A 111,447-nucleotide genomic window follows, 5' to 3' on the forward strand; every position below is an offset into this window, starting at 1 on the left:
CGATCTGTTTTCGGGCACCATCAAGGAGAACCTGCTGATGGCATCTCCGGAGGCGACCGACGAGCAAATCATCGAAGCCGCGAAAGCCGCCGGCGTCGACGAGTTCGTGTCTCGCCACCCGCGTGGCTACGACATGAATGTCGGTGAGCGGGGCACCAATCTTTCCGGCGGGCAGAGACAGACGGTGGCGATCGCCCGGCTGCTTTTGACCAAGCCGAAGATCGTCTTTCTGGATGAACCGTCCGGCTCGATGGATCTGGCGTCGGAACGGCAACTGATAAAGCAACTCAAGACCGCTTTCGACCACAACACGACGCTGATCGTCTCGACGCATCGCTTCAGCATGCTCGAATTGGCTGATCGCCTCATTGTTATCGAACAAGGAAAGATAGTTGCCGACGGGCCAAAAGAACAAGTCATTCAGGCGCTGCAGAGAACGAATTCCTGAATGAACAAATTATATCGGGCTGAAACCGATATGATAACGGGGCGTGGGAAATGCTTGCCAGGGAAGACCGCCCGCCGCTTTTCGCGACGGCGTCCATATTCATCATAGGGGCGCTCTTCGCCGCCTTTGTCGCTTGGTCGTCCTTCGCCGAGGTCGACGAGATCGCGCGTGGCGACGGCAAGGTCATACCGGCCTCCAAGACCCAGGTCATTCAAGCCAGCGAGCCGGGCGTCGTTCAGGAAATCGCCGTGAAGGTGGGGCAGGTCGTCAGGAAAAACGACCTTATTATCCGTCTCGACAATACTTTGAACACATCCAGCCTCGGCGAACAGCAAGCCAAGGCGCGGGCCCTGCAAACACGCATCGCCAGGCTCAAATACGAACAGAGCGGCAGCATCACCGGATCGTTTCCCTGTCCGCAGGACATCCAATCCGTGGCGCCGGAAATCTGTGACAACGAACAAAATCTCCTCGTTGCCCGGCGCGAAAACTTCGACAACAAGCTGTCGGTGCTCAAGTCGCGACTCGACCAGCGCGAAAAAGAACTGGACGAGGCGAACGCCAATCTCGACCGCCTGACAAAAAACCTGGCTGTGAGCGACCAGCAGGCGAAGCTGGTCGAGGCGATGGTCAAGAAAGGTCTGATGGCAAGGACCGAGCAGCTCAAGGTCGAGCAGGAACAGACCGAACTCAACGGCCAATTGAACCTGGCCGGCGAGACGATAAAGAAGGGCAAGTCGGCGATCACCGAGGCGCAGCTCCAGGTCGAGGAACTCGGGCTGCAGTTGAAGCAGGAAGCGCTCGATGACCTGACGCAGGCCTTGGCCGATCTTTCAGTGGTGGACGAAACCATTCGCGGCGCGACCGACAAGGTCGCGCGAACGGATATCCGCTCGCCGGTGGACGGCATCGTCAACACTATGGAACTGAACACCGTCGGCGCCTTCGTCCAGCCGGGTACTGTCGTGGCCGGCATCGTGCCCACTTCCGAGACATTGCTGGTCGAAGCACGTGTTTCGCCCCGCGATGTCGCGTTTATCCGCCCAGATCAGGATGCCTTGATCAAAGTCACGGCTTACGATTTCTCGATCTTTGGCGGCATCGAGGGCAAGGTTTCAAACATAACCGCCGACAGCCTGGTCGATCAGAAGACGGGCGAGCCCTACTATCAGGTGCGTGTTTCAACCGATAGATCGACGCTGGAGCGAGACGGAAAGGCATATTCGATCATCCCCGGCATGATCTGTTCCGTGGATATCAAGACCGGTCGCAAGACGATCCTGAGCTACCTGCTGAAGCCGATCAACAAAGCCCGCCAGGAGGCAATGAGTGAGCGCTAGCGCCACCTCTCCCGTGACCCCGAGCGACCGCTTGCTTCTGCCACTCCCGACAGAAGACTTCGAACTTGAGTTCCGCGTCGTGGCGCGCGGCGGTATCCGGCGCGGCATTCGGCTGGAACGGGCTTTCTGGGTTTCGCTGAAACAGATGGCTGAGAGCCGCAAATGCACGATCGGCATGCTGGTCGACGAGATCGCCGAAGGTCACGCGGAGAAAGGAAACTTGACCTCGGCAATCCGGGTGGCCTGCATACGCGAGTTGGGGCGCGAGAACCTGAATTTGCGCAGGCTTGCATCGATCAGGACGATAAACGCCATTCTGCTTGCCTGCCCGTCGCCGGCCTTCGCCTTGGCCTCGACGAAGAAGATCGTGACCTTCAATGCGCCGTTCCAGCAATTGGTCAAACGACAATTGCCGGCGGCATTCGACGAAGACACGCGCCAGGACCTGAAGCTGGCGCTGGATCTCAACGTAGCCGATATATTCGCCCGCCTCGACACCAATGGCGATGTTGCCGTTGCGAGCGGATTTGTGATTGGAGCCGGCGAACGCCGTTACCGGGGCCAATTGAACGTGGTGCGGGCGCCGGTGCTGGACCTGGAATTGCTGATGGCTTTCGTCTTCAACGGCTAGCGCCGTTCATCGTTTCACGCAAACGCCGAACCGCCCTATCTGCTGACGCGATTCCGCCGGAAAACCAACAATAGACTTTTCCAGGAATTGTTCCGCCATTCAACCAGGACAAGAAAGCCGGCGCGCGGGCCCTTACTTGACTTCCGCCTGGAGGCCTTCGCCAGGGGCGACGGTTGCGAAACCGCCCTTGACATCGGCCATCTGGGCGTCCCCCGACTTGGACCCGTGGATCCACGCCCGGTCGGTGCTGAACGAGTACAGTGGCTGATAATTCGGAAGGGCGCTGTCCTTGAGCACCGTATCGTTGAGACTGTCGAGAATATAAGCGCCGCTTGCGGTGCTGACCGAAAGCACGGCGTGGAAGAAGCCCCGCTTGCGGTCCTGGAGAACGACGAGCGACATGCTGCGTGCCGGAATGCCGGCCCTCAGCAACGCGGTCATCTTGAGAATGGCGAAGTCCTCGCAGTCGCCGGCACGATTGGCGAGGATCTCCGAAGGCTTCGCCCAGTAATCAAGCTTGCCGTAAACGACGCTGTCCTTCTTATAGGCGATCAGGTGGTTGATGCCGCTGTCGATGAACGACAGTTTTTCGACGAACCCCTTGCCTTGGGCGCCCGAGACCATGGCCGCGAAGGCCGGGCTCTCGTGATCACAGGGGCTGCCCGCGGTGCAAGCGGTTATGGCTCGGTAGACCGGTGCCCAACGCGCCGAAACGGGAAAATTGCGCATGGACAGCGCAACCGACCCGAAAACGCCCGGAATGATCGACGCCGTCTGCATCGGGTCGATACCCCTGCCCTCTTGCGCCATCGAGGCGCTGGACCCGTCCTGAACGGAAACGGGACCATATCCGTTCAGGACAAGGCTGATCCGGTAGGGGGTGGCCGGCTGCCAGGGCTGGTATCTCTGCAGCGAAATGCCGCCGAGGCCAAGCGGCGCCTGGACCGCTCCAAGCAGTGCTGTTTCGGGCATGAAATTCCTGATGACGGGTCCGGCAAGGGCTGGCTGCGCCGAGCCGGCTATCCCCACCGCCAGCAGAAGCAGCTTGAGCTTGCACTTCCCCGGAGCATTCTTTTGTTTTTTCATGACGCCCACCTTTGACTGTGGACGCTACCAATTTTGTCTCAAATTACTGGAAAGGAAGATGGATAAGTTTCCTACGAATTCACTTTGCTGATTTTAGTAAAATTTTACATGTATTTATACTTATATTTACCAAGTTTTCCGCGCCGCCGATGGCGAAGCGCTATGCCTTCCAGACAACATATAACTGATTATATGTTCACAGTTTACCAAGCGTAAAAAAAGTCATCGAAGGCATATCCAAATATATAGAATGGATTGACGGACCGTTGCAAAGTCAAGCTGCCGCCTGTCTCTATCCGGGAAATACCGGAGGGGTTTAAGCTATGGCGAACAGTATTGAACTGGACAATCTTTCGAACTCGTGGGACGAGCATTCCGTCTCCAGCGATCATCACGACCTGACAGCGCCGACCCAGGTGGTGGCGCAAGCCGCGCCCGCCGAGCAAGCGGCGGCACCGGTCCAAACAGCGCCGGCCGCGGCCGAGCCTGTGCCGGTCGATGTCGGTGGCGGCGCGCCAGCGGCAGCACCGCCAGCGGCAAACGCCCCGCACGAATACGTCGCGGACGCAAGCAACGTCGTCAAACTTCCCGCCAATGTCTCGATCGACAACATCAAGGTCGACGGCCACAACCTCGTGCTCGAGCAGGCGGACGGCTCGGTCATCGTCATCAAGGACGGTGCCCTGCATGTGCCGACCTTCATCATCGGCGACGTCGAAGTGCCGCGCGTGGCCTTGATCGCAGCGCTGGAAGCGAGCCATGTCGATGTCGCCTTTGGCGCGGACGGCTCGATATCGGCCGGTGGCAGCACGACCTCGAGCGCCGGCGGGAATTTCGAACAGCCTGCCGGCGGGATCGGCGACGGCTTCGGCCTGTCGGCGCTCCTGCCGCCGACGGCTTTGCAGTTTGGGCAGCTCGAGCGGCATGAGCTGTTTCCCTCTTTGGTCGACAGAGGCGTCTCCGTCGTGGCCATGTCGCTGACCAACCCTGATCAGGCGGCCAGCGAAACCGGACTCGATGGCGGCGCGCAACAATCGCCGGGCAGCGAGGCACCGACCAACTCCGAAACTTCCAGCGTCGGGACGATCAGCATCGACGCACCCGATGGCATCGGCTCGATCGTCATCAACGGCACCACCGTGACCGGCGTCGGCCAGCAAATTTCAGGGCAGTTCGGCTACATCACGATCCTGTCGTTCGATCCTGGCACGGGTGCCATCCAGTATGACTACACTGTCACCCAGTCGGTGACGCATCCCGTTAACACGACCGGATACGACGCCAACGATACGGTTCCGGACAATTTCAGCATCACCGTCACGGATGTCGACGGCGATACGGCGAGCACGACCTTCACCGTTGCCATCATCGACGACGTGCCGACGGCGGTTGCCGACACCGACAGTATCGCAGCCGGCCAGTTCGGCCCCGCGACGGGCAATGTGCTGGCTGGCGGCACGGATGCGGGCGACGCCAACACGACGGACGGCGTTGCCGACATCCAGGGCGCCGACGGCGCGACGGTGGTGGGCGTTGCCAAGGGGACGACGAATGTCGCTCTGGACAATACGACCACACTCAACAGCCCGATCCAAGGTGAATATGGCAAGCTGACGCTGCACGGCGACGGCAGCTATACCTATGTGCGCGATGCGGGCACACCCGGAGGCGTCAACGACGTCTTCACCTACACGATCAAGGATGGCGATGGCGACACCTCGCACACCACGCTGACGATCTCGATCGGCAACTCGACGCCTGTAGTCGCCAACCTGACGCCGGAAGCCAATGGCGGCGACGTCATCGTCAACGAAGCGGCTTTGAATGTCGGCACGCCTGGTGGCCCCGGGTCCGATCCGGCAAGCACGGCCGAGACCGGCCCCGGCACCTTCACCATTTCCTCGCCCGACGGCATCCACGATCTGTCGATCGATGGCCACGCTTTCATCACCGACGGTGTGTTCACCGCCAGCTCGTTCACGACGACGCTAGGCAACACGCTGACGGTGACGGCCTACAATGCCGGCACCGGCGAGGTGAGCTATACCTACACGCTCAACGACAACGAGACACATACCTCTGTCCAGGGCACCAACAGCCTGTTCGAGAACTTCACTGTCACGCTGACCGACCAGGATCTCCAGAGCACCAATGGCACGCTCACCGTCAACATCGTCGATGACGTGCCGACGGCCCATGACGAGGCTTCGCAAGCGGTTGTGGAAGGTGCCCCGGTGGTGACGGGGACACTGGACTTCGTGGCCGGCGCGGACGGCGCGACAGTGACGCATGTCAACGGTACGCTGCTGACCTTCGATCCCGGCACGGGCTATTCGCAGTCGATCGACATCGGCGCCGGCACCATCCAGGTGAAGGCCGACGGGGCCTACTCGTTCACGGCCGATGCCTCGGTCGACAACAGCGGCGGTGCCGTGGCGGTCAACGCGACCTACACGGTGACGGACGGCGATCACGACACTTCGACGGCCAACATCGCCTTCACGATCACGGATGGCGCGGGCCCGACCGCGGGCGCTCCAATCACGCTGGCGCTCGACGACCAGAACCTGAGTGACGGCTCGACGCCACTCGGTCCGGACTCTGCCTCTAACTCGATCACCTTCACGCCGGGCTCGGACGCGATCACCTCGGTCGTCTTCGGCACAGACCTGGGCGGCCTGAACACCGCGAACCTGACCTGGACCCGGGTGTCGGACACCCAGGTCGTGGGCAAGGACGGCGCCGTGACCGTGGTGACGCTGGATCTCTCGGTCGCTAACAATGTGGCGACGGTGACGGCGACGCTGAACGACAATTACGACGCGCATCCCGGCATCAATCTCGACGACCTGGTCGATCTGGGCCATGTCGGCGTGGTTGCCACCGATACCGACGGCACTCAGGCGACCGGCACCGTCAACGTGACGGTGTCCGACGACGTGCCGACGGCGCATGACGAAGCCTCGCAGAATGTTGCCGAGGGTGCGACGATCACTGGCACGCTGGACTTCGTGGCCGGCGCCGATGGCGCCACGGTGACGCACATCGGCTCTACTGTGCTGGTCTTCGGCAACGACGGCTACTCGCAGGCGATCGATATCGGCGATGGCTCGATCAAGGTCATGGCTGACGGCCACTACTCCTTCACCGCCGACAGTTCGGTTCTCGGCACCGGTGCGGCTTCGGCGACCTACACGGTGACTGACGGCGACGGCGACACTGCAACGGCCGGTATCACCTTTGCGGTGACCGACGCCAATACGCCGACAAGCGGCACGGCTACGGCTGCGGTTGACGATGACGGGCTTGCTGGCGGCAATCCGGCTAGCACCTTGGGCGATATCGACGCCAATCTCGGCGAGGTTCCGTTCAGTGCCAGCGAAAAGACCTATAACGGAGCGCTCGGCGGCAGCGTCGGTGGCGACGGCGCCGGCGCCAACGGCTTCTCGTTCGCAACGTTGGATGGCACCAATGGCACGGTCGGCCAGGAGAACGTGACCTACAGCTGGGACGCCGGCAGTGACACACTGACCGCGACAGGCCCTCGTGGCGTCCTGTTCACGGTGCATGTGACCGACCCGGCAACTGGCGCCTACACGGTGACGCTGGTCGACAACGTGCTTCAGGCCCAAGGCCCGAACGATGAGAACAATGCGACCGTCGATCTCGACTATGTGATCACCGATGCGGACGGCTCGACGGCACCGGGCACGCTGACCATTACCTTCAATGACGACGGCCCTTCCGTGACGGTCGGGACGGTTGCGGATAGCGCCCTGACATTGGTGACGCAGGACGCCGATACGATCGGCAACAATACCGACACGGCGAGCGCAAGCTTCGCGGCCGCCTTCCTTGGGGCGGTGACGCCGAGCTATGGCGCGGATGGCGCCGGTTCGACGGTGATCAGCGGCTACACGCTGTCGGTGACAGCTCCCGGCGAGAATTCGGGCCTGACCAGCCAGGGTGAGGCAATCACGCTGTCCAAGGTGGGCAACGACATCGTCGGCACGACGGCCACGCATGGCGATGTCTTCATGATCTCCGTCAATGCGGCCGGCACGGTGACGCTGACGCAGTATCAGCAGATCGACCACCTGCCCGAGAGCCTCGACACCACCAACAACAACGCCCACATCGACCTTGCCAATGGCCTGGTGACGCTGTCGGCGACGGCGACGGTGACGGATGGCGACAACGACCAGGCGACCTCGACGGTGAGCGCCGACCTGGGCGGCAATCTCGGCTTCGACGATGCCTTGCCGACGCTGTCGGTTGCGGCGATCGGCGATGCGATCAAGGTTGTGACGCAGGACGCCGATACGATCGGCAACAATACCGACACGGCGAGCGCAAGCTTCGCGGCCGCCTTCCTTGGGGCGGTGACGCCGAGCTATGGCGCGGATGGCGCCGGTTCGACGGTGATCAGCGGCTACACGCTGTCGGTGACAGCTCCCGGCGAGAATTCGGGCCTGACCAGCCAGGGTGAGGCAATCACGCTGTCCAAGGTGGGCAACGACATCGTCGGCACGACGGCCACGCATGGCGATGTCTTCATGATCTCCGTCAATGCGGCCGGCACGGTGACGCTGACGCAGTATCAGCAGATCGACCACCTGCCCGAGAGCCTCGACACCACCAACAACAACGCCCACATCGACCTTGCCAATGGCCTGGTGACGCTGTCGGCGACGGCGACGGTGACGGATGGCGACAACGACCAGGCGACCTCGACGGTGAGCGCCGACCTGGGCGGCAACCTCGGCTTCGACGATGCCTTGCCGACGGCAATATCTCCGGCCTCCGCAGTTGTGGCAAACGGAGCAGGAGCGGCCGTCTCGTTCGACCTCGATATCGACGGGATACTTACCAACAACTACGGCGCTGATGGCGGAACAGTCATCTTCCCGACGTCGCTCGAAGGCACGGCAAGCGGACTGACCTCAAACGGCGTTTCGATCGTGTACGACGTCTCAGCCGACGGCCACACGCTCACGGGTCTGGCCGGCGCCACATCCGTGTTTGTCATTACGCTCAACCCGGCGACCGCTTCCTACTCCGTCGAGATGAACGGAACTGTGGACAGCATAACCACTGTGGATTTCAACGGAGGTGGCTATGATTTCGTTGGCGGCAACGGGGCTTGGGCAGGCTTCAATACGGCGGCCAATGACGACAGCAAGGATCTGCTGCTTACGCCCATAGAAAGCGGAGTCAGCTCTGGAACTTTGAACACTAACGCCAATGAGGGCGGCGTCAGCGGTGGCAATTCGGTTGGGTCAGGTGAGAAAATGCGCCTTGACTTCGTCGTAGATTTGACCGGCAACCCTCCGAACGGCAGCTACTCGTCGCCCTCGACCCATCTCTTCGAAGGACATTATACTACGAACGGCGCGTCGGCGAAGTTCACCGGTATCTCATCTCAGTCCGCGGCTCGCTTCGCCGCCTTCGACGATCCGGATGGGAACGTAAAGGTTGGCGACGGCGTCCAGGATTCTGTTACCGCGGTCGCATTGAGCTACAACGGCGAGACCAAGCTGGTGACGTTCGCCGAGATCAGCACCACAACGACGAACGTCACGGTTGGCGGTCACGTATTTACAGTGCATTTCGTCGACGGTGCCGCTCCTGGAACTCAATACGAGGCCGTGGTCGGATCCATCCTGCAGAACACCTCAATAGCCACCTACACGGCCAATGGGTATAACAGTCTCGAGATTGGTTACGAGTCGGGTGACACGTTCAAACTCGGAGATTTTGGCGCGGCAGCTTCGACAAACAGTCCGGTGAGCTTCGATCTTCCCGTCAGTGTTGTCGATGGCGATAACGACACAGCTGCGGGCACCATCGGTATCACTTTGAGCCCGACGGGACAAACCATCCAGAATCACTCGTCAGATCTGGCCGGTGACTCCCATTTGTATACTTCGACGCTGGCGGCGCCTCATATCATCGGGTCGGACTTCAACGACACGCTGAATGGCGACAGCGGCAACAACGTGCTCTATGGCGGCGCCGGCAACGATACGATCAACGGCAACGCCGGCAACGACCTTCTCATCGGCGGCGCCGGCCAGGACACCATGACCGGCGGCACGGGCGCCGACACATTCAAGCTCGACGGGTTGGACATCAAGGACCTCATCGCCGACTACAGTGGTGCACAAGGCGACAAGATCGACCTGTCATCCCTGTTTGAAACAGGTCCAGGGGCAAATATCGGGGACTTCGTGAAATACGACTCGGCATCACACACGCTCAGCGTCGACGCCAATGGTACAACCGGTGGCGCCAATTTCGTCGACGTCGCCGTCTTGCAGAACGCACCTGTCGCCGGCACCATCAGTCTGATTTACGACGACACGGCTCACACACAGCACACGGCCACGATTTAGCACTTATGCGCGGCCGTTCTCTCATGCTACATATTAGCGAAACATAATACCGCAGTTTGGAGAGGGACTTAAATGAAGCGTTGTTCAAAATTACTGATTTCGGCCACGGCGCTGCTGTTGGCGGGATCGACCGGCTTTGCCGCCGACATCATCGAGGGACCCGTGGCCGACTATTGCCGCACCGTTGGAACCTCCAACCTCGTGCTGACCGACAACACGGTCGACCTCACGAAACAGGTCGTCAAGCTGATGGACGAGTCGGTCGCCGTCGCCAACAGCCCGGAATGGATCCATTCATCCCGGCCGGTCTTCGTCTGGGCATCGGAAGCCAAGGTCGCCTGCGGCATGGCTTACGGCTACCTGAAGACCAACTACAAGGACGAAGACACGCTCAATAAATGCGAGTGTTTTCACGACCGCATGGTCGAGTACATGAACTGACCGCAAGAGCGAAAGCGCTGGCAGAAAATGGAATCTGACCGGCAGGTTCACCGCCTGCGGACATGGGTGGTCGCTTGCGCGCTGGCGCTATCGCTGCTCGGCTGCCAATCCAAAGGCTCGGTGTCGGACGCGCTCGACCCCGCTGCCATCCAGGTCGCCAATCAGCCGGCTGCTGTTGTTGCTGTGGCAAACGCAAGCCAGGCGACGCAGTCCCTCGGCACGGGACCCACGAAAGTCGCCATGCTGCTGCCGCTGTCCGCTTCCGGATCAGCGGGCGAAAACGGCAAAAAGATGCTCGACGCCGCCAAGCTCGCCATGACGGACCTCGGTAATCCCCTGCTGACGCTTACCGTCGAGGACACAAGGGGAGACGCGGCTTACTCCCAGCAACTGGCGGTAAAGGCCATAACTTCGGGAGCGAAAGTGGTCATCGGTCCGACCGAACTGCCGGCGGCGCAGCATGTCGCGAAACTGTCGGGCTCGAACCGGCCGGTGGTTCTGGCTCTCGCGGACAATTTTGCCGGCGGCCCGGGCGTCTATGCGGTATGCCTTGGCGAGGCGGACAGCGCCGCGGCGGGCGCCGGCGCAATCGCGGCCAAGGGCGGTAAGAAATTCGTCCTCCTGGTGCCAGCGGGCGCGGGTGCCGATATTGCCGAAAAACACGTCGCCAACAGCCTCAGCGTGTACGGCGCCGCACTTGCGATCACCATCCCCTATACGAGCGCCGACAGCGCGGCAAAGGCGGTCGCGGACATGGGCTCGCTGGTTGACGCCCCCGACGCCGTGATCGTCGCCAGCGGCGACAGCAATCCATCGCCAATCCTGATCGCCCTGAAGGCAAAAGGCATCCCTGGAAAATCAACCTCCGTGGTTGGCACGAACCGCTGGCTGGAGCACCCGACCAGTCCGCTTTTCGAAGGCGCCTTTATCGCGACACTCGACCAACATGAAACAGGCCCCATTTCGGATCGTTTCAAGGCAAGCTTCAATTACCAGGCCGACGTCAATGTCGCTTATGCCTATGATATGGTCGCCCTTACTGCGGGGATCGCGAGCGCTGCCGGACCCAATGGCTTCAACAGGCAGGTTTTCGAGAACCCGAATGGCTTTCGCGGATCGACCGGCTTGTTCAGGTTCCGCGCGGATGGATCCAGCGAACGCTCAATGCCGCTTTACCGGATTGAAAAAGGTGCGCTCAAACTGGTTGCCAAATCGACGTCCAGCTTCTAGCGAATTGGACGCGGGCGGCCCGATGGGACATCGGGGGCGCGTTCGCATGATGATCGCGCTCGCGGGCCTCGAGCTTGTCATCGGCATCCTGCTGCTGGTCAAGGCAGCGACCCTGTTCCCCGTCGAACGAAGCCTCACCGACCCAGCCCCTGACGTCGGCGATGACGTCGCGCGACATCCGGCTCGATCGATCGTCAACTCAGCCCGCAAGATTGCCGAGGATCTCATCGCACCGCCGCAGATCGAGGGATCGGAGATGGAGCGGGTGGAACCTCGTTTGCCGCTTGGCGACCTCGGCCTCGCATCACGCCCCAAGTCATGGATGCCCAGGGATTGGCGGGAAACATTGCTTTACGATCCAGTGGCCACGTCGTCGGCTGGTTTCGACTCCATGGGGCGGAAACTGTTCATCAGTGGAACCCAGGGCGTCCAGACCGACAGGGTCTGCCTGTTTCACGAGAGCGCGTGGCCATGCGGACAGCGGGCCTACGCGGCTTTCAACAACTGGATGCGCGGGCGAGCGCTGAACTGCTTCGTGCCTCCGGTGGTCGACCGCTTCCCTGTCGCGGTGACATGCAGGCTGGGCAAACAGGATGTCGGTGCCTGGCTGGTATCGAATGGCTGGGCGCTGGCCTTGCCGAGCGGCATCTATGGCAAGGCCGAAGCAACAGCCAGGGCGGCGGAGATGGGAATCTTCGGCCCGCCATAGGCGACAGCACCGGATTCGCCACAAAGGGCAGCATCCTCCGTTCAGAAGCTTGGCGATCTAACCAACGTGTCAAATTGTATTGTTCTTCGAAACCGAAATCGTAACTTGCCGGTCTTATGCTTGGCGATCGAACGGAGATCGACGATGAGCAATGCAGCAGCTGATGTCCAGGTCCATCATGAATGGAAGACCATTGCCTGGCTGGCATTTCTTGGAACCGTCGGCAGCCTGTGCGTGTCCCTCGTCCTGAACTATCTGCTGTTGTTCAGCGAGGCGCTGACGCCTTTCGGGCGCGGCATGATCACGGCAACACTTTTGCCTGTGGTGATCTGCCTGCCGCTGTTTGTGTTCATAGGCCTGAAACTGGCCGAGATACGTCGCTATCGGCGGGAACTCAACCGGGCCGCGACCTTCGATACGCTGACCGGTTGCCTGAACGGGAGGGTCTTCACGTCGCTGATCGAGAGACGGGCGATCAGGTCTTCCCCACAAGGCGAGCGATCGGGCGCGTTCCTGGTCATTCATCCTGAACACCTGAACGCCATCAACTTGCGCTTCGGCCTGAACTGGGGCGACGAGGCCTTGCGCCTGATCGCTTCAACCATCCGGTCTTGCGTGCGCTCGCAAGACGTCGTCGGCCGCATAGGTGCCTCCATGTTCGGTGTGTTCCTTCCCGGAACGAGCGAGGCCGAAGCCAGGACGGTTGGCGAGCGTATCCGTGCCACTGTCTCGCAGGTCTATTTCGCCCCTCAGGGAGCCGAGGAGATCCTGGCCGTGTCCGTCGGGGGCGTGGTTTTCGAGCAGGACCTGGACTTCGAGGACATGTTCCGGCCTGCCGAAGAGAGCTTGTCGGGCAAAAGCGGTTTTGGACTGTCGCGTATTCAACGCGCTTCAATCTGACGAGCCCGCAGCATTCCGTCGCCAATAGGCGGAAGGCGTGCCCTGCCCGGCAAACGGGCGGGCACGCCTTGGGATCCCCTCGTGATCGCGAGACTGGCTCGTTGCTTTTCGAAGCCGGCTTATGCAATCGTGGCCATGGACGCCAGCCTGCCGCTTACACCCGGCATGCCACCTGACCAAGATCTCCGGACCCGACCTCGATGGCTGGTGTATCGACGGAACAGAATGAAATTTTACTCAGCCGCCGAGCGGATTGCCTTTATCGCCACGCTCATTGCGGTCCTGGTGCTCGCGTTGCTGCCGATATCTCGCCTCGACGAATTCGGCATCGATATCGGCTTCCACTACGACAAGGCAAACCATGCGAGCGCCTTCGCGATCCTGGCGTTTCTGGGAAGTCTGGGCTGGCCCGGCCGCAAGACGAGGCTGATCATCTTCCTCGCCCTGGTTGGAGCCGCGATCGAAATCCTCCAGGGCACGTCGCTGATAGAGCGTGATCTCGACGTGTTCGACTGGATCGCCGATTGCGTCGGCATGGCTTGCGGACTTCTGGCGGCAATCTGCGCGAACTGGATTTCGCGACGCATGAATTGAGATAGCCAAATCAGCAAGTTGGCCCTGAAGGTGAAGGTCTACCGCGAACTGCGCGATCGCGAGCGGGATCGTCGCGTGCCTGTGCTGAACATGGGCCCGCTCTATTTCCTCTGGGCCTCGGCCAAACACCAGTGCCACGGACACGATCAGAAAACCTAAGCGGTCCGCCGATGGCTGCCGGACGCTTCAACTCGCGATGGCGGTCGGACGCGTCAACTCGCCTCGCGCATCGCCTCTGCCGCCTGCAAATCGACAGAGACAAGCTGGCTGACGCCCTGCTCGGCCATGGTCACGCCGAACAGCCGGTCCATGCGGGCCATGGTGATGGGATTGTGGGTGATGATGACGAAACGCGTCTCGGTGGTCTTGGCCATCTCGTCCATGAGATTGCAGAAGCGCTCGACATTGTGATCGTCGAGCGGCGCATCGACTTCGTCGAGCACGCAGATCGGTGCCGGGTTGGTCAGGAAGACAGCGAAGATCAGCGACATCGCAGTCAGCGCCTGCTCGCCGCCCGACAGCAGCGTCATGGTCTGCGGCTTCTTGCCGGGCGGTCGGGCAAGAATCTCCAGGCCCGCCTCCAGCGGATCCTCGGATTCGATCAACTGCAATTCCGCCGTGCCGCCACCGAACAGATGCGAGAACAGTCGCTGAAAGTGGCTGTTGACGACATCGAAGGCGGCCAGCAGCCGTTCGCGGCCTTCACGATTGAGGCTCTGGATCGCTTGCCTGAGTTTGCGGATCGCTTCGATAATGTCCTCTCGCTCGGAAACGATCGCCTCCAGGCGCTCGGAAAGCTCCCTCTGCTCTTCCTCGGCGCGCAGATTGACGGCGCCGAGCCGCTCGCGCTCGACCTTCAGCCGATCCAACTGGCGTTCGATCTCGGGCATTTCGGGCATCGGATCGTCGGCTTCCAGGCCGGTGTGGCGAATGACCAGATGCGGCGGCGTGTTCAACGTTTCCTGGATGCGCGCCTCGACCTCCAGCCGGCGTTCGTCGGCCGCCGTCAGCCGTTCCTCGGCACGGGCGCGGGTTTCGCGCGCTTCGGCCAGCGACTGGATGGCGGATGTGGCCGCCTTGTCCAGTTCGGCCTGCCTGTTCTCCGCCTCCTGCAACCGGTCGGCTGCCGCCTTGCGCAAGGTTTCGGCCTCGGTGAGCTGCGACAGCAGCGCACGCCGCTTGGCGTCGATCTCGTCGGGCGCATCGGCCAGCCGTTCGCGCTCGGCTTCGGCCTCTGCCTTGCGTTCGGCAAGCGACGCGATCTGCGTCGAAGCGTTTTCGGCGCGCTCCAGCCAGTTGCTGCGTTCGGCACCTATGGCGTCAAGCCGGCGTGTGCGTGCCTCGGCTTCTCGCCGCAAGCCCTCGTGGACGGCGCGCGCGTCTGCAAGCGCGGCGCGGTCGCGCGAGACATTGGCCGAGGACTGTTCGAGCTGCAATTGCAGGTCGCCGAGGTCGGGCGCATCCTGCAGCAGCATCTCGGCCTCGACGAAAGCCGCTAACGTCTCCTCATGGCTGTCGACGATGCGGGCGCGCGCCTCGTCCAGCGCGGCACGCCGGCTCGATAGTTCACCGCCGGCCTTTTCCGCCTCGGCCAACGCATTGCGGGCGGCGTCCAGCCGGTGCTGGGCCTCACGTCCCGCCTGGCGCGTGTTGCGTTCGGCTTCGCTTGCCTGGCGGAGCGCCTGCTCGGCCTGCGCTAGCGCTTCCTCGGCCTGGCGCAGCACAAGCGTCGCTTGCACCGCTTCGGCATCGAGTTCCGCAAGCCGGTTCTTCTGTGCCAGCCTTTGTGCCGCGGCGGTCGGTGCATCGGCGCTGGCGGTCAGGCCGTCCCAGCGCCACAGCGCACCCTGGCGGCTGACCAGGCGCTGGCCTGGAGCCAGAAGCCCCTGCAACCGGCGGCCGTCAGCGGCCTCGACGATGCCGATCTGCGCAAGACGTCGGGCTAGTTGCGCCGGCGCGCGAACCACGCTGGCAAGGCTCTTGATCCCTTCCGGAAGCGCGGCATCGCCGGGCTGGATTTCGCTTTCGCCCCAATGCGCCGGTGCACTGCGGTCGAGCGGCACGTCGAGGTCTTCGCCAAGGGCGGCCCCCAGTGCCGTCTCGAAGCCGCGCTCGACGCTGATCTGCTCCAGCACCGAAGGGAAGAGATCGCCGCTGGCCGCGTTCAGGATCTTGGCCAGCGTGCGCGCTTCGGTCTCGATCCGCGCCAGCTCGGCCTTGGCGTCCTGAAGCGGCGGGCGGGCAGCGCTTTCAGCGCCACGGCCGTCGATGACCGACTGTTCAGCCTGCTCCACCGCTGCCTCGGACTCCTCCAGCAACGCCATCGCCTGCTCGACCAGTACCTGCTTCTCGGCCGGATCCGGCAAGCCGGCGACCTTAGAGAGGATGTCCGACAATTCGCGGTCGACGTCGGCGAGTTGGCGGGCGAAGCGGTCGCGACGCTCCGCGGTTTCGCGCAAAGTCCGTTCGATCTGGTGGCGCGAGGCGGCGGCCTCGGCGCGCTCGGCGGTCAGCGCGGCAAGTTTGGCTTCGCTTTGCGCAAGCGTCGAGGCGGCCTGTTCGAATACAGCGCGGGTGGTGGCCTCACGCTCGGCGGCACCGGCGTTTTCGGAGTTCAGCGTGGCCTCTTCCGCACGCAGGCGCTCGAGAACGTCGGCATTGTCGCGCACCATCCGCTCTTCGCGGGCAATGTCGCCGTCGAGCTGCTGCAGCCGACGTTCGAGTTCGGCCTGCCGGTTGCGGATACGGCCAGCTTCTTCCTCGATCTGCGACCTGGCGATCGACAGGCGCTGGAAAGCCGCGGCAGCCGCGGCTTCCGCGTCGCGCAGGTCAGGCAGGCGATGGGCGGAGATGCCTTGCTCCTTGGCCGCGTTCATCTGCGTGGCGGCGCGGTCGCCGACGAGCGCCGTTGCCGTGGCCAGCGCCGAACGCGCCTCGCCTTCCTGTGTCTTGGCCAGCGTCCAGCGCAGGTGCAAGAGCGTTGCTTCGGCCTTGCGGATGTCGGCCGACAGGTTCTTGAAGCGGGAAGCCTGGCGCGCCTGGCGCTTGAGGCTTTCGATCTGGCTTTCCAGTTCGCCCACGACATCGTCCAGGCGTTCGAGGTTCTGCTCGGCCGCCTTAAGCCGCAATTCCGCCTCGTGGCGACGGGTGTGCAGGCCGGAAATGCCGGCCGCTTCTTCGAGCAGGGCGCGACGGGCCTGCGGCTTGGCCTGGATCAGTTCGCCGATACGGCCTTGCCCGACCATCGAGGGCGAGCGCGCGCCGGTCGACTGGTCGGCGAACAGAAGCTGCACGTCCTTGGCGCGCGCTTCCTTGCCGTTGATGCGGTAGAGCGAGCCGGCCTCGCGCTCGATGCGGCGCGACACCTGCAGTTCGTCGGCATCGTTGAAGGCGGATGGAGCCGAGCGGTCGCTGTTGTCCAGGAAAAGCGTGACTTCGGCGGTGTTGCGGGCGGGACGGGTGCCCGAGCCGGAAAAGATGACGTCGTCCATGCCGGACGCGCGCATGTTCTTGTAGGAGCTTTCGCCCATCACCCAGCGCAGCGCCTCGACAAGGTTCGACTTGCCGCAGCCGTTCGGCCCGACAATGCCGGTCAGGCCGCGTTCGATGACGAACTCGCCGGGTTCGACGAAGGACTTGAAACCAAGGAGGCGGAGGCGCGAAAACTTCATTCGCGCGCCTCATACACCGGTTCGGCAAGAGTGTACTGAGGTTTTGCGATAGGGCGCAGAGCGCGCGAACGGATAGAGAGGCAAGCAGCGCCGGAGCGCTGCCGCTTCAGCACTGAGCCGATGTCAGAGCAGAGGGTCGATGATGGCCGACATTTCCTCAATCGACATCGCCCCTTTGTAGGTCTTACCGTTGATGAAGAAGGTCGGCGTCGAGTCGACCTTGAATTCATTGGCGCCGCGCTTCTGAACCGATCTCACATCGTCCAGAAGTTTCTGGTCGGTCAAGCAGGCCTCGAAGGACTCCTGTGTAAAACCGGCAAGCTTGGAAATTTGCAGCAGCGCTTCCTTGGTGTTCGACACGCCGACCCAGTTCGCCTGCTGCCTGAACAGCACGTCGACCATCGGGAAATAGTTATCCTTGGCGCAACGCGCCAGCATGAAACCGGCTTCGGCGCTCGGATCGAATGGGAATTCGCGCAGGATGTAGCGCGCCTTGCCGGTATCGATGTACTTGGCCTTCAAATCCGGAAAGGTGGTCTCGGCGAAATGCGCGCAGTGCGGGCAGGTCATCGAGGCGTATTCGACGATGGTGACCTTGGCGTCATCCTTGCCGAGCTGCTTGTCGGGCAGCGCGCCCGGCTTCATCAGTTCGGTCATGTCGACGGTGCCCTGCGCTTCCGGTACCTGGACCGCGGCGGGCGTGGCCGGCTTTGCGGGCGTTGCCGGATTCGCGGGCTTGACATCCGCGGCCTTCGCCTCTTCGCCGGAATCACTGCAGGCGGCGAGCAGGGCCACCGCCGGGATGGCGGCCAGCGATGTCAGGACGTTTCTGCGAGAGAAGCTTTGGCCAAACGGGGGACGGCTCATACGAATCACCTGATAAGGGTTGGATTTTGCAATGCAAAGGCACGAAAAGGCGAGAGTTGGCGCGAATTAAGGCATCCCTGTCCCCAATCCAATCGTGAAACCTGACAAGGGCGATCACGAATGCGCGAGATTAACGACAAACCTATGACCGTTTCCAATCAGAACCAAGGGGATCGTCTCCGTTTGGGCCGACCGGGGCAACTGTAACCGTTCCACTTCGCCCTTGGCCAGACGGCCTCGGGATAGTCCCTGGGGTCATTGCAGCCGTCTAGGCTTTCCTTGCGCCCAGAATGGTCGCCCCCAGCCGTTCCAGCGAGGCGCGCAGCCCGTCATCCTCTATAAGCCCGACAGTATCGGACAATTTCGCCTTTTCGGCCGCGCTCAACGCCCTGAGGGTGGGTTTGGGCCGGGCTCTTCCCGAGCTTATCGGCTTCTGCACGATCCTGATGCGGCCTATCGCCCTGAAACCCAGGAAGGCGTTCACCCGGTTGATGATCTCGCTGGTCTCGTGCTGCAGATGAAGCGCGGCCATGCCCTCGCAGGCGATGACCAATACGGCCGGCTCGAACGGATCATCCTCGTGCAGGCGGCGCGGCCACTGGATCTTTTCGGGCCGCGAGTGGATGGCCAGGCGCGGTCCGGCAATCTCTTCCCACGACTGGACCAGACCGATCGAGATGCCTGCCCGCTTGCGCAGCACCGGGTCGAGGATGTCGGTGGCGAGATCGCTCACCGGAACGGGATTGCCGAAGCGCCTTTTCCCTGCCATGTGCGTTCTCCAGCCACGACCCAGCAGATACCGGCCAGGCCAACGCAAGATCAATGGCACCTGCAGACCAGACCCGCAAGGCCCAGACCAGCAAGGCCATCTCGGACGATACGGCGTCGCGCCTGCTCGCCTGGTATGACGCGCATCATCGCGAATTGCCGTGGCGCGTGACGCCGCGCGAGCATGCACGCGGTGTGCGGCCCGATCCCTACCGTATCTGGCTGTCGGAGGTGATGCTGCAGCAGACCACCGTCGAAGCGGTGAAATCGTATTTCCTCGCCTTTGTCGAGAAATGGCCCGATGTCGAAGCGCTGGCCGCGGCGCCGACGGAGGATGTGATGAAAGCCTGGGCGGGGCTCGGCTACTACTCCCGCGCCCGCAACCTCAAGGCCTGCGCCGATCTGGTGGCGGCACGCGGCGGGCGGTTTCCGGACACCGAGATCGGACTTCGAGAATTGCCGGGGATCGGCGCCTATACATCGGCGGCAATAACGGCCATCGCCTTCGACCGCCACGCCGCCGTCGTCGACGGCAATGTCGAACGCGTCATCTCACGGCTGTTTTCGATCACGACGCCGCTCAGCGAAGCCAAGGCCGAGATACGGGTCCATGTCGAGCGCATGATGCCGGCGACAAGGCCCGGCGACTTTGCCCAGGCGATGATGGATCTCGGCGCCACGATATGCACTCCGCGCCGGCCGCGCTGCATGCTGTGCCCGCTGCGCGAGGACTGCAGCGCCGTTGTTTCAGGAGATCCCGAAAATTTCCCGGTGCGGCTGCCGAAGGCCGACAAGCCGCTGCGGCGGGGGGCTGCTTTCGTTGCCATGCGCGACGACGGTGCCATTCTTTTGCGCAAGCGGCCTGAGAAAGGGCTGCTCGGCGGCATGACGGAAGTGCCGACCACCGCCTGGACGGCGCGGGTGGACGGAGCCACCACAGAGGCGGCAGCGCCCTTTACCGGCGACTGGCGGCGCGCCGGGACAATCGCGCATGTGTTCACCCATTTCGCGCTCGAACTCGAAGTCTTTTGCGCCCACATCAAAGGTGATGCCCTGGCAGGGTATTTCTGGTCGCCCGCCCATGAGATTTCAGGCCAGGCGCTGCCCACCGTCATGAAAAAGGCAATCGAGGCTGCGATACCCGGCGCGACGAAAAAACCGTCGCCATTGAGTGCAAAGAGGCCCCATGACTGAAATCCGCCACATCGTTTTCGACATCGGCAAGGTGCTGATCCATTACGATCCGAACATTCCCTTCAGCCGCCTCATTCCCGACGACGAAGAGAGAAAGTGGTTCTTCGACAATATCTGCACGCATGACTGGAACATAGAGCAGGATCGCGGCCGGACGTGGGAAGAGGCCGAAGCGCTGCTGATCGCGGAGCACCCCGAGCACGCCGAAAACATCCGCAATTTCCGTCGCCACTGGCACGAGATGGTGCCGCATGCCTATGACGACAGTGTCACCATCATGCTCGGCCTGATCGACAGCGGCCACGATGTGACGATGCTGACCAACTTTGCTTCCGACACGCTGGCCGAAGCGCGCGAACGCTTCGATTTCCTCGATCGTCCGCGCGGCGTCACCATCTCAGGCGAGATCGGCAAGATCAAACCGGATCGTGGCATCTACGACCATCACGTGGCCGCGTTCGACCTCGAGCCGTCGGCGACGCTGTTCATCGATGACAGCCAGAAAAATGTCGACGGCGCCAAGGCCGCCGGCTGGCAAGCGGTGCTGTTCACCGATGCCAGCACGCTTAAAGCAGACCTTGAGCGATTGGGGATCAGAGTGTGATCTCCATCGCTTGCGGCGATCCGGTGAGACTTTGAATCACCAAATATGAGGCAGGCTGCAGGACTCAGGCCCCTGCCCTTTCCATGCCAAGCCGGGCGATGCGGCGCAGTTCGTCGATGGGGGTAAGCCCGCCGCTGCGCTCATAATGCCAGAAGGTCCAGCCGTTGCAGGCGTCCAATCCCTGCACCTCGGCGCCGATCTTGTGGATCGAGCCGGCGCTGTCGCCGATCGCGACGGTCCCATCGGCGCGAACCTTGGCGGCCCAGCGCTTCTTGGCGTCATAGAGCGTGGCGCCGGGCGTCATCAGCCCGGTGTCGATCAGGCTGACGAAGGCGACGCGCGGCTCCGCGCGCTTGCCGGTGAGCACGGTGAGATCCGCCTCGTCGAGTGGCCGCACCGCGTCGATGCGCTCATTGGCGGCGTCGATATAGGCCTGCTCGCGCTCGATGCCGACGAAGTGACGGCCGAGGCGCTTGGCAACCGCGCCTGTCGTACCGGAGCCGAAGAACGGGTCGAGCACGACGTCACCCGGCTTGGTCGAGGCCATCATGATACGGGCAAGCAGCGCCTCGGGCTTTTGAGTCGGATGCAGCTTGTCGCCATTCTCATTCTTCAGGCGCTCGCCGCCGGTGCAGATCGGGAACAGCCAGTCGGAGCGCATCTGGATATCGTCGTTCGACGCCTTCAGCGCTTCGTAGTTGAAGGTATAGCCCTTGCCCTTCTGGTCACGCGAAGCCCAGATCATCGTCTCATGCGCGTTCTGGAAGCGGCGGCCGCGAAAATTCGGCATCGGATTGGTCTTGCGCCAGACCACGTCGTTGAGAATCCAGAAGCCGAGATCCTGCATCTTGGCCCCGACGCGGAAGATGTTGTGATAGGAGCCAATGACCCAGATGGTGCCGTTGGGCTTCAGCACGCGGCGTGCCGCCAGCAGCCAGGCGCGGGTGAAAGCGTCATAGGCTTCGAAGCTCTCGAACTGGTCCCAGTCGTCGTCGACCGCATCGACCTTGGACTGGTCGGGACGGTGCAGGTCGCCGTCGAGCTGCAGATTGTAGGGCGGATCGGCGAAGATAACGTCGATCGACTTTTCCGGCAGGCGGTCAAGCGCCGCGACGCAGTCGCCTTTCAGGATCGTGTCCAGCCATTCGGATTGCTGGGGAGCGTGGGAGAGCTCGTCGAGAAGACGCACGGCTGACATTTTTACACCCAAGGCACGCGTTACTGTTTACTGCCCGTTATGGTTACCGATCAGCGTAAATATTCGGTGAAGCTTTATCGATGCCGTGGAGGAGTTTGCGAAGCCGTGTCCATTGGTGTATGCCGCGCCGCTTGAGCCCTGAGCGGCCATTCCTCCACCCTCCATCGTCCGGATCACCATGCCCCAGCCAGATCTTGTCATCTTCGATTGCGACGGCGTGCTCGTCGATTCCGAAATCATCGCCGCGCGGGTCGAAGCTGAACTGATAACCCTGGCCGGATACGAAATCTCGGCGGAGGAGATTGCCGAGACCTATGCCGGCCTGACCTTCAAGGACATACTGATACGAATCGAGGAGAAGTCCAAAATCCCGTTCCAGGTGTCGCTGATCGATCGCGCCGAGGAACTGGTCGACCGCAAACTGCGCAGCGACGTGCGCGCCATCGAAGGCGTGCGCGAAGCGGTCGCCTCGGTCACGTCGCAACGCTGCATCTGCTCCAACTCACGTTCGGAGCGGATCGAGTTCATGCTGGAGAAGGTGCATCTGTTGCCGTTCTTCGCCGGGCGCATCTTCTCGGCGATGGAAACGCCGACCGGAAAGACCAAGCCGGCTCCAGACGTGTTCCTGCATGCCGCCGAAAAGCTCGGCGTCAACCCGGCGAACACCTTCGTCATCGAGGATTCCGTGCACGGCGTCACCGGCGCCAAGGCCGCCGGCATGCGCGTGATCGGCTTTACGGGCGCCAGCCACAGCTATCCCGGCCATGCCGACGCCTTGACAGAGGCCGGTGCCGAGACGGTGATCCGCCGCTGGGCGGAACTGAAGAGTGTCATTGCCGCTCTGTCGGAGTGGTCGGCGGATGCCTGAGATGCGTGCGTCCGGCTGGAGGCACGCCAGGCCGACAGCCGCCTAGTTCGTCGCGGCCGTCTTCTTCCTGTGGGTCTTCTTCCTCGGCTTGTCGGTCGTCGCCTTCGGCGCGGTTTCGTCGTAACCGGCATAGGCTTGATAGTCCTGCGCCGTCGGCGCCGGTACGACGACATTGGAATCGGTGAAGACAAACTGGGTGGCGACCGAGGGATCGGTCACCTGAACCTGATAGTGATGTATCTGCGAATAAAGCACGTCGGTGCCGTGCATGACCGCGGTGCGGATCGGCATGGTGATGGTGCCTGGCGTGAATTTCGGCCCTGGCACGATCTTGCCGGCAACCGCGATCTTCATCGTCAGTTGTCCGTCGGCACGGCTGCAATCGCGGGTCACGTCGCTGATCGACGCCTGATAAATGATCCTCGCCGAATCGTCGGGCGGCGTAGCAGCAGCGGCGTCAGCGGCGGCCTGGGCCGCGGCATCCGCAGCGGCATCGCCGGTCTTCTTGAGCTTCGGCTTGGGCTTCTGCACCTCGTTGACATAGGTATTGAAGAAGGCCGTGCCGTCGCGCACCGTCACCCTTGGGCAATAGGCGTTCAGCTGGCTGGCCAGCACCTTGGGGTCCTGCGGCGGGGGTGGCGCCGTCGGATCCTTCTTGCCGAAACCGAGGTTCAGGATGCCATTGTCGCCTGATTGGCAGCCCGCGGCGGCAAGCATAAAGCCCGTGAGCGCAAGACCCGCCAAAAAGCGACCACTTGATATACGAAACGCCATGAAACTGCACTTCCCTCTCGCAAAGCTGGTGACGTATATCAACCGCGCGGCAAAAATGCGACTAGAGCCGGTGCAGAAATTAACCACCTTGTGGTGAACGGAAAAACAGGCGGCAAACGGATCTGTGACATGCATTATGTGAGCACCCGCGGTGAAGCGCCCGCGCTTGGATTTTCCGACGCCATCCTGGCGGGCCTGGCGCGCGATGGCGGCCTCTACGTGCCGCGCGAATGGCCGCATTTCTCGCCATCCGAGATCCGAGCCATGCGCGGCCTCGCCTATCCCGACCTGGCCATACGCGTGCTGATGCCGTTCCTGGGCGGCGAGATCGCCGCGCCGGTCTTCGAGCGCCTGGTCCGCGAAGCCTATGCCACCTTCCGCCATGAGGCCGTCTGCCCGCTGGTGCAGACCGGCGCCAACACTTTTGTCCTCGAACTCTTTCATGGGCCGACACTGGCGTTCAAGGACGTGGCGATGCAGTTGCTTGCCCGGCTGATGGACCATGTGCTTGCCGAACGCGACCAGCACGCCACCATCGTCGGCGCCACGTCGGGCGATACCGGTGGCGCGGCCATAGACGCCTTTGCCGGGCGCAGCCGCACCGACATCTTCATCCTTTTTCCGCATGGTCGCGTCTCGCCGGTGCAGCAGCGGCAGATGACGACGTCGAAGGCTGAAAATGTCCATGCGCTGGCGATCGAGGGCAATTTCGACGACTGTCAGGGCCTGCTGAAGGACATGTTCAACGATCACGGCTTCCGCGACCAGGTGTCGCTGTCGGGGGTCAATTCGATCAACTGGGCACGCATCATGGCCCAGATCGTCTATTATTTCTCCTCGGCATTGTCGCTCGGCGCGCCGGACAGGCCGGTCTCGTTCACCGTGCCGACCGGGAATTTCGGCGATATCTTCGCCGGCTACGCCGCCAAGAAGATGGGCCTGCCGATCGACCGGCTGGTCATCGCCACCAACGACAACGACATATTGGCACGCACCTTCGCGACCGGCGAATACCGGACCAAAGGGGTCTTTGCGACCACCTCGCCGTCGATGGACATCCAGGTTTCGTCGAACTTCGAACGTCTGCTTTTCGAGGCGTCAAACCGCGACGCCGCAACGGTGCGGCGCTACATGGCCGGCCTCAAACAATCGAGCGCCTTCACCATCGAAGCCGCGGAAATCGCCGGTATGCGAACCGAATTCGACGCCGGCCGCGCAGATATGGACGAGGTTGCCGCCACCATCCGCTCGACGCTGGCAAACAGCAACTATCTGCTCGATCCACATACGGCGGCAGCCATGCATGTGGCGGCGGCCAGGGCTGCGGGCGCCGTGCCGATGGTGGTGCTCGGCACCGCCCATCCGGCGAAATTCCCGGCCGCCGTCGAAGCCGCCAGCGGTGTCTCGCCCGCCCTGCCCGCATGGCTAGGGGGATTGATGACATTCGAGGAAAAATACACGGTACTTCCATCCGACCTCAAAATGGTGGAAGATTACGTCAGTCGCCGCGCGCGGGCGGCGCGTTAGGGAGTACGAGCCATATGGGTGTTGAGGTAAGCCGTCTGTCGAACGGCCTGACAGTCGCCACCGAAACCCTTCCAAGTATCGAATCGGTTGCCTTGGGTGCCTGGGTCAAGTCGGGTGCCCGCAATGAACGCGAAGACGAGCACGGCATGGCCCATCTGCTCGAGCACATGGCGTTCAAGGGGACGAAGCGGCGAAGCGCCTTCGAGATCGCCTCGGAAATCGAGGACGTCGGCGGCGAGATCAATGCGGCCACCAGCGTCGAGACCACATCCTACTACGCCAGGGTGCTCTCCGACGATGTGCCGCTGGCCGTCGATATCCTGTCCGACATCCTGCAGGAGTCCGAATTCGACCCGCAGGAACTTGAGCGCGAGCAGCACGTCATCCTGCAGGAGATCGGCGCCGCGCACGACACGCCCGACGACATCGTCTTCGACCGTTTCACCGAGACGGCCTTTCGCCACCAGACCATCGGCCGCTCGATCCTGGGTACGCCCGAAACGGTAAAATCCTTCACCTCCAAGCAGTTGCACGATTTCATAGAACGCCAGTATGGCGCCGAGCGCATGGTGATCGTGGCCGCAGGCGACATCAAGCACGACAAGTTCGTGCGCGAGGTCGAAAACCGGCTCGGCGGTTTCCGCAGCAAGGCCGACAGCACCATCCCGCAATACGCGCAATATGTCGGCGGCGACTTCCGCGAGGACCGCGACCTGATGGACGCGCAGATCGTGCTGGGCTTCGAGGGCCGCGCCTACCATGTGCGGGATTTCTACGCCTCGCAGGTGCTGTCGATGATCCTCGGCGGCGGCATGTCATCGCGCCTGTTCCAGGAGGTCCGCGAAAAACGCGGCCTCTGTTACTCGGTCTACGCCTTCCACTGGGGCTTTTCCGATACGGGCATATTCGGCGTTCACGCCGCGACGGGCCAAAGCGACATCGCCAAGCTGGTGCCTGTCATCATCGACGAGTTGCAGAAGGCCGGCGAGAGCATCCTGCAGGAAGAGCTCGACCGTGCGCGCGCCCAATATCGGGCCGGCCTGATCATGTCGGCCGAAAGCCCGGCCAGCCGCGCCTCGCAGATCGCGCGGCAACTACTCCTTTTCGGCAGGCCGATCGCGAAGGAAGAGCTGATGGAGCGCCTGGCGGCGCTGACGATCGAGCGCCTTACCGACCTGTCGTCGCGGATGTTCTCGACCAAGCCGACGCTTACCGCTGTCGGGCCCGTGGGTACGCTGGCACCATACGAGGCGGTCCTCGATTCGCTTCCGGGCACGCAGACCACGGCCCGCAGGCTCGCCGTCTAAGTCCCAAGCGCCGTGTTCGCGCTCCCTTTCTTTCGCCGTGACCTGCCGGCACTGAAGGGCAACCTCGTCACGCTGCGCGTGCCGTTCGCCAACGACTACCGCGAGTGGTCGGCGGTGCGCGGCGAAAGCCGGGCGTTCCTGGAGCCATGGGAGCCGCGCTGGAGCCCGGACGAACTCGACCGCACGGCATGGCGCCTGCGCATCAGCCGCTATCGCGAGGACTACGCACAGGGAACCGCGATCGCCTTCTTCATCTTCGAGAAGTCGAGCGGCAAGCTCGCGGGCGGCATTACGCTCGGCAACATACGCCACGGCGTCTCGCAAAGCGGCCATGTCGGCTACTGGATCGGCGAGCGCTTCGGCGGCCGCGGCCTGATGACAGACGCGGTCAAGGTGGTGGCCCGCTTCGCCTTCGATACGCTGAGGTTGCACCGGATCGAAGCCGCCTGTATTCCCGACAATATCAGGTCGATCCGCGTGCTTGAAAAAGCCGGATTCCGGCGCGAAGGACTTCTGCGATCCTATCTCAGGATCAACGGCATCTGGCAGGATCACTACCTCTACGCCCGGATCGCCGACGATCCGCCGGGCGCTGGAACGAAGGACTGATTTTTGACGAATTCCCTGCGAAACGGGCCGCTGTTCGCCTTTCTTCTGGCGACGATGCTGACGCTGTGCGCGGCTTCGTCGGCCTTTGCCGTAGAACCGATCAAGATCGCCCGCGACGATGTCGCGCTCGATCTTTCGCGCGCCGTCGAAATCTACCGCAACCAGGGTGAGAACTTCCAGGTGTCGACCGCGCCCGGGCCGGACGGCATCGTGCGGCGGATCGAGGTCGAAGCCAACGATGCCCGTTCGACCGGCGACTGGGCTGTCTTCGCGCTCGCCAACACCACCGACCAGCAACTCGACAGGCTGATCGTGGCGCCGCACTTCCGGCTGGTCAATTCCGGCATCTTCTGGCCGGATCTGGGTTCTACGCGCATCGCCGCCATCACGCCCAGCGAAGGCTTCGCGCTCGACCGCCAGACCAGCCCCGACGCCGACGTGTTCCGGGTGACGCTGAACCCCGGCACGGTGATCACCTTCATCGCCGAACTCGCCTCGCCGAAGCTGCCGCAGGTCTACCTCTGGGATCCGGAATCCTACAAGGATTCGGTCAATTCCTACACGCTGTTTCGCGGCATCGTCATCGGTATCGCCGGCCTTCTGGCGCTGTTCCTGACCATCCTGTTCGTGGTCAAGGGGACGTCGATGTTCCCGGCGACGGCGGCCCTCGCCTGGGCGGTGCTTGCCTATATCTGTGTCGATTTCGGCTTCCTCAACAAGGTCATCGAGATATCGCCAGGCAACGAGCAGATGTGGCGGGCTGGCACCGAGGTGGCGCTGGCGGCGACTTTCGTGGTGTTCCTGTTTGCCTATCTCAACCTCAACCGGTGGCACGGCCATTTCAGCTATGGCGCGCTGGTCTGGATTCTGGGGCTGCTGCTGATCGCCGGTGTCGCAATCGTCGATCCGGCGGTCGCCGCCGGCATCGCCCGCATCTCGTTTGCCGCGACCGCACTGACCGGGCTCGGCTTGATCATCTTCCTCGGTATTCGTGGTTATGACCGAGCGATCATGCTGGTGCCCAGCTGGGTCATGGTGCTGTTGTGGTTATGCGGATCGTGGATGGCGATCACCGGCATGCTCGATAACGACATCGCCCAGCCGGCACTTGGCGGCGGCTTGATCCTGATCATCCTGCTGATCGGCTTCACCGTCATGCAGCACGCCTTTGCTGGCGGTGCGCTGCATCAGGGGCTATTCTCCGACCTCGAGCGGCAGGCGCTGGCGGTCGCGGGATCGGGCGATACGGTGTGGGATTGGGACGTGCTGCGCGACCGCGTGGTGACCAAACCCGACGTCAGCATCCAGCTCGGCCTTGCGCCCAACAGCCTGGGTGGTGCCGCCCGCAACTGGCTGCCGGTGTTGCATGCCGACGACCGCGACACATTCCGCACCACGCTCGATGTGGTGCTGGAACATCGCCGCGGCCGGGTGTCGCAGAATTTCCGCCTGCGTGGCGCCGATGGGCACTATCACTGGTTTGCCCTGCGCGCACGACCCGTCATCGGATCGGACGGCGAGGTCATCCGCTGCGTCGGTACCATGGTCGACGTCACCGAACAGAAGAAATCCGAGGAACGGCTGCTGCACGACGCCGTGCACGACAATCTGACCGGCCTGCCGAACCGCGAATTGTTCATGAACCGGCTGGAGGCGATCATTTCGATCGCCCGCACCGAAGAGAAGGTGCGGCCGACCGTCTTCGTCATCGATATCGACCGCTTCAAGCAGGTCAATGACGGGCTCGGCATCTCGGCCGGCGACACCATCCTGCTCACCATAGCGCGCCGTCTGCACCGGCTGTTGAAGCCGAAAGATTCGCTGTCGCGCTTCGCCGGCGACCAGTTCGCCCTGATGCTTTTGTCCGAGCAGGACCCTGCCCGCATCGCCGGCGTGGCCGATGCGATCAAGCATGCGATCAACAATCCGATCACCTTTGCCAAGCGCGAAATCGTGCTGACCGCCTCGATCGGCCTGATCACCTGGACCTCGGCGCAAACCTCGGCCGAGGACATGGTCAAGGACGCCGAGCTCGCCATGCACCAGGCCAAGCGTTTCGGCGGCGACAGGATCGAGCCGTTCCGCCCGGCGTTCCGCACCGTCGGCACCGATCGCCTGCAGTTCGAATCCGATCTGCGGCGCGCCATCGAGCGGCGCGAATTCACGCTGGCCTACCAGCCGATCGTGCGGCTCGAGGATGGCAGTGTCGCCGGCTTCGAGGCCCTGCTGCGCTGGGACCATCCGCGCCGCGGCATGATCCCGCCGGCCGATTTCATCCCGGTCGCGGAAAGCTGCGGGCTGATCGTGCAGCTTGGGCTGTTTGCCATGCAGCAGGCGGCTGAGGATCTGGCAGGATGGCAAAAGCAGATCGGCGACGCGCCGCTGTCGGTGTCGGTCAACCTGTCCAGCCGCCAGCTCATCCGCCGCGACCTGGTCAGCGACGTGCGTTCCGTGATCGCGCGCGCCAATTTGAAGCCGCGCTGCTTCCGGCTCGAACTGACCGAGTCGCTGGTCATGGACAATCCCGAGCAGACGGCCCATGTGCTGACCAAGCTCAAGCAGCTCGGCATCGGCCTGTCGCTGGACGATTTCGGCACCGGCTATTCATCGCTCGCCTATCTGACGCGGTTCCCGTTCGACACCATCAAGATCGACAAGAGCTTCGTCGACGACAGCACGCCAAAACGCGCGGTGTTGCTCAAATCCATGGTCAACATGGCGCATGAGCTCGGCCTTTCGGTGGTCGCTGAGGGCATATCAGACGAGCGCGATGCGCTGGAGCTGCGCCAGATGGGATGCGAATATGTCCAGAGCTTCATGTTCGGCGCGCCGATGCCGGGTGAGCAGGTGCTGAAGACGTTGAAGGAGCAGTATCCGCTCACGCAGGCCTAATGCATGTCACCCGGAAGTGTCCTCGGTTCCGGAACAACGACATGCACCACTATTGTTGCGAGAGTCGCAGCGCATTGACCAGTGCTGACAGCGCCGCTGGCTGGAGCTGACGACTGGGATAAAACAGGAAAAAGCCTGGGATTGGCGGCGTCCATTCCTCCAGGACGCGGACAAGCCGTCGCTCCGCGATATACTGCGCGACTTGCTCTTCATAGGCGAGACCGAGACCAACGCCGGCGAGCGCCGCCTGAATCACCAGGTGAGTATCGTCGATTATGAGCGAGCCGCTGGCGTTGATCGTGACCGACTTTCTCGCACGCTCGAACTCCCACCGAGATGGACCGCCTGGAAGACGCAGGGCTATGCATTGATGATCCCTGAGATCCCTCGGCTTTTGCGGGATTCTTCGTGATGAGAAATAACCAGGCGATCCCACCACAGCCAGCCGCAACTCCGGCGTGACGCGTACCGCGATCAGATCTTTCTGAATATATTCGCCGAGCTGGATACCGGCATCGAACTCGCCGGCAACGAGGTCTACAGGGCCTGTCGTGGTGACAACGTCGAGAACGATATCGGGGTAGGCCTGCGCGAATGCCGCGAGCCGTGGCAGCAGCACCATTACGGCGGCCGAGCGTGACATCACAATTCGAAGGCGCCCCGCAGGGCGCCGCCTGAGGCTTCGCGCTCCGTCAAGGGCAGCAGCGATTTGCTCAAGCGCCGGAGACAGGTCTTTCAAGAGAGCGGCCCCTGCGGCTGTTGGCGCGACGCTCTTCGTCGTTCGAGCCAAAAGCCGTAGCTCGAGCCGCTGCTCGAGCCCACGGATAGTGTGGCTCAGCGCAGATTGAGACACGCCTAGTTTTGCCGCGGCTCGTGTAAAGCTTCGTTCCCGGGCGACCATCGCGAACGCGGCGAGTTCGTTCAGTTCGCTTCTCATCATTCATGAGTATCACTCATGAGGCCTTGCTGTGCAACAGGCCTATCCTCATAGGTGACTCTGTCCTAGCTTTGATCGGCAACGGCAGATTGAGGTACTCTATGATCGTAACATTCCGCAGCGATAACGTCCTCGGCTGCACCGCCGGCGCCTGGCGGGTCTGGTCGCTCTCGGACGGCTATATCGAGATGTCGGCGGACCTTCTGCGCGGCCCGCGCAACAAACCGGTGCCGCAAGTCGCGCAGGCAGGGGCGCTCCGCCTGTCCGTCAATTGCTTTGCCCTCGCGGGTCCAGGCGTTGACGGCATTCTGATCGACAGTGGAGGAGGCGGCTGGGCCTCAACAACAGGACGCCTCGATCAAACCCTGGTCGAAGCCAGCATCGATCCTGCCTCGATCACGGTCTTGGCGCTCACCCATGCCCACCAGGATCATGTGTACGGGCTTTTGACGCCGGACGACCGGGTCCTCTTTCCGAATTTGAAAGCGATCGTAATCGCCGAGGAGGCTGTGGAGAGCTTTCTCGCCGAAACAAACCTTGCGCGGTTCAGATCCTTGTTGAAGCCCGTGCGGAATGGCGACCAGGTGGCCGAGCGATTGAGAGCAGTTGCCCTGCCGGGTCATGCTCCCGGTCACATCGGCTACGCTTTCGACACGAACGAGGCCCGCTTCCTGTTCTTCGGGGACATCGTTCATGTGCCGGCCTTGCAGTTTGGCAATCCCGCGTTGAGTTGGGGCTATGACGACGACCAAGCGATCGCACGCGCAACGCGCCAGAAGGTTTTCCGCGACGCGGCCGAGGCTGGAACATGGATCGCCGGAGCGCACCTTGGCTGGCCGGGCATCGGCCGCGTGATGCGTGAGGACGGAGCGTACGGCTATGAGCCGGCATAGCGGATAACAAGCCGGACACGCGGTTTCGCCTGTTTACGCAATTCCAAGCCTGAACAGCTCTCGCGCACCGCCATGGGATGAGATTGCGCTAACGGCGCAGCGTTCCGGCTGCGCCTTACCTGGCGAACGGGCCCTGGCCGGCAAAGACGAGGCTCAAGCGTGCCCGGCGGCCAGGCTGAGATGGGCGAGATCGATGCCGATGGAGGCGAGAATCCGGTCGTATTTGCGTTCGATGTCGGCATCGAACAGCAATTCCGGCGTCGCCGGGCAGGTCAACCAGCCATTCTCGGCGATCTCGGTTTCCAACTGGCCGGCGCCCCAGCCGGAATAACCGAGCGCCATGAGCGCGCGGCGCGGCCCGCGCCCTGACGATATCGCCCGCAGTATGTCGACGGTCGCGGTCAGGCAGATGTCGTCGGAAACGGTGAGCGAGGAATCCACACGGTAGTCGCCCGAATGCAGGACGAAGCCCCGGCTGCGGTCGACAGGCCCGCCATTGCGCACGACGAAATCGCGCGCCTGTGCCGGCAGGCGGATCGCCTCCTGCTCGTTCATGATGCCGAGCTGTACCAGAAGGTCCGGGAACAGCATCTGCTGCGTCTGGTTGATGATCAGGCCCATCGCGCCTTCATCGCTATGGGCGCAGATGTAGATGACCGAGCGCGTGAAACGGTCGTCCTTCATACCAGGCATGGCAATCAGGAACTGATCGTCGAGAAAGCCGCGGCCGGCGGCTGTCTTTTTGTGGCGCAACAAATCCATGCCAGGGAAGGTAACGCGTTTCCCCGGCGCCGAAAAGATGCGCCGTAGCGGATTCGACCAAAGCTCATATTGCGAGTCCGGCCTTGGCTTGCCCGCAAAGGTCACGCAAATATGATATCAGCACGGCCATGAAATCATTGCGCGGCCACGAAGGGACGATCAAATCACCGCCATGCAAAGCTTGAAAATCCTGTTGCTCGGCGCCGCCATTGGATTGGCGGCCGCCCTCCCCGCCAGCGCCTCCTCATCCGCCTGGTACAACAGCGAAGGCGGCAAGGTGCGGCTGGTGACATCAGGCAAGCCGGACGACGCCGGCCGCATATACGGTGTTCTCGATATCGCGCTCAAACCCGGCTGGAAGACTTATTGGCGCGACCCGGGCGATGCAGGTGTGCCGCCGCAGCTCGACGTTTCGGCCAGCACCAATATAGCCGATGCGACGCTGTCTTTTCCCGCGCCGCAGCGCCACGATGATGGCTATGGCAAATGGGCCGGTTACAATTATCCGGTTTCCTTGCCCGTGACGTTCACGCTGGCGGCGCCGAACCAGCCGGCGGTGATCGATGCCGACGTCTTTCTCGGCATTTGCGAATCTATCTGCATCCCCGTGCAGACACGGCTGAGCGTCGACCCCGCTTCCGATCCCGATAATGCCGACGACGCGGCGCTGGTGAAGGCGAGTTTCACCGCACTGCCGGCTGCGGCAAAGCCTGACTTCGGCATCAAGGTGCTGCCCGGCGATCACGAGACGCTGGTTGTCGAGGCAAGTTTTCCTGGCGATCCGCAGGCAGCGGATTTCTTCGTTGCCGGCGAACGCGACTATATGTTCGGCACACCTTCCCGCTCGGAAAAGGACGGCAAGCTGATCTTCACCGTGCCGATCCTCGATCGCCCTTCGACGACGCCGACCGACGGCGGGCTTCACTACACGTTGACGAGTTCGGCGGGCGCGGTCGAAGGGTTGCTGCCTTTCCCTTGATGCCGCGATGGTTGCAGGAAGCCGCCGAGTTCGTTACGCAAGCACGCGTCTTTCCCTATTCCAAGCGAGGAACTCATGACCATCTCCGTTGGCGACAAGCTGCCCGAGGCGACCTTCAAGACCATGACCGCGGACGGCGCCAAGCCGATCACGTCGGCCGAGATTTTTCCGGGCAAGAAAGTGGTGCTGTTCGGCGTTCCCGGCGCCTTCACGCCGACCTGCAGCAACAACCACCTGCCCGGCTATCTCGAGAACCATGACGCGATCCTGGCGCGCGGCGTCGACACCATCGCCGTCGTTTCGGTCAACGACGTCCACGTCATGGGCGCCTGGGCGCGCTTCACCGGCGGCGAAGGCAAGATCCTGTTCCTCGCCGACGGCAATGGCGATTTCGCCAAGGCGGTCGGTCTTGACGCGGACTACTCCGGTGGCGGCATGGGCCTGCGTTCGAAGCGGTTTTCGATGATCATCGACGACGGCAAGGTTACCGCGCTCAATGTCGAGACCAAACCCGGTGTCGACGAGTCCGGCGCGGCTCATATTCTCGGCCAGCTCTGAACTTCGACGGCCAATCAGGCGAGGCCGCCATGGCCGGCCTCGCCTGACAAGCAGCCGCGCTCCAAATTGCCGGTTTTCGGGGGGATCCTACGATGTTTGACATCTTCTGGCGCGCTGTCGCGATCGGCGTCGGCGCGACCGTCCTGATGGATCTCTGGGCCTTCTTCCTGCACAAGGCGTTCGGCCAGCCACGCCCGAACTGGGGGCCGGTCGGGCGCTGGGTCTGGCACCTCCGCGACAGGGTGTTTCACGACGATATCGGCGATGCGGCGCCCTACGCATATGAGCAAGCGCTGGGCTGGGCCTTCCATTACTTTGTCGGCATCGCCTACGGCATCATCCTGGTGATGCTGGCGGGCGCGGGCTGGCTGGCCGCGCCGACCTTCCTGCCGGCCTTCATCCTCGGCATCGTTACCGTCGGCGCCGGCTGGTTCCTGCTGGCGCCAGGCATGGGCGCCGGCTGGGCGGCCTCGAAGCGGCCAAATCCGATGCGGATCCGGGCGCTCAATCTGGTCTCGCACACGGTGTTCGCGCTCGGGCTCTACGGTACGGCGCTGCTGATCCGGTAGACAGCTAGCTAGAACAGACTGTTCAGATCCCGCCGCCCGTCGACCACACGGACGATTTCAACCCACTCCACCGGGCCATCGTCCGTGTTTGGAATCGTTTCGTAGAGCAGTACAAAAGGCGCCTCCACCAGCATTCGTGCGGAAGGCCTGATATCCGGTCGCCTGACACCCATGCGCGGCTGGTCTGCCAGCTGCATGGCCCGCGCTTCTAACTGATCGTAGTAACGATCGGCCGCCCGTATGTTTTCGCTGCCTATCGTCACATAGATGTCGATGAGGTCAGCCTTGGCCGCGGGTGACCAGACTAGCCTAACGGCCATTCCGCGAGGCTTCCGTCAGCTCTCGCCGAGCTTCCTTTCGCAACACGTCGAAATCCACAGGCTCCGGTCTCCCGCTTGCCTTGCCTTCATCCCACAACCGTCTCAGCCGACGAACATCGTCATGCCGCAGTTCGCGCTTGGCCAGCCAATCCCGCATCGCTTCACGCACGATCTCGCTTGCAGTGGCATACTCGCCCGCCTCCACGGCCTCGCGCATCAGGGCTGCCTGTTGTGGGGTCACAGCCACGCTCATTTTTTCAACGTTCGCCACGCTGCGTCCTCTCTTGCATTGCTCGATAGTGGGAAATATTACTCCCATCCACATCCTCGAGCAACTGCGATGTCGCGAGAAGAGCCTGTCCTTGCGCTACGAGTACGGCTGCGGTACGCCGATCAGGACAGCCTGTCGATCGGTCGCCATCCATGAATAATTTGGCGCGTGTGGGTATCGAAGGCGAAATAGTTGCCGCCGCCCGCCAGCTGATCGGCTTCGCGGCTGATTTGCCTGCCGCTGAGCGACAGTAGCAGGAGCGTACCGACACCGCCATGTCCGACAAGGGCGATGTTGCTGCCGCCGGCACCGAGGACGGCCTCGACCTCGCTCACGATGCGCTGCTGTGCGTCGATGGCCCGCTCCCAGCCACGAATGCTTTCGTGCGGATTGGCGAAGAACCGGTCGGCGACCGCCTCGAACTCCGGAGGCGGCAGGAAACCCGTCGCCGACCGGTCGTTCTCATGCATCCGTTCCCTCACCTGCACCGCAAGGTCGAGGTGCCGCCCGAGCACCTCGGCGGTTTCAACGGCCTTGCGTTCGCCCGACGACACCACACGCCCGATCGATGCGATCCACGGCTGGTTCAGCATTGCATGCGCCCTGGCACGACCGATGTCGGATAGACCCCAATCCGGCACGGGCACGCTGGCGTCGATCTGAACCTGAGGATGGGTGATGTAATAGGCGATCGGCATAACAGAAATTCTCCTGTCGGCCGGGCGCAGCGAATGCCAGAAGCTCAATAGCTCTGGGTCGAACGACGCGCCTTCGGGGCCAGCGGCTGCTTTGCCTGGACATCCGGCTTTGGCGCCGACACTACCGGCCTGAAAGGCCCTTTCTTGAACGGCGCCATGCCTTCCCTTGCCAGTTCGTCGGCGCGCTCGTTCTCGATGTGGCCGGCATGGCCCTTCACCCAGTTCCAGGTGACCTTGTGGCGCCGGTTGGCCTCGTCCAGCGCCTGCCAGAGTTCGCCGTTCTTGACCGGCTTCTTGTCGGCGGTCTTCCAGCCATTCTTCTTCCAGCCATGGATCCATTTGGAAATTCCGTCCATGACGTATTTGCTGTCGGTATGAAGCTCGACCGTGCAAGGCTCCTTCAACGCATTCAGCGCCGAAATGGCCGCCAGCAATTCCATGCGGTTGTTGGTGGTTTCGGCCTCGCCGCCGAAGAGTTCCTTGGTGGTGCCGTTGAAGCGCAGGATGGCGCCCCAGCCGCCGGGGCCGGGATTGCCCGAACAGGCGCCATCGGTAAAGATTTCAACCTGCTTGCTCATGACACCCCGTTTTCGGCCAATCCATATTCCGAAGGAAATCTGATCGCCCGGTGGAACCGCATCCTTCGGATATATTCGGACGGGTCGCGTTTCATCACCAGTCCGCCATCGGGGACGGTCAGCCAGTCGTAAAGCCGGGTCAGCATGAAGCGTAGCGCCGAACCGCGCGCCAGCATCGGCAGCGCCGCTTTCTCGTCATCGCTCAGGGGGCGCACGCTTTGATAACCGGCAAGCAGTGCCTTGCCCTTGGTAAGGTTGAAGGAAAAATCCTTCTCGAAACACCAGGCGTTGAGGCAGGTGGCGACATCATAGGCATAGAGATCGTCACAGGCGAAATAGAAATCGATCAGCCCCGAAAGCTTCTCGCCCAGGAAAAAGACATTGTCCGGGAACAGATCGGCATGAATGATGCCCTCGGGGAGGCCCTTGGGCCAGTTCCGCGCGAAATCGGCAAAGTCGGCATCGACCTCGGCCGCAAGGCCCGGCTCGACCTCGTCGGCGCGGCCGCGAGACGCATCCCAAAGCTTGCGCCAGCCGTCGAGGGCGAGCGCGTTCGGACGCGTCATCGGAAAGTCGGCGCCGGCCAGGTGCAGCGCCGCCAGCGCCTTGCCGACCTCGGCGCAATGCGTTGCGGCCGGTCGCCGCAGCGAAAGTCCTTCGAGAAAGGTGATGATCACGGCCGGCCGGCCGGCCAGCGTGCCGATGACGCTGCCGTCATGCGCGGTCACCGGCAGCGGGCAGGACACCCCCTTGCTGGCGAGATGGCCCATTAGCCCGAGGAAAAACGGCAAATCCGCCTTTTCGACCCGCTTTTCATAGAGCGTCAGGATGTAGGAGCCGCTCGAGGTGTGCAGCAGGAAGTTCGAATTCTCGGTGCCTTCGGCGATGCCCTTGTAGGATAGGAGATCGCCGACCGGGTAGTGCTTCAGGAAAGCGCCGAGTTCGCCCTCCGCAACGTCGGTATAGACCGCCATGGCCGTTCACGCGGTCCCATTGACGAAGGCCATGTCGGCCGGCGTCAGTTCGACATCGCGCAGTACCCGCATGACCGGAAAATCCTCTGTTTCGGTGGCCGTGACAGCCAGGTCGATGGTGACGTCGAAACGCTGGCGGAACGCGTCGATGATCTCGTCGACGATGATCTCCGGCGCCGATGCTCCCGCCGACAGGCCGAGCGTCGAAATGGTGCCGATATCATTCCACGGAATTTCAGCGGCGCGCTGCACGAGAAGCGACATCGAGGCACCTGCCCGTTCCGCAACTTCGACAAGGCGGCGCGAATTCGAGGAATTGGGGGCGCCGACGATCAGATAGAGATCAGCACCCGGGGCGGTGTCCTTGACCGCTTCCTGGCGGTTGGTGGTGGCGTAGCAGATCGATTCCGCCGCCGGCGCCTGCAGGTCCGGAAAGCGCTCCTGCAACGCGCGGATGATGCCGGCGGTATCCTCGACCGAGAGCGTGGTCTGGGTGACGAAACCAAGTGCTTTTGGATCGGCCGGTACAAGCCGGGCTGCGTCGGCTTCGGTCTCGATCAGCGTTACCGCGCCTTCCGGCAACTGCCCCATTGTGCCGATCACCTCGGGGTGCCCAGCATGACCGATCAACAGCACATGGCGGCCAAGCCGCTGGTGACGCATCGCCTGCTTGTGGACCTTGGAGACCAGCGGACAGGTTGCGTCGAGATAGAACAGGTTGCGCGCCTGCGCATCCGCCGGCACGGACTTGGGCACACCGTGCGCGGAGAAGACGACCGGCGACTGCCGATGTTCGGCCGGGATTTCGGAAAGTTCCTCTATGAAGACGGCCCCAAGGCTCTGCAGCCCCTCGACGACATAGCGGTTGTGGACGATCTCGTGGCGGACATAGACCGGGGCGCCATACTTTTTCAGCGCCAGCACGACGATCTGGATGGCACGGTCCACGCCCGCGCAAAAACCGCGCGGCTGGCAGAGCCGGATCGTCAGAGGAGGCTTGGCGATTGTGTGAAGCATCAAATCCTGCCGGTTGGTCAGCGCCGAAATGAGGTGCCTACCCCTGCCCTGTCAAGGGTATCGGTGGAAAGAGAGGCGTCGCTTGCGTTCATTCCTCTTTCGCGGGCCGGCGAAGCCGGAGGACAAGCACCGCGGCGAGTGCCGCGGCAAGCCCGTACCAGGTGACGGCATATTGCAGATGGCTGTTCGGCAGGTCGATGATGGTGACACCCCCGACCGGAAGGCCGCCGGGATTTGGCGTCTTGTCGGCATCGATGAAGATCGGCACCAAGGTGAACCCAGCCGGCAGGCCGGCGCTCGCGGCCATGACGTCGCGGTCCTTCCAGTAGAAGATGTTCTTCCCCACGTCATTGTCGGGAAGCATCATGGAGGGCTTTGCCGGCAGCGGGTTGCGGGCAAGCCCGGTGACCGTGACCCTGCCCGTTACCTGTCCCTTGGCGCGCTTCGCCGCATCCTTGAGGTCGTAGGGAACAAAGCCGCGGTTGATCAGGACGAAACGGCCATCGTCGAGGGCCAGCGGCGTATAGACATTGAAGCCGGCATCCCCTTCCCAGGTCGCGTAGAAATGCCGCTCGCCGGAATGCAGGAAAGTGCCGGTGACAGTGACCGGCGTGTAGTCGACGTCGCCGGTCGAGGCGAATTCCTTCTCGACCTCGGAAAGCGGTCGTGGCGCCGAATGGGTGCGCTGGTCGATGGTCTGCAGCAGGCCTTCCTTCCAGTGCAGGCGCTGGACCTGCCAGGTGCCCAGCGCCAGCAGCATCAAGAACAACACAAGGCCAAGGACGAACAACAGTGCCGATCGTGGCCGCGAATGGCCGCGGTCTTTCAGGGACGCTTCGCTCATTCGCCGCGATCCAGCCGACCCTCGGCTGCTTTGTTGCTGTATTGCAGGGTGAGCAGCACGCCCTTGATCAACCGAAGCGCCGTGAGACACAGCACCAGGGCCAGTGGGATCCATATCAGCAGATGCAGCCAGAGCGGCGGGCTCAGCGTCACCTCGACCCAGAGCGCCAGACCGACGATGATGAAGCCGATGATCAGGATGACGAACACCGCCGGTCCATCGCCGGCATCGGCGTAGGAATAGTCGAGGCCGCAATTGACGCAGCGCTTGCCGACGGTGAGAAAGCCGGAAAACAGCCGCCCCTCGCCGCAACGCGGGCAGCGGCCGTGCAGGCCGGCCGAAATCGGATCGATCGGAGGCCAGATCGCCTTGTCTTCACTCATGCGTAGTGCCGTAATTCATGGCTATTGCTCGATCTCGATCGGCGTCCCATCGGCCACCATCGCCCAGATTTGTCCATATCGGACTCCGTAACCCCAATGCAGTCATCGGTCCAGTCGACCAATTGAAGCAGCCAGCCCCACTAGCTGAAGCCGCTTCGCCTCCTCGACGCGCAAGACCTTCTCGGGCAAGAGCCGGAATGCCAAGACGTTAAAATGCGCAAATTGAAGTCAGCCGCATCTTTCATCGATTGGCGATCCTTGCGCCGAAAAGAAGAAAGGCGGCCACGTCGCCGCGGCCGCCTTCCCGAAATTGAAACTCAAAAGGCTGGATCAGTGGCCTTCGATCACCGCGCCGACCGATCCCCAGACGTAGATCGAGGCGAACAGGAACAGCCAGACCACGTCAACGAAGTGCCAATACCAGGCGGCCGCCTCGAAGCCGAAATGCTGCTTGGGGGTGAAGTCGCCCTTCATCGCCCGGATCAGGCAGACCAGCAGGAAGATGGTGCCGATGATGACATGGAAGCCATGGAAGCCGGTCGCCATGAAGAAGGTGGCGCCGTAGATGGAATCCTTGAAGCCGAACGGCGCGTGCATGTACTCGTAAGCCTGCACCATGGTGAACAGCATGCCAAGCCCGACGGTCAGCACCAGGCCGTTGATCAGGCCCTTGCGGTCGCCATGGATGAGCGAGTGGTGCGCCCAGGTGACCGTGGTGCCCGACAGCAGCAGGATGATGGTGTTGTAGAGCGGCAAATGGAAGGGATCGAGAACCTCCATGCCCTTCGGCGGCCAGACACCACCGGTAAACGTGTGGCGCGCATAGTTCTGCACCTCACCGGCAAAAAGGCTGGCATCGAAATAGGCCCAGAACCAGGCAACGAAGAACATCACCTCCGAGGCGATGAACATGATCATGCCGTAGCGCAGATGCAGCGACACGACGCGCGTATGGTGGCCTTCATGCGCTTCCTTGATCGTGTCCGACCACCAGGCGAACATGGTGTACAGCACGATCACAATGCCGATGAAGAACAGCCACGGATTGGCGATGTTGACGCCGAAGATCGGGAAGGAGCCGCCTTTCAGGTATTCCATGAGGCAGACACCGCCAAAAGCGGTGACAAGCGCCCCTACCGATCCCAGGAAGGGCCACGGGCTCGGGTCGACGAGATGGTAGTCATGGTGTGGTTTTGCGTGCGCGTCTGCCATATCAACCCCCGAGATTTCCTTCGGTATCTGAAACTGTCTTGCTATTGCCCTGGGCCGGCCCGGACGACGCCACCGGCTTGGTCTTCTCGACCGGGAACATCGTATAGGACAGGGTGATCGTCTTCACGTCCTTCAGTTCCGGCACATTCACGATGTCGGGGTCCACATAGAACAGGACCGGCATGTCCAGCGTCTCGCCCGGCTTCAGCGTCGTATCGGTGAAGCAGAAGCATTCGACCTTGTTGAAGTACGGACCCGCCAGTTCCGGCTGCACGTTGAAGGTTGCGCGGCCGGTGACGGGGCGATCGAACTTGTTGGTCGCCTGATAATGCGCCTGGACGGTCTGCCCGATCTTCATGGTCATCGAGCGCTGGACCGGCTGGAACTCCCATGGCACGCCGGCGATGTTGGCGTCGAAACGAACGGTGATCTCGCGATCGAGCACGCGGCCGGCATATTGCTTCTCGGCACGTTGCGTCGTGCCGCCATAGCCGGTCGCCTGGCAAAACATCTTGTAGAGCGGCACGGCTGCATAGGCCATGCCGATCATGCCGGTGAAGAAAGCAAGGCAGACAACCGCGACAACGCGGTTGCCGGTCTTGCCTACCGTCTTCTTGGACGTCTCGGCGCTCATCACATCGAGCCCGACAAATTGTGGCCGAACTTCACGATTGTCGCGATGTAGAAGATCACGACCAGCACCGCCAGCGCCACGCCGATGGCGATGGAACGGCTGCGCTGGGCCTTCTTCTGGCGATCGGTCAAGGTGACCGTTTCGAGTTCTTTCTCGGCCATGGTCATGCCCCACCCATGGCAAGCGCGCGTTCGACGACACTGTCAGCCAGATAGGCGGCGAAGATTGCGAAGAGATAGAGCAGCGAATAGGCGAACAGGGCCTTGGCCGGCTTCATGACGCGGTCATCGTCGGCGATGCCAAGCACTTTCCACGCATACCAGACGAAACCAGCCCCCAACAGCAAGGCGGCCACGCCGTAGAACGGCGTCGTATAGCCGAGCAGCCAGGGCAGCACGCCGACCGGGGCCAGCACCAGCGCGTAGGCGAAAATCTGACGGCGGGTCGATGCATGGCCGGCGACGTTGGGCATCATCGGGATGCCGGCGCGGCCATAGTCCTCGGACTTGAACAGCGCGAGCGCCCAGAAATGCGGCGGCGTCCACAGGAAAATGATCAGGAACAGGATGATGCTTTCGAGGCTGACCGACCCGGTCACCGCGGCCCAGCCGATAACCGGCGGGATGGCGCCCGCTGCACCGCCAATGACAATGTTCTGCGGTGTCGAGCGTTTCAGCCACATCGTGTAGACCACGGCATAGAAGAAGATGGTGAAGGCCAGCAGCGTCGCCGACAACCAGTTGACCAACACGCCCAGCGTCATCACCGACAGCACCGACAACACCAGGCCGAAGCTCAGCGCCTCGTGCGGCTGGATCCGGCCGGAAGGCACCGGGCGGCTAGCGGTCCTGGTCATCACCGCGTCGATGTCGGCGTCGTACCACATGTTGAGCGCGCCAGAGGCGCCGGCCCCAATCGCAATGGCCAGGATGGCGATCACCGCCAGCAGCGGATTGATGGTCATCGGTGCCGCGACCAGTCCGACAAAGGCGGTGAACACCACCAGCGACATGACGCGCGGCTTCAGCAGGGCGAAGAAATCGCCCGCCGTAGCTTCCGACATACGGAAGCCCGCTTCGTCAATGCTGGTTTTGTCGACTAGGGCCATGCGTACTCAAGTCCATCATTCCGTTGGCCAAAACCGCCGGCGGGCCGGCGGTTTTGTATTCGAGCGGGAGCCGCCTTATTTGATCTTCGGCAGCTGCTCCCACTGGTGGAACGGCGGCGGCGAAGGCAGCTGCCATTCGAGCGTGGTAGCACCCTCACCCCACGGGTTGGCGCCGGCGATCCGCTTCTTCTGGAAGGCTTCGAACACGCCATAGAGGAAGATCACCACACCGACGGCCGAAATATACGAACCGTAGGACGAAACCATGTTCCAGCCCGCAAACGCGTCAGGATAGTCGATGGTGCGGCGCGGCATACCGGCGAGGCCGAGGAAATGCTGCGGGAAAAAGATCAGGTTCACGCCGACGAACATGACCCAAAAATGGGTGTTGGCGATGACGGGCGAGTACATGTAGCCGGTCATCTTCGGGAACCAGTAGTACCAGCCGGCGAAGATGGCGAACACCGCGCCCAGCGACAGTACGTAGTGGAAGTGGGCAATGACGAAATAGGTGTCATGCAGCGACCGGTCGAGGCCGGCATTGGCCAGCTGGACACCGGTGACGCCACCGATGGTGAACAGGAAGATGAAGCCCAGCGCCCACAGCATCGGCGGCTTGAACGAGATCGATCCGCCCCACATGGTTGCGATCCAGGAAAAGATCTTCACGCCTGTCGGCACCGCGATGACCATGGTGGCGAAGACGAAGTAGCGCTGCGTATCGAGCGACAGGCCCGTCGTATACATATGGTGCGCCCAGACGATGAAGCCGACCGCGCCGATCGCGACCATGGCGTAGGCCATCCCGAGGTAACCGAATACCGGCTTCCTCGAGAAGGTCGAGACGATATGGCTGATGATGCCGAAGCCCGGCAAGATCAGGATGTAGACTTCCGGGTGACCGAAGAACCAGAACAGGTGCTGGAACAGGATCGGGTCACCACCACCGTCAGGCGCGAAGAAGGTCGTGCCGAAGTTGCGGTCGGTGAGCAGCATGGTGATGCCGCCGGCCAGAACCGGCAGCGACAGCAAGAGCAGGAAGGCGGTGACCAGCACCGACCAGGCAAACAGCGGCATCTTGTGCAGCGTCATGCCGGGGGCACGCATGTTGAAGATGGTGGTGATGAAGTTGATGGCGCCGAGGATCGAGGAGGCGCCGGCGATGTGGATCGACAGGATCGCCAGATCCATGGCCGGTCCGGGCTGGCCCGAAGTTGACAGCGGCGGATAGAGCGTCCAGCCGCCGCCCACGCCAAAGGCGCCAGGCGCACTCGGCACGAACATCGAGGTGAGCAACAGGATGAACGCCGGCGGCAGCAGCCAGAATGAGATGTTGTTCATGCGCGGGAACGCCATATCGGGAGCACCGATCATGATCGGCACCATCCAGTTGGCGAAACCGCCGATCAGGGCCGGCATGACCATGAAGAAAATCATGATCAGCGCGTGCGCGGTGGCAAACGCATTGTACATGCTCTTGCCGCCGTCGATCGCGGCGTCGCCGTTCATGCCATAGACCATCTGCGCAAGACCGCTGAAGATCTGGATGCCAGGCTCCTGCAGCTCCATGCGGATGGCGACCGAAAGCGCGCCGCCGATTATGCCGGCCATGATCGCGAAGATCAGGTAGAGCGTACCGATATCCTTGTGGTTGGTCGAATAAACCCAGCGCACCCAGCCATGATACGGCTTGTGGTCGTGCCCGTCGTGAGCTGCAGCGTCTGCCATGTTCCGCTCCGTTCCCTAAATCTTGCTAACCCGCGACATCAGTTGCCGGCGGCCGCTACCTTGTTCTGGCCATCGACCTCGGCCATGAGCGTCTTGTTGGCACCTGGCAGATCGGTCTTGGCCGCGGCCAGCCAGGTCTTGAACTGCGTGTCCGACACCACACGAACGGCGATCGGCATGAAGGCATGGTCCTTGCCGCAGAGCTGCGAGCACTGACCGTAATAGAGGCCTTCTTTCTCCGCCTTGAACCAGGTCTCGTTGGTGCGGCCGGGAACGGCGTCGATCTTGATGCCAAAGGACGGCACGGCAAAGGAATGGATCACGTCGGTCGCGGTGACAAGCACACGGGTCATCGTGTTGACCGGCACGACCAGCTCGTTGTCGACGGCGAGCAGGCGCGGATAGACCGCGCGATCCTCCTTGCCGGCCTTGGCACGATCGCCATCCTGAAGGATGGCCGAATTGAAGGCGAGCGTGTTGTCGGTCTGGTATTCGTAATCCCAGTTCCACTGGTTGCCGGTTGCCTTGACGGTCAGCTTCGCCTCTTCCGGCGGCGTATACTGGGCAGTCAGGAGTTGGAACGAGGGGATGGCGAGGCAAAGCAGGATGACGACAGGGCCGATGGTCCAGATCACCTCGATCAGCGTGTTGTGGCTGGTCTTGGACGGGGTCGGATTGGCGCTCGCGCGGAATTTGACGATGCAGTAGATCAGCAGAAACAGCACAAGGACCGTGACCGGGATGATAAACCACATCGTGTAGTTTCCGAACCACTCGATCTGCCGCATCATGTCGGTCGCAGGCGCCTGGAAGCCGGTCTCCCACGGCCTGGGCTGGTCCGCATAAGCGGATCCGCAGGCGAGGAACGTGGCAGCAGCACCGGTGCTCGCTAGGAATTTTCTCATCGCCCTCTTCGTCTCCCAGTCTCTCACCGGCTGTGCCCGCGAGAATAACGAACAATGCCGGGACGGGAATCCCGGACAGTCTCAAGCTGGTTCAAACCATACTCTTTTTCCCTCCGCAAGAAAGGAGCGGTCGAAACCGTGCGGCATTTTTGCGCGCAAGCTGACGTGGCTCTTCCGGGGCAATGGCCGTAGTGGCGAATCGCGTATGTTCGGCGGGCCGCACGCCTTGTGCCGGCGACACCCGCAAAGCGTCGTAATTCAGGCGAATTTGGCAAGGAAAAGCGCCGCATTGCCTTTTTAGGGACAGTTCGGCCACGGTCTCGTCCTTTACTTGGCATTGGCGCGGCTTAAAGTGCCGTGATTCGCAATGGAGCCGTCATGAACTCTTGGCTTTCGAGACTGAGGCATACGCGACTGGGCCTTTCGAGAACCTTGGCAAACGCCCTGTTTCTCGCGGTCCTGTGCGCGGCCGGTCTGTCCATCGCCGGCAACGCCAATGCTGCCCAGCCAAGCGGCACGGTGCGCTCGACCCATGGCGCATGGTCGATCATCTGCGACACGCCGGCCGGTGCCACCTCGGAACAATGCGTGATGATGCAGAACGTCGTCGCCGAGGATCGTCCAGAAATGGGGCTTTCGGTCGTCGTGCTGCGCACCGCCGACAACAAGGCCGAGATCCTGCGCGTGCTGGCGCCGCTCGGCGTGCTGTTGCCGAACGGCCTCGGGCTCAACGTCGACGGCAAGGACATTGGCCGCGCCTATTTCGTGCGCTGCTTCCAGGACGGCTGTTATGCCGAGGTCATTCTCGAAAAGCCGCTGCTCGACACGCTGAAGACCGGTACGTCGGCAACATTCATCGTTTTCCAGACCCCGGAAGAGGGTATCGGCATTCCCGTCGACCTCAAGGGTTTCGCCGAAGGCTTCGCCGCTCTGCCCTGATCGCGGCTTCGCGCTGAACCAGGCCTGGACGCGGCTTTTGCCGACCCCAGACGCATGCCTTGCGTTCAGCGAACGAATCATTCGTCGGCGCCGATTCCTCATTGCCGATTGTGCGGGCGCGGCTTCACGCCTACATCGGGGGAAAGCAAACATCCCACGGACGGACGCGCCATGAACAGCCTGATCGGCCAATTCGACATTTCAGACGACCGCATCAAGCAGATCGTCGCAGACACCATCAAGGGCGCCGACGACGGCGAGCTTTTCCTCGAATACAGCGAGAGCGAAGCGCTGATGTTCGACAATGGCAAGCTGAAGACCGCCAATTTCAACACCGACCAGGGCTTTGGCCTGCGGGCCGTCGCCGGCGAAGCCAGCGGCTACGCTCATTCCAGCGACCTGTCCGAGGCGTCGCTGCTGCGCGCGGCCGAAGCAGTCTCGACCGTCAAGGGTGGCTATTCCGGCACGCTTGCGGCAGCCCCCGCCCGTACCAACCGCCATCTCTACGGCGACGAGAACCCGATCCCCTCGCCTTCCTTCGAGGCCAAGGCGAAGCTGCTGCAAGAAATCGACGCCTGGCTGCGCGCCGAGGATCCACGCGTGCGCCAGGTAACGGCCTCGATCGCCGCATCCTGGCAGCATGTCGAGATCGTTCGTGCCGACGGCCAGATAGTGCGCGATATCAGGCCGATGGTCCGCGTCAACGTCTCGGTCGTCGTCGGCGACGGCGACCGCCAGGAAAGCGGCTCCTATGGCATGGGCGGGCGCAAGGCATTCGGCGAATTCCTGATCGAGGATAGTTGGAAGCACGCCGCCAGCGAGGCACTCCGGCAAGCGGTGGTCAACCTGGAGGCAATCCCGGCCCCGGCAGGCACTTTCGACATCGTGCTATCCAATGGCTGGCCGGGCGTGATGCTGCACGAAGCCGTCGGTCATGGTCTTGAAGGCGATTTCAACCGCAAGAAGACGTCGGCGTTCGCCGGCCTGATGGGGCAGCAGGTGGCCGCCAAGGGGGTGACGGTCGTCGACGACGGCACCATCCCAGAGCGGCGCGGCTCACTCACCGTCGACGACGAAGGCACGCCTTCGGCCCGCAACGTCTTGATCGAGGACGGCAAACTGGTCGGCTACATGCAGGACCGGCAGAATGCCCGGCTGATGGGCATGAAAGCCACCGGCAATGGCCGGCGAGAAGGCTATGCGCACCAGCCGATGCCGCGCATGACCAACACTTACATGACCTCGGGCGACATGGAGCCGGACGAAATCATCGCCTCCGTCAAGAACGGCATCTACGCCGTCTCCTTCGGCGGTGGCCAGGTCGACATCACGTCGGGCAAATTCGTGTTCGGCTGCACCGAGGCCTACATGATCGAGAACGGCAAGGTGACGCAGCCGATCAAAGGCGCGATGCTGATCGGCAACGGGCCTGATGCCATGCACCGCGTCTCGATGGTCGGCAACGACATGAAGCTCGACAATGGCATCGGCATGTGCGGCAAGGCCGGCCAGGGCGTACCCGTCGGCGTCGGCCAGCCGCATCTCAGGATGAACCAGATGACGGTCGGCGGCACGCGGGTTTGAAAATCGGTGCCGTTCCGGTGTCATCACCCGCCGTGACGTTTCCGGATGCAGGCGCCCTCCACCATGCCCATTGTCATCTGACAGGGGCCGGCCTGACAGGGACCGGCTTTTCGGCGGCCGGGACCTTGAAGTGGACACAATCCACATTAACAAATTATTAGGTCTTTGACTGCCTGGGCTGCCTCTCGCGCACGAACGCAGCACCAGTTCCTCGTTGCGGTGGTGGTTTTGGCAATGCGGCACTCCCCCGTCCTGGCTCTCCTGCTTGGCTTTGTTTCGTTGATTGGTGCGGCATCGCTGCTAGCCAGTCCGGCGTCGGCCCAGTCGACTTTGTTCAAGTCGCGATCGACCCAATCTTCCATGGATGGGTCGCGCTCTGCCTCCGTGGGTGGAAGCACCAGCGTCCCCTACGGTTGGATCGATTTCTGTCATCGCCGCCCAAAAGAGTGCAAGGTGCCGGCTCTGCCGGCCGCGAATGTCAAGCTGACAGCGCGGACCTTCCGCATCCTCAAGCGGATAAATCAGAAGGCGAACAGCGCCATCAAACCCGTCAGCAATTTCGATCACTGGGGCACGATGGCGGACCATTGGGATTATCCGGTTGACGGCAAAGGCGATTGCAAGATCTACGCACTCTACAAACGCAAGCTCCTTCAAGAGGCTGGATTTCCCCGGCAAGCGCTGTTGATGACGGTCGTGCGCGATCTCAACAATGAGGGCCACACCATCCTGACGGTGAAAACCGATAAAGGCGATTTTGTCCTCGACAATATGGTCGACCAAATCAGGCCCTGGAATGCAACCGGCTACTACTTCCTGAAACGTCAATCGCAGCAGAATCCGAATGTCTGGCAGTCGGTCAACCAGCGAGGCGGCACGCCGAAAACCTTCGCGAATGCTGCAAAGCTCGTAGATTGAGCCTGGACCGTACGGTTCAGGCATTACAGGCGTTCGGCGGCTTTTTTAGAGCGGTTCGGTGTTTGATAGAATCGCTGAACCGCTCTCTCTTCATTTCGACGCAATTCCGGACGGAAAACCGCTACCCATTCTTCCTGGAGTCGCTTTAACCGGAGGATCCCGCAGCAGCGCTTGGGAAGCGCGGTTTTCTGTGGCCTCAGCAGTCTCAACGAACCGTGCTCAGCCGCGCCTCCTCCTCGGTTTCTCCAGCAAGGCGACCGCCTCGACATGTGGCGACCACAGGAACTGATCGATTGGCGTCACGCTGTTCAGCATATAGCCGCCGTCGATGAGAATGCGCAGGTCGCGGGCCAGCGTCACCGGGTTGCAGGACACCGCGGCAACGTATGGAACATCCGAGCGGGCGATCTGCTTCGACTGATCTTCGGCGCCGGCGCGCGGCGGATCGAAGACAAGGCCGTCGAAGGCGTTCAACTCCTTGAAGGTCAGTGGCCGGCGAAACAGGTCGCGTCGTTCGCCCGTCACCCGCTTGAGGCCGGTCGCGAAACGTGATCCCCGGTCGAGCGCCGAAAGCGCGGCCGCGTCGCCTTCGACCGCATGGACTTCCGATTTCGTCGCCAGCCGCAAGGCAAAGCTGCCGCAACCGGCAAAGAGATCGGCAATTTTTTTTGCACGCTTCAGATGTCCGCTGACGATCTCGGCCATGGTCCGTTCGGCGGCCTCCGTCGCCTGCAGAAAGGTGCCGGGCGGCACGGCGACCGCAACACTGCCGAACATGACCACGGGCTTCCTTGGCTCGATGACGATCTCGTCATCGATGGACAGCCTGGCAAAGCCTTGCGCAATGACAAAGTTGGAGGCGATACGGCGCTGGTGTTCGCCGAGCTTGCCTGACTCGTGCACCGCGATGTCGAGACCGGAACCCGTAACGGTGACCGCCATCCGGAACGATTTGGTGGTGGCGCATATCAATTCGGCCAGCGCCCTCAGCTGGCCGAGTGCCGCGACGATCTCGGGCAGTGAGATCGGGCATTCGGATATGGAGATGATCTCGGGCGACAGATGGCGATTGAAGCCGAGCAGCATGCCTGCGTCCATGCGCCGGGCGGCAAGCACGACGCGGCGGCGCGACTGCGGCGCGCAGGCGACCAGTTCGCCAATCTCGCATTCGATGCCCTTGCCCTTCAATGCGTGCACCACCTTTTCGCGTTTCCATCGGCGATAGGCTTCGGTCTCGAAATGTTGGAGGGCACAGCCGCCGCATTCGGTGAAATGGCGGCAGGCGGGTTCGACGCGCAGCGGAGAGGCTTCCAGCACCGCCATCAGCGTGGCGCGATCCCGCTCGCGCGCGGCGGTGACGATCTCGCCCGGCAGCGTGAAGGGAATGAACAGATCGCCGCTCTCGGTTTCGGCGATGCCGTCGCCCTGCGATCCGAGTTTTCGTATTGTGAAGCGTACGCTCATCGGTCCTTGATCCCACCGAGCAGGAATTCGCGATTGCCGTCGCCACCTTCAATCGGTGACAGATGCAGGCCAAGCGAGCGCCAGCCAGGGATGGCATCCAGCCAATCCTGCAGCAGGCCCGCGACACGGGCGGCATCGAAGGGATCCTTCAACAAACCGCCCTTGCCGATCGCCTCGCGACCGGCCTCGAATTGCGGCTTGACCAGAAAGATCGCACCGGCGCCGGGCTTGGCAATGGCGAGTGCCGGCGGCAGCGCCAGTTTCAGCGAGATGAAACTGACGTCGGAAACGATGAAATCCGGATTGCGGCCGGCAAGATCGGCAACGGTGAGATCGCGCGCGTTCAGGCCCTCGATCACCGTCACGCGCGGATCACCACCGACATCAGGATGCATCTGGCCATGCCCGACATCGATTGCCGTGACATGGGACGCGCCGCGTTCGAGCAGCACCTGGGTGAAACCGCCGGTCGAGGCGCCGATGTCGAGGGCCTCGCGACCGGCCGGGTCGAGGCTGAAATGGTCGAGCCCGGCGATCAGCTTGAGGGCGGCGCGCGAGACATAGGCTTGCGCCGGATCGTCGATGGCGACAACGCATTGCGGCGAAACGTTCTGGCCGGGCTTGCGGGCTATGGCGCCGTCGACCGTCACCGTGCCGCGCTCCACCGCGTCGCGGGCGCGCGAGCGGCTGGCAAACAGCCCGCGCTGGACGAGCAGGTCGTCGAGCCGCTGGCGTGTGCTGGCTGGCAGAGGCGAGTTCATCGGCCTTCTCTGACGAAAGCCCGCGGTGAAGGCAAGGACATTAGATGGACCAAAGTGATCCTACGAGAGCGGCTGGTGCATCGAACCAGGCCGCGGCTTGCGCCCATCATGCCGGGTCCGGCAGAATATTGGCCACGAAGAGCCCTCTGTTTGTCGCAACTCGAAGGAGAACGAATGCTGACGGGAACCTGCCACTGTGGCGCCGCCCACTGGATGCTGGAGGGCGACCCCGGCCCGGTGACGGCCTGCAACTGCACGCTTTGCCGCCGCTATGGCACGCTCTGGGCCTATGATTATGTCGACGAACGCATTCGCGTTTCGGGGCCAATGGGCAGCTATACGCGCGCCGGACAGGAAGACCCGTCGCTCGAGATCCTGTTCTGCCCGCGTTGCGCCTGCGTGCTCGGCTGGCGCGGACTGCGCGCCAGCGCCTCGGGTCGAAGACGCATGGCCGTCAATGTCCGGCTGGCGCCCCCCGAGGCCGTCGCCGATCTGCCGATCGACCATTTCGATGGCCTCGACACTTACGACGATCTGCCGCGCGACGGCCGCTGCGTACGCGACATGTGGTTTTAGAAGATGGTTCGCGGAGCCTGGCGCTCGATGGCTGGAGACAAACCGTCGTCTCGACCGCCTGAAGCCTGCTCACGCGCATGCCCGGTCGCAACAGGTGATACAGGCGAAGGATCCGGCGGCACCACAAGCTGCGGAATTTGCTTGTAGGAAAAGCCGCCGCGGATATCGCCCATCTTGCCGGCGACAATGCCTATCGCCGCCTTTTCGAGATTGCGGTCGTAGGGCGTTTCGGCGGCAGCCGGTACGACCATCACCGCCAAGAAGGCCGCGCCGCACAGAAGCGTCTTCATTCTCGTTGTCTCCCTGCCTGGCTGTGATCTAGCAGGGCGGCGTTGAAAAACGGCCAAGGGACAGGGTAAGCAAAACGCCAAACGGCAACGTTAACAATGCCTTATAAAATCGAGCCGGCAAACTGATTCAAGCTGTTGAGGTTTTGATTCAGGCGCGCTGGGCGCGGACCGTATGACCGAGCGCGGTGAATACGGTGCGCACGATTCCGGCGACGTCGAGGCCAGCATCGGCATACATCTTCTCTGGCTTGGCGTGGTCGGTGAAGTCATCCGGCAGCACCAGCGGGCGTACCTTCAGGCCGCTTTCGAGCAGTCCTTCATGGGCGAGGAATTGCAGCACATGGCTGGCGAAGCCGCCAATTGCGCCCTCCTCCACCGTCACCAGAACCTCATGCGAGCGGGCCAGCCGCCGGATCAGATCCTGGTCGAGCGGCTTGGCGAAACGGGCATCGGCGACCGTGGTGGAAAGCCCGGCCGCGCCGAGTTCCTCGGCCGCGATGAGGCAATCCTGCAGCCTTGTGCCGAAGGACAGGAGGGCAACCTTGCTGCCTTCCCGGACGACGCGGCCTTTGCCGATCTCCAGAACAGAGCCGCGCTCGGGCATGTCGACGCCGACGCCGTTGCCGCGCGGATAGCGGAAGGCGATCGGCCCGTCGTCGTAGCTGGCGGCGGTGCGCACCATGTGACGCAATTCCGCCTCGTCGGCCGCGGCCATTACGACAAAGCCCGGCAGGCTTGCCAGGAAGGTGGTGTCGAACGCGCCGCAATGGGTGGCACCGTCGGCGCCCACAAAGCCGGCGCGATCGATGGGGAAACGCACCGGCAGTTTCTGGATCGCGACGTCATGGACGACCTGATCGTAGGCGCGCTGCAGGAAGGTCGAATAGATCGCGGCGAAGGGCTTGTAGCCTTCCGTCGCCAGGCCGGCGGCGAAGGTCACCGCATGCTGCTCGGCAATGCCGACGTCGAAAGTCCTTGACGGAAACACCTCGCCGAACAGGTCGAGGCCGGTGCCGCCCGGCATGGCGGCGGTGACGGCGACGATGCGGTCGTCCTCGCGGCCCTCTTGGATCAGGCTTTCGGCAAACACCTTGGTGTAGGCCGGTGCATTGGCCGGCGCCTTGGCCTGTGCGCCGGTGATGACGTCGAATTTGTTGACGCCATGATACTTGTCGGCGGCCGCTTCCGCCGGCGCGTAGCCCTTGCCCTTCTGGGTGACGACATGGATCAGCACCGGACCCTTGCCGTTGTCACGGACGTTTTTCAGGACCGGGATGAGATGCTCCAGATTGTGACCGTCAATCGGGCCGATGTGATAGAAGCCGAGTTCCTCGAACAAGGTGCCGCCGGTGACGTAACCGCGCGCATGCTCGACCGCGCGGGTGATGGCTCGATCGGCTCGCTTGCCGAGATAGGAGGTCAGCTTCTTGCCGAAGTCGCGCAGGCCGACATAGGCCTTGCCGGAAGCCAGACGCGCCAGATAGGCGCTCATGGCGCCGGTTGGCGGGGCGATCGACATGTCATTGTCGTTGAGGATGACGATGAGGCGCGCATCGAGCGCGCCGGCATTGTTCATCGCCTCATAAGCCATGCCGGCCGACATGGCGCCGTCGCCGATGACGGAGATGACATTGTTGCGCCCGCCTGAGAGGTCGCGGGCGGCGGCCATGCCGAGGCCGGCCGATATCGATGTCGAGGAGTGGGCGGCGCCGAACGGGTCGTATTCGCTCTCGGCTCGGCGGGTGAAGCCCGACAACCCGCCTTCCTGGCGCAAGGTGCGGATGCGGTCGCGACGGCCGGTCAGTATCTTGTGCGGATAGGCCTGGTGGCCGACATCCCAGATCAGCCGGTCATCGGGTGTGTTGAAGACATAATGCAGCGCCACCGTCAGTTCGACCACGCCAAGGCCGGCACCGAGATGGCCGCCGGTGCGCGACACCGCGTCGATCAGTTCGAGGCGAAGCTCTGATGCCAGTTGCGGCAAGTCGCTCTCGGCCAGCGTGCGCAGGTCGGCCGGGACGCGAACCCTATCGAGAAGCGGCGTATGCGGCGTTGCGTTCACGTTGGGCCCAGACTTTCTGTTCATCGGCGGGATAGGCCGCCGGCCGGCGAAAGTAAATGCGTGTCGCTGACGCGGACGGTCAGCGCCTCACCGATCTTCTCAGCCTTCCGGCAGCGGTATGAATTCTTTCTCATCGCCAGGAACGATATCGAAGCGGCCAGTCTTCCATTCCTGCTTGGCCTGCTCGATGCGCTCCTTGGACGAGGAAACGAAATTCCACCAGATGTAGCGCTTCGAACCAAGCGAGGCGCCGCCGAACAGCATGAAATGCGCACCGGTCGATGACGATATGACGATCTCGTCGCCGGGCCGGAATACCAGCAGCCGTTCCGCTGGGAACGCATCACCCGAAATCGAGACCTCGCCCTCCAGCGTGTAGATGGCGCGCTCCTCGGCATCGGCCGGGATTTTGACGCTGGCGCCGGGCGCCAGCCGCAAATCTGCATAGAGTGTCTCGGAATCGGCCCGCACCGGAGACCGCAAACCCTGGAAATCGCCGATGACGACGCGGCCGCTGACGCCTTCGGCGTCGATTTCGGGAAGCCGCAGCGCCGCTGTGTTCTCGAACACCGGCGCCACCTCTTCCTTGCCGTCCGGCAGAGCCAACCAGGTCTGCAGGCCGGAGATCGACATCGGCGCGCCGCGCAATTCCTGCGGCGTGCGCTCGGAGTGGACGATGCCGCGACCAGCCGTCATCAGGTTCACGTCGCCGGGTTGGATGACCATCTCGGTGCCGAGCGAATCGCGATGCCTGATCGTGCCGTCGAACAGATAGGTCACGGTCGACAGGCCGATATGCGGGTGCGGGCGGACATCGAGCGCCTGGCCGGCGCGCATGATCGCGGGACCCATTCGATCGAAGAAGATGAACGGCCCGACCAAGCGCCGCTTGGCGGTCGGCAAGGCGCGACGCACCTCGAAACCGCCAATGTCCTTGGCGTTAGGGATAACCATCAGCTCGATCTGGTCGCTGGCGAAGGCATCGCCGGCCTCAGGGTCCTTGCCGGGGAAGAAGCTCATGAACTCTCCTCGTCAGCGGTCAGTGGGCGCTTGGGCATATCAGGCGAACCGGATCGCCGCTTTCGCTTTTAATTTGGCCGCCACCTCTTCGCGATTGCGAGGATGCTGGTGGGTTTCGAGGGAATCGAGCAATTCGCGTGCGGATGCCGCGATGGCTTCGACCGCATGATCGAACGCATGCTGGTTCTTGGCAGAAGGCCGCGTCGTGCCGCTCAGCTTGCGGACAAACTGCAGTGCCGCGTCGCGGACTTCGTCGTTGGTTGCCGGCGGATCAAAATTGAACAGGGTCTTGATGTTTCTGCACATCGCTTCCGTATCTCCTCTTGTCCGTTTCAATCGGGACGAACTGTATCCTCAATGATGATCGTGTCCAAAAACCGGTAAGGCTGCTCCGGACCTCAGTCCGCGTCGAGCGGCTCGGTTCCAACCGGCTTGCCGTCGCGCGACAGCCTGATCTTCTCGACCTTGTCCTCGGCGGCCTTCAGCAGCCGGTCGCAATGAACCTTCAGCGCCTCCCCGCGCTCGTAAATCCGGATCGACTGGTCGAGCGGCACGTCGCCACGCTCCAGATCATCGACGATCTTCTCCAGTGCGTCGAGTGCCTGTTCAAAGCTCATCGCCTTGACGTCTTCGTTGATCTCACCGGTCATCATTCATCCTTTCATCAGTCGCCCGACATGTGCGGCGACCGAAAATGCCAATCCCTGCAGATCGTAGCCGCCCTCGAGCAGGCTGACGAGCCGGTTGCCGCCGTGGATTGCGGCGCGCTGCATCAACTGGCCGGTCGCCCAGTCGAAATCGTCCTCGGTCAGATTGATTTCCGCCAGCGGGTCGCGATGGTGCGCGTCGAAGCCTGCCGAAACGATAATCAGATCCGGCGCGAAATTGTCGAGTGCCGGCAGCACGCGCGACAGGAACGCATCGCGAAACACCTCGCTGCCCGTCCGAGGCGCCAGCGGCGCATTGACGATGTTGCCGGCGCCGGTCTCACTCTTCGCGCCCGTGCCGGGATAAAGCGGCATCTGGTGCGTCGAGCAATAGAGCACCGAGGGATCGTCCCAAAAAATATCCTGCGTGCCGTTGCCGTGATGCACGTCCCAGTCGACGACAGCGACACGCTCGGCGCCATGCTTCCTCTGCGCATGGCGCGCTGCGATTGCCGCCGTGTTGAAGAAGCAGAAGCCCATGGCCGTGGTCTTTTCGGCATGGTGGCCGGGCGGGCGGGCGGCGACGAAGACGTTGTCGGCGCGGCCCGCAAAGACGTCGTCGACGGCGGCATTGGCGGCACCGATCGCCGTAATCACCGCCTGCCAGCTTTTCGGGCTGGCGGTGGTGTCGGCGTCGATGCGGGCAATGCCTTCGTCGGGGATGGCGGCGCGGACACGCGCGACGAAATCGGCGGGATGCGCGTAGAGGATGGTCGCCTCGTCGCCTTGCGGTGCCTCGACGCGGTCAAGCGCGGCAAAAGCTTCGTCGTCGAGCACGCGCTCGATGGCGCGCAGGCGGTCGGGCCGCTCGGGGTGACCGGGCGGCGTGATGTGTTCGAGAAAGATCGGGTGCGTGTAGAGACGGGTGGCCATGCCCCCTATCTAGTGCCCCGGCGTCGTGATGGCCATGCGTTGCGGCTTGATCGCTGGGGAAAATCGAACCTGCGTCTATTCATGTCGCTGCGGGCATTGGCGGCGCCGGCCCTTCGGCGTAAGGTCGCAACCACTGCCTGGTGCCCGCCGGGCTGTTTGTTTTAGCCGCATTTTGCGACGCCAAGTGATTCCACTTGGCTGCAAATGCCCTGGCGGGAGAATCGGGAACACGGTTGAACTCCGTGGCGTGCCCAACGCTGTGAGGGGGACCGCGCCGGTAAATGCCACTGTCGATGACGGGAAGGCACCGGACGCGGGTTGATCCCGAGCCAGAAGACCGGCCTGGCAGGCATCGTCATCCGCATGGTCAGGCGGATGACATCGATTGCAATCGCAAGGGGACAAGCGATGCCGGAAGCTATGACCACTCCAATGGGCGATGGATTTGACCAGATTGCGCGCGACGCTGTTTACCGCGCCATCTTCACGCGGCGCGACGTCCGCAGCCATTTTACATCGGAGGCCATCGACGACGAGGTGCTGGCGCGGCTGCTGCTTGCCGCCCACCACGCGCCGTCGGTCGGCTTCATGCAACCTTGGAATTTCATCGTCATTCGCGATGCCGCGCGGCGGGCGGAAGTGCGCGACCTGTTCCTGGCCGCGCGAGAACGGGAACTGCCTGAAATCGAGGCAGAACGGCAGGCGCTCTACCGCAAGCTCAAGCTCGAAGGCATTTGCGAAAGCGCTCTCAACATCTGCATCACCTGCGACCGCGAACGCTCGAAAGGCTCGCCGCTGGGGCGCTGGCACAATCCGGAGATGGATCTCTACAGCACGGTCTGCGCGGTGCAGAATTTCTGGCTGGCGGCACGCGCCGAAGGCGTTGGCGTCGGCTGGGTCAGCATCATCGAGGCGCAAGCGCTGAAAAGCTTGCTGGGTATTCCCGATCAAGTGACGCCGATCGCCTATCTCTGCGTCGGCCGCGTTTCCGAATTCGCACCGAAGCCGGATCTCGAAACACACGGCTGGGGCCGGCGGCTGCCGTTGCCCGAGCTTATCATGAGCGAGACTTTTCGCGGACAAGGCGAAGCGCCGCTCAAATCAGCAGTGGCGCGCCTCGGTACCGCCGCCGGTGCGCCCGCGAGCCTAGCCGATCAGCGCGTCGCGCCGGCCGTGCCCCAGCGCGAACCGCCGAAAGTGGAGAGCGCCTTGTCCTTGAGTTCCCTGAACTTCGACGAGGCTTCGGCCAGCCTGGCGTCCCAGGCGGCATCGGGCACCTGACCCTCGATGGTCTTGAAATAGACCTGCATCAGGCAGGCAATGGCGAACGGCTCAATGAAGGCCGCCTTGAAAGCCCAGGCAAAGACGATTGCCAGCACGAAAGCCCAGCCGGCGAGCTGCCCGGGCATGACGTAAAGAATAGCGGCTGCCGGAGCCAGCATCAGCAGGAAAATCACGAACGACACGCCCCACATGATGACCCCTAGCCAGACGGCATTCTTGACCATGGTCTTGCCGTTCTGGGCGTAGAGCACAACGCCTTGGCGCGCGGTTTCGAACGGCGAGGACGAACTGATGCGGATGTTGTAGCCGAGAATGATCTCGTCGACATAGGTCAGCGACAGGCGAATCACCGTGTTGAGGAACGAAACCAGGCCGCTCAGGCCAGGAATGGGCAGGAAGGCCGCGATGCCGCCGAGCAGGCCGGTGATGGCGCGTATGGCGCCCTTGACCAATTGGTCGACGACGAAAAGGATGTTGGCCTCGGCAAAACGCTCGGTCACGACCTCTTTCGCGTAGGCGATCTGGTTCTGGCCGTGGGGAATATCATTGCCGTCGATCAGATGCACCATGACGGCGATATGGCCCGCCTTGACGACGTAGAGAATGTATTCGCGGATCCAGTAGACGGCGATCGAGACGATGCCGAAACCGACCACGCCGCCCCACATCGCAAAAGACAATGGTCCGTCGGGATCGGTGGAAATATGGCCGACGCCATAGCCGACGGAGGCGCCGGTGCCGGTGGCCACGATGTAGGCCAGCGTGATGCCGAAATAGACGATCATGCGAAAGACAATGAAAGGCCAGGTCCGCATCATGATGGACACCGACCTGCCGATATCGAAATCCCACATGCCCCGAATCTCCCCTCAGAGATGGCTGCGGAGGATGCGCTCAAACCGGCTATTGTCAATTGCAGGCAGTGGCGGGACTGCCATGGTGGTTCATCTTGAAAGCGCTTCCGGCTTTTTCAGCAGGCCTTCGAGCAATTGCTTGAACGCGGCCACCACCATCTTCGATGTCGCTTCGGGATCTTGCGAATTGGCGATGCGCTGCGCGGCCTGGCTGCTCGCCCCATTGATCAGCCGCGCTGCCGACTCCGGGTCGACGCCGGGGACGACCACCCCTTCCCGCTGCAGCGCTGTCAGATGATCGGTCATTGAACCGACGCAGGCATTGGCATTCGACCACAGTGCCGGATCGCCCAGCACAGCCGGACCATCCCGGAACATGATGCGCTGGATTTCCGGCTCCAGCGCCATTTCGATATAGGTGGTGCATTCGTCGACGAAATGCTGCCAGCGGGTCGGCGCCCGCGACGCGACCTCATTCACCCGGGCCGCCATTTCCGCGTCGATTTCGGCGATAACCGCCTCAAGCAGTCCCTTCTTGTCGCCGAAGTGATGATAAAGGGCGCCGCGCGTCAGCCCGGCCGACGCGGTGAAATCATCCATCGACGCTTCGGCATAGCCGATGGTACCGAAAGCCTGGCGTGCCGCGGCGATCAGCTTGGCGCGTGTCTCGGCGATCATCTCCTTGCGCGGTCGATGCATGCTTCTGGCCTTACTTACATACGCTCCGTATGCCAATTGACATACGCGACGTATACTCTATTTAACACTTATACGTCTCGTATGTAATTGTTGAATCGCCCCTTGTCGAGGAACAGGATCATGCAAAACCCCTATTCGGAAATCTTTCGCGCTCCCGGAGCCAGGGGCTTTGCCGCCGCCGGCTTCATGGCGCGCCTGCCGATCGCCATGGCGCCGATCGGCATCGTGGCGATGCTGTCGCAGACGCGTGGCGAATACTGGGTGGCGGGTGCGGTTTCGGCGACATTCGCCTTGGCCAATGCCTTCCTGGCGCCGCAGATATCGAGGTTGGTCGACCGCCTCGGCCAGACGCGGGTTGTCGTACCCACCACCATCATCTCTGTGCTCGCATTCGCGGCCCTGATCGCATCGGCCAATCAAGACTGGCCGGTATGGACGCTGTTCGCGTCGGCGCTGCTGGCCGCGGCGATGCCAAGCATGCCGGCCATGGTGCGGGCGCGCTGGACCGAGATTTTCCGGGGCCGGCCCGAGATGAACACCGCCTTCGCCTTCGAGTCGGCGGCGGACGAACTGGTCTATATTGCCGGCGCATCGCTATCTGTGGGCCTCAGCGCCGCGCTGTTCCCGGAAGCGGGCGTTGCCGTCAGCACGCTGTTCCTCGCCTTGGGCTCGACAGCCTTCATTCTGCAGCGTTCGACCGAGCCGCAAGTGCGGCCGGTGGACCATGGCTCCAGCGGCTCGGCAATCCGCCTGGGGCCGGTCCAAATCATCACCTTCGCCATGATCTTCATCGGCGCGACCTTCGCGACGACGGAGGTGAGCACGGTGGCGATCACCAAGGAACTCGGCCAGCCGGGCACTGCCAGTCTCGTCATCGGCGTCTATGCGCTGGGCTCCTTCGTGCTCGGCATCATCATCGGCGCGCTCAACCTGAAAGCACCGCTGCAACGCCAGCTCGCCATCGCGGTTGCCTTGGTCGCGCTCGGCACACTGCTGCCGCTTACCGCCAGCACCGTGCCAGCGCTCGCGCTGACTGTCTTCATCAGTGGCGTGGCGATCTCGCCGACCTTCATCACCGCCTTCGGCCTGATCGAGCGGCATGTCCCGGAAGCGATGCTGACCGAAGGCATCACCTGGGTAACCACCGGGATCGGCATCGGCATGGCGCTGGGCTCCTTCGCCGCCGGCGCCGTGGTGGATGCATTCGGCGCCCAGAACGGATTCTGGGTCTCGGTGACGTCAGGCGCTATCGCGCTGATCACGGTGCTGCTCGGCCAGCGCAGCCTCGCCACCCACGAATGCGAGTTGGAAGGATGCGAGGCGGCAATCCCGGCCGAGTGACAGGCAGGGTTTGTCGAGATCAGAGGATCTCGGTCTTGGCGATGTGAATGCCAAAACCCTCGAGGCCGACATAGTGGCGTTCGCGCGAGGCAATCAGGTTAATGGATGAAATGCCGAGGTCCTTCAGGATCTGGGCGCCAAGGCCGATCTCGCGCCATTCGCTCTCGCGCCGGCGCGCCTCTTCATGGTCCTCGCGGTCGCCTGGCGCCGGCCGGTTGCGCTCCTGGTGGGCAACGCCGACCGAGCCTTCCCTGAGATAGACAATGACGCCGCGCTTGCGCTCGCCCATCGCCTTCATGATGCCGTCGAGCCGGTGGCTGGTTCCGAACACGTCGGTCACCACATCCTCCGAATGCAGCCGCACCGGCACCTCCTCGCCATCGCGGATGTCGCCGAAGACGATGGCGACGTGATGCATCGTGTCCCAGGGCAGCGTGTAGGTGAAGACCTGCGCCTTGCCGCCCAGCGTCTCGATGTCGGAGCAGGCGACGCGCTCGACCAGGGTCTCCTTGCGCTGCCGGTAAGCGATGAGGTCGGCGACCGATACCTGCTTGAGGCCATGCTCCTCGGCGAAAGCCGCGACCTGCGGGCCGCGCTTGACGGTGCCGTCGTCGTTGACCAGTTCCGAGATCACGCCGATCGGCGGCAGGCCGGCGAGCTTGCACAAATCGACCGCCGCCTCGGTATGACCCGAGCGCATCAAGACGCCGCCCTCGCGCGCGATGAGCGGGAAGATGTGGCCAGGGCGGACGAAATCGGAGGCGCCGACATTGCCGTTGGCGAGGTTGCGCACGGTCAGCGTGCGGTCGTCGGCCGAAATGCCTGTCGTCGTGCCATGCTTGAAGTCGACGCTGACGGTAAAGGCGGTGGTGTGAGCCGAATCATTGTCGGCCACCATCGGCGCGAGGTTCAGCCGTTTAGCCTCCTCGCGCGGCATCGGCGTGCAGACAATACCCGACGTGTTGCGAACGATGAAGGCCATCTTCTCCGGCGTGCAATGGACGGCGGCGACGATCAGGTCGCCCTCGTTCTCGCGCCCGTCATCGTCCATGACGACGACGATCTCGCCGCGTTCGAAGGCGCGGATGGCTTCGACGATCTTCTTCTGGTCATAAGGCATGGAACGCTCGCTTTGCTCGCAGGGCAGTAGGGGAATAGGGCAGTAAGGCAGTAGGGGAAAGGAAAATCCTGGCTGTTTCGGCTGGCTGCGTAACCTACTGCCCTACTGCCCTACTGCCCTACGGCCCTATTCCCCTCCCTTCCCCGTCTGTCCTCTGTGCCGCAGATAGTGGTCGGCAATGGCGCAGGCAACCATGGCCTCGCCGATCGGCACGGCTCGGATGCCGACGCAGGGATCGTGGCGACCCTTGGTCATCACCTCCACGTCGTTGCCGTCCTTGTCGATCGACTTCCGGGGCGTCAGGATCGACGAAGTCGGCTTCACCGCAAAACGGGCGACGATCGCCTGGCCCGTCGAGATGCCGCCCAGGATGCCGCCGGCGTTGTTGGACAGGAACACCGGCTTGCCGTCATTGCCCATGCGCATCTCGTCGGCATTCTGTTCGCCGGTGATGCGGGCGGCCTCGAAACCATTGCCGATCTCGACGCCCTTGACGGCGTTGATCGACATCAGGCCGGACGCGATGTCCTGGTCGAGCTTGGCGTAGATCGGCGCGCCGAGGCCGGCAGGCACACCGTCGGCGACGATCTCGATCACCGCGCCGACCGAGGAACCGGCCTTGCGGATGCCGTCGAGGTACCGCGTGAAAACAGGAATCGAAGCCGGATCCGGCGTGAAGAACGGGTTCTCGGCATCGCCGATGAAATTCCAGTTCCAGTTGGCGCGGTCGATGGACTTTTCGCCCATCGACACGAGCGCGCCGCGCACCACCATGCCCGGCACCACCTTGCGGGCGAGCGCGCCGGCAGCGACCCTGGCAGCGGTCTCGCGCGCCGAGGAGCGGCCGCCACCGCGATAGTCGCGCACGCCGTATTTGACGTCATAGGTGTAGTCGGCATGCCCGGGCCGGTACTGGCGGGCGATCTCGCCATAGTCCTTGGAGCGCTGGTCGACATTCTCGATCAGCATCGACACCGGCGTGCCGGTGGTGATCATCGTCTCTCCGTCCTCGTCCAAGACGAAGCCTGAGAGGATCTTCACCTCGTCCGGCTCGCGGCGCTGCGTGACGAAGCGCGACTGGCCCGGGCGGCGCTTGTCGAGTTCGGCCTGGATTTCATCGCGCGTGAAACGGATACCCGGCGGACAACCATCGACCACGCAGCCGAGCGCCGCGCCATGGCTCTCGCCCCAGGTGGTGACGCGGAAAAGATGGCCGAACGTGTTGTGAGACATGGAAAGTGCCCTGCCCGGCATCGAAACCGGCTGAAGCCAGCCTTCTATTGGCGTTTTCCACAGTGGTCAAACTGTGATCCGACGGATTTAGTTTTGACACATTCGGTTGGTTTCTGCTCTCCTCCATTCGCCGTTGAGGATCCGCCGCCACCCAGGCCGGCGCAATGACCAAAGAGGACGATGATGCGTACCCTGATTGGCGCTGTTGCCGCCACGCTGCTGCTCTCCACCGCCGCCTTTGCCGGGCAGACCGAAGGCCTGATCAAGAAGATCGACAAGGATGCGCTGACGCTGACGCTGGACGACGGCAAATCCTACAAGCTGAACGCCGAAACCGATCTCGATGCGCTGAAGCCGGGGATGGACATCGTCATTGCTTACGATGTGACTGATGGCGAAAACGTCGTCACCGACATGCAGCTGCCGGGTGACAGCGACACGAACTAGGAGTTGGCGTCACCGGCGTCCCTAAAGCCACTCCAGGCTCCTGCCTTCAAGTTTGAGCACGCGATCCTGCGGTATCTCCAGGTTCGCGGCCTCGTCCTCGGGCATGTCAAGCACGAAGCGAAACAGGGTGCGCATGACGCCCCCGTGCGTCACGCAAATCGTCTGCCCCCGAAGTTCACCGAAGCATGGCTTCACCCGTTCGAGCAGCATCTGGTAACTCTCCGCGCCTTCACCTGGCGGCTGAAAATTCCACTTGTCCAGCGCGCGGGATCGGCTCGCGCCGGGCGACTGCCTCTCAAGCTCGGCGAAGGTAAAACTCTGCCAATCGCCGAAATTGACTTCAATCAGTCTGATATCGGTTCGATAGGCGAGCGGATCGAGCCTCATGGCGGCGCGGATGCGTTCCATCGTTTCGCGCGTGCGTCTCATCGGACTGGCGACGAAGTCGAATTCCTGGGGAGCGCCGACGAGTTCGGCCAGCCGATGCCCGTTTGCGCTCGCCTGTTCGCGGCCGAGAGCATTGAGATCGGTATCGGCCTGGCCCTGAAGCCGGAACTCGGCATTCCACGCGGTCTGGCCGTGGCGCACGATATAAACCAGCGGGTACATCAGCTCTTCCGGAGATCGGGCCAGGGCCTGGAAGGAGGAAAGGCGGGGAGACCTAATCCTTGACCGTCGAAATATCTGGAGCGTCGACCGCTTTCATGCCGACGACGTGGTAGCCGGAATCGACATGGTGCACTTCGCCGGTGACGCCACGCGACAGGTCGGACAGGAAATAGACGCCGGAATCGCCGACCTCTTCCTGCGTGACCGTCTGCTTCAGCGGCGAATTGTATTCGTTCCACTTCAGGATGTAGCGGAAGTCGCCGATGCCGGAGGCGGCAAGCGTCTTGATCGGGCCGGCCGAGATGGCATTGACACGAATTTTCTTGGCGCCAAGGTCGACAGCGAGATAACGCACGCTGGCCTCCAGTGCCGCCTTGGCGACGCCCATGACGTTATAGTGCGGCATGACCTTCTCGGCGCCGTAATAGGTCAGCGTCAGCAGCGAACCACCCTCGGTCATCAGCGCTTCGGCGCGCTTGGCGATGGTGGTGAAGGAATAGACCGAAATGTCCATGGTGCGCAGGAAATTGTCGCGCGTCGTCTCGACATAGCGGCCGGTCAGTTCGTCCTTATCGGAAAAGGCAATGGCGTGCACGAGGAAGTCGAGCTTGCCCCAATGCTTGGCGACATTGGCGAAGACCTCGTCCAGGCTCGCCGGATCGGTTACGTCGCAATGGCCGGCGACAAAGGCGCCCAGTTCCGCCGCCAGCGGCTCGACGCGCTTCTTGAAGGCTTCGCCCTGATAGGTCAGCGCTATCTCGGCGCCGTGATCGACGCAGGCTTTGGCAATGCCATAAGCGATCGACCTGTTGTTGGCGACGCCAAGAATCAGGCCGCGCTTGCCGGCCATCAGGCCCTGTCCACCCGCCATATGCGTGTTCTCCGCAAGATATCTGCTTTGTGGAGTGCCTATCGCACAGGCATACAGCCCCTTCAAGCGTTCAAAGCGGACAGTTCGGGGGACAAAAGCTCTCGATCAGCCTTTTTGGCCGCGCAACAGCGATTCCAGCGCGCTGTCGCCGCCTTCCGGCAGCATGATGCGCACATGGGCATAGAGATCGCCATGGCCCCCGGCCTTCTCCGGCAAGCCCCTGCCCTTGAGCCGCAGGACCTTGTCCGAGCTCGACCAGGCGGGAACGTTGACCGCAAGCCTGCCTGTCGGCGTCTCGACCGGCACCTTGGCGCCCAGCACCGCATCGGCCAGCGAAACCGGCAGGTCGGCGTGCAGGTCACGGCCTTCGATGCGGTAACGTGGATGCCGGCGGATATGGATCTTGACCAGTGCGTCGCCGGGTTGGCCCGGTCCCTGCTCGCCCTGGCCCTTCAGCCGGATGGTCTGGCCATCCTCGACATAGGCCGGCAGCTTGACCGCAACCTTGCGGCCATCCGGGAACATCGCCGTCACCTTCTCGGCATTGGCCGCTTCCTCGATGGTGACGTCGAGCGTGACGTTCAGGTCGGCTGCTGTCGCCGTCTGGCGGCGGTCGCCCGCGCCTGGCCCGCGCGCGCCTGAAAAGGCATCGCCGAAGATCTGGCTGAAGATATCGCTATTGCCGTCGAACGGATCGCCGCCCGGACGGCCCGAGCGGAACTCGAATCGCGAGCCTCCGGCGCCCTGTTGCTGGCGGCGGAACCCGGCAAAGGGGTCGCCACCGCCCGCCGCGCCTTCAAAACCCTGGAAACGCGGCTTGCCGTCGGCGTCGATCTCGCCACGATCGAAAGCCGCACGGTTCTTCTCGTCGCCGATGACCTCATAGGCCTGATTGGCCGCGGCAAAACGGTCCTTCGCCTTGGGATCATTCGGATTCTGGTCCGGATGATGCTTCTTGGCGAGTTTCCGGTACGCCGATTTTATGTCCTTGGCCGATGCGTTCTTTGCAACGCCCAGCACCTCATAGGGGTCGCGCATGCTTCCTGCCCTGGAAATGAGTTGAGTCCATACTTGCCCCCTATATGCGCTCGCATAGGAAGAAATTCCAGTAGCGGACCTTCATATCAACGGCGGAAAATCAGAGTGCCTTGAAGCCCTGCATGCGCCAGCCGCCGGCACCGGCAAGACAGAGTTCGCCCTGGAACATGGCAACGCCGTCAAAGCTTTCGCGCGAAACCTTGAAGCGGCGGCAGGTCTGGCCGCTGTCCTTCAATTCCGCCAGTTCGGTGATGGAGCCGCGCGACCCGGTGCCGGTGTTCGCCCACGGCACCGCCTGGCCGCCGAGTTGCTCGATATCGGCGGACGATACCGCATTGCCGATCGTCGTCTGGTCGGAGTCGCGATCCGAATCGGCCGGCTTGGGCGAAGCCGATGTGCTGCTGGTCAGGATCGAGCGGTCGACTTCGGCCTTCTCCAGGCTGAAGCCACCTGCACCGCAGGCCGCGAGCGGCAGGGCGACTGCCACGATCGCCGCTTTCGTGCTGGCTGAAGCGATAACGCCCCATTGCCTGCTGTCAAAAGCTTGCGCGATACGCGACAATCGGCAACCTCCCTGGTCTCGTGACAATTTGAGAAAAACTATGAGTGACACAGAGTTAACAAGCAGTGACTTTACCGAGGCGGGCGAGCCGTTTCGCCTCTTTGCCGCATGGCTGGACGACGCTACCAAGAGCGAAATCAACGATGCCAATGGCGTGGCATTGGCGACCGTCGATGCCGAGGGCATGCCGGACGTAAGAATGGTGCTGCTCAAGGGGTTCGATGAAAGCGGCTTTGTGTTCTACACGAATTTCGAGAGCGCCAAGGGCCAGGAGATTCTTGGCAGCATGAAGGCGGCGATGTGTTTCCATTGGAAATCGCTGCGCCGCCAGGTGCGCATTCGCGGTCCGGTGGAGCTCGTCAGCGATGCGGAAGCCGACAGCTATTACGCCACGCGGCCACGCGGCAGCCGCATCGGCGCCTGGGCGTCGAAGCAATCGCGCCCGCTGGAAAGCCGCTTCGCGCTGGAAAAGGCGGTCGCAGAATACACGGCGCGTTATGCCATCGGCGAAATCCCGCGGCCGAAACATTGGTCGGGCTTCCGGATCGTGCCGAAGACGATCGAATTCTGGCACGACCGGCCGTTCCGGCTGCATGACCGCGTGGTCTTTTCACGCAACGCGGCAGGCGGCTGGGACAAGGCCAGGCTCTATCCCTGAAAAAACCTTCAGCCCTTTTTCCTGGTCATGAATGCCGTGAGAGCGGCGCGCGCCTCGTCGGATTTCAGCCGCTCGCGGAAATGCTCGCTCTCTATCCCGATGCGGGCAACCAGATCGTCGCGTGAGCCACGCATCAGGTCGCGCGCGATCTTGAGCGCTTGCGGTGGCTTGGCCGCGATCTGGCCGGCCGCTGCAAGCACCGAAGCCTCCAGCCCACCTTCCTCGACCACCTCGTAGATCAGCCCGGCGGCCTTCGCGCGCTCGGCCGAAAAGCCCTCACCGAGACCGAGCAGGGCGAAAGCACCCTGCTGGCCCAGGATGCGGGGCGCCAAAAGGCTCGACCCTGCCTCGGGCACGAGGCCGAGATCGACGAAGGGGGTCCGAAACACGGTGCGCGGAGTGGCGAAAGTCAGGTCGCAGTGCAGGTTGATCGTGGTGCCGATGCCGACCGCGATACCGTCGACGCCGGACACGATGGGCTTTTCGACCCCGGCCAGGGCGATCAGGAAATCCCAGACTTCGGTGCCGCCATCGCCGCCCGTGGCCACGACCATGAAATCGGCAAGGTCGTTGCCGGAGGAAAAGGCGCCCGGCACGCCGAAAAAGACATGAACGCGGACCGCCGGATCGGCGTCGCCTTCGGCTAGGGCCGCCGACATTTTCGCATACATGGCACGCGTCAGCGCGTTCTTCTTGTCCGGCCGGTTCATGCGGATGATCTGGATGGCGCCCTGGCGGTCGACGAGGATGTGGTCTGTCACGGTGTTTTCCTTGTGAAGGTCAGGCGGAAATCAGTGCCTCGGCGGCAGCAGCCAGGCTGACGGCGCCATCGATGACGCGCTCCTTCAAAGCGCTGGCTTCGCCAAGCAGGTTCTCGGCGAAGAAGCGGCAAAGCGCGATGCGGCCCTGGTCGGCAAGAGCGGCCCGCGCCAGATAAGCGCCGCCGGCGGCAAGCGAGATCAGCCGGAGATACGGTGTCGCGCCAGCCAGCGCCTCCTCCGTCCGGCCCTCGGCCGACAATTTCTGCAGGAAACGCGTCGCTTGCGTCAAATCGGAGAGCGCCTGATCGAGAGTGTCGGCGGTGCGGCCAAAACCTTCGAGGTTCGACGTTCGCACGGCATTGGCGATACCGGCCAGTTCGTCGATGTAGCCATGCACATGCTCGCCGCCACCGAGCGGCAGTTTTCGGGTCACCAGATCGATCGCCTGGATGCCGTTGGTGCCTTCATAGATCGGCGCGATGCGCGCGTCGCGATAGTACGCGGCCGCACCCGTTTCCTCGATGAAGCCCATGCCGCCATGCACCTGGACGCCAAGCGAGGCAACTTCCACGCCGACATCGGTCGAAAACGCCTTGGCGAGCGGAGTCAGCAAATTTGCACGGTCGCGCCAATGCGCCGCCTCGTCGCCAGACGAGGCACGCGCCATGTCGATAGCGTGGGCACAGGAATAGCTGATCGCCCGCGCCGTCTGTGTCAGCGCCTTCATGGTCAGGAGATTGCGCTGCACGTCGGGGTGATGGACGATCGGCGCCATGCCGGCGCCGGCGTAATCCGCCGCCTTGCCCTGGCGGCGTTCATTGGAATAGGCAATCGCCTTCTGGGTCGCTGCTTCCGCGACCGCGACGCCCTGCATCCCGACAGCAAGGCGGGCATTGTTCATCATGGTGAACATGCAGGCGAGGCCTTTGTTCTCCTCGCCGATCAGCCAGCCGATGGCGCCAGGCCTGGCGCCCTGAAAACCATCGCCATAGATCATGGTGCAGGTCGGCGAGGCATGGATGCCGAGCTTGTGCTCGAGGCCGGAACAGAAGACGTCGTTGCGCGCACCGAGCGAGCCATCGTCGCCGACCAGGAATTTCGGCACCAGGAACAGCGAGATGCCACGCGTTCCGGCCGGCGCATCGGGAAGCCGCGCCAGTACCAGATGGATGATGTTGTCGGTGAAATCGTGCTCGCCGTAAGTGATGAATATCTTCTGGCCGAAGAGGCGGTAGGTGCCGTCGCCGGCGGGCTCGGCGCGGGCGCGCAAGGCGGCGAGGTCCGATCCGGCCTGCGGCTCGGTCAGGTTCATGGTGCCCATCCATTCGCCGGAGACGAGCTTTGCCAGATATGTCGCCTTGAGTTCCTCGGAAGCGTGCTTGTCGAGCGCCTCGACCGCGCCCATGGTCAGCGTCGGGCCGATGCCGAAGGCCATGGCGGCGGAGTTCCACATTTCGAGTGCGGCGACGCCGAGCATGGTCGGCAGCGCCTGGCCGCCATACTCTTCCGGCCCGGAGAGCGCATTCCAGCCGCCTTCGATCCAGCGGCGATAGAGTTCCTTCCACCCCGGCGGGGTGGTGACCGCGCCATCGCCGAGCACGGCGCCATGCTCGTCGCCGATTTTATAAAGGGGGGCCACCTCCTCGGAGGCGAAACGGCCCGCCTCGCCGAGGACGGCGTCGACCAGATCCTCGCTGAGGTCTCCGAACGCTCCCGTGTCGATGGCGGATTTCATGCCGGCCACATGCTTCAGGGTGAACGCGATATCCTCGACCGGTGCCCGATACATGCCGCTCGATCCTCCCTTATGCATCGGCCTCGCCGACCCTAGGGCCAGTGCCGCCGCAAAACCATCCGCCTTTGGGCGGTCTCCCATCGCCTTTTTACGTAAACGTCAAATTTTGTCACGCTGATTTTGCAATCAGGCGGGGCTGTATTAAATTCGACAGATAGCCGGACCAAATCGACCGGCGACGGAAAACCAGCGACCGAACATTCCCATGCTTGCCAGACCTGACGCCTATCGCTGCATCGAATGCGGTTTGCCCTATCGAGCAACGGGGTTTTCCTATTATCACGGGGAGCTGGCAAACGGCGCCGCCTATTGGTCGGATCGCGGCATATTGTGCTCGCCGCGGTGCTCGCTTGCCCACCACCGCAAACGCGCCGCCGAAGGTACGCTGCAACAGGAGCCCGCGCCCGACCCGTTCGAAGTTCAACCGTTCAGCCGGCGTTAGCTTTTCCCGTACCAGGGTCCGAGAAGCATTTCCTTAACCATAGCGGTTCAGGATTTGCCTTTGATCAACGGGGATTCCCTGTTTTGAAAAGGACGGCGCGCCTCCTTTGCCGCACGGCGCTTCTCGCTTTCGCGGCAGCGATTGTGCTGGGCACGACGGCAAAGGCTTCGGACTTCTCCGAGCCGTGGAAGAGCGCTGACCGCGCGCTCGTCATCGACGCCTACGAATACAACTCCATCGATTGGGCCCAGCTTGCCACCGACAAGCGCATCGTCGCCTTCATCAACAAGGCTTCCGACGGCATGCCGCCGCCCTATTTCTGTTTCGGCGGCGAGACTGACGTGAAACTGTGCAAGGCACTGTGGAAACGCCACGCGGTGACGCGCGAATTGTTCCAGACACGCAGGGTCGTGGCCAAGGCGCTCGGCATGAAATGGGGCGCCTATCATCTCGCCCGTCCCGGCAATCCGGTCGAACAGGCCAACAATTTCCTCGATTTCGCCGACCCCGCACCGGACGACCTCATGGCCCTCGACATCGAGGGCATCGATCCCTCGCAATGGATGTCGCTCGACGATGCCGAGGAGTTCGCCCGCCAGGTGCATCGGCGCATCGGCCGCTTCCCGGTGCTCTACACCAACGGCAAGACCGCCCAATATATCGCCGACAACCGCTACAAATACCGGCTCTTGTCGCGGCTGCCGCTTTGGTACGCGCGCTATAAGCCTGACATCGACGTGCATTTTCCGATGGGCAACTGGCAGGGCTACGCGCTCTGGCAGTTCTCGGCGCAGGCCAATTGCGGCCGCTTCCGTTGCCCCTACAGGGTTGCCGGCACACCCGACAACATCGACGTCAACGTGGCGCCCACGGATGCCGTCACTCTGCGCCAGCAATGGCCTTTCGGTGGCCTGATCGACGTGCCTGCCGATTATCTTGCCAGCGTACCAGTGCCGCTCTCGCGGGAAGCCGCGCTCGCCGGCAAGGCCACCATCATTTATGCCGATGTGGCGACGCCGCCGACCTTCGAGGAAATAGTCGCCGTGCTTGGTTCGCGCTGGTCAAAATTTCGCGACGGGTTCCGCATGCCAGTCGTGAAGACGGTGCCGCGACGGCCGGGGTTCGGCATTGTCCAATATGTGGCCTGGAAGCGGGGCGGGCAGCGTTCCCCCGAACAGCTTGACGCCGCCTTTGCCGCGGCCGACCCGGTCAGCACCGCTTCGACAACCCTCGACCGAGGTCAGCAATAGCCGCCACCCGGTCGGAGCTTCAGCCGGCCTGCTCGCGCGCCACGGCCTGCCAGCCTATGTCGCGGCGGCAAAACCCGTCCGGCCAGTCGATGCGGTCGAGGGCGGCATAGGCCCGCGCCTGCGCCTCTCCGACCGTGGCGCCGCTCGCCGTGACATTGAGCACACGGCCGCCGTTGGCGACCAGCGCACCGCCATTGATTGCGGTGCCGGCATGGAAAATCTGGACGCCTTCACCGGCGGCGTCCTCGACGCCGCGGATGACGGAGCCTTTCTCCGGTGTGCCGGGATAGCCCCTGGCCGCCATCACGACGGTCAGCGCCGCCTCGTCACGCCAGCGCACCGACATATGCGCGAGCTGGCCATCGGTCGCGGCATTGAGCAGCACCAGCAGGTCATCCCTGAGCCGCATCACCAGCACCTGGCATTCCGGATCGCCGAAGCGGGTGTTGTATTCGATCAGCTTCGGCCCGCTTTCCGTGATCATCAGTCCGGCGAACAGAATCCCGGCGAAAGGCGCGCCAAGCTCGGCCATGCCGCGCATCGTCGGCTCGATGATCTCGCGCATGGTGCGCTCGATCATGTCAGGCGTCATTACCGGGGCCGGCGAATAGGCGCCCATGCCGCCGGTGTTGGGACCGACGTCGCCGTCACCGACGCGCTTGTGGTCCTGCGCGGTGCCGAAGGGAAGCGCCGTGGTGCCGTCGCAGAGGCAGAAGAAACTCGCCTCCTCGCCGGTCATGAATTCCTCGACCACCACCTCCGCGCCGGCAGCACCAAAGGACCCGTCAAAGCAGGAAGCGAGTGCCGCCCGTGCCTCGTCCATCGTCATGGCGACGGTGACACCCTTGCCGGCTGCGAGCCCGTCGGCCTTGATGACGATCGGCGCGCCCGTCTTCTCGACATAGGCCTTGGCCGAGGCCAGGTCGCCGAACCGGCCATAGGCGGCGGTCGGAATGTTGTACCGGGCGCAGAGGTCCTTGGTGAAACCCTTCGAACCTTCCAGCCGCGCGGCGGCCTTCGAAGGCCCGAAGACGCGGATGTTTTCGGCGCGCAGATCATCGGCGATGCCGGCGACGAGCGGCCCTTCCGGGCCGACCACGACGAGATCGATTTTCTTCTCCCGGCAGAAGGCAACGACCGCGGCATGATCGGTGATATCAAGCTTCACCAGTTCGGCCTCGCCGCCGATGCCCGGATTGCCGGGGGCCGCGTAGAGCTTGGTCAGCAGCGGCGAAGCGGCGATCTTCCAGGCCAGCGCATGTTCGCGGCCGCCGGAGCCGAGAAGAAGAACGTTCATGGCCACCTCTTGATGCCGCCTATCCCATAGAGAAAACAACCCGCTATTGCTCTCTGGGCGACGGGTCAAGGCATCAGGGTGGATTGCGCACGGGAACGTTATCCCTGTCGAATAGGGCGCCGGCCACCACCGCCCCTATTCCGGCGCTCGTTCAGCCCTGAAAGACCACCGGAAACCAATCCTCGCGCAGCTTCTGTCCCGGCTGCATGCCATGGCCGTGATAGGGCGGCGAGGTGCGGCCCGGTCGCTCGACATAATGGGCATCGTCGCCGACCCAGCGCAGCGACAACGCCCGGCGCCGGGCCGCGGTCATATTGCCGCGCGCGCCGTGTGCCGTCCTGAAGTCGAACAGGATGGCGTCGCCCGGCTCCATCTCCCATTCGATAACTTTCATCGACGGATCGGTGTCGGGATCGGGCACCGGACGATAATCGCCCTCGGCCGCGTAAAAATTGCCGTCGTCCAGCCAGCGCACCGGCAGGATCATCTTGTCCCATCTGTGCGAGCCGGCGATCAGGCGCAGCGTCGCTTCCTTCACCGGATCGATGGGGATCCAGAAGCTCACCGTCTGCTGGCCGTCGACAAAATAATAGGGGATGTCCTGGTGCCACGGCGTCGGTTTCTGCGTACCGGGCTCCTTGACCAGCACATGGTCGTGGAAGAACTGCGCGGTGCGCGACTGCATCACCGCGGCCGCCAGTCGCGCCGCCGGCGAATTGCGCACGACATCGACGAATTCAGGGATACGCTCCCAGTTGCAGTAGTCGTCGAAGAAGCTGCCCTTGCCGCCAGCGATGTCGGACGCGGTGGCGCTGCGGCTCCGCATGTTGCGCTCGATGCCGGCGGCAATCGTGTCGACCCAGCCCTTGAAGGCGCCGCGGATACAGACCGCGCCGTCACGCTGGTAGTCGGCAATTGTCTGCGCATCGATGATTTCGGTGACGATTGGCTGCGTGGCGGTTTGGGAAGCCATGGTGTCCTCCTCTCAGGATCGAGGCCACTATCGCAATGTCCTCTCATTCAGTAAAATAATAACTTCTCATCTGACACATAGGTTTTGACTATGAGCCTTACGCTCACGCAACTCCGCTATCTCATCGCCGTCGCCCGCCATGGCAGCGTCACCGGCGCGGCGCGAGCGATCAACATTTCGCAGCCGTCGGTTTCAGTGGCCATCGACACCATCGAAAGGGATTTCGGCCAGAAACTATTCGTACGCCAGCGGGGAAGCGGCGTTTCGCTGACCTCGTTCGGCCGTGTCGTGGTAACGAAGGCAAAGCAGGTTCTTGCCGAGACTGACGAACTCATGAGCCTGGGGGCGGGCAATTCAGCCATCGGTGGGGAGCTGGTGCTCGGCTGCTTCGAGGATCTGGCGCCCTTTTTCGCGCCGGGCCTTATCCGCGCCTTCTCCGAACGTCATCCAGCGGTCGCGGTTGTCGTCCGTGACGAGACGTTCGAGACGCTTGGGCGACGCCTGGCGGACGCCACAGTCGACCTCGGCCTCAGCTACGATCTCGGCCTGCCGTCGCATTTCGCCCGCATCCTGCTGCACGAGCTTCGGCCGCATGCGCTGCTGCCGGCGGGCCATGCACTGGCGGGCCACCCCGAGGTCAGCCTGGCGGATCTGGCCGCCTACCCGCTGATCACGACCGACCAGCCGCATAGCTGGCAGCATATGCTCGACCTGTTCCGCGGCCGTGGCCTGTCGCCGGTGGCCGACATGCGAACAAGTTCGTTCGAACTCCAGCGCAGCATGGTGGCCAACGGCTTCGGCGTCGCGGTCAGCTATACCCGCCCGCATGGCGACCGCAGCTATGACGGCTTGCGCCTCGTCTGCAAACCGCTGTCGGATCCGCTGCCCATGCAGCGCATCATTCTCACCCACGATACGCATCAGCGCGTGTCGAATGCGGCGCTGGCTTTCATCGCGGTGGCGAAAGTCTGGTTTTCCACACGCGACATCTTCGCGTCGTGACGGTTGGCGGGCCGCCGCTCCTCCGCTTGCCGCTTGACGGTTTCCGCCACTGCTGCCACTCCATGCCAATGGAACCTGTCCAGTCAAAAGCGGCCCAGGGTCGCGTCGCCGATGCGCCGAACCGCCATTGGGTCTATCGCGTGCTGCCGCGCGCGATCTGGCCCTATGCGCAGCTGGCGCGGTGGGACAGGCCGATCGGCTGGCAATTGCTTTTGTGGCCATGCTGGTGGTCGGCCGCACTTGCGGCGAGCGCCTATCCGCGCCCAGGCGACCCGCTGCTCTCGCTGCTGCCGGCGCCCTTGTACCTCGTGCTCTTCCTGATTGGCGCCATCGCCATGCGTGGCGCCGGGTGCACCTATAACGACATTGTCGACCAGGACATCGATAACCAGGTCGAACGCACCAGCTCACGCCCGCTACCGTCCGGTCAGACCACGCGCCGGCGGGCCTGGCTGTTTCTTGTCCTGCAGGCCCTGGTCGGCCTGGCGGTTCTCCTGCAGTTCAACAGCTTTGCCATTCTGCTCGGCGTCTGCTCGCTGGCGATCGTCGCCGTCTATCCATTCATGAAGCGGATAACCAACTGGCCGCAACTGTTTCTCGGCCTCGCCTTTTCCTGGGGCGCGCTGATGGGGTGGGCGGTCGAGTTCGGTGATCTCGATGGCCCCGCCATCATGCTCTATATCGGTTCGATCCTGTGGGTGATCGGCTATGACACGATCTATGCCCACCAGGACAAGGAAGACGACGCCATTGTCGGCGTGCGTTCGACCGCGCGGCTGTTCGGCGACAACACCAAGGCATGGCTCGCGGGGCTCTATGGCGGTACGCTGATCTGCTTCGCCATCGCCTTCGCCTCGGCGCAAGCCCCGGTGGTGGCACTGGCGGGATTGATCGCCGCCGGCGCCCACATGGCGCGGCAGATCGCGGTTCTGGATATCGACGATCCAGACCAGTGCCTGCGGCTGTTTCGGTCGAACAACCAGGTCGGCTGGCTGATTTTCCTCGGCCTCATCGGCGGCGCGCTGTGGGTGACGCTGAAGCCGCTGGTGTAGCGGCTTATCCTTCTCCCCGTCTCTATACGAAGAGAAGGTGGCGGCAGCCGGATGAGGGGCAGCGCCGACCTTTGGAGGCGAGGCGAGGGTTCATCGACGAACCAGCGCACACGCAATTAAGGCCAAAATCATGCCAGCGCTGCCTCTCATCGCCCTGCCGGGCACTTCTCCCCGTATAGTGACGGGGAGAAGAACGCTAGTCTCTTGAAATGATCTCCTCGCCGCCGATCACCAGCCTGAGGCCGAGGTCACCGGCTCTGCGGCGGGCAAGGAAGCGGGGGCGGCGCATATTGGAAACGCGGCCCTTGCGGCGCTCCCGCGGCGGCAATGTCTTGATGGCGGCGCCGAGCGATTCTTCCAGGGTGCGGGCGACGCCATCGGATTCGATCAGCAGCATCGGCAGACGGTAGGCGTCGGCCCAGGCGCGCCAGTCGGCGGCGACGTCTTCGAGATCGTCGGCCACCAGCAGCGGCACCGACAGCATCGGATCGTTGTGCAGGAGTTCCAGGGTCACCGTGACATTGCCTTCCGGATCCTCCATCGCACGGGCGGCGACGCCGCGAAATGCATTGGCGGGCAGCACGATGATCGCCGGCAGGCCGCTCATCTCGAGCAGGCGGCGGATCACGGCGCCGCGCTGGTCGATGGTGAAGGTTACGTCGCCATAATCGTCGCGCGTGGCATAGCTCACCACCTGCGGCAGGCGGAATGGGTCGAGACGCATGTTGCGTCCCGCCCAGACTGGCTTCAGTCCAGTGTTCACGTTCATAGAGCGCCTTCCTGTCTGTCTCCTGAGAGCCGGTGTCCGGTTCTCTCCGGGCCAGTTTTCCCGGCCTCGTTATGGGGAAACAGTAGCGCCGGCTCCTTACCGCCGCGCTTAAGAAAGTCGGTTAAATTTTGCTGATCTCAGGGATGGTTATCGGAATGCCACCAGCCACAGGATGTTGAAAGGATCAGATAACCTTACCAGGATTCATGATGCCCGCCGGATCGAAGGCAGCCTTTACCCGGCGCATCAGATCGATGGCCATCGGCGGCGCGGTGGCGATCAGTTCGTCGCGCTTCAACTGACCGATGCCGTGCTCGGCCGAGATCGAACCGTGCAGGCTGCGCACCACGTCATGCACGGCCTTGTTCATCGCATGATAGAGCGCCAGGAACGCCTCGTCGTCGCCATCGACGGGCCGTGAAATGTTATAATGGAGGTTGCCGTCTCCCATATGGCCGAAACAGACCACGCGGGCGCCGGCGCTCACTGACGCCACGGCGCCGGCGGCCTCCCTTATGAAGCGCGGTATCGATGCGATCGGCACCGAAATGTCGTGCTTGATCGAAGCGCCTTCCGGCTTTTGTGCCTCGGGCAACAGCTCGCGAAAATCCCAGAAGGCATCGCCCTGCCCGAGGCTGGCGGCGATGACGGCATCGCCGACGAATTCCTGCTCTAGACCCGCCGAAAGCACATCCTCGATCAGCGCCCGAGAATCCTCCGCCGAGCGGCCGGACGATATCTGCATCAGCACGTACCAGGGCCAGTCTTCGGCCAGCGGCCGCACGACGCCCTGGGCGTGCGCAAGGGTAAAGTCATACGGGCGCTTGCCGATCAGTTCGAAGGCCGTGAGTGCGGCCCCGGCGCGGTCCATGGCCAGGCTGAACAGGGAAAGGGCGGCTTCGGGCGACGACAGGCCGACGAAGGCGACGTCCGTCCCCTTCGGCTTCGGGAACAGTTTGAGCACGGCGGCGGTGATGACACCGAGCGTGCCTTCGGCGCCGACGAACAGGTTCTTCAGGTCGTAGCCGGTGTTGTCCTTCTTCAGTTTGCGCAAATCGTCGAACACCTCGCCGGTCGGCAGCACCACCTCGACGCCGAGGCACAGTTCGCGCGCATTGCCATAGGCCAGCACGCCGGTGCCGCCGGCATTGGACGACAGGTTGCCGCCGATCTGGCAGGAGCCTTGCGCGGCGAGCGACAGCGGAAACAGCCGGTCGGCGGCATCGGCCGCTTCCTGCAAGGTCTGCAGGATGACACCGGCCTCGACCGTGACCGTATTGGACAGCACATCGATCTCGCGGACGCGGTTCAGCCGCGATAGCGACAGGACGATCTCGCGACCGGATCTGTCCGGCACCTGCGCGCCGACCAGCCCGGTGTTGCCGCTTTGCGGCACGATCGGCGTTCCGGTCTCTGTCGCCAGCCGCATGATCCGGCTGACCTCGTCGACGCTGCCCGGCCGCAGCACCAGGGACGTCGCGCCGTGCCAGAGGCCGCGTCGCTCGATCAGATAAGGCGCGATGTCCTGCTGGTCGCGCAGCGCATATTTGTCGCCGACGATCGCCGCGAAACGATCGATGAGGGCGGGATCGAGTGTCTTTGCGGTTGCGGTCATCTGGGAAAACTACGTTGTGGGCTGTGCGTTGTCACGAGGAGCGGCGGCACGGGAGAGCCGGTCGTTGATGGCCTCGCCGAGCCCGTCAAAGGGAATTGGCTCGACGGCGATAATCCGCGCGCCGCTACGGTCCAAATCCTGCATGTAGGCAAAGAGATTGCTTGCCGCTTCACGCAGGTCACCTGACAGCGAGAGGTTGAGGAAAGCGGTCGCGCCGCGCCAGCCTTCCGCGCGCTGGTCGCCGAAGGCAAGCAACGCTTCTCCTTCACCAACCGTGCCGGCATTGAGCCGAACAGCCGCGCCCGGTGCGTAGTGCGAGGCAAGCATGCCCGGCGCCTCGACGCCGGCAATGCCGCCGCGCAGCAGCTCCATGCGGATGGCCGCCTCGATCTCGTCGGCGGCAATGCCGCCGGGCCGAAGCAGGCGCAACCTTTCGCCTTCGGCCTTGACGATGGTCGATTCCAGCCCGACCGGCGTGGCGCCACCATCGACCACCAGTTTGATGCGCCCGCCTAAATCCGCAGCCACCGCCTGCGCCGTCGTCGCGCTGATCTTGCCGGATGAGTTGGCGCTGGGCGCGGCAAGCGGTCGGCCAAGCCTGGCGATCAGGTCGCCGCCAAAACCTCTCGGCATGCGCACGGCGATCGTGTCGAGCCCGGCCGTGACCAGCGGATGAATGCCGTTGCCGGGGCGCTGTGGCAGTACCAGCGTCAGCGGACCCGGCCAGAAGGCAAGCGCGAGCTTCCTGGACAGCGGATCGAACGAGGCGATGCGCTCGGCCATCGCCATGTCGGCGACATGGGCGATCAGCGGATTGAAACGCGGCCGCCCCTTGGCTTCGAAAATGCGCGCCACGCCAATGCCGTTGGTGGCATCGCCGGCAAGCCCGTAGACGGTTTCCGTCGGGATGGCGACGACATCGCCGCCCAGGAGCAGCGCCAACGCCGGTTCCATCGCTTCGCCGACGGCAAGTATTTCAGCCACTCTCGTCACCTCGCGGATGCCGGCTGCGTAATACGATGGGGCCGCCGGGGCAAGCGGGCATTGGCAATTCATCAATTCCTAAAATGCTATCTTTCCACGAAAGCCGGCATCAATCGCCGAGTACTATCGTGCGGCTTCTGGGCAATGGGAGCTATGTCGGTGTCTGTTCGTATCTGGGGAGCGCTTGCCATCACTTTGGCCTCAATGGGTGGCGGGGCTAAGGCCTCGTCGCTGGTCTTTCCCGGTGCGCCGGCCTCGACACCCTCCATCCTTGCGCTGAAGGCGGCCGACGGCAAGGCGAGCGATGTTGTGTCCGTCGTTGTGCTTGGCGAGCCTGACGTCACCTACGAAAAGGTCGCGGCAATCCCCGGCAAGGCCGAGGCGAGGCACTCCTTCGCGCAGAGCCCGATGATCATTAGGGGCGGCGTCGTCGGCGGCGCTTTCTCGACACCCATGCAGGCCAAGGCGCCGGCCGCGGCAACGGCCCCAGCCACCCCAACCGCCCCCGCCACGGCGACGGCCTCGGCAGCCCCCGCGCCGGCAGCGCACGGGAAAGCAGCGGCACCGGCGGCAGCCGCGCCGCCTCCGCCAGCCCACCAGCCTGCTTCAGGAGCCGGCAAGGTCAAGTAGCGACCACGCAAACCGGACGGGCAAAATGCGCAGCGGCTTGACGGCGGTCTGGCGTCCTGCGCACCACTGTCCGGCGAATTTCTTCTAGAGTATCTTGCTGGCGGCCCTGCGGCTGATTTTCGCCAAGTGGCTCCAGCGGACGCAATTGCATCGTTCAAGGCAGAGGGGGTTGCTCATGAAAAATTCGAAGACCGTTACCGTGGCAGGGCTTCTGTTGGCGTCATTGCTTGGTGGCGTGGCCCAAGCGGACGACATGCTGGGATCCTATGTCGCGCGCATTTCTGATCGCGACCACCAGGCGAGCGACGGCTATGCGCTGGATGGCGCCGCGCAGATGGTGCGGCAAGACCGTGCCAACTGGCACAAATTCCATCGCCGCGACGGCGACGACGAGGGCGACGCCTGGTTCAGGACCAACGACCAGCGCGCCGACCTGCAGCGCATGCTGGAGCGCCCCGGCGCGATGAGTTCCTCGACCAAGCGCGCCATCGTCAATGGCGAGCCGCTGATCCAGGTCGACGTCTATGAAAACAGCGTGCGCGTCAGCATCCTGGAGAACTGATCAAATCAATTTGGGAAGACGGCGGAAGGGCGGCGCGAAAGCGCCGCCCTCGAGAATCTGTTACCTGAAAATCAGGCTGCTTCTTCCTTGTCGTCGTCGTCTTCGGACTCGCCGTCTTCGGATTCTTCGGCGTCATCGCCTTCGGCCTTCACGGTGTCATCGGCGTCGTCTTCGTCAGACTCTTCGCCGTCTTCATCGTCGCCTTCCTCGTCATCGCCATCTCCGTCTTCGTCAGACAGATCAGCGGCTTCGACCGTGATCGCAGCGGCGTGATCGAGGGCGGTTTCGGAAGCGGATTCAAGCGGCTCGGCAGGAGCCGAGGTTTCTTCTGTCACTTCGATTTCGTGATCGGAATTCATGGAAGCCTCCGTTGGGATGGGGAACACGCCCCTTTTGCCACGGAGAGATCATCGTCATATGACTGTAAGCCGGCTCGAAGGGCCGGCCGGAACATATTTTTCCCGGGGCCTGCGGCCCCCGCTATCCCTGCGTGATCTCAGGACAAACGGAAACCGTTTGTCCGAGAAAATCGATGCCGACTTTTCGGCAAAGTGCTTCTCAACCAGCGATTTTCGAGAAATCCGCGACCTGACCGGTAGCCGTGCGAATGCGCGCGAGCAGCGCCAGTCGGTTGGCACGCACGGACAGGTCCTCATCATTCACGAGAACATGCTCAAAGAATGAATCAACGGGTTCACGCAACACGCTAAGCGCCAGCATGGCAGCCGAAAAGTCTTGGTTTTGAATCGCTTCGCCGGCTTGCTTCTCGGCCTGATTCACCGCGGCAAACAGCGACTTCTCCGCATTTTGCCGGAACAACGCCGGCTCGACGGTTTCGGCGACCGCCGTTTTCTTCTTCTCCTCGGCCGCCAGGATGTTGGCCGCCCGCTTGGTGCCGGCGAGCAGGTTCTTGCCATCCTCGCTGTCGAGGAAGGAGCCGAGCGCTTCGACGCGGCGCACGATCTGCAGGAGGTCGTCGGACTGCGGCGTTATCACCGCGTCGATCAGGTCATGGCGCGCGCCCTGGTCGCGGAGGTAGACTTTCAGGCGGTCGCGGAAGAAGGCGAGGAGGTCGATCACCTCGGCCCCAACCTGCCTTCCTTTGAATTCCCGCATCCCTCGCCCAATAGCTCCGCCACGAGGACGCTGCATCGATTGGTGGACAAAGAGAACATGAGATTCTGCTAGTTCGGCGATGCTCAATTGAATTCTATTCTCAATAAGAATTCTCACTACCCCAAGTGCAGCCCTTCGCAGTGCATAAGGATCCTTAGATCCAGTCGGCTTCTCGTCGATTTCCCAAAATCCGACCAGCGTATCGAGCTTGTCTGCAACCGCAACGGCCACAGATACCGGATCAGTCGGCACCCGGTCTGACGGTCCTTGCGGCTTGTAGTGCTCCTCGATGGCCGCGGCTACGGATGGATGCTCGCCCTGCAGCAGCGCATATTTGCGGCCCATCGCCCCCTGCAGTTCGGGAAACTCGCCGACCACTTCGGTGGTGAGATCGGCCTTGGCGAGAACCGCCGCACGGCCCGCGAGCGTGGGATCGGCGCCAACGACCGGCGCCAATTCTTCCGCCAATCGCTTGATGCGCCCCACCCGCTCGCCCTGCGTGCCAAGCTTGGCATGGAAGGTCACATTGAGATGGTCGAGCCGCGCCATGCGCTGGTCGAGCGGCTTTTTCAGATCGAGCCCGAACTTCTCGGCCGATGCCTGGAGTTGGTCAAGGTCCGGCAAATCGCCCTGGTCGGTAGTCCAGAAATAAAGCGCGTCGGACAGGCGAGCGCTCACCACCTTGCCGTTGCCGTGAGCGATCTCCTTGCCGCCATCCTTCGCTTCGATGTTGGCGGTGAGGATGAAGCGGTTGGAGAGCGTATCGCTTTCCCCCTGCGGCCGCGTGACAAAGCATTTCTGGTTGGCGCGGATCGTCAGGCGGATCACCTCGGCCGGAATGGCAAGGAAAGCCTCTTCGAACTCGCCCATCAGCACGACGGGCCATTCGACCAGCCCCGACACTTCCTCAAGCAAGCCCTCGTCCTCGACCAGGTCGAGCCCGTTGGCGAAGGCGAGGTTGCGGGCGTCGGCGAGGATGATCTCCTTGCGACGGTCGGCGTCGAGCACGACCTTCCCCGCCTCCAGCTTGCCCACATAATCGTCGAAGCGGCGCACGGTGATTTCGCCGGGCGCGAGGAAACGGTGGCCGTAGGTGATGTTGCCCGAACGGATGCCGTCGATCTCGAAATCGACCACCACCGGCTCCTCGGTCTCGGGGCCGAAGGTGCACAGGATCGACTGCAGCGGGCGCACCCAGCGCAGCGAGCCCGGCTTGGCCGAGGCCGATCCCCAGCGCATCGACTTCGGCCACGGAAAATCGCGGATAATGTCAGGCACCAGTCCAGCGATGATCTCTTCGGCCGCCCTGCCCGGCTTCGAAATGTGGGCGACGTAGAAGTCGCCCTTCTTCGGGTCAGAATGGACATGCGCCTCGGCGATCGAAGACAGGCCGGCCTTGCGCAGGAAGCCCTGGACCGCCTGTTCTGGCGCCGATGTCGACGGCCCCTTGATATCCTCGTGAATGTCTTTGGAGCGTGCGGTGAGCCCGCGTATATCGAGCGTCAGGCGCCGGGGCGTCCAATACTCACGCGCCGCCTCATAGGTGAGACCCGCCTCGATCAGACCGTCGGTCAGCATCTTCTTCAAATCGCCCGCCGCCTTGCGCTGCATGCGGGCAGGAATTTCCTCGGAACGAAGTTCAAGAAGCAGGTCAGGCATCGGGGTCAGCTCATGCGGGAGAGTGGTCCGGGCGGGGCATAGCAACTCGGCTGGCCGCTGTCACCCTTTCCATAAATTTCAATAGGCCTGTCGGGACGAGCCGAACCCGCCCGTCCTTGGATCAAAGATTTCCATGAACCGAAAGCTGCGCTGAAGCGACCCACGCTCAGGCAGGGAACTATTGGCTGAACGACGATGAAAACGGCATCCAGACTTCTTCAGATCCTTGCGCTCAGCGCCTGCTTCACCGCGCAGGCCCACGGCGCCTTCTCGATGCCGGGCGTGCGGCAGGCGCTACGGACAATGGCTGGCCAGAGCGGCCAGGTCTTGCCGCCGATCCATGCTTCCCTCGGAGTGATCGAGGACGCTTGAGGCTCAGGCCGCCAATCCACCGGCCTGCGTCTTCAAGAACGCCTCGCCGCAGGCCTTCGCCAGATTGCGCACGCGCAGGATGTAGCTCTGGCGCTCGGTGACAGAGATCACGCCACGCGCGTCCAGCAAATTGAAGACATGGCTGGCCTTGATGCACTGGTCATAGGCCGGGAAGACCATCTTGTGCATCGGCAGATTGTCGTTCGAGGCCGGCGCGCCGGCCTCGAGCAGAGCCTTGCACTCGGCCTCGGCGTCCTCGAAATGCCTGAGCAGCATCGCCGTGTTGGCGTATTCGAAATTGTGGCGGGAATATTCCTGCTCGGCCTGCAGGAAGACATCGCCATAGGTCACCTTGTCGGCGCCCTCGCGGCCGTTGAAGTTGAGGTCGTAGACATTGTCGACGTCCTGCACATACATGGCCAGGCGCTCCAGGCCGTAGGTGAGTTCCCCCGCCACCGGCGCGCATTCGATGCCGCAGACCTGCTGGAAATAGGTGAACTGCGACACCTCCATGCCGTCGCACCAGCATTCCCAGCCAAGCCCCCAGGCGCCCAACGTCGGGCTTTCCCAATCGTCCTCGACGAAACGTATGTCGTGCAGCAACGGGTCGACGCCGATTGCCGCCAGCGAGCCGAGATAGAGCTCCTGCAGATTGGGCGGATTGGGCTTCAGGATCACCTGGTACTGGTAGTAGTGCTGCAGCCGGTTCGGATTCTCGCCATAGCGGCCGTCCTTGGGACGGCGCGAAGGCTGGACGTAGGCGGCGTTCCAGCCCTTGGGACCTAGCGCGCGCAGCGTCGTTGCCGGATGAAAGGTGCCGGCGCCGACCTCCATGTCATAGGGCTGGAGGATAACGCAGCCATAAGCCGCCCAGTAATTGTGCAAAGTGAGGATCAGCCCCTGGAACGAGCGGCTGGGATGCATATGGGCTGGGATTTCAATCGTCACGGTGGCCTCGGCGACACAGGCTAGCTTGCGGCCACGTCCTAGAGACACGGCGGCGAAGCGTCAAGCAAGGCGCGCGCCCGCGACCTTTGCAGGACCGGTCGAAAGCTTTGCGAGCGGCTGGCCCATTGCCGGACGTGGCGACCTGCGCTCTCTTCGAAGCCCTGTATCACCCATGTCAACGACGACAGGTCAAGCCATGTCCAACCCCGTCACCATCCGCCCCGTCACGCGCCAGGATTTCGACCGATGGCTGCCGCTGTGGGACGGCTATAACGCATTCTATGGCCGTTCGGGCGAGACGGCGCTGGCAAGCGACATCACGGCAATGACGTGGTCCCGCTTCTTCGACGCCTATGAGCCAGTGCATGCGCTGGTCGCGGAAAACGAAGGCGAGTTGCTTGGCCTCGTCCACTACCTGTTCCACCGCAGCACGACGGCGATCGCACCAAACTGCTATCTGCAGGATCTTTTCACCAACGAAGCCTCGCGCGGCAAAGGCGTCGGCCGGGCGCTGATCGAAGGCGTCTACGAGCGCGCCCAGGTGGCCGGTTCCGGCCGAGTATACTGGCTGACGCATGAAACCAATCACGCGGCGATGAAGCTTTATGACAAGGTCGGCGAACGCTCTGGCTTCGTCGTCTATCGAAAGATGTTCTGAGCGCGTCGGCAGGCGTTTTGAGCGGACGGATCTCAAAACGAAAACGGGGCTCCGAGAGCCCCGTTCGCATTCCAAAAAGGCGGTTTCACCCCTTCGGGGCAGGCACCGGCTCGGGCTTGACCTTCGGCGTTTCCTGCGCCGTGTTCGACTCGATCGGCGGCAGGCCCTTCATCAGCTTCTGCTGCAGGGTGGCCAGCACATCGGGATCCGGCTTCAGGTCACGGGCCTGGTTCCACTGGAAGGTGGCTTCCAGCTTGCGACCGACGCGCCAGTAGGCGTCGCCGAGATGGTCGTTCAGAACCGGATCTTCCGGCTTCAGTGAGACCGCGCGTTCCATCTCGCGCACCGCGTCATCGAACCGGCCGAGGCGGAAATAAGCCCAACCCAGGGAATCGACGATGTAGCCGTCGCTCGGCTTGAGATCGACGGCCTTCTGGATCATCTCCAGCCCTTCCTTCAGGTTGGTGTTCATGTCGACCCAGGAATAGCCGAGATAGTTCAGCACCTGCGGCTGGTCTGGCTGCAATTCCAGCGCCTTGCGGAAATTCGGCTCGGCCTTTGGCCATTCCTTCAGCCGCTCATAGGCGATGCCGCGCTGGTAGAAGATGTTCCAGTTGGCGGCGGTCGGTGTCTTCAGCACCTCGACGGCCTTGTCGTAGAGATTGGCGGCGGAGCGGAAATCCTCCTTCGAGGAGTAGACACCGCCGAGCGCCAGATAGGCGCGCATGTCGTTTGGATGAGCTTCGACGAAGGCCTTCAAATGCGTGATCGCCTCGTCATGGCGGTCGAGATCGGCAAGGTTGAGGCCAAGCTGCAGGTCCGAAATCTCCTTCAGTGGCGAAGAGTCGGGGATGCGCCGATAGAGTGCGATGGCGCCCTCGCCGTTCTTCAGCTGTTCGGCCACGGCGGCGAGCTGCACGAGGGCAGCGTCGCTGTCGGGCTTCAGGGCCAAGGCATATTGCAAATAAAGGCGCACGAATGGCTCGCCGCCGCCACGGTTGAGCGCGGTGGCAAGATCGAGCAGGATTTCGGAAGCACCGTCGGACGGACCGGACACGAAGGGCGCGATCTTGTCGCCCTTGCTGATCCTGTCGCGCAAGGCGACGATTTCCAGCTTGCCCGGCGAGAACGCCTCGGCCTGGTCGAGAACCGACATCGCCTTGGCCTTGTCGCCCTTACGGGCCAGGAACGAGGCATAGGCCTGCGCATTGCGCATCCAGGTTTCAGGCGCCGCACCGCCGGCGGTGGTGTCCTGCATCGTCGCGGCATAGATAGCCTCGGCCTTTTCAGGCATACCAGACGCATCGGCGATCAGGGCGCGGTGGAAGGATTTGAACAGGCCGAACCAGTCCGGCCCCTGCAGCTTGTCGATAGAAACCATCGCTTCGCTGGCCTGGCCGGCACCTTGCTCGGCCCAGCCGGACATGACGCCGGAGATCAGCCGATCGAGATCGGATTCCAGCGACAGCTTGAGCCAGTACTGTGCCTTGGTGAAATCCTTCTTGTGGAAGGTGTCGACCGCCAGCGCCAGGCGCGAGAAGCGCTCGACATCGGGCACTTCCTTGAGCTTGTCGGCATAGACCAGCGATTCGTCGAAGCGGCCTTGAGCGATCAGCGACAGCATCAGGCTCTGCTGCAGGGCTGTGTCACCAGGATTGAAGGCCAGGGCTTGCTTGTAATAGGCGATGGCGCTGTCGAGGTCGTTGTCGCCCTCGGCGATCCTGGCAGCCAGATAGGCGCCCGAGAATGACGAGATCTTGACCGGTTCGGTGGATTGCTTGGCATAGGCCGGCAATGCCGAAATCGCCATGCCCGTCACAATTGCCAGCCTTGTCAGCCAGCGCGCACGTCCTTGCTGCATCATATCCCTTTCAGCCAGGCGCCATCTCCGCGTCAGCGGATCGACCCAGACTCGATCTTTCCAGGCAAAGCATGGCCTTTTTGGGGTCGCGCTTCAATCCGCCTGAAATTCACAATCGGGTCACCCGATTAACAAACCATGGCTAAATGGGACGGTTTTGCGCGTCAACAGGCCGCCGCAGCCGCGCATCGCGATAGCCGCCGCTTGCCACCGCGCCGCACAGCCCGCTCCATTCGCAGCCGCCGCACGCCTTGCGCACGTGGCCGGTCGAAAACGCCTGCCGCAGCCTTGTCAGGATGGCGGCATCGAGATCGACGCGGATGCCGTGCCGGATCGGCCGAGCCAGCAGCGCTTCCACGTCTTCCGCGGCCTGCCGGTCCCGCCCGGCCGCGCCGTCACGCAGGCAGTGCGGTTCCGGCTCGCCAAGCAACGGAGCGCAGATGTCGTCTGGTCCGGAAACGAGGAGGATGTCTTCGCCCCGGCTCAAGCGCTCCGCGATTCCGTCATAATTGGCGGTGAAAGCGGGGCTGTATCCCTTGCCCACATAGGTGAGCAGGCAAAGGAGATGGTGGGCGCGCAGCCTGACCGTCACGGCTTCGGCAAGTTCATCTTGCCGCGCGGGAGCGCCATCAGCGTCGCGGCGCCAAGCGCCGATTTCAGCAACCCGCCGACGATGAACGGCACGAAGCCGAAGGTGACGGCCTTCTCGGCGCCGATCAGGACGGCAAGCCAGGCTGTGCCGAGAGCCAGGCAGGCAAGATTGCCGAGCAGCATGGCGGCGAAGGCAGGCAAAACCCTGTTGCCGTTCCAGCCGCGCTCGGCCAACCAGCCGACCAGTGCGCCGGTGACAGGAAAGGCAAAGAGATAGCCACCCGTCGGGCCCACGAAATGCTGAATGCCGGCAGCGCCGCCGGCCAGGACTGGAAAGCCGACAGCACCTTCGACCAGCCATGCCGCGATCGTCACCGCGCCAAGCCGCCAGCCATAGAGTGCGCCAATCAGCGTCACGGCGAAGGTCTGCATGGTCACCGGAACTGGCACCATCGGAACCTCGATGTGGGAGGACAGCGCCAGCAACAGCGTGCCGAGCACGACGGCGCCGGCCTGCCAACCGAGCGATCGCTGCTGGAGACGCAGCGGGCTGAAGGACGGTCTGGCGGACGAGAATACGAGGTTGGTCATAGGCTTCCCTTCGGTCGATCCGAAATTATAGATAATTTTTGCCTTCGATCTATTATCGAATCCACATTTCTGGAGCGATAGCAAGCCTAGGCTTGGGAAAAGATCGTTCAACCCACGATCGCGAAAGCTTCGCGCGTGGCGCCGGAGGCTGTCCTGACCGGCTTGCGGCCAATCCATTGGACATGCCGTCCCAATGTTGTCGCGGCCGATTCGGTGTTCCCCTGCCGCAAGGCGGTGAGGATCGCCCGGTGGTCCTGGTCGGTGCGCGTCTCCCACTCCGAGCGCCAGGCCGCGAACAGGAAGCGGGCGCTCGCCGCGTGCAGGTCGTCTATGGTGGCAAGCAGGCGGGGCATGCCACAGGGCGTCAGGATCAGCCGGTGAAAGGCGCGATTGGCCTCCTCCCACGACCTGACGTCATGGGATTTGTCGCCGGCTTTTGTCGCCTCCTCGGCCTGGTCGAGAATGGCCGAGGTCAGATGCGGCGCGGCTTGGCGCAGTGCCAGCACTTCGAGTGCGGCCCGCATTTCGGCGACCTCCTTGACCTCGCCCAGATCGAAGGCCGCGACACGCACGCCACGACGCGGCTCACTGACGGCGAGGCCCTGCGCCTCGAGTCGGCGAAAGGCCTCGCGCACGGGAACGTGGCTGGTGTTGAATTCCTCGGCGACATGATCCTGCCGCAACCTCGCCCCTGGCTCGATCGCGCCGGAGATGATGCGATCCGCCAAAACCTTGCCGATGCGGACCGCGATGGTGTCGTCAGTGCCCTTGGCCATGTTTTATAGATAATTTGCGACTGGGCTGCTTGTCGAGACGGCAGGGCGAATTCACAGGCGTCTTTTCACTGACGGCCCCGGCAGGAAGCCGTGAGGCGCTCAGTTCACGCGGCTGATGCAGAAGTCGATGACGTCGATCAGCGCCGATTTCTGCGGCGTCTCTTCCAGCGGCGCCAGCGCGTCGCGGGCGATCTCGCCGAAATGGCGGGCGCGCCCGATCGTATCGGCAATGGCGCCGTGGCGGGTCATGAGGCCGATCGCCTTTTCCAGCCCGGCGTCGTCGGTGACATTGTCCTCGATGGCGCGCTTCCAAAAGGTGCGTTCGGCCTTGCTGCCGCGCCGGTAGGCGAGGATGACCGGCAAGGTCACCTTGCCCTCGCGGAAATCGTCGCCGACATTCTTGCCCAGATCCTTGCTGGTGCCGCCATAGTCCAGCGCATCATCGATCAGCTGGAAGGCAAGGCCGAGATTCATGCCGTAGGAACGCAGCGCCGCACGGTCGTTGCGGGTCGCCTGGGCGATGACCGGGCCAACCTCGGCGGCGGCCGAAAACAGCGCGGCGGTCTTGGCCTTGATGACGGCGAAATGCTCGTCCTCGGTGGTTTCGAGGTTCTTGGCGGCGGCCAGCTGCATGACCTCGCCCTCGGCGATGATCGAGGCTGCGCTGGACAGGATGTCGAGCGCTTCGAGCGAGCCGACATCGACCATCATGCGGAAGGCCTGGCCGAGCAGGAAGTCGCCGACCAGCACGCTGGCCTGGTTGCCCCAGATCATGCGGGCGGTCTTCTTGCCGCGCCGCATGCCGCTTTCATCGACCACGTCGTCATGCAGAAGCGTGGCCGTATGCATGAATTCGACCGAAGTGGCGAGCTTGACGTGGCCCTCGCCGGCATAGCCGAACATCTGCGCCGCAGCCAGCGTCAGCATTGGCCTGAGCCGCTTGCCGCCGGAAGAGATCAGGTGGTTGGCGACCTCGGGAATCATCTCGACGTCGGAGCCGGCCTTGGACAGGATCAGCTCGTTGACACGTCCCATATCGGCAGCAGTCAGATCGATGAGATCCTTGATGGAGGCGGGCTCCCGCTTCCCGTTTTCGATGTTGAGAACGACACCCACGACAATCACTCCCGTCTTGGTATAACGCGTGCGACGGCACCCTTAGTCCCAACAAGACTCTAGGGCGGCTGGCACGGCCACGGCAAGTGGCGAATTGGCGCGGCGGCGGCGACAACGTGTCAACGCCGCGAAATGCGGGAATGCGGCCGCACGTTTACATGCACGCCGCAACCTGCGAGTTTCTTGCGATGATAGAGCTCATCCGCACCAACGACGCCGTCATCATCTCCTTTGTCGAATCGCTGATGCGCGATGCCGGGATCGGCTGCTTCGTCGCCGACCAGAACATGAGCGTCCTCGACGGCTCGCTTGGTATCCTGCCGCGACGCGTCATGGTCGATGCCGACCAGGCCGACGCCGCGCGCCGCATCCTGACCGATGCCGGCATCGCCAACGAGATCCGGGGGAAATAATGTCGGCCGCGCCAGCCGCCCTTGTCCCGGATACGCCGGCCCACACGGTCGATGCGTTCCACCGCGGCCGGTTCTGGCTCGTGCAGCCCAAGCATGGCGGCCATCGCGCCGGGATGGATGCAATGATGCTGGCCGCATCCGTACCGTCCTCGTTTGGCGGACGGCTCGCCGATTTCGGGGCCGGCGCCGGTGCTGCCGGTCTTGCGGTGCTGTCGCGCTGTCCGGGTGCCCAGGCTGTGCTGGTCGAACGCGCGCCTGAGATGGCGGCCTTCGCGGCAGCCACGCTTGCCCATCCGGGCAACGCGCACCTCAGCGATCGCGCTGCCGTGCTCGTCGCCGATGTCACCGTGTCGGGCCGCGCCCGGGCCGCCACCGGCCTTGCCGACAATGATTTCGACTTCGTCATCATGAACCCGCCTTTCAACGCCGCACGGGACCGCGCCACTCCCGAGCCGCTAAGAAAGGAAGCGCATGTCATGGAGGACGGACTGTTCGAAAGCTGGATCCGCAGTGCGGCGGCGGTTGTCAGGCCGCGCGGCGGGCTTGCCGTCATCGCCCGGCCCGAACAGCTCGGCGCCATTCTCGACGCGATTTCAGGCCGCTTCGGCGAAGCCGAGATGCTCGCCGTGCACCCTCGCCCGGACGCGGCCGCAATCCGCATTATCGTGCGGGCGGCACTTGGGGCACGAGGAAAGCTCGCCATCCGTCCGCCCCTGATGCTTCACGCGCGATCGGGCAACGGCCCCGACGAGCGCAGCGAAATGATCACCAACGGGCTCGCCTCGCTGTTCGGAGACTGAGCTGTTGGCGGCCTACACATTGCCGTTGGCCGGGAAATCCCTACATGCCTGCAACCATCGCCGGAGACCACGCCATCGTGAAACGTCTTTTCAACCGCCTGCTGCCGAAGTCCTGGCGCTCCTCCGTCGTCACCGTTCCGGTCATCCGACTGCACGGCACCATCATGGCCGGCGGAGGCCAGTTCCGGCCGAGCCTGTCGCTTGCTTCCACCGCCGGACTGATCGAAAAGGCGTTTTCCTTCGAGGCGCCGGCGGTCGCGATCTCGATCAATTCGCCGGGCGGCTCGCCGGTGCAGTCACGGCTGATCTTCAAGCGCATCCGCGACCTTGCGGTCGAGAAGAATAAAAAGGTCCTGGTCTTCGTCGAGGATGTCGCGGCGTCCGGCGGCTACATGATCGCGGTCGCCGGCGACGAGATCTTCGCCGATCCCTCCTCCATCGTCGGCTCGATCGGCGTGGTGTCGGCCTCGTTCGGTTTCCCGGAACTGATGAAGAAGATCGGCATCGAGCGCCGTGTCCACACCGCCGGCCAGAACAAGGCGGTGCTCGATCCGTTCAAGCCCGAGAAGAAGGAAGACGTCGAGCGGCTCAAGGTGCTGCAGCTCGAAGTGCACGAGACCTTCATCGATCTGGTCAAGGAGCGCCGCGGTACGAAGCTGGCGGACGATCCGGACCTGTTCACCGGGCTGTTCTGGACCGGCAAGCGAGGCCTGGAGCTCGGCCTCGTCGATGCGCTGGGCGACATGCGCACGGTGCTGAAGACCCGCTTCGGGCCGAAGACCCAGCTCAGGCTGGTGGCGGCGCCGCGCGGTTTGTTCGGCCGCTTTGGCCTGTTCGGCTCGAGCAAGGGCTTTTCGGCGCCCGATATCGCGGCGGCTGCCGCCAGCGGCGTCATCAATGCGGCGGAAGAGCGCGCATCGTGGGCGCGCTTCGGGCTTTGAAAAAGCCATGAAAGCGTCTAGCATGGTTGCCCGAAAGACCCGACCGGCCGGTCTTACCGGCCCAGCGTGGTAGGAGTTTGACATGCCGCAGCTCATTTTTTTCGCCGTCGTCGGCGTCGCCGCCTATTTCGGTTACCGCACCTTCGTGCGCGAGGCTGAACGCGTGACGGCCAAGGTGCGGCGCACCGAAAAACAGGCGGCCAACGGCGCGATGGGAACGCTGGTCAAGGATCCGCAGACCGGCGAATACCGGCTGGCCAAGGACTGACCCTCATTTCACTCGCAATCGAGACTGCGGAATCGGGTCAGCGTGTCCGGACATGGGCCGCACCCGCCAAGATAAACCTAGCTTTGCACGTCACCGGCAGGCGCGCCGACGGCTATCATCTCATCGAAAGCCTGGCTGTGTTCACGCGCTTTGGCGACAGGATCGAGATCGCGCCGGCCGACGCCGATGAGTTCAGCGTGTCCGGCCGCTATGCGGCGGACGTACCGCTCGATGGCGGCAATCTTGTGCTGAAGGGCCGCGACGCCCTGCGGCAGGCCGCCGGCGTTCGGAGCACGCCGCCGGTAAGCATCAGGCTCGAAAAGAACCTTCCGGTCGCATCCGGCGTGGGCGGAGGGTCGAGCGACGCGGCGGCCGTGCTGCGCGGGCTGACCGAGAGCTGGGGGCTGGAGCTCGATAGCGCCGAACTGGCGCGGATCGGTCTTTCGCTTGGCGCCGATGTGCCGATGTGCCTGGCGGCAAAGCCGCTGGTCGCGCGCGGCATCGGTGAGGAACTGTCGATGGTGCCGGATTTTTCAGCACTGGGTCTCGTGCTGGTCAACCCGGGCGTGCCGGTCTCGACGACGGAAATCTTCGCCGCACTCTCCCGTCGCGATAATGAGCCGCTGCCGCCGCTGCCGCGCAGCATCGATTTTCACAGCCTGCGCAACTGGCTGGAAATCACCCGCAACGATCTTGAGCGGCCAGCCCTTGCGATGCAGCCCGCCATAGGCAGGGCGCTTTCATGGCTTGATAAGGCCGGATCGGGCTTTTCACGAATGTCCGGATCGGGCGCGACGTGCTTCGGCCTGTTCGAGACCGGCAATGTCGCCAAGCGCGCGGCGGCCGAGATCCGCGACCGCCAGCCCGACTGGTTCGTCGCGGCAACGCGCAGCATGGCGTCGGAGGCTGGGCGAGATGGCCAGAATTGACGAGAGCCGTGCCTTCATTCCGGTGCGCATCGCGGTGCTGACTGTTTCCGACACACGCAGCCTGGCCGACGACAAATCCGGCCAGACACTGGCCGATCGCATTACCAAGGCCGGCCACATCCTGGCCGCCCGCGATATCGTCACCGACGACCGCGAAAAAATCCGCGACGCCGTTCTGGCGTGGTCGCGGGACAAGGCCATCGACGTCGTGATCACCACTGGCGGTACCGGTTTTACCGGACGCGATGTGACGCCCGAGGCGCTGGAGCCGATCTTCGAAAAGCGCATGGACGGATTTTCGGAAGTGTTCCACCGCATTTCCTATGACAAGATCGGCACCTCGACTATCCAGAGCCGGGCGACCGGCGGTGTCGTCAACGCCACCTTCGTCTTCGTGCTGCCGGGATCGCCCGGCGCCTGCAAGGACGCCTGGGACGGCATCCTCGAGCCACAGCTCGATTACCGGCACATGCCCTGTAACTTCGTCGAGATCATGCCGCGCCTGGACGAACATCTGCGGCGCGGCAAATCGGCGTCGTAAGCAACGCCACGCAGAGCCGTTGCAAAAATCACCCCCCAGAGCGGTGCTGCTGCTTCGGCTGCGCTGGCCAGATTTCGGCGTCGAGCCGTCTGGTCGCCAGCCCGCGCGCTAAGGCCTCGGCGCTGCCGGCATTCTTGGACAGCGATGCCGCCTGTCGCTTGCTGATCACCAGTCCGTCGGCGAGCGCGCGGTTTGCCGAAAAGACCCGGGCCAGGAACGGTGGACGGCTGCCCCGCGCCCGCGAGAACCGGGCCGCTATTGTCTGCCTGGCCGTATGGGCGACGACGGCGTCGATCCAGCCCTCCACCAGCCTCGCACCCGGTTCGAGAAACAGCAGCCAGTCACCCTTGGCCTGGCGGATGCCGGCGGCGATGCCCCCGCTCCCCACATAGTGGCAGCCGGCATGCTCGGCGACGCGATGGGTCTGGTCACTGGAGCCCGTGTCGCAGACGACAACCTCACGCACCACGCCCTCGACCGCGCCGCCAATCAGCGTCGCCAGCGTACGGGCGAGCCCCTCCTCGTCATTGTGCGTTTCAATCAGAACACTGAGCATGATTAGCCGAATAGCGGAAAGCGTTGGTCGGCGCCAGTTTTTGCAGCGCACCATAGAAAGTTCTTGATTTGTTCTCATCGATAAAATAGGAATAATTTCATGAACAGAGCGATTCGACACAACATGGACAGTCCATGGGAGCGGGCGAAGATGGAACCGATCATGCGAGCCGACATTGCAGCCTTCGGAGCAGGACGAGCCGAAATGGCCAATGCAATGATCGAGCAGAGCGGCATGCGGGTCCGTCCGGACCGCAACCGCGGCCGGTCGGCAGGCATCAATCCGTCCGGCCGGTTCGAACCTGTCAGCCGGCATGTCTTCGACGACGGCTGGAGTTCGCTGGAGGAACTTCCTCCCTTTAAGACCGAGGTGCAGGTGGAAAAGCCGCGCACCATCATCACCCGCAACGAATCGCCCGACATCTCCTTCGACCGGTCGATCAATCCCTATCGCGGCTGCGAGCACGGTTGCGTCTATTGCTTCGCGCGGCCGACACACTCGTTCATGGGCCTGTCGCCGGGCCTGGACTTCGAATCCAAGCTGTTCGCCAAGCCCGACGCGGCACGCCTGCTCGACAAGGAATTGTCAAAGGATGGCTACCAGCCGCGCACCATCGCCATCGGCACCAACACCGATCCCTACCAGCCGATCGAGAAGCAGTACCGGATCATGCGCGAAATCCTCGAAGTGCTGGAGGCGCGCGGCCACCCGGTCGGCATCGTCACCAAGTCAGCCCTGGTCGTGCGCGACATCGACATTCTGTCGCGCATGGCGGAGCGGGGCTTGGCCAAGGTGGCGCTGTCGGTGACGACGCTTGACCGCATGCTGGCCAGGACGATGGAACCTCGGGCATCGACGCCGACCAAGCGGCTGGAGGCGATCAGGCAGCTTTCGGATGCCGGTATCCCCGCTTCGGTGATGGTGGCGCCGATCATTCCGGGCCTGACCGACCAGGAGATGGAACGCATCCTCGACTCGGCGCACCATGCCGGGGCGCGCGAAGCCGGCTATGTGGTGCTGCGCCTGCCGCTGGAGGTCAGCCCGATCTTCAAGGATTGGCTGCTGCGCCACTATCCCGACCGCTACCGCCACGTCATGTCGCTGGTCCGTTCGATGCGCGACGGCAAGGACTACGATTCGGAATGGGGCAAGCGCATGAAGGGCGCCGGGCCCTATGCCTGGCAGATCGGCCGGCGCTTCGAAATCACCGCCAAGCGGCTCGGCCTCAATGCCGAGCGGCGTACACTGCGGACCGACCAGTTCGTCGCTGCCGGCAAGGACCAGGAGCAGTTGATGCTGCTCTGAACCGAAAATCGCCTCGGCTGTTCATTGCCGCCGTGGCAAAGAAATCCCGTCCGGCCTGCCCCGGCCTGCAGACGGTGCCCTCCCGGTCCGGCGCCCCACCCGACCCGGAGGGACTTGCGGAGAATCGGAGCCGATGCGAACCTCGCCGCAACATGGCTCGCGCGCGTTCTGATTCTCCGCCTCTCTTCGAAATCGTCGAGAAACCCGATTTCTCCTTCGAGACGAAGGCGATGGCCGATGGTTTGTGGCCGGTCGCGGGGATGGACGAAGCCGGTCGCGGCCCGCTCGCGGGTCCCGTGGTCGCGGCGGCAGTGGTGCTCGACCCCGCCAATATTCCCGAGGGTCTCGACGATTCCAAGCGGCTTAGCCACCTGCAGCGCGAAGCGCTGTTCCTGCACATCATCGGCTCCGCTCTCGGCGTATCGATGGCGTCGATCAGCGCCGAGGGCATCGATGGCACCAACATCCTCAAGGCGAGCCTCGAAGCGATGCGCCGCGCACTGGTCGGGCTGCCGGTGCAGGCTAAGCTCGCGCTCGCGGATGGGCGCGACGTGCCGCCGGGATTGCCCTGCGAGGGGCGCGCGCTGATCAAGGGCGACCAGCGCTCCCAATCGATCGCCGCAGCCTCGATCGTCGCCAAGGTCATGCGCGACCGCATGATGCGCGGCTGCGGCAATCATCACGGCCGCTACGGCTTCGAAGTGCATATGGGCTACGCCACGGTCCGGCACCGCACGGCGATCGAGGCGCATGGGCCAGTGGCTCGGCTGCATCGCACCTCGTTTGCGCCGTTCCGGCTGGGCGGGACTGAAGTGGTTGAGGAAGAGAGCTTGGCCGGGCTGGAGTAGGGCGACGGCAGTGGCAATTCCATCTTCCCCACGAGGGCGGAGATTGGCCGCTTTGACGCGCCGCTTTCTCCCAAACAAAAAAGCCGCCAGGTTGCCCGGGCGGCTTCGTGTCAGCGACTGAAGAACGCTCAGTTCAGCTTGGCCTTCACATCCTGCAGCGCGGACCTGAACAGGTCGGCTCCGGCCTTGGCGTCAACCTTGGCGGCGAGCAATGCGCGTGCCGCCTCGACGGCTATATCGACGGCGCTGGCGCGCACTTCGGCAACCGCGTCACGCTCGGCTTGGCCGATCTTCTGCTCGGCAAGCGCGGTGCGCCTGGCAACGTAGTCCTCGGTCTTCTTGTGGGCGTCGGCAGCCAGCAGTTCGGCCTCACGCTTGGCGGCCGCTACAATGTCGGCGGCCTCCTGCTCGGCTTCCTTGCGCTTCTTCTTGTATTGGCCGAGCAGTTGCTGGGCTTCGTCGCGCAGCTTGCGGGCCTCGTCGAGCTCACTGCTGATCCTGGCGGCGCGGGCGTCGAGCGCCTTGGCGATCATGCCGGGCACCTTGATGTAGATGGCGATGGCCAGGAAGATGATCAGGGCAATCGTGGCCCAGAGCGTTGCGAGAGATGTAGCGTCCATGATGCGCTCCTCACCGGGCCACGGATTTGACCGCGGCCGCGATCTCGGCCTTGCTGGCCTTGCCGCCAACGAGTGCCTCGACGATCGCCGAAGCGGTATCCTCGGCGATGCTGCCGACTTCCTTCATGGCATTGGCCTTGATGGAAGAAATGCGTGCCTCGGCCTCGCCAAGCTTCTCATCGAGCGCGGCCTCGATCTTCTTGCGCGCGGTGTCGGCTTCCGCCTTCGCCGCATCGCTGGCCTGCTGGCCGATCGAGTTCGCGTTCTTCTTGGCTTCCGCCAGTTCCTGCTCGTAAGCGGCAACGGCGGCGTCGGCCTCGCCCTTCAACTTGGCCGCCTGGTCGAGATCCTGGCTGATGCGGTCGTTGCGGACATCGATGATGCCGCCGACGCGCGGCATCACGACCCGCTTCAGGAACAGGTAGAACAGCCCGAACGTGATCGCCAGCCACAGAAGCTGCGACGGAAACGTCTCCGGATTGAATGGCGGAAACGTGCCGTGCGTTTCGGCAGGCACGCTGGTGCCGGAATGCGTGTCGCCTCCGGTCGCAGCGTGGCTGGTGTCGGCTGATGGCGCGGACTCTTGCGCGAAGGCAGATGTCACGAACATGGACTATCCCCAGATATCAGGCCCGCCGCTTGCGCGGCCGGCCTGTCCAATCTTCCCAGTACTCAGCCGAACAGGGCCAGCAGCGCAATGAGAAGCGAGAAGATGCCCAGAGCTTCGGTCACGGCGAAGCCGAAAATCAGGCGGCCGAACTGGCCGTCGGCGGCCGACGGATTGCGCAGCGCGCCCGAGAGGTAGCTGCCGAAGATGTTGCCCAGGCCAATGCCCGCGCCACCCATGCCCAGGCAAGCGATGCCGGCGCCGATGTACTTTGCTGCTTCTGCGTCCATTTGTTCAACTCCTTTGGATCTGAAAATTCCGTTGCTATTCCATCCGGCGTCGTGCCGGAAACCTGATTAGTGCGAAGGATGGAGGGCGTCGTTGAGATACATGCAGGTCAGCACCGCAAAGACATAGGCCTGCAACAGCGCCACCAGCAATTCGAGCGCCGTCAACGCCACCGCCATGGCCAGCGGCAGGATCGATCCCGCAATGCCGAGCGCACCCAGCGCACTGAGACTGACCACAAATCCCGAAAAAACCTTCAGCGTGATGTGGCCGGCGAGCATGTTTGCGAACAGACGAACCGAGAGGCTGACCGGGCGCGACACGAAGGAAATCACCTCGATCGGAACGACAAGCACCATCATCAGGAGGGGCACGCCCTTCGGCACGAACAGCTTCAGGAAGCCAAGGCCATGCTTCATGAATCCATAGACGATCACGGTGCCAATCACCATGATGGCCAAACCGAAGGTGACGATGATGTGGCTGGTGATGGTGAAGAAATACGGGAACAGGCCGAGCAGATTGGCGACCAGTACGAACATGAACAGCGAGAACACGAAAGGGAAGAATTTCATGCCCTGCGTGCCGGCGGCATCGCGCAGCATGTTGCCGACGAACTCATAGGCCATTTCGGAGACCGACTGCAGCCGGCCGGGGACCAGGCTGCGGCTCGACGTCGTCAGGAACAGGAAGGCCGCGGCAATGACCACGGTCGCGACCATGAACAGCGCGGAATTGGTGAAGGACAGATCATAGCCGCCGATCTCGATCGGAACCAGCTTGATGATATGGAACTGGTGGATCGGATCGACCTTGTCAGCTGCCACGTTCAAACCCCGTCAATGCCGCGTACGGCTAAATTACCATTGCCGCATGGTAGGCGGCTATTTCCAAATGCCGCCTGAAAGGCGGTCATTTGCTGTCGTCCAGGTCGCGGCGCGGCTTCGCACCTTGTCCGAATTCCGCCACAACGCCAGCTGAACGCATGACATTGAGCACGCCGGCGCCAAAGCCAAGCAGCAGGAAAACGATCAGGCCCCACGGCGATGTCCCCGCCATACGGTCGATGATCCAGCCGATGCCGGCGCCTACCACCACCCCGGCGATAAACTCGCTGGATAGTTTGATCGCCTGACCGTATCCGGTCACTGGTTTCGCGTCGTCTTTCCCCTCGAGCCGGTTCGGCAGCCTTGTCGCAAGCGATGCTCCAAGTTCACGCCGACGTCGCTCAAGATCGTCGTCGCGGATTTCGGGGTCATGCTGCTTGCCGCGGCCGGTTTCTCCGGTTCCGTCTGGCCTGTTTTTCTCGGCCATCGCAACCCCCCTGCCCGGGCAGACCGTCACCGTCCGTCCGCTTCTAAAGTCGCCGGCAACATAGTTAGAGGGTTTGCGCCCGTCAAGCCACGGAGGGAAGTTCCGCGCTGTCTATTTTAGCTAATAAAATCAAATAATTAGAAAGGTGCGACATCGTGCCCTTTGCGATCGGCGGAATGCGCCGCGCGAATCCCCGCGACAATGGCTCTCCGATCGACCGTGCGAACGCGCGAAAAGACGGGCGGGCGGCGGAACGTTCAGCTCCAGCCACCACCATAGGTCCGGTAGAATATATGCAGGCCGATCTTGGTCATCTTCTGCATCGTGCGGGCCCAGCCGGGATGGACGTAATTGGCATAGTAGTGGGTCGACGATCCCACTTCCGGAATGAAGATCTTGCCAGCGGTGACGGCCATGCCGACATCCTGAGCGGTCTTGTAGGCGACCGGATTGTCGATGCGCTTCTTCCTGCCGTCGCAGGCGAAGGAGAACTGGCAGCGGTTGAACCAGCTGTCGTTCTGGTAGACGACGCCGCAGATCGAATTGGGATAGGCGGGATTGCGGACCCGGTTGAGGATCACCTGGGCAACGGCGGCCTGACCGCGCACTGCTTCGCCGCGGGCCTCGAAATAGATGCCGTTGGCCAGGCACTTCTGCTCCGGCTCGGAGAAGACGCTCGCCGGAAGCGGATTCTGGATCCATGAATGGTCGCCCTTGGCCATCGGCGGAATGAAGCGGCCGCTGTTGGGCTCTTCATCCTGAAGCAGGGCTTCAAAGGGCGAGGCCTTGGCATAGTCCGGCGCGGATTGCGCATAGGCGGTCGCCAGCACATCGGGATGGTCGTTGTTGACCAGGGCCGCAAGCATGGCCGGCACGCCGGGATCCGGCTTCTTGTCCTCACGCGCATGGAATGCCGCGGCGATCTGGATTTCCTTGCCTTTGATCCGCGGCTTGGCGAAGGCCATTTTCAGATCGCCGTCCATGCTCGGCCGCATCAGCGAGGAGGTCCGCTGGAAGATCGAGCCGGCATTGAAGTTCTTCGGTGGCGCCACGGGAGAGACCTGGACGATGCGGCCCTTCTTGTCGGCGCGCACGACGCGATCCTCGTCGGGCGACCCGCTGACCTTGCCGCCCTTGCCGCGAAACGAGACGGCGCCGACACCGGGAAGGCGAACACCGGAACCCGAGATCGAGCTGGTGACGTCGGAATCGACGAACGGCATCTCGGCGGCGTGGACCGAACCGGCGACGGATTTCTCGACATAGGAATTCCAGCGCGTGGTCGGCGATTCAAGGCCGGAAACGAGGCTGGTCATGTCCTGGTAGGCAGCGACGGTCGGAAAGCCGATCCAGATACCGAGACCAATGATGAACGGAGACACAAGGCTGCGTTTCTCACCGGCGGCGGCCATCAGCCGCTTCAACACACGTCGATGCACGGAACTCTCTCCAGGAACGCAACTGACCCCACTGGAGAGCAAAATGATGCATTAACCTTGATGGGACGTTAACGAGGTCGGTCAGGTTTTCTCGGTCGGCTAGAGGTCGTGGGTTCGAAGTCGGGCGATTTTGCGACGGGAAGCTCAGGTCCGCCGCAGGAAGATCGGCCAGGCGACCAGGGCACAGGCGGCTGCCGACAGCCACACGCCAGGCCATGACCAGAGGTGCAGCAGCCCTGGAATGGCCACCGGAACCAGGAAGAAGCCGACGAAGACAAAGCTGTTGGCAAGGCTGAGTGCGGTTCCGACATGGCCTGCACCGGCAAGCGTGGCAAGCTCGGTATAGGCAACGCCGTGCCAGGCGGAGACCGAGATGCCGGCAATGACAAGCACCAGGGGCAGGACAGCGATCAGGAAGGATTGGCTGGAAGGCGTTGCGTGAGCCGCCAGAACCAGCAACCAGAGCACCACGAAGGCCAGCGCGCTCAGCGCACAGCACAAGCGGAGAAATTGACGGCGGTTGCCGTGGCGGTCGGTAAAGCGGCCGCTCCAGACGCGCATGACCATGGCGCCGACCTGTACAGCGGCGAGGCTGGCGCTGATCGCCGTCGTGCCAAGCCCGGCGAAGTCGTGCAGGAACACCGATGCGAAAGTGAGGACCGCCACCTGCGGAAAGCAGAGCAGGCCGATGGCGGTCGAGATGCGCCAGACCTCGACGTTGCGCAACGGTGCCGGTCCGGCAACGTCGGATGAGACGGCCTCACCCGCCATCGGCGGTTCGTGCAGCCAACGCCAGGCGAACAGGGCGGAGAGAGCGGATGCCGCCGCCAGAAGCCCGAACACCGCAGCGAAACCGAAAGCCAGGGCAAGCGAAGGCAGGACGAGCGCGCCAAGGCCGCCACCAAGCGGCACCGCCGTCTGCCGGATGCTCATGGCAAAACCACGCTCATTCTGCCGGAACCAGCCCATGATTGCGCGGCCGCTCGAGCCATTGACACTGCCGCCGAGCAATCCCGTGACGAGCAGGCTTGCCGCCAGCAACGTGACATCGGGAATGCTTGAGCTTGTCGGCACGACGAGCATCGCCATCGCAAGCAGCCAGGCCGCCGTTGCACCGAGGCCGATCAGAAGCACGCGGCGATCCCCCCAGCGGTCGGTGAGCAGGCCCCATGGCAACTCACTGAGCGCAACCCCCAGGCCAAGAAGACCGAGCGCCAGGCCAAGCTCGGCATTGCTCAAGTGATAGCCTTGGCGAAGCACGACCGCCGTTGCCGGTATGCCGGAGAAAGTCGCCGAGAAACCGGCGTTCGCGGCCACCCCGATGCCCAGGACCTTCCAGCGGTGGTTGGGGCCAAAGGTCCGGCCGGCCGCGGTCATGGCAGTGCCTCGCCCGGATAGCTGGCAATCGTTGCGAATGACGGTGGCAGACATGATTCCATTCCCGTGACGCCGGCCGAGCGGCCTTGACGGGAGGCATATAGCGCCATAGCTTCATCCATAAAATCAGGAAGATTTTGATCGATAATCCTGAAAAAAAGGACGATCTTATGCGCCGTGTCACATTCGATCTCGACGTGCTGAGGACTTTCGTCATCGGCATGGAACTGGGAAGTTTTGCCAGGGCAGCTGAGCGGCTTGGCCGCTCGACCTCCGCCGTCAGCGCGCAGCTGAAGAAACTGGAAGAGCAGGCCGATACGCCGATCTTCCGCAAGGCGGGGCGCGGCCTGTCACTGACCGAAGCCGGCGAGACGATGCTCGGCTATGCGCGGCGCCTGATCGAGCTCAATGACGAGGCAGCCCTGGCGATCCGCGACGTCGAACTGGAGGGCTGGGTGCGGCTCGGCCTGCAGGAGGATTTCGGCGAGGCCGTGTTGCCGGAAGTGCTCGGTCGCTTCGCTCGCGCCCACCCCAAGGTCCGGATCGAAGCACGGATTGGACGCAGCCACGAATTGGCCGAGCGTGTCCTTTCCGGCAACCTCGACATTGCGCTCGCCTGGCATGATGGCACGACGCTGCCGTATAGCCGGCATGTCGCCGACGTGCAGGCGCGCTGGATCGGCCCGGCGAAACCGATGGAGGCAGGTCCCCACGATGGCGAGGCGCTGCAACTGGTCGTGTTCGAGGCGCCTTGCCTGCTGCGCACCGTGGCGACCGAGACGCTGGATCGTGCCGGGCGGCCCTGGCGGATGGCGTTCTCCAGCCCCAGCCTTGGCGGCATATGGGCGGCGGTGGCGGCTGGCCTCGGGCTGACGATCCGCACCGATATCGGCCTGCCCGCGAATGTCCGGGCGCTCGCGCCCGGAATGCTCGGGCTGCCGCCGCTGCCGAAAATGGCGCTGCATTTGCATCAGAAGGATGCCGAGCTCGATCCGATCGCGGCGCGGCTGGCCGGCATCCTGCTGCAATCGGCGTTCGAAGCGTTGCCCGAGGGTGCCGAGATCAAAGAAAACCTGCTGAAAGTCGCTTAGCCGCAGCTCTCGGCGGAGGCGGTTGCCACCCTATCGTCAACGCTTCTTCGCACGGCCGGCGAACGGATTGTCCGAAGTGCGCAGCGCGATGCGGATCGGTACGCCCGGCATGTCGAAGGCTTCGCGCAGGCTGTTGGAGAGATAACGGACATAGCTTTGCGGCATCGCGTCCGGCCGCGAACACTGGACCACGAAGCCCGGCGGCCGGGTCTTGGCCTGGGTGACGTATTTGACCTTCAGCCGGCGCCCGGCGACGGCAGGCGGCGGGTGATGCGTCAGGATGGCTTCAAGCCAGCGGTTGAGCTTGCCGGTCGAAACACGGCTGTTCCAGACCTTGTGCGTCTTCAACACCGCATCCATCAGCTTGTCCAGGCCGCGTCCGGTCTCGGCCGAGACCGGCACGGCCTGGATGCCGCGCGCCTGCGGCAACAGCCGCTCGGTCTTCTCGCGCAGTTCGGCCAACAGTTCCTGCGGGTTGTCGATCAGGTCCCATTTGTTGAAGGCGATCACCGGTGCCCGGCCCTCGCGGATGATCAGATCGGCGATCTGCAGGTCCTGCTTTTCGAAGGGAATGGTGGCGTCGAATACGATGATGACGATCTCGGCGAAACGGATGGCGCGCAGGCCATCCTGCACCGACATCACTTCCAGCTTTTCGTGGATCCTGGCCTTGCGGCGCATGCCGGCGGTGTCGAACAGTTTGATGCGGCGGCCGCGCCAGTCCCAGTCGACCGAAATGGAATCGCGGGTGATGCCGGCTTCCGGTCCGGTCAGCAGCCGCTCCTCGCCGATCAGCGCGTTGATCAAAGTCGATTTGCCGGCGTTCGGCCGGCCGACGACGGCGATGCGCATCGGCTTGGTGTCGTCATAGGATGGCTCGGCGTCCGGATCGGCGATGTCCTCGCCGATCAGCACCTCGCTGGCGGCGGCGTCTTCGTCGTCTGTATCCTCGTCTTCACCGAAGGCGCGCGCCTCGCCGAGCGCTTCGATCACGGCGTCGCGTAGGTCGGGCATGCCCTGGCCGTGCTCGGCAGAAACCGGGATCGGTTCGCCAAGGCCAAGTTCCCAGGCCTCCAGCATGCCGCCCTGGGCGCCCTTCGCCTCGGCCTTGTTGGCGACCAGCACGACCGGCTTGCCGGATTTTCGCACGATCTCGGCAAAGGTCCTGTCATCCGGCAGCAGGCCGGACTTGGCGTCGATGGTGAAAAAGATCAGATCCGCCTCGCGGATGGCGATTTCGGTCTGCGCGCGCATGCGGCCCGGCAAGGTCGAAGCGCCGGCGTCCTCGAAGCCCGCGGTATCGATGACATCGAAATGCAGATCGTAAAGCTTGGCGGCGTGGACGCGGCGGTCGCGGGTCACGCCCGGCGTGTCGTCGACAAGCGCCAGCTTTCTTCCCACCAGCCGATTGAAAAGCGTCGACTTGCCGACGTTAGGTCTGCCGATGATGGCGACTTTGAATGTCATCCGACCCTACATCTTCCACGCATGTCGTGGTGCCAAACCGCTGCGCGCCTTGGGCAACGGGTCACGATGCGCTGCCCGACCCGCGGATCAGCTCGGACATCAAGGTCGCCCGCTCGCGCGTGTTGCGCGGGGCGCCATCATCGGAGGCGATCTGATCGAACAGCTTCAGCGCGTCCTGGGTCTTGCCTTCCTTCCAGGCGGCAAGGCCAAGCGCCTCGCGCGCGCTGTGGCGCAGCGTGTTGGTGTCCGATGTCAGCGCCTCGACGCGGCTCGACACGTCGGCGAAGGAGCCATGATCGACGAGCAGGAGCGCCGCCCTCAGCCGCGCCATGTCGCGCAGGCCCTGGGGAATGGCGGTGTCGGCGGCGACATCGTCGAAGTCCTTGACGGCGGCAGCGACGTCGCCCTTGTTGGCCTTGACGGTCGCGGCGCGCATGCGGGCGAGCAGCGGATAGGCGCCGTAGCCATCCTTTTCCAGCTGATCGAGCGCGGCCAGCGCGTCATCGTTCTTACCGTCATTGGCGAGCTTCAGCGCCTGCGAGAAGGCATCGCCGGAGCGATTGGCGCGCGTCTCGTCCCAATAGCGATAGCCGACGAAGGCCGCGGTGCCGAGCACCACAAGCACCGCAATGACAAGCAAGGCCGGGCCAAAACGGTCCCACAGCTTCTGCGCCTGCTCGCGGCGCATCTCATCATTGACTTCGCGAATAAAACTGTCGTCGGACATCAATCAAACCATTCCTGCCCCGGGCCGGGGCGGTTCATGAGCCCGCGTTTTAGCGAAATTTTGTCGGCATGGAAGGGGTTCGGCCGGAAAATCGGCTATTCCCGGGGCAAACAAATGTTTGTCCCCGGCAAACAACTGTTTGTCCCCCGGGCAAACCAATGTTTGTCCCCGGGGGCAAACCCACGAAAACCCAATCGCACCGGCGCCACATTTGCGCGATAGCCGGCTTGCCGACCACCCGGAGCCCGTGAATTTGCCGATGCCTTGTTTGTCCCGCGTTGTTTTGTTCTCGCTTGCCTCACTCGCCACCGCCGGCGTGGCCCTGGCCGATCCGCCCGCGCCACCAGCACCGGCAAGGCCGAAGCAGATCGTGATCATCTCCTTCGACAGCGCGCGCGACATCTCGCAGTGGAAGCGCAGCCGGGCGCCCAGCGCACCGGCGCGCATTTCACCTATTTCCTCTCCTGCGTCTTCCTGCTGTCGCCCGAAACAGGCGGCCAATACACCGCGCCTGGCAAGACGGCGGGCAAATCCAACATCGGCTTCGCCGCCTCCAGGCAGGACGTGGCCGAGCGGCTGGAACAGATCGGCCTCGCCGCCCATGAGGGTCACGACATTGCCAGCCACGCCTGCGGCCATTTCGACGGCAAGGACTGGAGCAAGGCAGACTGGCTGAAAGAGTTCGCCTCTTTCGAGCACATTTTTGAGAACGCCTATGCGATCAACGGCATTGCGCCCGAACCCGAGGGCTGGCGGGAATTCGCGCGGCATGCGGTGGCGGGTTTCCGGGCGCCGTATCTGTCGACTGGCAAAGCGCTTTACGAGGCACTCCCGACAGCCGGTTATCGGTTCGACGCCAGCGGCGTTTCAATGGGTCCTGCCCTGCCGCCGACCGTTGGCGGCATCACCCGCTTTTCCCTGCCGCAGATTCCGGAAGGGCCGAAATCACGGCCGGTGATCGCCATGGACTACAATCTGTACGTCCGCCATTCCGGCGGCTTCGAGCGGCCTAGCAACGCCGGCGAGTTCGCGGACCGGACCTATCAGGCGTTTCGCGCCGCCTTCGACGCGCAATATCGGGGCAAGCGCGTTCCGCTGGAACTCGGCTTCCACTTCACGCTGATGAATGACGGCGCCTACTGGAATGCGCTGGAGCGTTTTGCCGGCGAAGTCTGCGTCAAATCAGATGTCGAGTGCATCAGCTTTCGCGATTACGTCTCGCGGCAGGATGGCGGCCAGAAGCAGGCTGCAGTTGGCGGCTGAGCCGCCAACCGGCGTTTCGTCAGCGCATCCCTAGGCCGGATCCCCGGCCCCTTGCCTTGCCAGATAGCGCTGGTCGATGTCGGGCAACGGCTCGCCTTGCAGCGTCGCCTCAAAGGCGCGCAGGCGTTTGTGCACCGATTGCAGCTCGACGATGGTCGACCATGAGGTAAGCAGGAACTGCAGCGAACCCGTCACCTTGCCGAACGCGTTCGATATCTGGTTCAGCGCGCCGAACGTTATCTTGTGCGCGACCAGCGACGGACCCAGGATCAGCAGCGAGAAAATGTTGTCGGCCTGCAGGTAGGTGTACCGGACGACGTTGAAATAGATGTAGTGGAAATAGAGCCGGAAATAATTGTGCCGCACATTGGCGAACAGCTCGGCGGTGGTGGCGGGTTGCGCCCTGTCCGCATGATCCTCGCCATAGACCAGCTCCTTGCGGTAAGCGGCTTCGACGCGCTGGTTGCGGAACTGCAGGCCGGGAAGCTTCATGCCGGCAATCATCACCGAGATCGTGCCGAACAGACACCAGGCAAGTGCCGCGACCACCAATGGCTGCGGGATCGCGCCGATGATCGGCAGTTCGCTGATATGGGCCTGCAACTGGATCATCACCGGCAGGAAGGCGATCAGGGTCATGATCGACTGGACAAAGCTGGAACCGAGATCCTCCATGATCTGCGAGAACCGCATCGTATCTTCCTGGATGCGCTGCGAAGCGCCCTCGATATGGCGCAGCCTGCTCCAGTTCTCGATAAAGTAGTTGTTCATGGCTGTGCGCCAGCGGAAGATCCAATGGCTGACGATAAAGGCGTTGACCACCTGCACGTTCATGCCGACCAGGGCCAGCCATGAGAAGTCGGCCAATCCGGTGTAGAACTCGGCGTTCGTCGACTTTCCGGTCCCCGACATCAGCCCCTGTACATAGTCGAAGAACGGGCCGTACCACGCGTTGACGGCGACGCTGACCTGCACGTTGAAATAGATGAAGAACAGGATGACCGCCGTCATCAGGATCGACCAGCGCTGCCATGGGTGCGGCGAATACCAACTCCAGAACGCGTAGAAGATGGCCACGCAAAGCGTGAAGTAGATATAAAACCAGAGGAATGGCTTCGATACGAGAATGGCGATGCCGATGATGGGTGGCGCTCCGGGAGCAGCAGGCGGCATGCCGAAAACCGCTCCCAATTGCTCCCCGCCGAAAAACCAGAACAGGATTGCCGCAAGGCTCCAGATGGCGGCCGAAGAGAAGAACAGCTTCGGCTGCGGGAAGAAGGATACGAACACTGTGGCGAATTCCTCGATCGATGCGCAAATCAGCAGGTTTGAGCCGGCATAAGGTCACACATTAGGAGGAAAGAAAATGCCTGCCCGATGCCGGTGCAGAGCAAGACCACAAATCATGGCGATTTTGGCGCAGCCGACCATGTGATGGCGCCGGAGACGACCAGGACGGCCGCGGCGACGATGGAGGCGAGGAAGAAATCGCCCGATGCCTGCGCCAAAAGCCCGGCCGCGATCGGGCCGATGATCTGGCCAAGCCCGAAGGAGGCGGTCATCAGGGCAAAGATGCGCCGGGGCGACGCTGGGGCCTGCTGCCGGGCGGCCTGCAGGCCAAGTGCCGTGATGGCAATGAACGTGCCGCCGAGCAGCACGCCGCCAAGCAGCGGCCCCATGCGCCCGCCGGTGGCGACGCTCGCGGTAACGCCGACAACTTCGACGAAACATCCCAAAGCATAGGCGGCATAAAGCCCGATCCGCGCCGCTATCTTCTGCCAAAGCCAGACCGAAGGAAAACCGGCAAGACCGGCAACCATCCACACCATGGCCTCGAAGACGCGGCTGCCGCCGCCTTGGCGCACGATGGCCACGAGGAAGGTCGCCGTCACAACATAGCCGAAACCGAACAGGCCATAGGCGACGATCATCTTCATCAGCGACCGATCCTTCGGCAGCGCCGGTTCACGGCGGACCTCGCCATTGGTGAGCGGACCCTGGTTCACCAGCAGCGCCACGGCGACGAAGCCGCAAGCCGAAATCGCCCCCGACCACAGCCAGCCCTGCGCCCAGCCGGCATGCTCGGTGACCAGCACCGCCATCATCGCCGCCGATATCGCTATGCCGAGGCCAACGCCACCGAAATGCCAGGCCTGCAGGTCGCCGCGCCCGGCGGCCGCGATATGGCTGAAAACGATGCTGGCCATGAACACCATGACGAAAGCGCTCGCCAGACCGGCCAGAAAACGAATGGCGACGAAGGCGGCCATGGCGTCGGTCAGCCCCATCGAGGCGGCCAGCACGGCGCTGGCACCGAGGGCGCCCAGCATCAGCAAACGCTCGCGTCCATGTGCCCAGCTGCCCGCCGCCGCCAACGCGCCAACGAGATAGCCTAGATAATTCGCCGAGGCGATCCAGCCGGCATTGGCCGGCGACAGATGCAGTTCCTCCATCATGCCAGGCAGGATCGGCGTGTAGACGAAGCGGCCGATGCCCATGGCGACGGCCATGGCGATCATGCCGGCGAAGGCGTAACGCAGCGCTGTCGATTGGGGCGAAGTCATTGCAGTGCACAATAGATGTGCGAGCGGGTGAAACAATCCGCCTCGTGTTGGGCCAGTGCCCTGATCGCGATCGCGCGCTCAGCAGCGATCGCCGAAACCGGCGCTCGGTGAAACGGTCTCATACGCGGTCCGGCGCGCCGTCAACCGGAACGGCACATCACCGAGTTCGCGCTCCGACATTACACCCAGCGCGGGATGGGCAAGCGGATCGGTCAGCCAACTCAGCGTATCGAAGTCGCAGTCCGTGTCATCCGGCGAAGTGGCCGCGACCAGGGCCTTCAGCAACATGCTCAGCATTTCCGGCTCCATGGGCCTGTTTCCACCCATAAGGTCTGCCGTTTCGATATGTCTTTCAATTGAGATTTCGGCCGGACCGGTTTAGAAAATCTCAAATGGCCATGCTCAACCGCGTTCATCTCAACGGCCTTCGCGCCGTGGAAACCGTCGCCCGTCTCGGCTCGCTCGCCGCCGCCGCCGGCGAACTCAATGTTTCCGTCAGCGCCGTCAGCCAGCAGATCAGCCGCACCGAAAAACAGCTCGGCCAGGCACTGTTCGAGCGCACGACCAGCGGCCTCGTCCTGACCGAATTCGGCGCCGTCTTCGCGGCCCGCCTGGGCACTGGATTTCGCGAGCTTGCCCAGGCCGTGGCACTGGCCGACGAAGCCAGCCAGTGCACATTGGTCGTTTCGGCGGCACCGGCCTTTGCCTCCAAATGGCTGCTGCCACGGCTGTCGCGGCACTTCGACCGGCATCCCAACGTGCTGCTGGGTATCGACGCTTCAGTGCGGCTGGCCAATCTCGATCACTCGGACGTCGACATTGCCATCCGGCTTGGCGACGGCAAATGGCCGGGTGGAAAGGCGGAGCTGCTTTTGGCGCAGGAAGTCTTCCCGGTCTGCGCGCCCGGGATTGCCAGAAAACTAACGTCGATCTGCGACCTCGCCCAGACCTGCGCCATCACCGACGAGCGGGCGATGATCAACTGGGAAAGCTGGTTCGCGGCCGCCGGCGTTCAACCCGTTACCTTCCAGAAAGGCGCGAGCTTCACCGACCCGATGCTGTGCCTGGAATCGGCGATCGCCGGCCATGGCGTGATGCTCGGCTGGCAATTGCTGACGGCCGATGCGCTGGCCGACGGGCGCCTGGTGGCGCCGTTCGGAATTCGCGCCCAGAGCGGCCTCGGCTACTGGCTGGTGACCTCCGCCACCAAGGCCGAGAGCCGCAAGGTCCGGGACTTCATGATCTGGATCAAGGAAGAGATCGCGGCGACGATGGCGCGGTTCGGATCGTCGGTCGCGGAGCCCAGCGGCACGATCACGGTGGAAAGCACCGCGGCACCGGTCTATGTTCAATCGAACATCCCAAGACGACAGGCAGGATCATGACCACACATTCGCGCGGCGTTTCCGCAACGATCGACCCGGTGAAGCTCGACAGGCTGGCGGAAGTCGCCATCAAGGTGGGGCTGCAATTGCAGCCCGGACAGGACCTGGTGCTGACATCGTCGATCGCGGCCCTGCCGCTGACCAGGCGCATCGTCGAACACGCCTACAAGGCCGGTGCCGGGCTGGTGACGCCGATCTTCAACGATGACGAGATGACGCTGGCGCGCTACCGCTTCGGCGCCGATGCTGGCTTCGACCATGCCGCCGGCTGGCTCTACGAAGGCATGGCTAAGGCCTTCTCCAACAACGCAGCCCGGCTTGCCGTGCGCGGCGAGGATCCGTCGCTCCTGTCGGCGCAGGATCCGGCGAAGGTGGCGCGCGCCAACAAGGCCAATTCGATGGCCTACCAGCCGGCGCTGGAGAAGATCACCGGCTTCGACATCAACTGGAACATCGTCGCCTATCCGGATCTGGCCTGGGCCAGGCAGGTTTTCCCCGGCGATGCCGACGATGTGGCGGTCGCGAAGCTCGCCGACGCCATCTTCGCCGCC

At 63.1% G+C, this 111,447-nt stretch carries 112 protein-coding genes, 2 pseudogenes and 1 riboswitch (2 of these 115 cut by a window edge); of the genes and pseudogenes, 48 read left to right on the top strand and 66 right to left on the bottom strand.

Translation table 11 applies throughout. The annotated features are described in order from the left end of the window. The 3 genes in view from MESAU_RS24730 to MESAU_RS24740 are tightly spaced (at most 50 nt apart) and all read left to right on the top strand, a layout consistent with a single transcriptional unit that may run on beyond the window. On the top strand, positions 1-448 hold the final stretch of the coding sequence (locus tag MESAU_RS24730) for a type I secretion system permease/ATPase (protein WP_015318756.1). It extends 1,685 nt beyond the left edge of the window; the window shows 448 of its 2,133 coding nt (coding positions 1,686-2,133); the start codon falls outside the window, past its left edge; its stop codon occupies positions 446-448. 50 nt (positions 449-498) lie between these two features. Continuing rightward, positions 499-1,788 (top strand): HlyD family type I secretion periplasmic adaptor subunit, encoded by a 1,290-nt coding sequence (locus MESAU_RS24735; RefSeq protein WP_015318757.1) that lies wholly within the window; start codon positions 499-501, stop codon positions 1,786-1,788. Beyond that, positions 1,778-2,419 carry a ribbon-helix-helix domain-containing protein gene (locus MESAU_RS24740; protein WP_015318758.1) on the top strand — a complete coding sequence of 214 codons (642 nt, stop codon included), beginning with the start codon at positions 1,778-1,780 and terminating at the stop codon, positions 2,417-2,419. The genes MESAU_RS24735 and MESAU_RS24740 overlap by 11 nt, the downstream gene beginning before the upstream one ends. Before the next feature lie 132 nt (positions 2,420-2,551). Here the strand turns inward: MESAU_RS24740 and MESAU_RS24745 are convergent, their stop codons facing one another. After that, the gene (locus tag MESAU_RS24745) at positions 2,552-3,505 is read right to left on the bottom strand and encodes a transglutaminase-like cysteine peptidase (protein ID WP_015318759.1); all 954 of its coding nucleotides are present in this window, start codon (positions 3,503-3,505) and stop codon (positions 2,552-2,554) included. A 323-nt stretch (positions 3,506-3,828) separates the two neighbouring features. Between MESAU_RS24745 and MESAU_RS31570 the strand changes: the two genes are divergently transcribed. The 6 genes from MESAU_RS31570 to MESAU_RS24775 all read left to right on the top strand — a co-directional run bounded on the left by MESAU_RS31570 (position 3,829) and on the right by MESAU_RS24775 (position 13,774). Continuing rightward, the gene (locus MESAU_RS31570) at positions 3,829-9,900 is read left to right on the top strand and encodes a beta strand repeat-containing protein (RefSeq protein ID WP_015318760.1); all 6,072 of its coding nucleotides are present in this window, start codon (positions 3,829-3,831) and stop codon (positions 9,898-9,900) included. A 72-nt stretch (positions 9,901-9,972) separates the two neighbouring features. Continuing rightward, positions 9,973-10,341 (top strand): hypothetical protein, encoded by a 369-nt coding sequence (locus tag MESAU_RS24755; RefSeq protein ID WP_015318761.1) that lies wholly within the window; start codon positions 9,973-9,975, stop codon positions 10,339-10,341. A gap of 120 nt (positions 10,342-10,461) precedes the next feature. After that, entirely contained in the window at positions 10,462-11,571 is a 1,110-nt protein-coding gene (locus tag MESAU_RS24760; protein ID WP_245262899.1) for a type 1 periplasmic-binding domain-containing protein, read from the top strand. Positions 11,572-11,617: 46 nt separating this feature from the next. Further along, positions 11,618-12,280, top strand: coding sequence for a thermonuclease family protein (locus tag MESAU_RS24765; RefSeq protein WP_015318763.1), 663 nt, complete (start codon positions 11,618-11,620; stop codon positions 12,278-12,280). A 66-nt stretch (positions 12,281-12,346) separates the two neighbouring features. Beyond that, a complete protein-coding gene (locus MESAU_RS24770) occupies positions 12,347-13,180 on the top strand; it encodes a GGDEF domain-containing protein (protein WP_245262900.1) in 834 nt (277 codons plus the stop codon). Between the two features lie 225 nt (positions 13,181-13,405). Then, entirely contained in the window at positions 13,406-13,774 is a 369-nt protein-coding gene (locus MESAU_RS24775) for a VanZ family protein (protein WP_015318765.1), read from the top strand. A 212-nt stretch (positions 13,775-13,986) separates the two neighbouring features. Here the strand turns inward: MESAU_RS24775 and smc are convergent, their stop codons facing one another. From smc to MESAU_RS24790, 3 genes are all read right to left on the bottom strand, one after another. Continuing rightward, positions 13,987-17,445 (bottom strand): chromosome segregation protein SMC, encoded by a 3,459-nt coding sequence (gene smc / locus MESAU_RS24780; protein ID WP_015318766.1) that lies wholly within the window; start codon positions 17,443-17,445, stop codon positions 13,987-13,989. Between the two features lie 123 nt (positions 17,446-17,568). Continuing rightward, entirely contained in the window at positions 17,569-18,312 is a 744-nt protein-coding gene (locus MESAU_RS24785) for a DsbA family protein (protein WP_015318767.1), read from the bottom strand. A 268-nt stretch (positions 18,313-18,580) separates the two neighbouring features. Then, positions 18,581-19,081 carry a DUF721 domain-containing protein gene (locus MESAU_RS24790; protein WP_015318768.1) on the bottom strand — a complete coding sequence of 167 codons (501 nt, stop codon included), beginning with the start codon at positions 19,079-19,081 and terminating at the stop codon, positions 18,581-18,583. A 53-nt stretch (positions 19,082-19,134) separates the two neighbouring features. On the opposite strand from MESAU_RS24790, the gene mutY reads away from it, so the two are divergent. Next, positions 19,135-20,274, top strand: coding sequence for an A/G-specific adenine glycosylase (gene mutY / locus MESAU_RS24795; protein ID WP_015318769.1), 1,140 nt, complete (start codon positions 19,135-19,137; stop codon positions 20,272-20,274). After that, positions 20,267-20,878, top strand: coding sequence for an HAD family hydrolase (locus tag MESAU_RS24800; RefSeq protein WP_015318770.1), 612 nt, complete (start codon positions 20,267-20,269; stop codon positions 20,876-20,878). Before mutY ends, MESAU_RS24800 begins: the two co-directional genes overlap by 8 nt. Before the next feature lie 64 nt (positions 20,879-20,942). Here the strand turns inward: MESAU_RS24800 and MESAU_RS24805 are convergent, their stop codons facing one another. Further along, positions 20,943-22,076, bottom strand: coding sequence for a site-specific DNA-methyltransferase (locus MESAU_RS24805; protein ID WP_015318771.1), 1,134 nt, complete (start codon positions 22,074-22,076; stop codon positions 20,943-20,945). A gap of 178 nt (positions 22,077-22,254) precedes the next feature. On the opposite strand from MESAU_RS24805, the gene MESAU_RS24810 reads away from it, so the two are divergent. Then, positions 22,255-22,944 (top strand): HAD family hydrolase, encoded by a 690-nt coding sequence (locus MESAU_RS24810; protein WP_015318772.1) that lies wholly within the window; start codon positions 22,255-22,257, stop codon positions 22,942-22,944. A gap of 42 nt (positions 22,945-22,986) precedes the next feature. Here MESAU_RS24810 and MESAU_RS24815 read toward each other — a convergent pair whose 3' ends face one another. Beyond that, positions 22,987-23,718 carry a hypothetical protein gene (locus tag MESAU_RS24815; protein WP_041163504.1) on the bottom strand — a complete coding sequence of 244 codons (732 nt, stop codon included), beginning with the start codon at positions 23,716-23,718 and terminating at the stop codon, positions 22,987-22,989. Between the two features lie 129 nt (positions 23,719-23,847). Between MESAU_RS24815 and thrC the strand changes: the two genes are divergently transcribed. The 4 genes from thrC to MESAU_RS24835 are packed head-to-tail and all read left to right on the top strand — an operon-like array spanning position 23,848 to position 30,053. Beyond that, positions 23,848-25,245, top strand: a complete 1,398-nt coding sequence (gene thrC, locus MESAU_RS24820) for a threonine synthase (RefSeq protein ID WP_015318774.1) — start codon at positions 23,848-23,850, stop codon at positions 25,243-25,245. Positions 25,246-25,259: 14 nt separating this feature from the next. Beyond that, a complete protein-coding gene (locus MESAU_RS24825; protein WP_015318775.1) occupies positions 25,260-26,552 on the top strand; it encodes a M16 family metallopeptidase in 1,293 nt (430 codons plus the stop codon). Positions 26,553-26,564: 12 nt separating this feature from the next. Then, positions 26,565-27,161, top strand: coding sequence for a GNAT family N-acetyltransferase (locus MESAU_RS24830; protein WP_015318776.1), 597 nt, complete (start codon positions 26,565-26,567; stop codon positions 27,159-27,161). A 3-nt stretch (positions 27,162-27,164) separates the two neighbouring features. Beyond that, complete coding sequence (locus MESAU_RS24835; protein WP_015318777.1) at positions 27,165-30,053, top strand: EAL domain-containing protein; 2,889 nt, start codon at positions 27,165-27,167, stop codon at positions 30,051-30,053. A gap of 49 nt (positions 30,054-30,102) precedes the next feature. Here MESAU_RS24835 and MESAU_RS24840 read toward each other — a convergent pair whose 3' ends face one another. Then, the gene (locus MESAU_RS24840) at positions 30,103-30,993 is read right to left on the bottom strand and encodes a LysR family transcriptional regulator (protein ID WP_015318778.1); all 891 of its coding nucleotides are present in this window, start codon (positions 30,991-30,993) and stop codon (positions 30,103-30,105) included. A 98-nt stretch (positions 30,994-31,091) separates the two neighbouring features. On the opposite strand from MESAU_RS24840, the gene MESAU_RS24845 reads away from it, so the two are divergent. Next, positions 31,092-31,883 carry an MBL fold metallo-hydrolase gene (locus MESAU_RS24845; RefSeq protein ID WP_015318779.1) on the top strand — a complete coding sequence of 264 codons (792 nt, stop codon included), beginning with the start codon at positions 31,092-31,094 and terminating at the stop codon, positions 31,881-31,883. Positions 31,884-32,036: 153 nt separating this feature from the next. On the opposite strand, the gene MESAU_RS24850 is transcribed toward MESAU_RS24845, so the two are convergent. Continuing rightward, positions 32,037-32,645 (bottom strand): YqgE/AlgH family protein, encoded by a 609-nt coding sequence (locus MESAU_RS24850; protein WP_015318780.1) that lies wholly within the window; start codon positions 32,643-32,645, stop codon positions 32,037-32,039. Positions 32,646-32,817: 172 nt separating this feature from the next. On the opposite strand from MESAU_RS24850, the gene MESAU_RS24855 reads away from it, so the two are divergent. The 3 genes from MESAU_RS24855 to MESAU_RS24865 all read left to right on the top strand — a co-directional run bounded on the left by MESAU_RS24855 (position 32,818) and on the right by MESAU_RS24865 (position 34,751). Beyond that, complete coding sequence (locus tag MESAU_RS24855; RefSeq protein WP_015318781.1) at positions 32,818-33,624, top strand: protein-disulfide reductase DsbD domain-containing protein; 807 nt, start codon at positions 32,818-32,820, stop codon at positions 33,622-33,624. A gap of 75 nt (positions 33,625-33,699) precedes the next feature. Then, complete coding sequence (locus tag MESAU_RS24860) at positions 33,700-34,182, top strand: peroxiredoxin (protein WP_015318782.1); 483 nt, start codon at positions 33,700-33,702, stop codon at positions 34,180-34,182. Positions 34,183-34,274: 92 nt separating this feature from the next. After that, positions 34,275-34,751 carry a DUF2938 domain-containing protein gene (locus MESAU_RS24865; protein ID WP_015318783.1) on the top strand — a complete coding sequence of 159 codons (477 nt, stop codon included), beginning with the start codon at positions 34,275-34,277 and terminating at the stop codon, positions 34,749-34,751. Positions 34,752-34,759: 8 nt separating this feature from the next. Here the strand turns inward: MESAU_RS24865 and MESAU_RS24870 are convergent, their stop codons facing one another. From MESAU_RS24870 to coxB, 14 genes are all read right to left on the bottom strand, one after another. Continuing rightward, on the bottom strand, positions 34,760-35,071 hold the full coding sequence (locus tag MESAU_RS24870; protein WP_015318784.1) for a type II toxin-antitoxin system RelE/ParE family toxin: 312 nt from the start codon (positions 35,069-35,071) through the stop codon (positions 34,760-34,762). Continuing rightward, positions 35,061-35,342, bottom strand: a complete 282-nt coding sequence (locus MESAU_RS24875; RefSeq protein ID WP_041163894.1) for a ribbon-helix-helix domain-containing protein — start codon at positions 35,340-35,342, stop codon at positions 35,061-35,063. The genes MESAU_RS24870 and MESAU_RS24875 overlap by 11 nt, the downstream gene beginning before the upstream one ends. Positions 35,343-35,464: 122 nt before the next feature. Beyond that, complete coding sequence (locus tag MESAU_RS24880; RefSeq protein WP_015318786.1) at positions 35,465-36,040, bottom strand: histidine phosphatase family protein; 576 nt, start codon at positions 36,038-36,040, stop codon at positions 35,465-35,467. 44 nt (positions 36,041-36,084) lie between these two features. Further along, the gene (rnhA, locus tag MESAU_RS24885; protein ID WP_015318787.1) at positions 36,085-36,618 is read right to left on the bottom strand and encodes a ribonuclease HI; all 534 of its coding nucleotides are present in this window, start codon (positions 36,616-36,618) and stop codon (positions 36,085-36,087) included. Further along, a complete protein-coding gene (locus MESAU_RS24890) occupies positions 36,615-37,592 on the bottom strand; it encodes a homoserine kinase (RefSeq protein WP_015318788.1) in 978 nt (325 codons plus the stop codon). The genes rnhA and MESAU_RS24890 overlap by 4 nt, the downstream gene beginning before the upstream one ends. 6 nt (positions 37,593-37,598) lie before the next feature. After that, entirely contained in the window at positions 37,599-38,609 is a 1,011-nt protein-coding gene (ispH, locus tag MESAU_RS24895; RefSeq protein WP_015318789.1) for a 4-hydroxy-3-methylbut-2-enyl diphosphate reductase, read from the bottom strand. 88 nt (positions 38,610-38,697) lie between these two features. Beyond that, positions 38,698-39,453 carry an SURF1 family protein gene (locus MESAU_RS24900; RefSeq protein ID WP_015318790.1) on the bottom strand — a complete coding sequence of 252 codons (756 nt, stop codon included), beginning with the start codon at positions 39,451-39,453 and terminating at the stop codon, positions 38,698-38,700. Beyond that, positions 39,450-39,836: a DUF983 domain-containing protein gene (locus MESAU_RS24905; RefSeq protein ID WP_015318791.1), complete on the bottom strand. Its 387-nt coding sequence runs from the start codon at positions 39,834-39,836 to the stop codon at positions 39,450-39,452. The genes MESAU_RS24900 and MESAU_RS24905 overlap by 4 nt, the downstream gene beginning before the upstream one ends. Positions 39,837-40,166: 330 nt before the next feature. Beyond that, a complete protein-coding gene (locus MESAU_RS24910; RefSeq protein WP_015318792.1) occupies positions 40,167-41,048 on the bottom strand; it encodes a cytochrome c oxidase subunit 3 in 882 nt (293 codons plus the stop codon). Between the two features lies 1 nt (position 41,049). Continuing rightward, positions 41,050-41,682 carry a cytochrome c oxidase assembly protein gene (locus tag MESAU_RS24915; protein ID WP_015318793.1) on the bottom strand — a complete coding sequence of 211 codons (633 nt, stop codon included), beginning with the start codon at positions 41,680-41,682 and terminating at the stop codon, positions 41,050-41,052. Further along, entirely contained in the window at positions 41,682-41,843 is a 162-nt protein-coding gene (locus tag MESAU_RS24920) for a hypothetical protein (protein ID WP_015318794.1), read from the bottom strand. The genes MESAU_RS24915 and MESAU_RS24920 overlap by 1 nt, the downstream gene beginning before the upstream one ends. A 2-nt stretch (positions 41,844-41,845) precedes the next feature. Continuing rightward, a complete protein-coding gene (locus MESAU_RS24925; RefSeq protein WP_015318795.1) occupies positions 41,846-42,790 on the bottom strand; it encodes a heme o synthase in 945 nt (314 codons plus the stop codon). A gap of 75 nt (positions 42,791-42,865) precedes the next feature. Beyond that, entirely contained in the window at positions 42,866-44,518 is a 1,653-nt protein-coding gene (gene ctaD, locus MESAU_RS24930; RefSeq protein WP_015318796.1) for a cytochrome c oxidase subunit I, read from the bottom strand. A gap of 38 nt (positions 44,519-44,556) precedes the next feature. Then, complete coding sequence (gene coxB, locus MESAU_RS24935; RefSeq protein WP_015318797.1) at positions 44,557-45,423, bottom strand: cytochrome c oxidase subunit II; 867 nt, start codon at positions 45,421-45,423, stop codon at positions 44,557-44,559. 378 nt (positions 45,424-45,801) lie between these two features. Here coxB and MESAU_RS24940 point away from each other — a divergent pair, with 378 nt between their 5' ends. From MESAU_RS24940 to MESAU_RS24950, 3 genes are all read left to right on the top strand, one after another. Next, positions 45,802-46,362 carry an invasion associated locus B family protein gene (locus MESAU_RS24940; RefSeq protein ID WP_015318798.1) on the top strand — a complete coding sequence of 187 codons (561 nt, stop codon included), beginning with the start codon at positions 45,802-45,804 and terminating at the stop codon, positions 46,360-46,362. Between the two features lie 171 nt (positions 46,363-46,533). After that, entirely contained in the window at positions 46,534-47,946 is a 1,413-nt protein-coding gene (gene tldD / locus MESAU_RS24945) for a metalloprotease TldD (protein WP_015318799.1), read from the top strand. Positions 47,947-48,180: 234 nt separating this feature from the next. Then, positions 48,181-48,864, top strand: a complete 684-nt coding sequence (locus MESAU_RS24950) for a transglutaminase-like cysteine peptidase (RefSeq protein ID WP_015318800.1) — start codon at positions 48,181-48,183, stop codon at positions 48,862-48,864. Positions 48,865-49,083: 219 nt separating this feature from the next. Here the strand turns inward: MESAU_RS24950 and MESAU_RS24955 are convergent, their stop codons facing one another. Together MESAU_RS24955 and MESAU_RS24960 are read right to left on the bottom strand one after the other, a co-directional pair. Then, positions 49,084-50,328, bottom strand: a complete 1,245-nt coding sequence (locus MESAU_RS24955) for a class I SAM-dependent RNA methyltransferase (RefSeq protein ID WP_015318801.1) — start codon at positions 50,326-50,328, stop codon at positions 49,084-49,086. Further along, positions 50,325-51,089: a TlyA family RNA methyltransferase gene (locus MESAU_RS24960; RefSeq protein ID WP_015318802.1), complete on the bottom strand. Its 765-nt coding sequence runs from the start codon at positions 51,087-51,089 to the stop codon at positions 50,325-50,327. The genes MESAU_RS24955 and MESAU_RS24960 overlap by 4 nt, the downstream gene beginning before the upstream one ends. Before the next feature lie 174 nt (positions 51,090-51,263). On the opposite strand from MESAU_RS24960, the gene MESAU_RS24965 reads away from it, so the two are divergent. After that, entirely contained in the window at positions 51,264-51,665 is a 402-nt protein-coding gene (locus tag MESAU_RS24965) for a GFA family protein (protein ID WP_015318803.1), read from the top strand. Here MESAU_RS24965 and MESAU_RS24970 read toward each other — a convergent pair. The 6 genes from MESAU_RS24970 to MESAU_RS24995 all read right to left on the bottom strand — a co-directional run bounded on the left by MESAU_RS24970 (position 51,662) and on the right by MESAU_RS24995 (position 56,617). Further along, positions 51,662-51,955, bottom strand: coding sequence for a hypothetical protein (locus MESAU_RS24970; RefSeq protein WP_015318804.1), 294 nt, complete (start codon positions 51,953-51,955; stop codon positions 51,662-51,664). The genes MESAU_RS24965 and MESAU_RS24970 overlap by 4 nt on opposite strands. 148 nt (positions 51,956-52,103) lie before the next feature. Next, entirely contained in the window at positions 52,104-54,041 is a 1,938-nt protein-coding gene (dxs, locus tag MESAU_RS24975) for a 1-deoxy-D-xylulose-5-phosphate synthase (protein ID WP_015318805.1), read from the bottom strand. Between the two features lie 75 nt (positions 54,042-54,116). Next, on the bottom strand, positions 54,117-55,037 hold the full coding sequence (locus MESAU_RS24980) for a pirin family protein (protein ID WP_015318806.1): 921 nt from the start codon (positions 55,035-55,037) through the stop codon (positions 54,117-54,119). 39 nt (positions 55,038-55,076) lie between these two features. Continuing rightward, positions 55,077-55,343 (bottom strand): DUF2277 domain-containing protein, encoded by a 267-nt coding sequence (locus MESAU_RS24985; protein ID WP_015318807.1) that lies wholly within the window; start codon positions 55,341-55,343, stop codon positions 55,077-55,079. A gap of 92 nt (positions 55,344-55,435) precedes the next feature. Further along, a complete protein-coding gene (locus MESAU_RS24990; RefSeq protein WP_015318808.1) occupies positions 55,436-55,687 on the bottom strand; it encodes an exodeoxyribonuclease VII small subunit in 252 nt (83 codons plus the stop codon). A 3-nt stretch (positions 55,688-55,690) separates the two neighbouring features. Beyond that, a complete protein-coding gene (locus tag MESAU_RS24995; RefSeq protein ID WP_015318809.1) occupies positions 55,691-56,617 on the bottom strand; it encodes a histone deacetylase family protein in 927 nt (308 codons plus the stop codon). Between the two features lie 185 nt (positions 56,618-56,802). Continuing rightward, positions 56,803-56,978: riboswitch (cobalamin riboswitch) on the top strand. Between the two features lie 71 nt (positions 56,979-57,049). Here MESAU_RS24995 and bluB point away from each other — a divergent pair. Then, a pseudogene (bluB, locus tag MESAU_RS31990) lies at positions 57,050-57,655 on the top strand (5,6-dimethylbenzimidazole synthase); the annotation flags it as partial. Positions 57,656-57,771: 116 nt separating this feature from the next. On the opposite strand, the gene MESAU_RS25000 reads toward bluB, so the two are convergent. Next, positions 57,772-58,755, bottom strand: a complete 984-nt coding sequence (locus tag MESAU_RS25000; RefSeq protein ID WP_015318811.1) for a hypothetical protein — start codon at positions 58,753-58,755, stop codon at positions 57,772-57,774. 90 nt (positions 58,756-58,845) lie between these two features. Then, positions 58,846-59,454 (bottom strand): TetR/AcrR family transcriptional regulator, encoded by a 609-nt coding sequence (locus MESAU_RS25005; protein WP_015318812.1) that lies wholly within the window; start codon positions 59,452-59,454, stop codon positions 58,846-58,848. A gap of 120 nt (positions 59,455-59,574) precedes the next feature. On the opposite strand from MESAU_RS25005, the gene MESAU_RS25010 reads away from it, so the two are divergent. Continuing rightward, complete coding sequence (locus MESAU_RS25010) at positions 59,575-60,795, top strand: MFS transporter (RefSeq protein WP_015318813.1); 1,221 nt, start codon at positions 59,575-59,577, stop codon at positions 60,793-60,795. A 19-nt stretch (positions 60,796-60,814) separates the two neighbouring features. Here MESAU_RS25010 and ribB read toward each other — a convergent pair whose 3' ends face one another. Next, positions 60,815-61,915 carry a 3,4-dihydroxy-2-butanone-4-phosphate synthase gene (ribB, locus tag MESAU_RS25015; protein ID WP_015318814.1) on the bottom strand — a complete coding sequence of 367 codons (1,101 nt, stop codon included), beginning with the start codon at positions 61,913-61,915 and terminating at the stop codon, positions 60,815-60,817. A 126-nt stretch (positions 61,916-62,041) separates the two neighbouring features. Continuing rightward, the gene (aroC, locus tag MESAU_RS25020; protein WP_015318815.1) at positions 62,042-63,148 is read right to left on the bottom strand and encodes a chorismate synthase; all 1,107 of its coding nucleotides are present in this window, start codon (positions 63,146-63,148) and stop codon (positions 62,042-62,044) included. Positions 63,149-63,331: 183 nt separating this feature from the next. Here aroC and MESAU_RS25025 point away from each other — a divergent pair, with 183 nt between their 5' ends. Then, positions 63,332-63,595, top strand: coding sequence for a DUF1344 domain-containing protein (locus tag MESAU_RS25025; RefSeq protein WP_015318816.1), 264 nt, complete (start codon positions 63,332-63,334; stop codon positions 63,593-63,595). A 21-nt stretch (positions 63,596-63,616) separates the two neighbouring features. On the opposite strand, the gene MESAU_RS25030 is transcribed toward MESAU_RS25025, so the two are convergent. The 4 genes from MESAU_RS25030 to MESAU_RS25045 form a co-directional block, all read right to left on the bottom strand. Further along, the gene (locus MESAU_RS25030; RefSeq protein WP_015318817.1) at positions 63,617-64,204 is read right to left on the bottom strand and encodes a histidine phosphatase family protein; all 588 of its coding nucleotides are present in this window, start codon (positions 64,202-64,204) and stop codon (positions 63,617-63,619) included. Positions 64,205-64,256: 52 nt separating this feature from the next. Beyond that, on the bottom strand, positions 64,257-65,075 hold the full coding sequence (fabI, locus tag MESAU_RS25035) for an enoyl-ACP reductase FabI (RefSeq protein ID WP_015318818.1): 819 nt from the start codon (positions 65,073-65,075) through the stop codon (positions 64,257-64,259). Between the two features lie 105 nt (positions 65,076-65,180). Then, complete coding sequence (locus MESAU_RS25040) at positions 65,181-66,113, bottom strand: DnaJ C-terminal domain-containing protein (RefSeq protein ID WP_015318819.1); 933 nt, start codon at positions 66,111-66,113, stop codon at positions 65,181-65,183. Between the two features lie 100 nt (positions 66,114-66,213). After that, the gene (locus MESAU_RS25045; protein ID WP_015318820.1) at positions 66,214-66,675 is read right to left on the bottom strand and encodes an RT0821/Lpp0805 family surface protein; all 462 of its coding nucleotides are present in this window, start codon (positions 66,673-66,675) and stop codon (positions 66,214-66,216) included. Between MESAU_RS25045 and pdxH the strand changes: the two genes are divergently transcribed. Next, complete coding sequence (gene pdxH, locus MESAU_RS25050; protein WP_425339439.1) at positions 66,614-67,333, top strand: pyridoxamine 5'-phosphate oxidase; 720 nt, start codon at positions 66,614-66,616, stop codon at positions 67,331-67,333. The genes MESAU_RS25045 and pdxH overlap by 62 nt on opposite strands. An 8-nt stretch (positions 67,334-67,341) precedes the next feature. Here the strand turns inward: pdxH and MESAU_RS25055 are convergent, their stop codons facing one another. Then, positions 67,342-68,094: a crotonase/enoyl-CoA hydratase family protein gene (locus tag MESAU_RS25055; RefSeq protein WP_015318822.1), complete on the bottom strand. Its 753-nt coding sequence runs from the start codon at positions 68,092-68,094 to the stop codon at positions 67,342-67,344. Positions 68,095-68,113: 19 nt separating this feature from the next. Then, entirely contained in the window at positions 68,114-69,883 is a 1,770-nt protein-coding gene (locus MESAU_RS25060) for an acyl-CoA dehydrogenase family protein (RefSeq protein WP_015318823.1), read from the bottom strand. Positions 69,884-70,094: 211 nt separating this feature from the next. Between MESAU_RS25060 and MESAU_RS31995 the strand changes: the two genes are divergently transcribed. Both MESAU_RS31995 and MESAU_RS25070 read left to right on the top strand, forming a co-directional pair. Beyond that, positions 70,095-70,331 (top strand): hypothetical protein, encoded by a 237-nt coding sequence (locus tag MESAU_RS31995; protein ID WP_015318824.1) that lies wholly within the window; start codon positions 70,095-70,097, stop codon positions 70,329-70,331. Between the two features lie 83 nt (positions 70,332-70,414). Further along, the gene (locus tag MESAU_RS25070) at positions 70,415-71,581 is read left to right on the top strand and encodes a glycoside hydrolase family 25 protein (protein ID WP_015318825.1); all 1,167 of its coding nucleotides are present in this window, start codon (positions 70,415-70,417) and stop codon (positions 71,579-71,581) included. A gap of 19 nt (positions 71,582-71,600) precedes the next feature. On the opposite strand, the gene purD is transcribed toward MESAU_RS25070, so the two are convergent. After that, positions 71,601-72,878: a phosphoribosylamine--glycine ligase gene (gene purD, locus MESAU_RS25075; protein ID WP_015318826.1), complete on the bottom strand. Its 1,278-nt coding sequence runs from the start codon at positions 72,876-72,878 to the stop codon at positions 71,601-71,603. Between the two features lie 151 nt (positions 72,879-73,029). After that, positions 73,030-73,851 carry a phytanoyl-CoA dioxygenase family protein gene (locus MESAU_RS25080; RefSeq protein WP_015318827.1) on the bottom strand — a complete coding sequence of 274 codons (822 nt, stop codon included), beginning with the start codon at positions 73,849-73,851 and terminating at the stop codon, positions 73,030-73,032. 90 nt (positions 73,852-73,941) lie between these two features. Between MESAU_RS25080 and MESAU_RS25085 the strand changes: the two genes are divergently transcribed. Next, on the top strand, positions 73,942-74,853 hold the full coding sequence (locus tag MESAU_RS25085; protein ID WP_015318828.1) for a LysR family transcriptional regulator: 912 nt from the start codon (positions 73,942-73,944) through the stop codon (positions 74,851-74,853). A gap of 68 nt (positions 74,854-74,921) precedes the next feature. After that, the gene (gene ubiA, locus MESAU_RS25090; protein WP_015318829.1) at positions 74,922-75,905 is read left to right on the top strand and encodes a 4-hydroxybenzoate octaprenyltransferase; all 984 of its coding nucleotides are present in this window, start codon (positions 74,922-74,924) and stop codon (positions 75,903-75,905) included. 196 nt (positions 75,906-76,101) lie between these two features. On the opposite strand, the gene MESAU_RS25095 is transcribed toward ubiA, so the two are convergent. The 3 genes from MESAU_RS25095 to MESAU_RS25105 form a co-directional block, all read right to left on the bottom strand. Continuing rightward, positions 76,102-76,668: a DUF6101 family protein gene (locus MESAU_RS25095; RefSeq protein WP_041163896.1), complete on the bottom strand. Its 567-nt coding sequence runs from the start codon at positions 76,666-76,668 to the stop codon at positions 76,102-76,104. A 190-nt stretch (positions 76,669-76,858) separates the two neighbouring features. Further along, positions 76,859-78,289: an FAD-binding oxidoreductase gene (locus tag MESAU_RS25100; protein ID WP_015318831.1), complete on the bottom strand. Its 1,431-nt coding sequence runs from the start codon at positions 78,287-78,289 to the stop codon at positions 76,859-76,861. Positions 78,290-78,298: 9 nt separating this feature from the next. Next, positions 78,299-79,273 (bottom strand): L-threonylcarbamoyladenylate synthase, encoded by a 975-nt coding sequence (locus MESAU_RS25105; protein ID WP_041163507.1) that lies wholly within the window; start codon positions 79,271-79,273, stop codon positions 78,299-78,301. 153 nt (positions 79,274-79,426) lie between these two features. Here MESAU_RS25105 and MESAU_RS25110 point away from each other — a divergent pair, with 153 nt between their 5' ends. Together MESAU_RS25110 and MESAU_RS25115 are read left to right on the top strand one after the other, a co-directional pair. Next, on the top strand, positions 79,427-79,903 hold the full coding sequence (locus MESAU_RS25110; protein WP_425339440.1) for a hypothetical protein: 477 nt from the start codon (positions 79,427-79,429) through the stop codon (positions 79,901-79,903). A 175-nt stretch (positions 79,904-80,078) separates the two neighbouring features. Continuing rightward, positions 80,079-80,465, top strand: coding sequence for a hypothetical protein (locus MESAU_RS25115; RefSeq protein WP_015318834.1), 387 nt, complete (start codon positions 80,079-80,081; stop codon positions 80,463-80,465). Between the two features lie 71 nt (positions 80,466-80,536). On the opposite strand, the gene MESAU_RS25120 is transcribed toward MESAU_RS25115, so the two are convergent. Together MESAU_RS25120 and glyS are read right to left on the bottom strand one after the other, a co-directional pair. Further along, the gene (locus MESAU_RS25120; RefSeq protein ID WP_015318835.1) at positions 80,537-80,824 is read right to left on the bottom strand and encodes a hypothetical protein; all 288 of its coding nucleotides are present in this window, start codon (positions 80,822-80,824) and stop codon (positions 80,537-80,539) included. A 199-nt stretch (positions 80,825-81,023) separates the two neighbouring features. Next, a complete protein-coding gene (gene glyS, locus MESAU_RS25125) occupies positions 81,024-83,240 on the bottom strand; it encodes a glycine--tRNA ligase subunit beta (RefSeq protein WP_015318837.1) in 2,217 nt (738 codons plus the stop codon). A gap of 195 nt (positions 83,241-83,435) precedes the next feature. Between glyS and MESAU_RS31575 the strand changes: the two genes are divergently transcribed. Continuing rightward, positions 83,436-83,612: a hypothetical protein gene (locus MESAU_RS31575; RefSeq protein ID WP_167331130.1), complete on the top strand. Its 177-nt coding sequence runs from the start codon at positions 83,436-83,438 to the stop codon at positions 83,610-83,612. A 3-nt stretch (positions 83,613-83,615) separates the two neighbouring features. On the opposite strand, the gene MESAU_RS25130 is transcribed toward MESAU_RS31575, so the two are convergent. After that, positions 83,616-84,560: a glycine--tRNA ligase subunit alpha gene (locus MESAU_RS25130; RefSeq protein ID WP_015318838.1), complete on the bottom strand. Its 945-nt coding sequence runs from the start codon at positions 84,558-84,560 to the stop codon at positions 83,616-83,618. 196 nt (positions 84,561-84,756) lie between these two features. Between MESAU_RS25130 and MESAU_RS25135 the strand changes: the two genes are divergently transcribed. After that, entirely contained in the window at positions 84,757-85,218 is a 462-nt protein-coding gene (locus MESAU_RS25135; RefSeq protein WP_015318839.1) for a GNAT family N-acetyltransferase, read from the top strand. Positions 85,219-85,303: 85 nt separating this feature from the next. On the opposite strand, the gene MESAU_RS25140 is transcribed toward MESAU_RS25135, so the two are convergent. The 5 genes from MESAU_RS25140 to MESAU_RS25160 all read right to left on the bottom strand — a co-directional run bounded on the left by MESAU_RS25140 (position 85,304) and on the right by MESAU_RS25160 (position 90,153). Next, positions 85,304-87,079 (bottom strand): tetratricopeptide repeat protein, encoded by a 1,776-nt coding sequence (locus MESAU_RS25140; protein ID WP_015318840.1) that lies wholly within the window; start codon positions 87,077-87,079, stop codon positions 85,304-85,306. A 142-nt stretch (positions 87,080-87,221) separates the two neighbouring features. Then, positions 87,222-87,671, bottom strand: a complete 450-nt coding sequence (locus MESAU_RS25145) for a DUF1284 domain-containing protein (RefSeq protein WP_015318841.1) — start codon at positions 87,669-87,671, stop codon at positions 87,222-87,224. Further along, entirely contained in the window at positions 87,668-88,261 is a 594-nt protein-coding gene (locus MESAU_RS25150; RefSeq protein WP_015318842.1) for a biotin transporter BioY, read from the bottom strand. The genes MESAU_RS25145 and MESAU_RS25150 overlap by 4 nt, the downstream gene beginning before the upstream one ends. Before the next feature lie 107 nt (positions 88,262-88,368). After that, on the bottom strand, positions 88,369-89,037 hold the full coding sequence (locus tag MESAU_RS25155; protein ID WP_015318843.1) for a GntR family transcriptional regulator: 669 nt from the start codon (positions 89,035-89,037) through the stop codon (positions 88,369-88,371). Between the two features lie 99 nt (positions 89,038-89,136). Next, complete coding sequence (locus MESAU_RS25160; RefSeq protein ID WP_015318844.1) at positions 89,137-90,153, bottom strand: polyprenyl synthetase family protein; 1,017 nt, start codon at positions 90,151-90,153, stop codon at positions 89,137-89,139. Positions 90,154-90,341: 188 nt separating this feature from the next. On the opposite strand from MESAU_RS25160, the gene MESAU_RS25165 reads away from it, so the two are divergent. The 6 genes from MESAU_RS25165 to moaB all read left to right on the top strand — a co-directional run bounded on the left by MESAU_RS25165 (position 90,342) and on the right by moaB (position 94,045). Next, the gene (locus tag MESAU_RS25165; protein WP_015318845.1) at positions 90,342-90,566 is read left to right on the top strand and encodes a putative signal transducing protein; all 225 of its coding nucleotides are present in this window, start codon (positions 90,342-90,344) and stop codon (positions 90,564-90,566) included. Continuing rightward, positions 90,566-91,366: a tRNA1(Val) (adenine(37)-N6)-methyltransferase gene (locus MESAU_RS25170; protein WP_015318846.1), complete on the top strand. Its 801-nt coding sequence runs from the start codon at positions 90,566-90,568 to the stop codon at positions 91,364-91,366. The genes MESAU_RS25165 and MESAU_RS25170 overlap by 1 nt, the downstream gene beginning before the upstream one ends. A gap of 77 nt (positions 91,367-91,443) precedes the next feature. Continuing rightward, the gene (locus MESAU_RS25175; protein WP_041163897.1) at positions 91,444-92,307 is read left to right on the top strand and encodes a S49 family peptidase; all 864 of its coding nucleotides are present in this window, start codon (positions 91,444-91,446) and stop codon (positions 92,305-92,307) included. Between the two features lie 82 nt (positions 92,308-92,389). After that, positions 92,390-92,575 (top strand): membrane protein, encoded by a 186-nt coding sequence (locus tag MESAU_RS25180; protein ID WP_015318848.1) that lies wholly within the window; start codon positions 92,390-92,392, stop codon positions 92,573-92,575. 5 nt (positions 92,576-92,580) lie between these two features. Continuing rightward, positions 92,581-93,504, top strand: coding sequence for a 4-(cytidine 5'-diphospho)-2-C-methyl-D-erythritol kinase (locus MESAU_RS25185; RefSeq protein ID WP_015318849.1), 924 nt, complete (start codon positions 92,581-92,583; stop codon positions 93,502-93,504). Further along, positions 93,491-94,045, top strand: a complete 555-nt coding sequence (moaB, locus tag MESAU_RS25190) for a molybdenum cofactor biosynthesis protein B (RefSeq protein ID WP_015318850.1) — start codon at positions 93,491-93,493, stop codon at positions 94,043-94,045. The genes MESAU_RS25185 and moaB overlap by 14 nt, the downstream gene beginning before the upstream one ends. Positions 94,046-94,073: 28 nt before the next feature. Here moaB and MESAU_RS25195 read toward each other — a convergent pair whose 3' ends face one another. Further along, positions 94,074-94,601 carry a glycosyltransferase gene (locus tag MESAU_RS25195; RefSeq protein ID WP_015318851.1) on the bottom strand — a complete coding sequence of 176 codons (528 nt, stop codon included), beginning with the start codon at positions 94,599-94,601 and terminating at the stop codon, positions 94,074-94,076. A 150-nt stretch (positions 94,602-94,751) separates the two neighbouring features. Between MESAU_RS25195 and MESAU_RS25200 the strand changes: the two genes are divergently transcribed. Together MESAU_RS25200 and MESAU_RS25205 are read left to right on the top strand one after the other, a co-directional pair. Then, a complete protein-coding gene (locus tag MESAU_RS25200) occupies positions 94,752-95,906 on the top strand; it encodes a PA0069 family radical SAM protein (protein ID WP_041163509.1) in 1,155 nt (384 codons plus the stop codon). Positions 95,907-96,058: 152 nt separating this feature from the next. Beyond that, on the top strand, positions 96,059-96,754 hold the full coding sequence (locus MESAU_RS25205) for a ribonuclease HII (protein ID WP_015318853.1): 696 nt from the start codon (positions 96,059-96,061) through the stop codon (positions 96,752-96,754). Between the two features lie 128 nt (positions 96,755-96,882). Here MESAU_RS25205 and MESAU_RS25210 read toward each other — a convergent pair whose 3' ends face one another. The 7 genes from MESAU_RS25210 to MESAU_RS25240 all read right to left on the bottom strand — a co-directional run bounded on the left by MESAU_RS25210 (position 96,883) and on the right by MESAU_RS25240 (position 102,453). Further along, the gene (locus MESAU_RS25210) at positions 96,883-97,374 is read right to left on the bottom strand and encodes a F0F1 ATP synthase subunit B (protein ID WP_015318854.1); all 492 of its coding nucleotides are present in this window, start codon (positions 97,372-97,374) and stop codon (positions 96,883-96,885) included. A gap of 10 nt (positions 97,375-97,384) precedes the next feature. After that, positions 97,385-97,984: a F0F1 ATP synthase subunit B gene (locus tag MESAU_RS25215; protein WP_015318855.1), complete on the bottom strand. Its 600-nt coding sequence runs from the start codon at positions 97,982-97,984 to the stop codon at positions 97,385-97,387. Positions 97,985-98,046: 62 nt separating this feature from the next. Then, positions 98,047-98,271 (bottom strand): F0F1 ATP synthase subunit C, encoded by a 225-nt coding sequence (locus tag MESAU_RS25220; RefSeq protein WP_013896722.1) that lies wholly within the window; start codon positions 98,269-98,271, stop codon positions 98,047-98,049. A gap of 66 nt (positions 98,272-98,337) precedes the next feature. Further along, on the bottom strand, positions 98,338-99,096 hold the full coding sequence (locus tag MESAU_RS25225) for a F0F1 ATP synthase subunit A (RefSeq protein WP_015318856.1): 759 nt from the start codon (positions 99,094-99,096) through the stop codon (positions 98,338-98,340). A gap of 85 nt (positions 99,097-99,181) precedes the next feature. Then, positions 99,182-99,583, bottom strand: a complete 402-nt coding sequence (locus MESAU_RS25230) for an AtpZ/AtpI family protein (RefSeq protein WP_015318857.1) — start codon at positions 99,581-99,583, stop codon at positions 99,182-99,184. A 257-nt stretch (positions 99,584-99,840) separates the two neighbouring features. Beyond that, positions 99,841-101,022: a cell wall hydrolase gene (locus tag MESAU_RS25235; protein ID WP_015318858.1), complete on the bottom strand. Its 1,182-nt coding sequence runs from the start codon at positions 101,020-101,022 to the stop codon at positions 99,841-99,843. Positions 101,023-101,166: 144 nt separating this feature from the next. Then, entirely contained in the window at positions 101,167-102,453 is a 1,287-nt protein-coding gene (locus MESAU_RS25240) for an MFS transporter (protein WP_041163510.1), read from the bottom strand. A gap of 116 nt (positions 102,454-102,569) precedes the next feature. On the opposite strand from MESAU_RS25240, the gene MESAU_RS25245 reads away from it, so the two are divergent. After that, a complete protein-coding gene (locus MESAU_RS25245) occupies positions 102,570-103,490 on the top strand; it encodes a LysR substrate-binding domain-containing protein (RefSeq protein WP_015318860.1) in 921 nt (306 codons plus the stop codon). A 36-nt stretch (positions 103,491-103,526) separates the two neighbouring features. Here MESAU_RS25245 and der read toward each other — a convergent pair whose 3' ends face one another. After that, positions 103,527-104,957 (bottom strand): ribosome biogenesis GTPase Der, encoded by a 1,431-nt coding sequence (gene der, locus MESAU_RS25250; RefSeq protein ID WP_015318861.1) that lies wholly within the window; start codon positions 104,955-104,957, stop codon positions 103,527-103,529. A gap of 61 nt (positions 104,958-105,018) precedes the next feature. Further along, complete coding sequence (locus tag MESAU_RS25255) at positions 105,019-105,684, bottom strand: tetratricopeptide repeat protein (RefSeq protein ID WP_015318862.1); 666 nt, start codon at positions 105,682-105,684, stop codon at positions 105,019-105,021. A gap of 259 nt (positions 105,685-105,943) precedes the next feature. On the opposite strand from MESAU_RS25255, the pseudogene MESAU_RS25260 reads away from it, so the two are divergent. Beyond that, positions 105,944-106,947, top strand: a pseudogene (locus MESAU_RS25260) (polysaccharide deacetylase family protein). A gap of 30 nt (positions 106,948-106,977) precedes the next feature. Here the strand turns inward: MESAU_RS25260 and sbmA are convergent. From sbmA to MESAU_RS25275, 3 genes are all read right to left on the bottom strand, one after another. Continuing rightward, on the bottom strand, positions 106,978-108,237 hold the full coding sequence (sbmA, locus tag MESAU_RS25265; RefSeq protein ID WP_015318863.1) for a peptide antibiotic transporter SbmA: 1,260 nt from the start codon (positions 108,235-108,237) through the stop codon (positions 106,978-106,980). Between the two features lie 113 nt (positions 108,238-108,350). Then, on the bottom strand, positions 108,351-109,511 hold the full coding sequence (locus MESAU_RS25270; protein WP_015318864.1) for a YbfB/YjiJ family MFS transporter: 1,161 nt from the start codon (positions 109,509-109,511) through the stop codon (positions 108,351-108,353). A gap of 78 nt (positions 109,512-109,589) precedes the next feature. Then, positions 109,590-109,820 (bottom strand): hypothetical protein, encoded by a 231-nt coding sequence (locus MESAU_RS25275; protein ID WP_140788078.1) that lies wholly within the window; start codon positions 109,818-109,820, stop codon positions 109,590-109,592. Between the two features lie 83 nt (positions 109,821-109,903). On the opposite strand from MESAU_RS25275, the gene MESAU_RS25280 reads away from it, so the two are divergent. Continuing rightward, on the top strand, positions 109,904-110,896 hold the full coding sequence (locus MESAU_RS25280) for a LysR substrate-binding domain-containing protein (protein ID WP_015318866.1): 993 nt from the start codon (positions 109,904-109,906) through the stop codon (positions 110,894-110,896). Beyond that, positions 110,893-111,447, top strand: the 5' end (the start) of a protein-coding gene (locus MESAU_RS25285; RefSeq protein WP_015318867.1) for an aminopeptidase. Its footprint extends 702 nt past the window's final position; only the first 555 of its 1,257 coding nucleotides appear in the window; it begins with the start codon at positions 110,893-110,895; its stop codon lies beyond the right edge, outside the window. Before MESAU_RS25280 ends, MESAU_RS25285 begins: the two co-directional genes overlap by 4 nt.

It is taken from the genome of Mesorhizobium australicum WSM2073 (assembly GCF_000230995.2).
GTDB lineage: Bacteria > Pseudomonadota > Alphaproteobacteria > Rhizobiales > Rhizobiaceae > Mesorhizobium > Mesorhizobium australicum.

What these genes read in the sequence shown, in the direction of transcription:
- MESAU_RS24735 (WP_015318757.1), top strand. Translation starts at nt 499, where the DNA reads ATGCTTGCCAGGGAAGACCGCCCGCCGCTTTTCGCGACGGCGTCCATA.
- MESAU_RS24745 (WP_015318759.1), bottom strand. Translation starts at nt 3,505, where the DNA reads ATGAAAAAACAAAAGAATGCTCCGGGGAAGTGCAAGCTCAAGCTGCTT.
- MESAU_RS31570 (WP_015318760.1), top strand. Translation starts at nt 3,829, where the DNA reads ATGGCGAACAGTATTGAACTGGACAATCTTTCGAACTCGTGGGACGAG.
- MESAU_RS24755 (WP_015318761.1), top strand. Translation starts at nt 9,973, where the DNA reads ATGAAGCGTTGTTCAAAATTACTGATTTCGGCCACGGCGCTGCTGTTG.
- MESAU_RS24765 (WP_015318763.1), top strand. Translation starts at nt 11,618, where the DNA reads ATGATGATCGCGCTCGCGGGCCTCGAGCTTGTCATCGGCATCCTGCTG.
- MESAU_RS24775 (WP_015318765.1), top strand. Translation starts at nt 13,406, where the DNA reads ATGAAATTTTACTCAGCCGCCGAGCGGATTGCCTTTATCGCCACGCTC.
- smc (WP_015318766.1), bottom strand. Translation starts at nt 17,445, where the DNA reads ATGAAGTTTTCGCGCCTCCGCCTCCTTGGTTTCAAGTCCTTCGTCGAA.
- MESAU_RS24785 (WP_015318767.1), bottom strand. Translation starts at nt 18,312, where the DNA reads ATGAGCCGTCCCCCGTTTGGCCAAAGCTTCTCTCGCAGAAACGTCCTG.
- MESAU_RS24790 (WP_015318768.1), bottom strand. Translation starts at nt 19,081, where the DNA reads ATGGCAGGGAAAAGGCGCTTCGGCAATCCCGTTCCGGTGAGCGATCTC.
- mutY (WP_015318769.1), top strand. Translation starts at nt 19,135, where the DNA reads ATGGCACCTGCAGACCAGACCCGCAAGGCCCAGACCAGCAAGGCCATC.
- MESAU_RS24800 (WP_015318770.1), top strand. Translation starts at nt 20,267, where the DNA reads ATGACTGAAATCCGCCACATCGTTTTCGACATCGGCAAGGTGCTGATC.
- MESAU_RS24805 (WP_015318771.1), bottom strand. Translation starts at nt 22,076, where the DNA reads ATGTCAGCCGTGCGTCTTCTCGACGAGCTCTCCCACGCTCCCCAGCAA.
- MESAU_RS24810 (WP_015318772.1), top strand. Translation starts at nt 22,255, where the DNA reads ATGCCCCAGCCAGATCTTGTCATCTTCGATTGCGACGGCGTGCTCGTC.
- MESAU_RS24815 (WP_041163504.1), bottom strand. Translation starts at nt 23,718, where the DNA reads ATGGCGTTTCGTATATCAAGTGGTCGCTTTTTGGCGGGTCTTGCGCTC.
- thrC (WP_015318774.1), top strand. Translation starts at nt 23,848, where the DNA reads ATGCATTATGTGAGCACCCGCGGTGAAGCGCCCGCGCTTGGATTTTCC.
- MESAU_RS24825 (WP_015318775.1), top strand. Translation starts at nt 25,260, where the DNA reads ATGGGTGTTGAGGTAAGCCGTCTGTCGAACGGCCTGACAGTCGCCACC.
- MESAU_RS24840 (WP_015318778.1), bottom strand. Translation starts at nt 30,993, where the DNA reads ATGATGAGAAGCGAACTGAACGAACTCGCCGCGTTCGCGATGGTCGCC.
- MESAU_RS24845 (WP_015318779.1), top strand. Translation starts at nt 31,092, where the DNA reads ATGATCGTAACATTCCGCAGCGATAACGTCCTCGGCTGCACCGCCGGC.
- MESAU_RS24850 (WP_015318780.1), bottom strand. Translation starts at nt 32,645, where the DNA reads ATGGATTTGTTGCGCCACAAAAAGACAGCCGCCGGCCGCGGCTTTCTC.
- MESAU_RS24855 (WP_015318781.1), top strand. Translation starts at nt 32,818, where the DNA reads ATGCAAAGCTTGAAAATCCTGTTGCTCGGCGCCGCCATTGGATTGGCG.
- MESAU_RS24860 (WP_015318782.1), top strand. Translation starts at nt 33,700, where the DNA reads ATGACCATCTCCGTTGGCGACAAGCTGCCCGAGGCGACCTTCAAGACC.
- MESAU_RS24865 (WP_015318783.1), top strand. Translation starts at nt 34,275, where the DNA reads ATGTTTGACATCTTCTGGCGCGCTGTCGCGATCGGCGTCGGCGCGACC.
- MESAU_RS24870 (WP_015318784.1), bottom strand. Translation starts at nt 35,071, where the DNA reads ATGGCCGTTAGGCTAGTCTGGTCACCCGCGGCCAAGGCTGACCTCATC.
- MESAU_RS24880 (WP_015318786.1), bottom strand. Translation starts at nt 36,040, where the DNA reads ATGCCGATCGCCTATTACATCACCCATCCTCAGGTTCAGATCGACGCC.
- rnhA (WP_015318787.1), bottom strand. Translation starts at nt 36,618, where the DNA reads ATGAGCAAGCAGGTTGAAATCTTTACCGATGGCGCCTGTTCGGGCAAT.
- MESAU_RS24890 (WP_015318788.1), bottom strand. Translation starts at nt 37,592, where the DNA reads ATGGCGGTCTATACCGACGTTGCGGAGGGCGAACTCGGCGCTTTCCTG.
- ispH (WP_015318789.1), bottom strand. Translation starts at nt 38,609, where the DNA reads ATGCTTCACACAATCGCCAAGCCTCCTCTGACGATCCGGCTCTGCCAG.
- MESAU_RS24900 (WP_015318790.1), bottom strand. Translation starts at nt 39,453, where the DNA reads ATGAGCGAAGCGTCCCTGAAAGACCGCGGCCATTCGCGGCCACGATCG.
- MESAU_RS24905 (WP_015318791.1), bottom strand. Translation starts at nt 39,836, where the DNA reads ATGAGTGAAGACAAGGCGATCTGGCCTCCGATCGATCCGATTTCGGCC.
- MESAU_RS24910 (WP_015318792.1), bottom strand. Translation starts at nt 41,048, where the DNA reads ATGGCAGACGCGCACGCAAAACCACACCATGACTACCATCTCGTCGAC.
- MESAU_RS24915 (WP_015318793.1), bottom strand. Translation starts at nt 41,682, where the DNA reads ATGAGCGCCGAGACGTCCAAGAAGACGGTAGGCAAGACCGGCAACCGC.
- MESAU_RS24920 (WP_015318794.1), bottom strand. Translation starts at nt 41,843, where the DNA reads ATGGCCGAGAAAGAACTCGAAACGGTCACCTTGACCGATCGCCAGAAG.
- MESAU_RS24925 (WP_015318795.1), bottom strand. Translation starts at nt 42,790, where the DNA reads ATGGCCCTAGTCGACAAAACCAGCATTGACGAAGCGGGCTTCCGTATG.
- ctaD (WP_015318796.1), bottom strand. Translation starts at nt 44,518, where the DNA reads ATGGCAGACGCTGCAGCTCACGACGGGCACGACCACAAGCCGTATCAT.
- coxB (WP_015318797.1), bottom strand. Translation starts at nt 45,423, where the DNA reads ATGAGAAAATTCCTAGCGAGCACCGGTGCTGCTGCCACGTTCCTCGCC.
- MESAU_RS24940 (WP_015318798.1), top strand. Translation starts at nt 45,802, where the DNA reads ATGAACTCTTGGCTTTCGAGACTGAGGCATACGCGACTGGGCCTTTCG.
- tldD (WP_015318799.1), top strand. Translation starts at nt 46,534, where the DNA reads ATGAACAGCCTGATCGGCCAATTCGACATTTCAGACGACCGCATCAAG.
- MESAU_RS24950 (WP_015318800.1), top strand. Translation starts at nt 48,181, where the DNA reads ATGCGGCACTCCCCCGTCCTGGCTCTCCTGCTTGGCTTTGTTTCGTTG.
- MESAU_RS24955 (WP_015318801.1), bottom strand. Translation starts at nt 50,328, where the DNA reads ATGAGCGTACGCTTCACAATACGAAAACTCGGATCGCAGGGCGACGGC.
- MESAU_RS24960 (WP_015318802.1), bottom strand. Translation starts at nt 51,089, where the DNA reads ATGAACTCGCCTCTGCCAGCCAGCACACGCCAGCGGCTCGACGACCTG.
- MESAU_RS24965 (WP_015318803.1), top strand. Translation starts at nt 51,264, where the DNA reads ATGCTGACGGGAACCTGCCACTGTGGCGCCGCCCACTGGATGCTGGAG.
- MESAU_RS24970 (WP_015318804.1), bottom strand. Translation starts at nt 51,955, where the DNA reads ATGAAGACGCTTCTGTGCGGCGCGGCCTTCTTGGCGGTGATGGTCGTA.
- dxs (WP_015318805.1), bottom strand. Translation starts at nt 54,041, where the DNA reads ATGAACAGAAAGTCTGGGCCCAACGTGAACGCAACGCCGCATACGCCG.
- MESAU_RS24980 (WP_015318806.1), bottom strand. Translation starts at nt 55,037, where the DNA reads ATGAGCTTCTTCCCCGGCAAGGACCCTGAGGCCGGCGATGCCTTCGCC.
- MESAU_RS24985 (WP_015318807.1), bottom strand. Translation starts at nt 55,343, where the DNA reads ATGTGCAGAAACATCAAGACCCTGTTCAATTTTGATCCGCCGGCAACC.
- MESAU_RS24990 (WP_015318808.1), bottom strand. Translation starts at nt 55,687, where the DNA reads ATGACCGGTGAGATCAACGAAGACGTCAAGGCGATGAGCTTTGAACAG.
- MESAU_RS24995 (WP_015318809.1), bottom strand. Translation starts at nt 56,617, where the DNA reads ATGGCCACCCGTCTCTACACGCACCCGATCTTTCTCGAACACATCACG.
- MESAU_RS25000 (WP_015318811.1), bottom strand. Translation starts at nt 58,755, where the DNA reads ATGTGGGATTTCGATATCGGCAGGTCGGTGTCCATCATGATGCGGACC.
- MESAU_RS25005 (WP_015318812.1), bottom strand. Translation starts at nt 59,454, where the DNA reads ATGCATCGACCGCGCAAGGAGATGATCGCCGAGACACGCGCCAAGCTG.
- MESAU_RS25010 (WP_015318813.1), top strand. Translation starts at nt 59,575, where the DNA reads ATGCAAAACCCCTATTCGGAAATCTTTCGCGCTCCCGGAGCCAGGGGC.
- ribB (WP_015318814.1), bottom strand. Translation starts at nt 61,915, where the DNA reads ATGCCTTATGACCAGAAGAAGATCGTCGAAGCCATCCGCGCCTTCGAA.
- aroC (WP_015318815.1), bottom strand. Translation starts at nt 63,148, where the DNA reads ATGTCTCACAACACGTTCGGCCATCTTTTCCGCGTCACCACCTGGGGC.
- MESAU_RS25025 (WP_015318816.1), top strand. Translation starts at nt 63,332, where the DNA reads ATGCGTACCCTGATTGGCGCTGTTGCCGCCACGCTGCTGCTCTCCACC.
- MESAU_RS25030 (WP_015318817.1), bottom strand. Translation starts at nt 64,204, where the DNA reads ATGTACCCGCTGGTTTATATCGTGCGCCACGGCCAGACCGCGTGGAAT.
- fabI (WP_015318818.1), bottom strand. Translation starts at nt 65,075, where the DNA reads ATGGCGGGTGGACAGGGCCTGATGGCCGGCAAGCGCGGCCTGATTCTT.
- MESAU_RS25040 (WP_015318819.1), bottom strand. Translation starts at nt 66,113, where the DNA reads ATGCGCGACCCCTATGAGGTGCTGGGCGTTGCAAAGAACGCATCGGCC.
- MESAU_RS25060 (WP_015318823.1), bottom strand. Translation starts at nt 69,883, where the DNA reads ATGTATCGGGCACCGGTCGAGGATATCGCGTTCACCCTGAAGCATGTG.
- MESAU_RS31995 (WP_015318824.1), top strand. Translation starts at nt 70,095, where the DNA reads ATGCTTGCCAGACCTGACGCCTATCGCTGCATCGAATGCGGTTTGCCC.
- purD (WP_015318826.1), bottom strand. Translation starts at nt 72,878, where the DNA reads ATGAACGTTCTTCTTCTCGGCTCCGGCGGCCGCGAACATGCGCTGGCC.
- MESAU_RS25080 (WP_015318827.1), bottom strand. Translation starts at nt 73,851, where the DNA reads ATGGCTTCCCAAACCGCCACGCAGCCAATCGTCACCGAAATCATCGAT.
- MESAU_RS25085 (WP_015318828.1), top strand. Translation starts at nt 73,942, where the DNA reads ATGAGCCTTACGCTCACGCAACTCCGCTATCTCATCGCCGTCGCCCGC.
- ubiA (WP_015318829.1), top strand. Translation starts at nt 74,922, where the DNA reads ATGGAACCTGTCCAGTCAAAAGCGGCCCAGGGTCGCGTCGCCGATGCG.
- MESAU_RS25100 (WP_015318831.1), bottom strand. Translation starts at nt 78,289, where the DNA reads ATGACCGCAACCGCAAAGACACTCGATCCCGCCCTCATCGATCGTTTC.
- MESAU_RS25110 (WP_425339440.1), top strand. Translation starts at nt 79,427, where the DNA reads ATGTCGGTGTCTGTTCGTATCTGGGGAGCGCTTGCCATCACTTTGGCC.
- MESAU_RS25115 (WP_015318834.1), top strand. Translation starts at nt 80,079, where the DNA reads ATGAAAAATTCGAAGACCGTTACCGTGGCAGGGCTTCTGTTGGCGTCA.
- MESAU_RS25120 (WP_015318835.1), bottom strand. Translation starts at nt 80,824, where the DNA reads ATGAATTCCGATCACGAAATCGAAGTGACAGAAGAAACCTCGGCTCCT.
- glyS (WP_015318837.1), bottom strand. Translation starts at nt 83,240, where the DNA reads ATGCCTGACCTGCTTCTTGAACTTCGTTCCGAGGAAATTCCTGCCCGC.
- MESAU_RS31575 (WP_167331130.1), top strand. Translation starts at nt 83,436, where the DNA reads ATGAAAACGGCATCCAGACTTCTTCAGATCCTTGCGCTCAGCGCCTGC.
- MESAU_RS25135 (WP_015318839.1), top strand. Translation starts at nt 84,757, where the DNA reads ATGTCCAACCCCGTCACCATCCGCCCCGTCACGCGCCAGGATTTCGAC.
- MESAU_RS25140 (WP_015318840.1), bottom strand. Translation starts at nt 87,079, where the DNA reads ATGCAGCAAGGACGTGCGCGCTGGCTGACAAGGCTGGCAATTGTGACG.
- MESAU_RS25150 (WP_015318842.1), bottom strand. Translation starts at nt 88,261, where the DNA reads ATGACCAACCTCGTATTCTCGTCCGCCAGACCGTCCTTCAGCCCGCTG.
- MESAU_RS25155 (WP_015318843.1), bottom strand. Translation starts at nt 89,037, where the DNA reads ATGGCCAAGGGCACTGACGACACCATCGCGGTCCGCATCGGCAAGGTT.
- MESAU_RS25165 (WP_015318845.1), top strand. Translation starts at nt 90,342, where the DNA reads ATGATAGAGCTCATCCGCACCAACGACGCCGTCATCATCTCCTTTGTC.
- MESAU_RS25170 (WP_015318846.1), top strand. Translation starts at nt 90,566, where the DNA reads ATGTCGGCCGCGCCAGCCGCCCTTGTCCCGGATACGCCGGCCCACACG.
- MESAU_RS25180 (WP_015318848.1), top strand. Translation starts at nt 92,390, where the DNA reads ATGCCGCAGCTCATTTTTTTCGCCGTCGTCGGCGTCGCCGCCTATTTC.
- moaB (WP_015318850.1), top strand. Translation starts at nt 93,491, where the DNA reads ATGGCCAGAATTGACGAGAGCCGTGCCTTCATTCCGGTGCGCATCGCG.
- MESAU_RS25195 (WP_015318851.1), bottom strand. Translation starts at nt 94,601, where the DNA reads ATGCTCAGTGTTCTGATTGAAACGCACAATGACGAGGAGGGGCTCGCC.
- MESAU_RS25200 (WP_041163509.1), top strand. Translation starts at nt 94,752, where the DNA reads ATGGAACCGATCATGCGAGCCGACATTGCAGCCTTCGGAGCAGGACGA.
- MESAU_RS25205 (WP_015318853.1), top strand. Translation starts at nt 96,059, where the DNA reads ATGGCTCGCGCGCGTTCTGATTCTCCGCCTCTCTTCGAAATCGTCGAG.
- MESAU_RS25210 (WP_015318854.1), bottom strand. Translation starts at nt 97,374, where the DNA reads ATGGACGCTACATCTCTCGCAACGCTCTGGGCCACGATTGCCCTGATC.
- MESAU_RS25215 (WP_015318855.1), bottom strand. Translation starts at nt 97,984, where the DNA reads ATGTTCGTGACATCTGCCTTCGCGCAAGAGTCCGCGCCATCAGCCGAC.
- MESAU_RS25220 (WP_013896722.1), bottom strand. Translation starts at nt 98,271, where the DNA reads ATGGACGCAGAAGCAGCAAAGTACATCGGCGCCGGCATCGCTTGCCTG.
- MESAU_RS25230 (WP_015318857.1), bottom strand. Translation starts at nt 99,583, where the DNA reads ATGGCCGAGAAAAACAGGCCAGACGGAACCGGAGAAACCGGCCGCGGC.
- MESAU_RS25240 (WP_041163510.1), bottom strand. Translation starts at nt 102,453, where the DNA reads ATGTCTGCCACCGTCATTCGCAACGATTGCCAGCTATCCGGGCGAGGC.
- MESAU_RS25245 (WP_015318860.1), top strand. Translation starts at nt 102,570, where the DNA reads ATGCGCCGTGTCACATTCGATCTCGACGTGCTGAGGACTTTCGTCATC.
- der (WP_015318861.1), bottom strand. Translation starts at nt 104,957, where the DNA reads ATGACATTCAAAGTCGCCATCATCGGCAGACCTAACGTCGGCAAGTCG.
- MESAU_RS25255 (WP_015318862.1), bottom strand. Translation starts at nt 105,684, where the DNA reads ATGTCCGACGACAGTTTTATTCGCGAAGTCAATGATGAGATGCGCCGC.
- MESAU_RS25270 (WP_015318864.1), bottom strand. Translation starts at nt 109,511, where the DNA reads ATGACTTCGCCCCAATCGACAGCGCTGCGTTACGCCTTCGCCGGCATG.
- MESAU_RS25275 (WP_140788078.1), bottom strand. Translation starts at nt 109,820, where the DNA reads ATGGAGCCGGAAATGCTGAGCATGTTGCTGAAGGCCCTGGTCGCGGCC.
- MESAU_RS25280 (WP_015318866.1), top strand. Translation starts at nt 109,904, where the DNA reads ATGGCCATGCTCAACCGCGTTCATCTCAACGGCCTTCGCGCCGTGGAA.